The sequence below is a fragment of the Streptomyces sp. A 4/2 genome, from assembly GCF_940670765.1.
Lineage (GTDB): Bacteria > Actinomycetota > Actinomycetes > Streptomycetales > Streptomycetaceae > Streptomyces.
Genome location: NZ_CALNVW010000060.1, coordinates 1 through 115,343, shown reverse-complemented (window position 1 = coordinate 115,343; position 115,343 = coordinate 1). Strand labels below are relative to the sequence as shown.

Genomic DNA, 115,343 nt, shown 5'->3' with positions numbered 1-115,343 from the left:
CGGCGTGCTGCCGGAGTTCATGGGGCCCGAGCCGCGCGAGCTCTCCGTGGCGGTCTTCCTGGACCGGTCGGACGACCCGGACAGCAACGACGTGATGAAGATGGTCGAGTCGCTGTTCAGCTGCTGCGAGGTGACGTCCATGAGCCTCGCGGCGAAGCAGCCCTCCACCCCCTGGGTGGTGTTCCAGTGGGGTTCGTTCAAGACGGCCAGGTTCACCGCCTACGTCGAGTCGGTGGAGGCTTCGTACACGCTCTTCGGGACCTCGGGGATGCCGATCCGGGCCACCTGCCAGCTCCGGCTGCGCGAGATCCCGAGCAAGACCCTGGGGCAGAACCCCACCTCCGGTGCGCTGACCGCGCGCCGTGTGCACCGGCTGGTCGCGGGTGACTCGCTGCAGTCGCTCGCCTGGCGGGAGTACGGGGACGCCACCGTCTGGCGGGCGATCGCCGAGACCAACGGGATCGACAACCCGGAACGGCTCGCGCCCGGTACCGAACTCATCCTGCCCGCGGTCGAGGAGGTCACCGCCCCATGACCCAGTTCGCCTTCTCCAGTCTCATCGACGTCAAGGTGGGCGGCGCCGCCCTGCCGCCCACCAAGATGGCCGACGGGGTCGCCGACAAACTCGTCGCCGCCTGGGTCGACCTCGGGGCGGGGGTGCCCGGCGCCTTCCAGCTGACCTTCCGCGACAAGGCACGGCGGGAGGTGCTCGACCTGGCGAATATCAAGATCGGCACCAAGATCGTGCTGGCCCCGGTGGCCGACGGCAAGGGAGCACAGGACCCGCTGCTCACCGGTGAGGTCACCGGCCTTGAAGCGGACTACGACGGGGCCGGCACCTTCACCGTCGTACGCGGCTACGACTTCGGGCACCGCCTGCTGCGCCAGCGCCGGGTGGTCGGCTACACCAAGATGACGGCCGCCGCGATCGTGCGGAAGCTGGTGGAACAGAGTTCGATCAAGGTGGGCAGGATCGAACCCACCAGGCCCGCCTACGACTTCATCACCCAGGACAACATCACCGACTGGGACTTCATCGCCCGTCTCGCCGACGAGAACGAGAAGGTGATGTATCTCGACTCCGACGGGAAGTTCCAGTTCGTCAGCCGCGAGCGGGCGTCCGGCGCGCCCCCGGAGGGCACCGACGGCGAGAAGAGCCAGTTGGTGCTCCAGGGCGGCCGTGATGTGCTGCGCTGCCGTGCCGCTGTCACCTCCACCGACCAGGTGCCGCAGGTGGAGGTGCGCGGCTGGGACGTCGGAGCCAAGCGTGCTCTCACGTCCAAGGTGGACGCGCTCACCAACCCGGCCATCGACATCGGCGCCCGACCCGGCGAGATGGCGAAGAAGTTCAAGGCCACCCGTCTCGTCGAGACGAGTACCCCGTACGACCAGCAGCCACAGGTCAAGCGGGCGGCGGAATCCCTGGCCGACGACGTGACGTCGTCCTTCGCCGAACTGGAGGTCACCGTACGCGGCAACCCCAAGATCCGCCCCGACGTCCCGGTCCTGCTCGAAGACGTCGGTGAGCCCTTCGAGGGCAAGTACACGGTGACCGGGGTCCGCCACAGCTTCGAGAACGGCCGGCCCTACCGGACCCAGGTGACCGTCAGCGGAAGGCAGTGGCGTTCCCTGTACGGGCTGGCCTCCGGCGGTGCGAAGACGGCGACGCGCATGCCGAGCGTGGCCAACGGGGTGGTCACGGACGTGAAGGACCCGCAGCGGCTGGGCCGGGTGAAGCTGAAGTTCCCCTGGCTGAACCCCACTTATGTCAGCGACTGGACCCGTACCGTGCAGCTCGGCGGGGTGAGCGGCGGCAGTATCATCCCGTTGGACGTCAACGACGAGGTGCTGGTGGCGTTCGACCGGGGCGCTCTGGACCACCCGTTCGTCATCGGCGGGCTCTACAACGGCAAGGACCGGCCCCGGCCGGGCGATGTGCCGCTGCACGACAAGCTCAGCGGAAAGGCGAGCCGGCACACCCTGGCCGACCGGGAGTTCAACCGCATCGACCTGCTCAGCCAGCAGACCGGCCTGCGTAAACGCGGGGTGCGGCTGAGCACCGGGAACAACCGGCTCGTCATCAATCTGGACCGTACGAAGACCGAGATCACCGTGGACAGCAAGGGCAGCGTCAGCATCAAGGGAAGCCGCTCGGTGTCCGTCGAGGCCGGGGCGGACCTGAGCCTCAAGGCGGGCGGATCGCTGAGCCTGGACGCCGGCGGATCGCTGAGCGTGGGCGCCGGTGGAGCGATGAGCCTGAGGGCCGGCGCAGCGATGAGTATCGACGCGGGGATGGCCATGGCCATCAACTCGACAGCGATGGTGATCGACGCGAAGGCGGCGCTGAACATCACGGCCGCCCTCGCAGCCTCCATCGAGGGGGCCACTGTGACAGTGACCGGCGCCGCGGTCTCGTTGCTCGGCCCCGCCATCACCGCCAACAGAATGCCCGTGGTCTGATGCCTGAACAATTCGTCGGCTCCGGTTGGTCCTTCCCGCTGCGCATCGGCCCGACCGGCGGAATCGCTCTGGTCAGTGGGGAGCGGGAGGTCGAGGAGGCCATGCACCTGGTGCTGGCCACCGCCCCGGGCGAGCGCCCCATGCGCCCGGAATTCGGCTGCGCCGTCCACGACATGGTCTTCGCTCCCATCAACGAGTCCACCGTGGGCAGGATCCAGCACGAGGTGCACACCAGCCTGGACCGGTGGGAGCCGCGCATCGAGGTGCACGAGGTGTCGGTGACCGTGGGCGACGCGCCGGGTGTGCTCTTCATCGATGTGCGCTACGCGATCCGGGGTACCAACAACCCGCGCAGTCTGGTCTTCCCGTTCTACGTCATTCCCTCCCACGACGATCCCGAGCCGTCCTCCGGCGACGGCGCGCCGGCCACCGAAAGCGACCGCTGATGGCACTGCCCTCCCCGAACCTCGACGACCGGCGCTTTCAGCAGTTCGTCGACGACGCCAAGCGCTACATCCAGCAGCGCGCCCCGGAATGGACCGACCACAACGTGTCCGACCCCGGTGTCACCCTGGTCGAGACGGTTGCCCACATGGCCGATCAGATCGTCTACCGGCTCAACCGCGTCCCCGAGAAGAACCACCTGGCCTTCCTCGACCTCGTCGGAGTCACCCTCTTCCCGCCGTCCGCGGCGCGCACCGACGTCACGTTCTGGCTGTCGGCCCCGCAGGAGGACCCCGTACTGATCCCGCTCGGCACGGAGACCGCCACCGTGCGCGCGGACAGCGAGGAAGCCGTCGTCTTCAGCACCGAACGCGAACTGACCGTGATTCCCTCCGCGTTGGGGCACCTCGCGGTGCAGAACAGCGGGCAGGCCGTGACCGACCGGAGTACGGACCTCGGCGAGGCCAGGGACGTGCTGTGCTTCGCGGAGGCACCCGCGGTCGGCGACTGCATGCTGATCGGACTCACCGCCGCCGTCCCGCACTGCGCGGTGGCGCTGCGGCTCGACAGCAGCGTCGACGGCGTGGGCGTGGACCCCCGGCAGCCCCCGCTGGTCTGGGAGGCGTGGACCGCCGACGGCTGGGTGGAGTGCGAGGTCGAGGAGGACGGCACCGGTGGTCTGAACCGCCCCGGCGACGTCGTGCTCCACGTGACGGGCGGGCACATACTCTCCCGCACCGGGCGGCACGAGGCGGGCTGGCTGCGCTGCCGGGTCACCGCCGCCGAGCCGGGCCAGCCGTTCTACACCACCTCGCCCACCGTGCGGTCGGTCGAGGCGTTCACCATGGGCGGCACCGTCCCGGCCGTACACGCCGAGACGGTGCGCGACGAGGCGCTGGGGGAGTCCAACGGGCTGCCCGGCCAGCGGCTGCGGCTCGCCAACGCCCCCGTGGTGGGCGACGTGCCCCCGCTGCACCTCCAAGTGGCCGAGTACGACGGCTGGCAGGACTGGGAGGTCGTCCAGCACTTCGCCGCCTCCGGCCCGGAGGACCTGCACATCACCCTCGACGCGGCCACCGGTGAGATCGCCTTCGGCCCCTCCGTGCGGGAACGGGACGGCCAGCTGCGCCAGTTCGGCGCCGTACCGCCCAAGGGAGCCATCATCCGGGCCGGCCGCTACCGCACCGGCGGTGGCCGCACCGGGAACGTGGCCCGTGGCACCATCCGCACGCTGCGCGACTCCGTTCCCTACGTCGCCGAGGTGATCAACCGCGAGGCCGCCCACGGCGGAGTGGACGGCGAGACGGTGGCGGAGGCCAAGGCCCGCGCGCCGCTCACCCTGCGCGCCCAGGACCGCGCCGTCACCTTGCGCGACTACGAGGAACTCGCCCGGCACGCCGCCCCCGAGACCGCCCGCATCACCTGCCTGGAGGGCGAGGAGGGGGAGCACGGTGCCTACGCCGTACGCGTCCTCGTCGTCCCCCGCGCCGTCCCCGACCCGGGCGGGCGGCTGCGCTTCGAGCAACTCGTCCCCGCCGACGCCCTGTTGCGGCGGATCACCGGCTACCTCGACGAGCGGCGGCTGATCGGCACCCGGCTGGCCGTGGGCCCGCCCTACTACCAGGGCGTCACCGTCGTCGCGACGCTGCACGCGTTCCGCGACGCCGACGCGGAACGCGTCCGGCACGATGCGAACGAGGCGCTCTACCGCCACATCGACCCGCTCACCGGCGGCGCCGACGGAAAGGGCTGGCCCTTCGGCCGCCCCGTCCAGTCGGGCGAGATCTTCGCGGTGCTCCAGCGGGTGCCCGGGGTGGAGCTGGTGGACGAGGTGCTGCTGCACCCGGCCGACCCGCTGACCGGCAAACGCGGGGACCGGACCGAGCGCATCGACCTCGACGCCCCGTCCCTGGTCTTCTCCTTCGACCACCGTGTCCGGGTGATCGGCGGTACATCATGAGAGGTTCCATCGACGGTCTGGAATCCTCCGTCCCGATCGGGACGATGCTGCCCGCCGTCTTCGCCGACGACGACATGATCCAGCGTTTCGTCGGCGGGCTCGACGAGGTGCTCGCGCCCATCCTCAACGTTCTCGACTGCCTGGACGCGTACTTCACCCCGTCCCTGGCTCCGACGGACTTCACCCGCTGGCTGGGCTGGTGGGTCGGCGCCGAGACCGACGGCATCCAGGACGACGACCCGCAGGGGGAGGCCCGGCTGCGTGCCGCGGTCGCCGCCGCGGCCCGCCTGCACCGCATCCGCGGCACCCGCGCCGGCCTCGCCGAAGCGGTGTGGCTCGCCTTCGGTGTCGAACCCGAGATCACCGAGAGCGGCGGAGCCGCCTGGAGCGCGCGGCCCCGCGGCCCGTTCCCCGGGGAGAGCCGCCCCCGTCTGCACGTCGCTGTCCGCCTGTCCGCCCCGACGGACGCGGACGTGTACCGGCTGGACAACCTGGTGGCAGCCGCCCGCCCCGCGCACATGCCCTACACGGTCCAGGTGACCGCCACGGAAAGGACCTCTCACTCATGACCGCCAGCCAGCCACCCGGCGATCCCAGGGGAGAAGAGCGGACCCAGGTCTGCGACCAGTGCGGCACGCGGCAGGGCTCGGAACACACGTTCTGCGAGAGCTGCAACGCGGTGCTGGGGTGGAGCGCGGGCACGTCCGCGCCGGCACCCTCCGGACAGGGCGCGCCTACACCGTCCGCGCCCGCACCGTCCGCGCCCGCACCGGCCGCGCCGGCACCGTCCGGTCAGTCACCGTCCTGGCAGGCACCGCACGGCCAAGCGCCGTACGGCCAGGAGCCGTTCGGACAGTCGCCGTCCGGTCAGTCACCGTTCGGTCAGTCTGCGCAGGCCGCCGCCCCTGGTGCTCCCGCCGCCCCCGGTGCCTCCGGTACGTGGGACACCGGCCGGGAGGAGGACGACACGCTGGAGACCCCGCCGGTGCCCGCGTCGGGATCCGCGCCCGGCACCGTGCCCGCGCAGCCGGGGCCGGATCAGGCCGGCGACTGGTCCGGGGCCCGGCCGCCGGAGCCGGACGCGGCCAGCGACGCCGAACGGGCCCGAGCCCTGCTCGTACCGGTCGCCGACCCGCGGGCGCAGCCGGACCGGCCGCCGACCGTGGCCCCCGTCCTGCCGGGACGGCCCGCCCCCGCACGTCCCGAGGTCCGCAGTCTGGGCGAGCAGGACATCCAGGGCGGTGTCGCGTGCCCCTGGTGCTCCACCGCCAACTCGCCGGAGCGCCACTTCTGCAGCCGGTGCGCCATGTCCATGGCCACGCGGCCGGGGAACGAGGCGCGGCGCCCGTGGTGGCGGCGGATGCTCGACTACCGCAACCGCGAGGAGCCGTGGGCCGGTGACCGCCCGCGACTGGGCTGGCGGCTGGGCCGCATCCTGCGGTGGGTCGTGTGGGCCGCGGTAGCCGCCCTGGCGGTGACGGGCCTGTTCCACGTCGGCGACGGCATCAGCGCGGCACGTGACCACTTCGCCAAGCGGGCCTCGGTCGCACCGGACTCGTCCTCGGCGTCCCACTCGTACCCCCACCACGGCCCCGGCCTGGCCTTCGACAAGGTCAGCAACACCTGGTGGGGACCCGGCATCAACGAGTCCGGGGGCGGGGAGTGGCTGGAGGCCCACTTCCGCGACCCGGTCACGCTCCTCAACATCGGCATCACCGCGGGCGAGTCCACGCACGCCGACACCCTCTCCAAGTCGGCGCTCCCGCACCGCGTCCAGGCCCGCATCACCGAGGACAGCGGAAAGGTCACCACGAAGGAACTCATCCTCGACCAGAGCGCCGGTTTCCAGTCGCGGAGCTTCCGGTTCCACAACGTCACCTCGGTGCGGTTCATCCTGGAGACCGCTTACAACGCCGGGCCGAAGAAGCAGGTGGCGATCGCCGAGATCGAATTCTTCGGCCCTTCGCAGGGCGACGGTTCGTAGGCCGCGCCCGTCCCGTGCCGTCGGCCAGGCCGGTCACGGCCGACGGCACGGGACAGGCAGGGGGCAGGTCAGCCCGGCGGCCCCGGGCGGGTGTCCGGGGTGACGGAATCCCGCTCCCGGTAGATCGCCCAGGTCTTCGGTGTCTCCGAGATCCAGACCGCGACGAGCTCCGGGTACTTCTCCACCCACTGGCTGTACACCCAGAGCGCGAGGTGCTCCGCCGACGGGGAGATGTCCATGGCGTCGTTGAGATGACGGTGGTCCAGAGTGGCGTCGAGCCACGTCTTGAATGCGTCGAGGTCGCCGTAGTCGCGCACGAAGCCGACCTCGGTCAGGTCGGCGGAGCGGGCGGAGAGTTCCATGACGACCACGTAGTTGTGGCCGTGCAGACGCGCGCACTTGTGCCAAGAGGGCAGCTTGTCCAGGACATGGCTGGCTGAGAAGTGGAACTCCTTGGTAATGGTCAGGATCCCAGCCATACCCGGGTTCAGGTCTGCGAGCGGCGTTCCGTTCTCGTAGGGCATGACGGGTTAATCGTCCTCCAGGTCGCCGAGCATGATGGTCCGGTTGAGTGGGACGGCATCGAGGAAGCCACGGCGCAGTACCACGTCATCGATGCTGTCGGCCTTTCGCGTCACCTTGGCGCGGGCCTGCCGGAGCAGGTCCTGAGCTTCGGTCCCGGCTCCGGCGATGTGCAGCGCACGTGCCGCGTGGAAGAGAACCTCTTCGCTGCAGAGAGCCGGCATGTCGCCGGTCTGCCGCAGAAGGTGGACGGACTCGCGTGCGCGTTCCACGGCCGCGTTCAAGTCGTTCTGCCGAAGCCGGACTTGCCCGGAAAGACAGAGTGCGGCGATTTCGCTGCGGACCATGCCCGTACTCCGGGTCTCCACGATCGTGTCCGTCGCGAGCCGGTATGCGGCTTCCAGTGCCTGGGGGTTTCCGTCCGCCGTGTTCAGCATCACCTGGGCGTAGAGGTTGCGCACGATCGGAACGAGGTTGATCAGCCACGTTCGCTCGGTCTCCAGCCACGCTTCCTCGATCAGCGTCAGGACCTCGCCGCGGCGGTGCGGATCGCGTGCGAGGAGGTGCGCGAGGAGAGCGGTGTTGTAGGCGTGCCACCCGCTGTCGCCGCCGCGCTCCGACTCGATCCGGCGGGCCTCGGCCAGCACTGCCTCCGCCTCGTCGAACTGGCCCAGTCCCACGCGCATCTGCGCCAAATAGTTGAGCGCAATGGGCAATTCGGCGTTGAGCGGCTCTGTGCGGAGCCGGTCGGTACAGCGGATCAGGCGGGTCAGCGCCTGGCCGATCTGTCCGTCGTCGAACAGGGTGATGCCCAACTGCATCTCGTTGAGGTTGCGCGCATGCTGGAGCACTGGGTCGTTTCCCCCGCCGAGCCGGGGCTCGGACGCGTAGAGCTCCTCGGCCTCCTGCAACTGCGCCAAGCCGTCGGCGAGTGTGCGTTTGGACGCCTGACGGCCGTATTCGACTTTGGCCACGAAGAGGGCGACCGGGTCGCCCTGCTCCTCGGCGATCAGGACGGCGTCATGGAGCTTGTCGAGTCCGGGAACCAGCCCTTGGGTGGCCATGAGGGTCTTGCCGCGCAGCAGGGTAGTACGGGCTACCAGCTCGGGGGCGGCACACCGGGACGCTGCGTGCTCGGCCTCGGTGGCCAGTGCGTCGATGTACGAGCCGCCACCGGACTCGGACTGGCCGCGCCACCGGACCTCGGTGAGGGAGAGCAACAGCTCGATTGCTTCCACCAGTTGCCGGTCGCGCCCCGGTTCTTCCTCGGCCAGAGCGCGCGCGGCATGGATGGCCTTCTCACAATGCCGTTCCGCTTCGGTGAAGGACAGCCCGTCGATCGCGGCGGAGCGGGCCAGCGCGTAGTGTGCGGCGGCCGATTCGGCCAGGCACTCGTTGCCGCCTTCTTCGAGATGGCGCGCGATTTCCAGGCGCCGCCCCAGCGAAGCCTGTGCGGGCCCGTATTCCTGCGTGAGGGCCCGCGCGATGCGCGCGTGCCGGGAGCGGCGCTGCTGCTCACTCTGCTGTCGGTAGAGGACATCCGACAGGGCCCGGTGCTGGAACCGGTAGCAGTCCGACCGGTCGTGGTGAGCCCACTCGGGAGTATCGGCCGGGACGATCAGCTGCTCCGGACCGGAGAGGCGGTGCAGACGGTCCACGACCTCGTCATGGGGCACTTCGAGCGCTGTGGCGACCGTACGCGAGAGGAACACGGCCCCCTGTGTGGCGGCCGTGACCAAGAGCCTCTGGTCGTCCAGTGGAAGGCGGCGAGTCCGGTCTTCCACGACCCGCGACAGGCTCTCCGGCAGGAGAATCCGATCGCCGTGCTCAGGCTGCCACTCGTCCAGACACAGTTGTACGAAGACCGGGTGCCCGGCGGTGAGCCGGCTCAGGTTCGCGGACAGGTCCGGCGGTGCCGCCGGGTATCGGTGGCGGACGAGTTCGGCCACCGCGTCGCCCGGCAACCCGGTCAGTGAATGAGAGCGGACCAGCGTCTCGCTCTCCCAACGCCGGAGCAGCTCGGAAACGCTGTCCGAGGCGCCGTCCGGGACTTCGCCGACGGTGTGGCCGAGTACCAGGGCGAGTGGTGCCCCCGGAATCACGTGCACCAGCTGGTCCAGGACGAGCAGACTGCTGGGGTCGATGTTCTGGACGTCGTCGATCACCAAGATCGTGGGAGGCCCGGACCTCGCCAGGTTCAGCAGAGCCTCGACGATCTGTGCCGCTACTCCTTGCTGGAACGGCAGGAGCGAATCGAACGGCATGGAGCCTGAACTGAGAGCCGCCTTGGTGGCCTCGCTCCCGATCGTCAGTACCGCACCGAGTCCGGGCACGAGCGCGGAGAGCACGTCCGGCAGGGAACGCTTCGCGCCCCGTCCGGCTCCGCGCAGGAAACTCCTCAGTCGGCTCGGCTGTTCCGACCGGGCGTCCAGTTTCATGAGGATGTCGATGACGGGACCGTAGAGCAGGCCCGGACCGATCCCGGGAGAGCAGTGCGAGGTGACGACCCTGCACGCCCGCACTCCCGACTGCGCGGCCGAGGCGCGGCGGTCGAACTCGCCGAGCAGCGAGGTCTTCCCCATTCCGGAGACCCCTTCGAAAAGGAGTGCACTGCCACGGCCATCGGCGAGGGCCAGCCCCATGGAGCGGAGTTCTTCCATGGGCCCGACACGGTCGACGAACACGGTCTGCACTACAGCCCCCGTAGGCTCGCTCACTGCTGTGTACGCGTTGGCACTTCGACAGCGCTCGTCACTCATTGCACATGGGTCGTCAGCCTAGAGCACGACCGGCGGCGACGGCGAGCCGCGCGGCAAGGCCGTGGCTGTCGAACGCGGGGCCCTCCAGCCACTTCCGAGCCGAGGGGGAACGCCTGCTGGTTGCTCATCCGGGCATGACGCCGTGGATACGGGACAGCGTGAAGACGCGTTCGGCGCCCCGCAGATGGCACCAGGCTTCGAGGTAGGGCGGGTCGAGCACGAGGTGGCTGAGGGCGCGCACCGTCCGGTTGCCCGAGGTGGCGACGTACTCGACGGTGACGGCCTGACCGGCATCGACGGCATGTGCGAGCTGCCGGATGTCGCTGTACGGCAGGTTCTTCGCCCACCCGGCGACGGTCTCCTCGGTGTCCGTGGCGAAGGGAACATCTCCGTCGGACGGCGCGGGTACGGGAGCCGTCGGCGCGGCCAGCAGCCGCGTCGCCAAGGCCTTCGGATCGAAAGCGGGGGCCTTCGCGCGGGCGGCAGCGATTCGGCCGCCGTCTCTCGCGCTGGTGCCGCGCGGGGGCGGAACGGGAGTGGTGGCCCGCCGAGGCCGGGCTCTGTCGATGCGTACCGTGCCCTCGGCCGTCTCGGCGACAGGGGCGTATCCCTGGGCCCGGAGCGCGGTGAGGGTCGTGTCGATCGGGCTGCGGCTGACGAGCACCGTCGGCGCCAGCTGCCGCAGTCCGAGCTTGGCGAGCCCCCGGTGGGCGGCGAGTTCGGCCAGGAGCGCGGGCTCGTCACCGTGGATGACGCAGGCGGCGGGGGCGATGCGCACGCGGCCGTGGGCACGCGCCGTGTCGGTGATGAGGTAACCCAGGGTCTGGGGCAGCGGCCCGGCGGCAACAGCGGTCAGGTCGGCCGTGATGTCGCCGGGGACACGGCCGGCGTCCAGGGCCCGGCGGACGCTGCCGCCGCTGAAACGCCAGACGGACGCCGTGCCGCTGGTCTCCCGGTCGGCGACGGAGTCCAGGAGTGCGGCGAGCCGCGCGGACGGTGTGCCCGTCACGACGGCGGTGAGGTCGGCGCCGATCCGGGCCTCCGCCGTGGCCGTGGGCAACAGCCTCCGGCACAGGGCGCTGAGTTCCTGCGGGTCGTCGGTCCGTAGACGCACGCCGAGCGGTGACAGAGCGCCGCGAGCGAGCACGCCGAGGAGTTCGGCCTCACGGATCACAGAGGCGAAGGCCGTTCCGTCCTGGGGCAGTGAGTCGGCCAGCGGGCGGTGCCAGGCGATCCGTGGTCCCAGCTCCGAGGCGAGCGTCAGGCCTTGTCCCGCCGGGAGCTGTGCGGCTGCGCCCAGGAGCCCGTGACGGGCCTGCGTGCAGCCGTTGCAGGGCGGTGCTCCCGCGAGGACGGGGAGCGCCTTGTTGTCCTCGTCGCGCGCCTGGGTGGGGGTCAGCGGCAGATTCCGCCATGCCTGGAGCAGCACGGCGAACTGCTCCCCGGGTTCCTGTTCCGCCCAGGCGTCGTAGGCGTCGGCGGGCGCCACGCAATCGCCGTCCCGGGCCAGCAGCCCGGCGGCGTACGCGGTCTCCAAGGTGATGCGTACGACAGCGTCGTCGGCCTGCGCCGCCTTGCCGATCCTGGACAGTTCGCGGGTACCGATCCCGCCGGACTTCAGCCGGGTCGGCGGGGTCGCCGCACAGGCCGACAGGACCGAAACGGCACGAGCCAGGAACGCACCGGCCGCGGCCGACGCCTCGTGCTCCACCTCCGCCGGGGTGACAGGCCCCAGCCGTACGGAAGGCGGGACGGGTTCGAACGGGGCGTGCCAGTCGGGCCCGCGCAGCGCGAGCGCCACCTCGGCGGGCATACGGGCGGGGCCGTAGCGGTGACGGTCCTGGATCAGGAGCCCCCGGTCCAGTGCCCACTGCGTGCCCGGTTCCGGTGCCGAACCCCCGGACATGACGAACCGCGGCTGCTTCCGTGCGCCTTCCGCCCGGCGTTCGAGCAGCTTCCGGGCCGCCGCAGGGGCCTTCGCGACCACTGCGGCGATCTGCTCCGGGTCGCTGTGATGTTCCACCAGAGCGACCAGCCGCTGCTGCCTGGTGCCAGGTGGTTTGACGCCCAGTGCCACCAGCAGGCCGCGCAGTTCGTCGGAGGTCGCGCCTGCCAACAGCCTTTTCAGCGAAGCATCGAGCCCCAGGGGCGCGTCCCATGCCTGCGGCAACGGTGCGGCCATGTGGAGCGCCCCCGCGCCGTCCGGCCAGACCAGAGCGTGAACGGCCAGAACCTCCAGCGCTGCGTCCAGCTCGCGGGAGGCTTCGCCGTCCGTCGCTCCCAGCAGCGCCGCCAGGGCATCGCGGGAAGCGGGTGCCCCCAGCGCCGCCAGCGCCTCGGCCACCTGCAGAGGGGGCAACGCGAGCCGCGGCACGGCCAGCGCCACCGATCCCGGGCGCTGAAGACGGTCCGCCAACTCCCCCGTCGAGCGCGGCGCGGGCGGGGAAGCGGCGTCCTCGCGCGCTACGAGCACGCGCGCCAGGCGGGAACTGCCGAGGCTGTCGAGCCATGTCGCCAGCGTTGAACGGGACTTCATGGGGGTGCACCTCGTCGGACCAGGGGACGCCGTAGCAGGGCCGGAGCCGTTCCGGCACCCGGATCCAGGATGACGGATTCCCGCGATCCACGGCTGCCGTGCGAAAGACAAAGTCCCTCGGGCGGGCGTCGCGCCCGGGCAACGCTTCAGCACGAACGCGGGAGAGCAATGCGGCCGGCGACGATCACAGGTCAACGATGTCGTCAGAAACGTCAAGGGTGTACGCGTACCTCCGCTGACCGTTCGGCCTGCACTGCGGCGGCCGCGTTCGCCCAGGCACCTCTCGGTCCCGGTTGGCAGCTCCGTCCAGGAGGCGGCTCCGCAGGCGTCATTGACTCTTGCGGGTGCCGCCCGCACCCTCCCGGCATGACCACATCTCAGCAGGCCCCGTTCGCCCCGTGCGCCGGCGAGAGTTGGCGTTCGCCGTGGGAGATGTACGCGACGCTGCGCGACGCACACCCCCTCCACCACGTCACCGACGGCGACTACTGGGTCCTCTCCCGCTACGCGGACGTACTCGCCGCCGCCCGCGACACCGAGCGTTACTCCTCCGCCGACGGCCTGACCATCACCTACGGCGAGCGCGAACGCCTGGGCATCACCGACGCCGCCCCGATGGTGATGCTGGACCCGCCCGAGCACACCGCCTTCCGCCGGCTGATCACCCGCGGCTACACCCCGCGCCGGGTCGCCGCCATCGAGCCGCACGTCCGTGCTTTCGTCCGGGCCCGCCTGGACCGCATCGCCGATCTCGGCGGCAACTGCGACATCATCGCCGAACTCTTCAAACCGCTGCCCAGCTATGTCGTCGGGCGCTATCTCGGCGTCCCCGAACAGGACCGCGCCCACTTCGACGGCTGGACCCACGCCATCGTCGAGGCCAACGCGCTGGGCGATCCGCTCGCCGCCGCCGAAGCCGTCACCAGCCTCTTCGGCTACTTCACCGAGCTGATCGAACGCCGCCGCTCCGAACCCGCCGACGACACCGTCTCCGACCTGGTCGGCCTGATGCCACCCGAGGACGCCGGAACCCTGCTGCGCATCCTCGGCTTCGCCTTCACGATGGTCGCCGGGGGCAACGACACCACCACCGGCCTGCTCGGCGGCGCCGCCGAACTCCTCACCGCCCTCCCCGCCCCACGCCGGGCCCTCCTGGACGCCCCCGCCCTGCTCCCCTCCGCCATCGAGGAATTCCTCCGGCTGACCTCCCCCGTCCAGTGCCTGACCCGCACCGTCACCGAAGACACCACCCTCCACGGCCGAACCGTCCCGGCCGGCCGGAAGGTTCTCCTCCTCTACGGCGCCGCCAACCGCGACCCACGCGCCTTCGGCCCCACCGCCCACCACCCGGACCTCACCCGCGAGGGCGCCCAGCACCTCGCCTTCACCCACGGCCCGCACCACTGCCTGGGCGCCTCCGCGGCCCGTCTGGTGTCCCGAACGGCCCTGGAGGAACTCCTGGCCCGCTTCCCGGACTTCGAGGTCGACGCAGCGGCGGGCACCTTCGCCGACGGCAACTACGTCCGGCGGTACGCGTCCCTGCCGTTCGCCGCGGCCGGGACCTGAGCGGTTCGTACGGACCAACGGGTGGCGCTGCCCGGCGCCGGGCGGGCAGCCGGGTCACGTCGCCGTGACCTGGTCCGCGCCCGGCTGCTGTCGACATCCCTTGCCCGCCCGTGGAGTTCGTGCCGTCCGCGCCCCTGTCTCAGGTGCGCTGCGACGTGCCCGGCTCACCGCCCGGTTCACCGCCCCGCTCACCGCCCCGCCGCAGGGTGAGCAGCGTGATCTCGCTCGGTGCGAAGACCCGGAAGGGCGGCCCCCAGAATCCGGCGCCCCGGCTGGTGTAGAGCTGCGTGCGCTCACCGTGCCGGCTCAGGCCGTGCACCACCGGCTGATCGATCCGGACGAGGAAGTTGAACGGCCAGATCTGGCCGCCGTGGGTGTGGCCGGAGACCTGCAGGTCGATGCCGGCCGCAGCGGCCTGTCCGACGTACTTGGGCTGGTGGGCGACGAGCAGGACCGGCCGTTCCGGGTCTGCCCCCGCCAGCGCGCCGAGCAGGTTCGCACGGTGCCCGGCCAGGCCGGAGGACTCCGCGGTCACGTCGTCCACACCGGCCAGGACGAGATGGTCACCACCGCGCTCCACCACGACATGGCGGTTGTGCAGCGGTTCCCAGCCCAGTTCCGCCATGCGGTCCAGCCAGCCCTGCGCCTCCCCGAAGTACTCGTGGTTCCCCGTGACGTAGACCTTCGACAGCCGGGACCGGATCGTCCCGAGCGGCGCGGACTGGTCCCGGCGCTGGGCGGGGGTGCCGTCGGCGATGTCGCCCGCGTGGACCACGACGTCCGCGTCGAGCGCGTTGACAGCCTCGGCAACCCGCGTCGACCAGCGAGCCCGGTCGATCGGCCCGAAGTGGGTGTCGGCCAGCACCACGACACGGGTTCCGTCCAGACCGCCGCCGAGCCGGGGGACGTGGACGTCCAGCCGCTTCACCCGGGGCACGCGCATGGCCTCGTGGTGTCCCCACGCCAGCAGCCCGGCAGAGACCACGGTGACGGCCACGGCAATGCCCCTGGCCCGCCCGGCGCCGCCGACGCCGAGCCCGATCAGCACCAGGTGCACCAGGTCGCCCAGCACCGACCAGGTGAACAGCACCCAGACCACCCCGAGGGTGCTGTCCGCGATGCGGGCCGCCCGGTCGGCCCGCCGCCGCCCGTGGCCCGCGGCCATGAGGAAGGGGAACGAGACCAGCCCGGAGGCGAAGACGACCGTACCGGCGAGGAAGACCGGGAACGGCCAGTCGACGCCCGACGCGAACAGCGTCCACCAGGGCAGGAAGAACAGCAGCGTGAGAACGAGGAGGACCACGGTCCCGCCCAGCCGTCGACGCAGGGACCGCGGAGGACGCGGGCTGCCTTCCTCGGACCGGGGCCCGTCCCCGGGCGCCGTCCCGTCCCCGGGCCGCACCACGGCGTCCGCGCCGCTCTCCGGCCCCGCACCGGACGACCGGAGGTCCGCCTCCGCCCGGATGGATTCGCTGTCTGTCACTGCGCCGCCCCTCACGTCCGCCCGCACCCGTCAGTACCCATCGTCCGTCACACGGCGCTCCACGGAACCGCCCGCACCCTGGTGCGGCGCATTCCGCAGGGCTGCCGTGACTTCCATGACGCAGCGGAAAGGATCAACGTCGAGATGATCGTCCCAACTCCCTTATCCCAACGCGTACTTGTGGTGCTCACTGCTGGCGTGGTGCCCTGGTGGCTCGCAGGCAACCGACGTCAGGGAGGGGAACGAGTCTCATGATCAAGCGAGCAGCGGCCGTGGCGGCACTGATCCCGGCCGTGCTGGGCGTGACATCCGCCGGTGCCGCTTCGGCGCACCCGGCGCCGAAGGCGACCGCAGCGGTGGTCACTCTGACCTACGACGCCAGTCGGGCAGGACAGTGGGCGGGCGCGATCACGCAAGGCGCGCAGAACTGGAACGCGGCGGCACACAACGTGCACCTGCAGCCGGCGAGTTCGCCCAGCTCGGCCAACTTCGTCTACGTGGCGACCAGCGGCTGGCCCCAGACGACGCTCGGGCCGATCGTCCCGGGCGGCAGCAGAGGCCAGGTGCAACTGGGCCAGGAGGCGGTCGACGAGGGCTACGACATGACCCGGATCGCGGCGCACGAAACCGGGCACATCCTCGGGCTGCCGGACGACTACAGCGGGCCGTGCGCGGAGCTGATGTCCGGCCACGGCCCCGGCACGTCGTGCACCAACGCCGAGCCGAGCGCGGCCGAGGCGGCGCAGGTCGACCGGAACTACGCGGCGGGCGCGGCGGCGGTGAGCCCGAAGCGGCAGCAGATCGTGATCGACGCCTGGCCCGCACCGGTCCACGCCGGCGCGCACTGACAGGCGGCCGGAACCAGGCAGGACGGCTCTGCAGAGCCCGTCGGGACACACACGCAGAAGGCCCCCACCACGACGGGCGGGGGCCTTCTGCGTACTGCCCGATGAGGGCAACTGCGGAGGATACGAGATTCGAACTCGTGAGGGGTTGCCCCCAACACGCTTTCCAAATGTTCGTCCGGGGGTTCGGCAGCACCCGGGGGTGTTCTGGCCTGCGGCGGAGTCGGACATTGGGCTGGTGGTGGACAGTGCTGGACGGTGACGAATGAGACCAGAACTGAGACCAAGGCGGGGCGATGACCTCCCTGTGCGCTCACATATGGCCGAGGGCTGCCATGCGAGCTTTGAGTCGAGCTGCTGCAGTTTCGTAGCGTCGCTCAAGGTCGGCCAATGAGGTCGCATATCGGTCGCCCCATGAGAGGTACTTCTCGACCAGACTCTGCCGTTCCATGACGACGAGCTGCCTGATGCGTGAGCAGAGGTCATCCCCAAGGGCATCGAGTACGCAAGCGTTCCCGGACTCGAAGGTGACGTGAGAGGTCCCCAACCAGATCGGGCGGGTAGTTTCCCATCGGTCGATTACACCCGCAAAGCCGCGCTGGTTGAGGCTTCTGAGGTCGTCCTCATGGTCCGACCACCACGACGCGAGGACACCGGTCAATTGATGCTCGTCCAAGGTTCCCATTGGCATCAGGTCCGCACAGAATGATGAGCGAAGTTGAGATCGCAGAGCGGAGGTGAACAGCCGATTTGTGCCGGCCACCTCGGCGAATAGGTGCTCCTGCTGTCGCCACCAGTTTCTGGAGCAGAAGATGAAATCGTGTTCCAGATCAGCAGCCAATTCCGGGATGCGGGCCGCGGTTGCCTCGTAGCCCTCCTCGAGGAAGTCCGCATAGTGGGACCCGTTAGGTTGGAACAGGTCGTCGAGATCGATCCCGAAGGCGCCGAACTTATCTCCTGCCGGGACGATTTCTTCCTTCGGGACGCCGCCTGTCAGCGCAGCACGGACATCGAGTAGGGGTTCCTCAGATAGGTTGGTGTCGACGTAACGACGGATGTTGAGGTTGAAGTCATGGGTCGAGATGTCGTCCACTGAAACGACCCTCGCGAAGCCAGGGATGTCTTCCCAACCTTGGAACGACTCGACGATTCTCTCTACGTGCTGTGGCTCCAGCCGGTTCTTTGCGCGGCCTGAGGTTACTTCGTGCTCGGCGTTGATGAAGAGAGCGCTGCCTCGCCGGTTCCCGGGTAGACCCTGGGCCCCCCTCAACACCAGGATGCAGGCAGGAATGCCTGTGTTGTGGAAGACGTTTGGCCCGATTCCGATGACTGCTTCGAGGCGACCGTCCTCGATGATCCCTCGGCGGATCTCGGCCTCCGCGCCGCCCCGGAAGAGCACTCCGTGCGGAACGACCACAGCTCCGACGCCATCGGGACGGAGAGCGGCGAGTACGTGCTGGACAAACATCAGGTCGGCATTCGCGCTTGGTGTCCAGCCATACTTCATTCGCTCTGGGGAACCGACCTCTTGCCGGACGTACTTCATCGAGAACGGTGGCGCCGCTAGTGCGCGGTCGAATTGTCTAACATTTCCATTTTCGAGGAGAGGGTCGACCAGGCAGTCACCGACGGATACGGACGTGTCTTTGATTCCGTGCAGGAATAGGTTCAGTGTGCCGTTGAACCATGCTGCGTTGTTCTTTTCCTGTCCGTACAGGGCGAGATCCGCTTCGCTCCCGTCATGCTGTTCCACGTAGTGCGCCGCTTGGAGGAGCATGCCGGCCGAGCCCGCACACGGATCGTAGACAGACTGCCCCGCCTGTGGTTGCACAAGTTCCGCAAGCAGGCTGCATACGGCACGTGGGGTGTAGAACTCGCCGCTTCGTCTGTCGGACAAGGATACGGAGCTGAGAAAGCCGTCGTAGGCACGGCCGAGTACATCAGCGAACTCGAGGTGGTCGTCGCTGAGTAGCAGCGGATCGAAGTGGGAGATCAACCGTTGGAGCGTGGATGGACTGGGGATCCGCCTGTTGAAGTCGACGCGGTCGAAGAGCCCCTTCAGCTGTCCGGGATTGCTCTCCTCCAGTGCCCATAGTGCTCTGTTAAGTACCTCTCCCAGTTCACGGGGGTGGTGTGCAACGACGTGGGACCAACGGGCGAGATCTGGAACTGATAGCAGTCCGGGCTGGTCTGACGCTCTCTTGAGAACGAGTAGCGGCGCGATGACCTCGTCGTAATCCGGGGCTCGCAGATCACCACGCAACATTTCGGCGGCCTGTGTAAGGAGCCTCTCAAGCGCCTCGGTAGTCAGTGGCCCGACACGGGTCTCGTTCACTGGTGAGACCGCCTGTTCGTCATCTCATCGAAGACAGAAGGGCGAAGTGCCTCCAGACGTGCTGCCATCTCCCGCTGAATCCTGACCTGCTCATCGATGTCGGCGAGAGCTTCGACGACAGCTTGCTGGCGCTCCAGGGGGACCACGGCGACTGGGAGCTGTTTCAGCATCGTCGAATTGAGAGAGGGAACGGTGCCGGGAAGCGCCTGACTCAACAGGTCTCGACGCACAGGAGGGTGTGTCAGGTACGCGGCCAGATACGCAGGCAGCACCACATCATGATGTGGCCGTACGCGTAGGCAGGAAGAGCTGTAGAACCAGCCAGTGTGTTCGGACCTGATCAGGGCCAGCCGACCGAGTGTTCCCTGCCGCACGACGACAAGGTCGCCCGCGCGCAGTGTGAATCGGGCAAGTCGTTCAGCCTGGCTTGAGGGCACCCGGCGAACCCGCCGGGCGTCCACGGTGAAGTGTTCTGTGATATCCGGCGGCGCGATGACCGGTACTCCCTCCGGACCCTCGTGTAGGTGTTCCAACAGAGACCCGGACGGGCCGGCTGTCACGCTGCTCAGGTGCCCCAAAGGAATCCGCTCGTCTTGGGCGTCGCCCCAAGCGTTTTGCGGAGTCATGGATCTACGGCTTCTGTGCACAGCTCGACCCGTCCTTCGTATGTCGTCGTGGATCAAACGGCGCGCAGCCAGTACCGCAGAGCCGCGCGCAGAAGTTCCTCCGCAGCAACGGCGAGCATGGCCAGGGTGACAGCGGCCAGGGCGGCCGGTCCGTGTCCTGTCATGGCAGCCGCGGCCGAGCCTACGACAATGATCACGACAAGCGTCACCATTGTCTTCCTGGCTTGCGGAGGCCAGGTCCAGGCATGATGGACGTTGGCAGTTCTCATAAGGGATTGCCCTTCTGTCCCTGTGAAGGGACGGTTGGGCCGCACCGCCTTGCTTGGTTGGCGCCCGGTTGGGCGGTGCGGCTGTGCATGGGTCTCACACCTGCTGTGCACGATGCCGCACGGCAGAACGGGGCATGCCCGTTCACCCGGCACCACACGCGAAACCCGGATCTCCGGGCCTCGATGGCTCCAACTCTACACGCACGAACCTGCGAAGGGCGCTTCGCGGGAGCTCAACTCTCCGTCATACGACGGGAATTATGTGAATCACATTTCGTGGCGGGACTTTTCTCCAACTTTTTGTACCGCCCGCCGCCTGGCTGTCGGCGACCGCTGGTACCGCTCGCTCCTGTGCCGCCCCCCCGCAACGGACTGCTCGACAAACGCCCCCGTCTGACGCGGGTCCCGCGAAAGAGGGAGCGCCGGGGCCTGCCCACCAAGAACGCAATCCCGAACATGCGACCGGTTTACTCCCGTCCCTGGGAAGGCGGAGGACCGCGGGCTGGTCGGGTACTGGGAAGGTGATCCTCTTGTCGGTAAGAGGCAGGGATCCGCGATCGGGACGCCGGTCGACCGGGCCACCCGCTACACCCGGCTCATCAACCTGATCGGCGCCTCGCAGGTCCGCGACACCCTCGTCACCCACACTGCCGGCTGGCCCGTCTCCCTGCGGCGTAGGTTCATCTGGGAGCAGGGCCGCGAGCTCTATCACCAGGAGGAAATAGAAGAGCTGACCTACCTCAGGCCGACATGACGTTCAAGAGGCCATCTTGTGACAAGTAGCTGCGCGGCCGTGCTCGTGTTGCCATGGTGGGACTTGTGTCTCGTCGAAATGCAGCCCAAGACCACGCAGTCATCACCAACGCCATGACACTTGAGTTTGGCCATCAGTTGGCGGCCACCTGGTTGGAGATCCACCCCGGGGCGAGTGCTTCCCAGGTGGTGGCGTTTCTGGAGGAGCAATCGCTCAGGGCTCGGGTGGCTGCTGTCGAGGTGTACGTGGCGACGGGGAAGACGAGCGAGGAGGAGGCGTTGGCCCTCCTTGAGTATGAGAGCCGGAGCTACCGGGACCTGATGCGCAAGGAGCTGTCCACCGGTGGGCTCAACCTGCCTCCCTCCGGCGCACGATGAACGGCGGCGGAGCATGAACAGATCGATGGCGAAGTGGGCATGCTCGGTGGCCGAAGTGGAGCTACGTGAATCGCTTCCTCGTCGATGGGCGCACTCGCAAGGGGTCGGACGGCGCGCGGGCGAACTGGCGGAGGTCGTCGGAGATGAGGCGGACCTGTTGATCGCTGCTGCGGTGCTGCACGACGTGGGTTACGCGCCACGCTTGGCCATCACTGGATTTCATCCGCTGGATGGCGCCCGCTTCCTTCGCGGCATCCATGCTGCGGACGAACAGCTGGTTCGTCTCGTGGCCAACCACTCGTGTGCCTTGCTGGAAGCAGAAGAACGGGGATTGCGGGAGGCGCTGGAAGAGGAGTTTCCACTCGTCGACGACCAGCGCCTTGTGGATGCAGTCGTGTACTGCGACATGACGACCACGCCCGATGGCAAGGTCACCACGGTCGATGCTCGGTTGGCCGAAATCACCGGCCGGTACGGGTCCGACAGCCTGGTGGGACGGTTCATCCGTCGAGCGTCGCCGGACATCCTTGCGGCCGTGGGACGGGTAGAAGCAGCGCTGGGGGCTCAGCCCAGATAGGGGTACGTGCCTGCGAGAAAGTCGCCGATCTGTTGGCGCATGCTGGGGTGGATGTCGTACTGGTCCAGGTCGCTCGGCTGGACGTAGCGGACACCGTCGGCCTCGTCGTTGATTGTGGGCTCGCCGCCTACGGGGCGGCCGATGTAGGTGTTCTCGTACTGCTGGCGGATCTCGCCGTCGGTGTAGGCCACGATGTGGTTCGGGTTCGTGTAGACCCCCAGGAACCCCGTGACCTCGGCGATGATCCCGGTCTCTTCCAGGCATTCCCGCACGGCGCACTGGGCCGCCGTCTCGCCGATGTCCTGGGCTCCTCCGGGCAGGGCCCACTGGCCGGTGTCCCGGCGGCGTTGGAGCAGTATGGCGCCGTCGTCGTCGACGACGAGCAGGTTATTGGCGGGGATGAGCGTGTTCGCCTTGGGGGCCTTGGGGTCGTTGTAGTACTCAGTCCTGCCCATGTGGCGAGGGCTCCTCCTGGTCTGGTGTCCAGGGCCGTGCGGTGGCCCAGACAGCTTCGAAACTCTGAGCGTAGTTGTCGAACCAGCCCGCCGTGTCTGCTCTGCGGAGATGGAGGAGGGGGTTGGCGCTGGCCGGCTGGCCCCAGACGTGCGGGTTGATCAGAAGGTCATCGTCGTACCGGAACATGGAGGTGTAGAGCGTGGTGTCGTGCAGCCTCACCTCGCATCCGGCCTCGGACAACAAGGGCCGGTAGTAGGTCAGGGAGGCACGGATCTTGGCGGCGAGTGTGTCGCCGATTCCCTCTTCGTGGCCCCGTATTGCTGCGGCCCGGCCCTTCGAGTCGCCGAAGCAGAGCCGCACTCGTACCCCGGTTGATGCGCGTTCGGCGAGCATCTTGGCGACGTGCGGGTTTGACTGGGCGAAGAAGGTGCCGGAGAAGACGAGGACGCTGATCTGCTCCTGGGCGCCGTTGAGCAGCGACAGCCATGTGTCGCGCGGGACGCTCGCCCGGTTCTGGTAGGTCCCGACCAGCTCCTGCCCTGAACCGGTGAGCTGCTGCGGCGTGCTCGGCGCCGGGGTCGGCCAGAGGAACAGTTCCTCGACCCGTAGGTGCTTGGCGACGCGGAAGCGGTGACGAGGATGGGGAACGCGCCCGCCGAGCCACCGGCCAACGGTCTTGGGGTCCACCTCGCAGACTTCGGCGAGTGATTCAGGTGGGATGCCGCGCTGGGCGAGCACGGAGTGCAATCGCTCGTTCACAGGCGCCATACAAGCCGAGACGGTCAGGAGCGGCAAGGACGTTTCGGGACGTTCCCCAGAAGGAAGGGGGCCATGACCGATGTATTTACGCTGGATGCATGGAGCTCATCGTCCTGTGGGACATCGACCACACCCTCATCGAGAACGCCGGGGTCAGCAAGGAGATCTACGCCGCCGCCTTCACGGTCCTGGCTGGAAGGGCGCCCGCGGGACCGGCACGGACGGAAGGACGCACGGACCGGCTGATCATGCGCGACATGTTCGAGCGGAACGGCCTGGTCGAGCCGGACTGGACCGCTATCGAGGGGGCGCTGTCCGGCGCAGGTGAAGCGCGTCTCCAGGACCTCAGCCGCCGGGGGACGGCCCTGCCCGGCGTGCGGGAGGTCCTGAAGGAGGTGTCCGTGCGCAGCAGTTGGGTGTCGTCGGTACTCACAGGCAATATCGCGGACAACGCCCGCGTGAAGGTCGCGGCCTTCGGCCTTGACCCCCTCCTCGATCTGCCGGTGGGCGCCTACGGGGCCGATGCCCTCCAGCGCCCCGACCTGGTCGCTGTAGCCCAGGAGCGTGCCCAGCGGCTGCGGGGTGCCCCGGATGGCGTGCCCGTCGTGCTTGTCGGGGATACCCCGAGGGATGTGGAGGCCGCACTCTCCACGGGCTCCGAGATCATCGCGGTCGCCTCCGGCGTCCACAGCCCCCAGGAGCTGGCAGACGCCGGTGCCCGTACGGTCCTGCCTGATTTGACGGACACCGGCCGTGTGCTCGGAATCCTGGAGATGCTGGCCGCACGCTGAAAACGTCCCAGGACGTCCTCGGAGCGTCCCGATACGCGGTGACGAGGTCCGTACCTGTCCCGCCACTATCAGGTCTCCCACCAGGCAAGCGCCCCGAAGGAGACCCTCGTGATCAGCGAAGTCACCGGGATCCGCAGGATCCGGATGCTGTACCTGCAGCTGCTCTACCGCTGCAACTTCGAGTGCCTGCACTGCTTCCACGGCAAACGGCTCCAGCATGCCGACGCCTTCACCACGGACGAGGCGGTCAACCTCCTCACGCTGATGCGCGACGAGTACGGCACCGAGGCGGTCACCCTGCTGGGCGGCGAGCCGTTCGTCTACCGAGACCTCGCCCAGGTCGTCCGATACGCCAAGCGGGACCTGGGCATGCAGGTCGAGATCTGCACCAACGGCTACCGCATCGAGCGCCGGCTGACCGAGATCGCCCCCGACCTGGACCTGCTCCGGGTATCGCTGGAGGGCATCTGCACGACCAACGACAAGATCCGGAAGTTCGGAAGCTACCGCAGTGCCCTGAGCGCCCTCGAAATCGCCCAGCAGCTCGGCGTCCGCGCTGGCGCGACCATGACGGTCACCTCACGCAACATCGACGAGGTCCTGCCGCTCGCCCGCACACTGCAGCACTACGGGGTGGAGCAGCTGAAACTCCACTGCCTTCGGCCGGTCGGCAACGCAGCGGATCACCCCGAGCTCCTCGTGAACGACGCCACGGCCTACACCCGTCTGCGGGAGCGCCTGGCCTCGGCCGAGCTCGACATCCAGGTGATCCTCGACGAGGACCTGTCCGAGCTCGGTGCACCGGACGCCTGCCTCCCCGCCGGAGGCCCTGTCGAGATCGAACGGATCGAAGCCGACCCGCGCGGCGCGCTCACCATGTCCTGTAAGGCCGTCGGCAAGGACTCGCACGCCTTCTGGTACGACAAGCTCGCCGATCACATCGACCACCGGCCGTCCGCCACCGATGAGCTAACGCTCGCAGTGCCGGACGTGGTGTACGGACGTGTCTGACCCGGCGTCGTTCGAGAGCGTCGAAGGGCTCCGCGGCACCGGAAAATCGACGCTCGCTCCCATGCTTGCGGCCGCCCGTGGCGCGGCGCTGGTCCCGACCGTGCCGCCCACCTATCAGGCACTACGGCAGGAGGTCGACCGGCTGGGAAATGCAGAGGCACGCATGTGTTTCTACCTCTCGGCTCTGTTCACCGCAGCCGATCAGATCCAACGGTATCTGTCCGCCGGTATCCCGGTCGTCGTCGAAAGCTACTTCGCTCGGTGCCTGGCCAACCACCGTGCTTTCGGAGCCAACCTCTCCGTGTCCCTGCCGCCGGGCATCCCGCGTCCCATCACCTACTACCTCGGCTGCGCGGAGGACGAGCGTCAACGCCGACTCGCCAAGCGCGACAAGCCTGTGTCGCGTTGGGACGCCCTCGCTGAAATTACCGCCGACAAGATCACCGACGGCTACGCCGCGTTCCCGATGCACCGCGTGAACACCACCGGTCTCACCCCTGACGAGGTACTCCAAGCCGTCCTGAGCACCGACCCGCAAGGAGAGCAAGCCAGTGCAGACACCCAGCATGTGGCGGCACACCCTCACGTTCTTCCCTCAGTTCCTCGCCGCGCTGAAGGAGCGTACGGAGCCTGACTCCACCGTTACGGTCATCGGTGCGAGCGACGGCAGACTCGTCGTGCCGCTGGCCGTGGCCGGCTACCGCGTCATCGCCATCGAGCGCGACCCGCTCGCCCTCCACGGTGGCGAGGTCCAGCTTCCGGGTGACAGAACCGGTCACGCGATGGGCATGATCGAGCGGCTGAAGCAGGAAGGGCTTCACGACCGTGTCCAGGTCGTGGAGGAGGACTTCCTCGCCTCCGAACCCATCACCGCCCCCTGTGATGCCGTCTGGACGAGTTGCTCGTGGCACTACAGTGCCAACCACCACCGCCCGTTGGGCGAGTTCGTCGACCGCATGCAGCGCCTGGTCCGGCCCGGCGGTCTGTTCGGCGCGGAGTTCATGATGCCCCTCACGCAACGCCACCACGTGCTGGAGCACTACACATCCCCCGAGAAGCTGCGGCGTTACTTCATCGGGGACTGGGGCGTCCTGCTCACTCTGCGGACCAACGAGTTCACAGAGCAGGCGCACGTCGGACAGTTGCAGGATCACAACCACCGCATGGGCCTCCTCCTCGCCGCCCGTGCGGCCACCCCCTCCTAGAGCTACGGGAAGAAGGACCGATGAAGCACGAGTACGAGGCCAAGTTCCTCGCCGTCGACGTCGACGGCCTCCAGGCCAAACTGACGGCGCTCGGAGCCGTCCAGGCATTTCCGCGCACCCTCCTCACCCGGAAAATCTTCGAGAACGACGCCCTCGAAGGCGGCGCCTGGGTCCGCCTGAGGGACGAGGGCACCCGCTCCACGCTCACGCTGAAGCAGGTCACCGACTCCACAACGATCGACGGCACCACCGAGATCGAGACCGAGGTGTCCGACCTGCACGCCATGGCCGAGATCCTCCGCAACGTCGGCCTGCGTGAGGTGCGCTACCAGGAGAACTACCGGGAGGAGTGGTGCCTGGGCAAAGTCGCCTTCGACTTCGACACCTGGCCGGACCTCCCCACCTTCGTCGAAATCGAAGGACCCGACGAAGCATCCGTCCGACAGGCTGCAGACTTGCTCGACCTTGACTACGCACAGGCCCGGTTCGGCAGCGTCGACGAGATCTACAAGAGCGAGTCCAGCCGGGACATCCTCGCCGAACCGACGCTCCTCTTCGCCGACGCAGGCAAGCAGGAGCAGGCCGGGGCGGCTGCACCGAGCGAGTGATCTTGAGGACCGAGCGTGTTTATGGAACTGGCCGTGACGCCGCGGGTCGTACCCGGCGTCGCCGAGTTCGCCCGCGGCGGTCTGCCAGCAGCGGCGGACACCGACGACGGCAACACCTGGACCGATGGGCACTGCTGGCTCTACTGCGGTCAGGGTTGGACCCGCGTTCTGTGGATCGGCCCCGTTAGCGTGGCCGGCGCCCAGGCCGCCATGCACGCCTGTGGCCCGTGCATCCGGGCCCTGCAAGAGCAGGTCTGGCAGGCCATCCTCCTCCACGATGCACCGTCGTGTCCGGCCCCGTTGAGAACGTTCGCGACGGCCGAGCAACCTGGCGGACGCCGCGTTGGTAAGCATCGCGCGCGGGGCAGCGTGCTGCGTCGTGGGTGAGGACGACGGCAGAACTAAATAGCCCCGTGACGTCTCTTCACAGCGATGGATCCGCAATCAGAAGTACGCCGACTGCTGGGCCGGTCACCACGCATGGTGACCGGCCCAGCAGTCGTTGTTGCTGCGGCGTCTTGCCGCGGGCTTCTAATGACGATGCCGGCGTTGCCGATCTGCGGCTGTGGCAGGGGCCTCCGACGCGGGCTCTGGCCTGAAGGCTTGCACCATGACCGCTTTCCAATTCAATCAGCATCGGAGAGTCTGCGAGCACCGAGTAAAAGAGCGCCCATCGCCGGAGGAAGAAAATATCATGCTTCTCACCTCGCGTTGGAACGGCCACATAAATAATTCCACTTCCTCGGGGGGCATAAAAAGATAGCCAGTGTCTGTCGGCCTCTCACAAACGCTCTACTGGACATCTCCCGGAAAGTGAGGGCGTTTCTGAGCAACCAAGGAAGCCGCGTCTCGCCCCGGCGGGAGCTGCCACTCAATTACGTGCAGGCCCGCCAACTCGATGATTTCTTCGGGCACGCCCAATCGGTACAGAGGTGTAGCTCCATACCGGTTGAGCCAAGCAACGCGTCTCGTTTTCTCGCACGAATCAAGGTCCCGCCACGAATCGAGGACCACCCCTGGAGTAATGGATGCACCCAGCGATCGCTGAAGCACTACGTGCCGAACGAGCGGAATGTATTCCACTGGGTCTCGCGCGAGAGCGACAAGACACCAAGCCGTCGAGTCAGACATAGATAGGCCATGAGCGTCTACGAGGCGTCGAGCCCTCCATTGCCAGAGCGGAGCGAGGAGCCACCTGGTTTGCCGCGCCCTCATTTCCGGACTCCAGAAGGCCCCGTCAAGCGTCTCATCGCGACGGAGTACGCAGGGTTGCACAGGGCAAACATCAGCTCGCGCGCTCCTCATTCCCGGAGCTGGAGGTTTCGAGCTGAAGCTCGCGCTTGCGCTGCTCTTCCTTCAGCCGTTCCACATAACGCGCAAATATCCGAAGCCGTTCAGCTTCAGGAAGAGGCGGTTCGCCATCCCGCCCAGCGTATTCATCGAGCATGAATTGCGATGCGTTATAGTGCTTCTCGATATCATCGGCCGTGGATTGCAGATTGTATCCTCGTTCGCGAAACTTGAAGTATCCGGTGACGCCTGCCGAAATTCCGACGAGTGCACTGAGGGAAGCCGCAGAAAGGCGCAGCACTTGACTACTGCCCTCATTCATGGCCGCAAGCGTCGAAGTGACAATTGACCCAGTGATGATGATGCCCTGAAAGACGTTGTGAATCCGGCGATTTTTGTTCGCTGAAGTTCGGTACTGATCAATCAGGTCAAGCGACGCTTCGCGGTAGATGCGAAGTCCGGAAGGGGAGTCGAGAGGTAGCTTGGCAGCGGCAGTTTGTCGATCCTGAAGTGCGTTGCGCAGCGCGCCAGTTCGAGCAACAACCTTCTTTCGGTTCTTCCATATCGCCCACCCCATCGCCACCCAGAGGCAGTTGACGATGATGAGCCCTGCCCATCTAGTAAAGACAGGCTGCGACTTCCAGAGACCCACGATAACCGTGTAGCCGAGGAGGAACGTAAGGATTATGCCGCCCAGCAGGCAGAGAACGTATATCCTTTGAAAGGTTCGCGATGTCCGCAGGTCATCTTCGATCTCATCGAATCTCTTGACACTGCTCCGGTATTCCTCTTGGCGTCGAGCCTCATCAGCCTCAGAAATCTCATTTGACTCAGCACTTCCCCAACTCACCAGCGACCCCCACTTAGTTCAAGCCGCCCCAGCGGCAGGTGAAACGCCCGGTAGCTTTCGGTAACACGAGTGGGCGATCGTAGAACCGGCCTTTCGGACCAACAAGAGCGCCTTGCAAGCCATTACCCACGGGGGAAATTTCGCCAAGATCCGAATGGCGGGAACTAGTTCCTCGCTCAACAGGTGTGATCATCATCGATGTTGAATACAGGCCAAGATCAAATTTCGATGATCTCTCTCATTTTTTTCCAAGAAGGGAATCTTCTCCCTAAGGAATCGTTTTCCGGGCGGGGAGAAGAAGCTCCTGGTGAGACGCGCCACTGGAGCGTCGCAAGCGGGGCCAAGGCGGTACTTGAAGTCGATCCGGCGGATTGCGGTCCAGGGCTGCAGGACTCCTGATGGATCGGACAGGAGTGTGGTGGGGCGGGCTCTGGGAGCGAGCTCTCCTTGCTGGGGTCAGCGGCGTGGGCGGCTTAGCCTGTTCGTGGGGGCTGAGGGTGCCGTGGGCGGCTGGGTATCGGCGTACGGCACGCTGAAGGCTGCTGTGGTGGTGCTTCGCAGGCGGGCTGCTTCCGCGCGGCGGTTGGGTGCGGGGTTGCGGCTGGTGTGCTGGATGCGGGTGATCAGGGCGCGGGCGGGGCTGTGGGCGGTGCCGAGTTCTCGGCGGGCGGCGGCTTCCTTGAGTAACTGGTGGGGTTCGTGGCCGCCGGCTTCGGCGTCGGCGAGGACGGTGGCGAGGGCGGGCCAGCCGGGGTCGGCGAGGATCCGCTCGGCGTGTTCGGGAACGGCGGCGCGTACGTCGCTGGCCAGGGTGCGGCGGGTCTCCTCCGTGGTGCGGCGGGTTTCGAGTTGGGTGAGCGTCGGAGCGAGTGCGTCGTCGGCTGCTGACTGGAGGTGCCGGACGGCTCGGCGGGCGGCGTCGGCCTGGTGGGCATGCCCGTTCGCTTCATGCCAGCGTCCGGCGAGGACGGCGGCCCAGACGAGTCCCGCGACCAAGGCCGCGAGCGCGCTGCCGTCGGGGCCGGTGGCGGTGTTCGCGATGTCGCGGGCTGCGGTCCTCAGAGCGTGGGCGGCACGGTCTTCGGCCCGTACTTGAGAGCGCTGGGCACGGGCAAATGCCCGGCTGGCCGCTTGCAGGTGGGGGCGGAGGTCGATGGGGGCTATCTGGGCGGTGGCTTCGAGGAGTTCGCCCAAGGCGGTGATGTGCGCCTGTGCTCGTGCGTCCCCGCCGTCATCGGGGCTCTTGTCGTTGATCTCTGCGTGGAGGGTGTCGAGGGCGTCAGTGGCCTGATGCCAGGGAGTGGTGGACCGATTGCGACGGGCGGTGGGGTGTTCCTCGGGGGCGCTGGTCTCCAAGCGGGCTTTCAGCCTGGGCAAGGACAGGTCGGGGGCGATCTTCCCGCCGGGGTGGTAGATCTGCTCGCCGTCCTTGTTCAGGTCGCCGGGCCGGCCGACTGCGTAGCCGAGGAGGTCCCCGGACGGGCCACGCCGGGGCTTGACCAGGATGTCGTCGGCTTCGAGGTAGGCAAGGAGTTGTTCGGCGCTGGTGGTGTGCGGGATGGCGGCGCGGATCTGGTCCTGGAGCCATTCGCGGCTGGTCTGCTCCCAGCCGAGGCGCTCAGCTTTGTGCATCTCGGCCTGGGTGGGGCGCCGGCTGGCGGTGCGGTCGCCCTTCTTCAGGCGGCGCAGTCCGTAGTCCTTCTCGATCTCCCGGCACTCATTGCCGACGCGGATGCCGCTGCCGTGGAGCTTGGAGCGACGGCCGTCCTCGCGAACGGTGGTGGCCAGGATGTGGATGTGGTCGTCGGCGTGGCGTACGGCGATCCAGCGGCAGGCCAGATCGTCGCCTGCGGGGGCAATGCCGGCGGCTTGGACGATGCGCTGGGCGATCTCGGCCCACTCGGTGTCGGAGAGGTAGCGGTCTTCTGGTGCGGCGCGGACGGGGCAGTGCCAGACATGGTCGGTGACAGGCTTGCCGAACTCGCTGTTCCGAAGTTGAACGGGCTCGTCGAGGTGGCGGGCGAGCTGGGTGAGAGTGGCGTTTTCGTCGCGGCCGGGGTCGGGCATGCCGAGCATGGAGAATCCGCCGACGAGGTGCGGGTCGAGGTGTTCGTCGTGCCGGCCGGGGCCGTAGAGGTAGGCGAGCAGACCACGGGTGTTGGAGCCGGCGGGCTTGATAGCGGCGATCACGCGGATCAGACCTCCGTCGCTTCGGTGGGCTCGCGCAGAGCCCCGGCGATCAGGGTGAGCAGGCGGTGGAGTTCGTCGAGGCGCTGACGGATGTCGGGCGGGGTGTAGTCGCTGTTGAGGGCGCGGGCGATCTGGTTGACGTTGACGCCGGTGCGGTTGAGGGCGCGCAGGACCTGGGCACGGAACATGTGGGTACGGCGTCGATCCTCGGACAGGGGGAGGTTCGCGGTGAACTGGCCGTCGAGGAAGGCGAGGACGATGTCGGCGGCGAACCCGGATTCGCCTTTGTAGCCGTGCTCGGCTGCGGCCTCGCGCAGGCTGGTGTGCTCGTCGTCGGTGAAGCGCATGGGGCCGACGCGCTTGGTGCGCTTGTCGCCGGTGAACCGACGGATCGTTGGCTGGACGCTCTGCACGGCGGATTCGCTGACGGCGGGCGCGTCGGTGTGCGTCGGGCGGAGGATCGCTTGCTGGGCTGTGTGAAGCGTGTCCGGGTCAGAGCCGCCCTCGGTCTCGACCACCTGGTCCGGCGCCCCCCGGCGCTGGGCCGTCTCCGCCACCCCCGGGGCGGAGACCCCCGAAGACCGGCCACGAGTCGGACTCGGGGTACTACTGGCTCCGCCAGGAGCAGCCCGTCCGAACGCCCGCCACAAACGTTCCGACAGCGTAGGCGACTTCGTCAGTGTCAGCGGCGATCCGATTTCGGAGTCGGGGTGGTGCGGGTCGTGGGTCACGGATATTGCTCCGGAGTAGCGCGGGAGGGATGGCGGCATGCGGGGGCACGGCTACGGCCGTAGGCGGTAACGAGCGATCAGGCGGAGGGGTGGGGCACGCTCTGACCGGTGGCCGGAGGAGTTCCGGCCACCGGATGGCGGGCGATCAGCTGACGTTCCGATCGGCGCCGGGTTCCGACCGGAGGATTTCCATGACTTCGGTCAGCCTCTGGCCGCCGACCGTGTGTCCTTTGTCCCGTATGGCCTGTTGGACGATGCCCCGTGTGAGCTTGCGCTTCTCCGCCGCGGCGATCCGCCCGATCTCGACCAGTTCCTCGACCGTTGCGCTGACCGGTCGGCCGCCTCGCGGAAGGCTCTTCGAGATTCGGGGCAGCGCGTTCCGGGGGCCGGATGCGGTGGCTTGTGATTGTCCGATGTGCGCGGGCGGTACGGCAGGCGAATCCGGCGTCTCGACGGAACCGGTGGCGGGCCGGTCGGAAGCCCGGTCGACCAGTTGGTGGATCTGCCGCATCAGCACGCCGAACGCCAGCAGGGCTGCGGTCGGGGGAACCGCCGCGACCACGTAGTCGAGTAGGGGTGCGACGCGCTCGTTGCCCGTGCCGCTCACGCCGGCCACGTTGAGCGCAATGGATCCGGCCGACCCGATGGCGGTCAGACCGACCGCCCACCAGTCGGTCACCCGGCGAAGGCCGGCGCGGAGCATCAGCAGTTCGCCCGCGACGATGAAGGCGTCCAAGGTTGCGGGCCAGGCCCATTGCCGGACCGGGGAGCTTCCCAGTCCATGTTGTCCGGCGACCTGGGCGAGGTGGGCGTAGGAGAGCCAGAAGCCGCCGGCGGTGAGGGCGATGATGACGGTTCCGGCCGCGGCGAGGGCGTATCGCTCGGCAGCGTGCTGGGGCGTTGCTTGTCGCTTCGTGTCCTGGGCGCGGGGCGTCGCATGAGTGTGCCGGGGGGGTGTCGTGGGGTGTGGCGGGTGTGGTCATGCGGGGTTCTCCGGGATGGTTCTGCGGAGGCGATCACGGCGTTCACGCAGGGGGCGTACACGCGAGCCCCCTTCTGAAGGGGAGCTCACGCGTGAACGCTGGTGTGCGTGTACGGCGTGAACGATCGCGTGATCGTCTGACCTGGGGTTTCGTTCTTGGCGTGTACGCCTGCGGTGAGGCGTGGGCCGGTGCGCGGGGGAGGGGTGCGTGTACGCCCTCGTGTACGGTCCCGGCGTTCGGCGATCAGGTCAGGAGACGGCGCCGATATGGCGGACTGAGGCGCGGTAGCGGGCTTGCTGACCGCCTCCCGTTCCGCCTGCAGCTCCTTCGGCCTTGTCCGCGAGGCCAGCCCTGACGAGCCGGTCCAGGGTGCGCCTGGCTTTCTCGGTGGCCGAGCGCTCGGGGTTGTTCTGGCCGCTTTGGATCATGGCGAGCTCGCGCACGGTCAGTCCGTCGGGGCGCTGGCGCAGGATGGCGACCGGGTCGAGAGCGGGGTCGAGCGTCGAGGTGCCGCGTTCGTGGTCGTGGATGACCTGGAGGGGGCCGATCTCGCCGGTGGGGGTTTTGAGGTGGTGCAGGGTGACGGCGAGGTCGCCCGCTTCCCCGGCGATGAAGAGGACGCTGCCCGCGCCGGAGGTGATCCAGGTGGAGCCGTAGACCCGGTCCAGGGTGGGCTTCTGGGCGCGTGGGGCGCCCTCGGTGGCCTTGCGCTGGTGGTGGAGTTCCATGATCTCGACGCCGTTGCGCATGGCTCGCTGGCGGGCGTTGTTGTAGGCGACGCCAAGCGCGTCGTCGACCAGGGTGCTCACCGCGTCCTTGAGGCTGTCGATCACGATGGTGTCGGCCTGGTGAGCGGCGGCGAGGTCTGCCAGGAGGTCGGGCTCCTTGTCCAGGCTGGCGGGCAGAGGTCCCTGCCAGACAGCGAGCCCGTCGCGCAAGCGCTGCTCGTGTTCGGGCCCGATGCTGCGGGCCATGGCGCGGGCGATCTGCTTGTACCGGTCCAGCGCCAGGTACAGCACTCGTCGGCTCGGTGCGACCGGCATGTCCAGGACGCTGTCGGCCAGACCCAGGCGGGCGAGGATCACCTGGTGAGCCAGGGGTGGCTGCCGTACCCACACCTCGCGGCGGTCCCCGGTCACGGGCTCGTCCAACTGAGACCAAAACTGAGACCACCAACGTCGAAGGCCCCCGCTGCAAGCAGCGGGGGCCTTCGACGTATTGCCCGGTGAGAGCAATGGCGGAGGATACGAGATTCGAACTCGTGAGGGGTTGCCCCCAACACGCTTTCCAAGCGTGCGCCCTAGGCCACTAGGCGAATCCTCCGCGGCAAACAATACAAGACGTTGGGGAGTGCTAGCGAACTCGATTCCGACCCGGTGGATCAGCTAGGGTGGGCGTCAGCCCCTCACGTGGCGCTATCTGACTGAACTCCCCCAGGGCCGGAAGGCAGCAAGGGTAGGTCGGCTCTGGCGGGTGCGTGGGGGGCCCTTTGCGTTCCGGGGCGGTTTCGGGGGCGTGGGTTCGGGGCGGGGGTTGTCAGTGGGTCCCGATAACCTCGTACATGTGTCGTCCCTTGCGCTGTACCGCCGCTACCGTCCCGAGTCGTTCGCCGAGGTCATCGGGCAGGAGCACGTCACTGCCCCGTTGCAGCAGGCCCTGCGGAACAACCGGGTCAACCACGCGTACCTGTTCAGCGGGCCGCGGGGCTGCGGCAAGACGACCAGTGCGCGCATCCTGGCCCGCTGTCTGAACTGCGAGCAGGGGCCCACGCCCACGCCGTGCGGGGAGTGCCAGTCGTGCCAGGACCTGGCGCGGAACGGGCCGGGTTCGATCGACGTCATCGAGATCGACGCGGCTTCGCACGGTGGCGTGGACGACGCCCGTGACCTGCGCGAGAAGGCGTTCTTCGGGCCCGCGGGCAGCCGGTACAAGATCTACATCATCGACGAGGCGCACATGGTCACGTCGGCCGGTTTCAACGCGCTGCTGAAGGTGGTCGAGGAGCCGCCGGAGCACCTCAAGTTCATCTTCGCGACCACCGAGCCCGAGAAGGTCATCGGGACGATCCGGTCGCGTACGCACCACTACCCCTTCCGGCTGGTGCCGCCCGGCACGCTGCGCGACTACCTCGGCGAGGTGTGCGGGCAGGAGGGGGCCCAGGTCGCCGACGGTGTGCTGCCGCTGGTGGTGCGCGCCGGGGCGGGGTCCGTGCGTGACTCCATGTCCGTGATGGACCAGTTGCTGGCCGGTGCGGGCGAGGAAGGTGTGACGTACGCCATGGCGACGTCCCTCCTCGGCTACACGGACGGGACGCTGCTCGACGCCGTGATCGACGCTTTCGCGTCCTCGGACGGGGCGGCTGCCTTCGAGCTGGTCGACCAAGTCATCGAGCGGGGCAACGATCCCCGCAGGTTCGTGGCCGATCTGCTGGAGCGACTGCGCGATCTGGTGATCCTGGCCGCTGTGCCCGACGCGGGGGAGAAGGGGCTGATCGACGCCCCGGCCGATGTCGTGGCGCGGATGCAGGCGCAGGCCTCGGTGTTCGGCGCCGCGGAGCTGAGCCGGGCCGCCGACCTGGTCAACACCGGGCTGACCGAGATGCGCGGGGCGACTTCGCCGCGGCTCCAGCTGGAGTTGATCTGCGCGCGGGTGCTGCTGCCCGCCGCGTTCGACGACGAGCGGTCCATGCAGGCCCGGTTGGACCGGCTGGAGCGCGGTGGCACCTTCGTGTCCGGCGGGCAGGGGCCCGCGATGGGATACGTGCCGGGACCCGAGGCACATCCCGCGGCGCCGGTGGCGCCGGGCGGCGGGCCCGCGGCTGCGCGTGCCGCCGCGCGCGGGGATGCCGGTGGTGGTGCGGGTGTTGGCCCTGGGATGCCTGGTGCGTCCGGTGCGTCCGGGGCGCCTGGCACGTCCGGTGCGCCTGTGGCGCCTCCCGTGGCTGCCGCGCCCGCCCCTCAGACCGCGCCCGCTCCCCAGGACGCCCCCGCCCCTCAGACCGCGCCCGCTCCCCAGGACGCCCCCGCACCTCAGCAGGTCCCACCCGCGCAGCCCGCCGCCGCCCCCGCCGCCCGGCAGCCCGGAGCCTGGCCGGGAGCCGCTGCGCCCGCCGGTCGGCCCGACCGGCCCGCCGAGTCCCCGCGTCCCGCCGGAAGCTGGCCGTCGGCCGCCGCGCCCGGACAGGGACAGCCCGCACCCGCGGCGCCTCCGGCCGCTTCCGCTCCGGGAGCCCCGCCCGCCGCCGCCCCCGCGCCCGGTACGGCGCAGGGCGCCGCCCAGGTGCGGAACATGTGGCCCGACATCCTCGAAGCCGTCAAGAACCGCCGGCGCTTCACCTGGATCCTGCTCAGCCAGAACGCCCAGGTCGCCGGGTTCGACGGCACCACCCTCCAGCTCGGCTTCCCGAACCCGGGCGCCCGGGACAACTTCGCGTCCAGCGGCAGCGAGGACGTACTGAAGCAGGTGCTCGCCGACCAGTTCCATGTGCAGTGGCGGGTCGACGCGATCGTCGATCCCTCGGGCGGTACGCAGCCGCCCGGTGGCAGCAATCACCCCGGCCCCGGCGGTTCCAGCCCCGCCCCGCAGCGCCCGGCACCCCAGGACCGGGCCCCGGCCGCGCCCGCACCCGGTCCCGCACCGCAGCAGCCCGCTCCGGAGCCGCAGCAGCACCAGAGGCCCCAGGCGTTCAGAGAGCCCCCGCCCCCGCCCGCGGACCAGCCGCCGTCCGTCTCACTGGAGGACGACACCCCCGAGGACGACGATCCCGACCTCGTCGACTCGGCGCTCTCCGGCCACGACCTGATCGTGCGGGAGCTCGGAGCGACGGTGGTGGAGGAATATACGAACGAGTAGGGGCACGGTCTTCGGCGGCCCGTACAAGGCCCGCGCCGGGCCGGACCCGGTGCGCGGGCTAGGCTGCGTACCGTGAAGGTCCTTGTCATCGGCGGCGGCGCCCGCGAACACGCCCTGTGCCGCTCTCTTTCCCTCGACTCCGAAGTCACCTCCCTGCACTGTGCCCCCGGTAACGCGGGCATCGCGGAGGTGGCCGAGCTGCACCCGGTCGACCCGCTGGACGGCGCCGACGTCGCCCGGCTGGCGACCGAGCTGGAGGCCGGGCTCGTGGTCGTCGGACCCGAGGCTCCCCTGGTCGCCGGGGTCGCCGACGCGGTGCGCGGAGCGGGCATCCCCTGCTTCGGGCCGACCCGGGAAGCGGCGCAGCTGGAAGGGTCCAAGGCCTTCGCCAAGGATGTGATGGCGGCGGCGAACGTACCCACCGCGCGCGCCTACGTGTGCACCACCCCCGCCGAGATCGACGCGGCGCTGGACGCCTTCGGCGCTCCGTACGTGGTCAAGGACGACGGCCTCGCCGCGGGCAAGGGCGTCGTCGTGACCTCCGACGTCCAGGCCGCCCGCGCCCATGCGCTGGCCTGCGAGAGCGTCGTCATCGAGGAGTTCCTGGACGGCCCCGAGGTCTCCCTGTTCGCGATCACCGACGGGACGACCGTCCTTCCGCTCCAGCCCGCGCAGGACTTCAAGCGGGCGCTGGACGGCGACGAGGGTCCGAACACCGGTGGTATGGGCGCGTACTCCCCGCTCCCCTGGGCCGGCCCCAAGCTGGTCGAGGAGGTCATGGCGTCCGTCCTCCAGCCGACCGTCGACGAGCTGCGCCGCCGGGGCACCCCGTTCGCGGGCCTGCTGTACGCGGGCCTCGCGATCACCTCGCGCGGGGTACGGGTCATCGAGTTCAACGCCCGCTTCGGCGACCCCGAGACCCAGGTGGTGCTGGCCCGGCTGAAGACCCCGCTGGCCGGCGTCCTGCTGAACGCGGCCAACGGCACGCTCGACAGCGAGCCCCCGCTGAACTGGCGCGACGACGCGGCCGTCACGGTGGTCATCGCCTCGCACAACTACCCGGACACCCCGCGCACCGGCGACCGGATCGAGGGCCTCGACGAGGTGGCGGCGCAGGATGCGCCCGATGCGTACGTCCTGCACGCCGGGACCCGGCAGGACGGCGACGCCGTCGTGAGCGCCGGGGGCCGGGTGCTGTCGGTGACCGCGACCGGTGCGGACCTGGCCGTGGCCCGTGAGCGTGCCTATACGGCGCTGGGCCGGGTACGGCTCGACGGGGCGCAGCATCGTACGGACATCGCGGCGAAGGCCGCAGGCATCTGACGGATCTACGTCAGCACCTTTACCCAAAGCCATTCCATCGAGTGACGGCTGGCCCATCCGGATGACGCTCGCCGGAGCCCCAACTAGTCTGCGGCGCAAGCATTCCGGCACTTGGCCCACCGGCATTGCGATGTCAGTGACGGGTGCCACAGTGGGGGAGTGAGCAAAGCCGCCGCGGGGGCAGAGGGGGTGACGTCCGGCCGTGTCCGACACCGGTACGAGTGAGAAGCGGGGTGCGCAGGGCGCCCGTGCCCATGCACTGGCTGTTCTGGGTATTCGGGGCAGGGCGCTGGCCGTAGCGCTGCTGCCCGTCGCGGTCGCGGTCGTGCTGCTGGCCGGCGGGGCCACCGGCCACCTCAGCGGCGGCAGTTGGGACACGGCGCGCTGGGCGGTGTCGTGCTTCGCGGCCGTGGTGCTGCTGCTCGCCGCCGTGGTGGCCGCGGTGATCGTGCGGGCCGGGCCCGCTGTCAGCCCGACGGTGGCGCTCACCGAGGCGTCGGCGCCCGACCTGCACCGGATGGTGCGGGACCTGGCGGACCGGCTCGATGTGCCGGTGCCCTCGGCGATAGCGCTCACACCGGACTGCGACAGCTGGCTGGAGGACCGTTCGCACCCGGCCGCCCGGTCCATATCCGGCGGGCGGCTGCCCACCGTGCGCGGGCTGCGGGCCCGCCGGGTGGCGGCAGCGCCCGTGCTCGTCATCGGCTCGCCCTTCCTGTGGTGGATGCGGGTCGCCGAGCTGCGCGCCCTGCTCGCGCCGGTCGTCGCGGGTACGGGCCCCTCCGCGCACCCCGACATCGCGGCCTCCCGCCGGTTCGTCCGGGGGCTCGACGCGGCGGTCGCCGTCGCCTCGCGGCCCGGACTCGGCCCGGTGCGGCGTTTCGCGTACTCCTTCGTCGGCCGGACCGCCGGGCTGATGCTGCGCAGTTGTCGTGGCCATGCTGCCGAGATGGAGCGGGGTGTCGCCGCCGCCGCCTCCGACCGCGCACAGACTGTGGACTACGGGCTGCGCATCGTCGCCCAGGAGCAGGTGGGCCTGGCCTACGCGGGCTGGGACCGGCTGCTGACCCGGGTCGCGCTGCCCGCCTGGCGGATGGGCCGCTGGCCGTCCCGGCTCGACGCGGGAGTGGTCTCCGCGCTCACCGAGCTGTCCCGCCGGGACCGTCTCGCCGAAGGCTTCACCTCGCGCCTCGGCGAGCGGCCCGCCTGCGACCTCCTGGAGGAGCCGGGCGCGGTCGACGAGGCCACCTCGCTGCTCGCCGCCCGTCTCTTCCACGGCGGCCCCGCGGAGAACGGCCCGGACTGGTCGCCGGTGGACTGGCAGGAGTACCCGGAAGAGGTCGTCGACCGTAAGTGGCGCACGGAGGCGGCCAGGCTGCACCGGGTCCTCGACCGCCTCGGCGTCAACCGCGCCGCCGCCCCGGGCGCCGCCGACACCCCGGACGACCGGGGCGGGCCGACACTCGCACGGGTGATGAATCATCTGGCCGCCGACGGCACGGACGTACTGGCCACCGCCGTCACCGCCGAGGTGGCCCGCGAGGAGGCCGCCGCGCCGCCGTCGGTCCCCGGCGGCACGCTGGAGGGCGAGCATCTCTGGGACACCGGGGCGATCCCGCTCTTCCCGCTCCAGCCGCCCCGTACCGGACGTGACCTGCTCGCCGACCACGTCATCGCGATGATCTGCTGCGCGGCCGTCGACACGGCGGGCGCCGCCCCCGGCCTGGACTGGCTGGACGGGCCCGTGCTGCTGGTCGACGACGAACGCAGGTCGGACCTGGGCGGCCATGTGGTGAGCCTGGTGGAGGACGGGGACGCCGAGCCGTTGCGCGGGTGGCTGAGGACGGTGGGCGTCCGCCTGGAGAAGCCGGTACGGCTGGTGTGAGACCGCCGGGGAACCTTGGGCCGCACCCGCCGGGGAACCTTGGGCCGCGCCCCCGTCAGGACCCGGGCCCGCCTCTCCGGAGAACCTGGGCCCGCCCCCGTCGGAGAACCCGGCCCGTGCCCGTCGGAGACCCCGGGCCGCGCCCGACGGAGCAACCGCCGGGTCGCGCTCACCGCTGCCCCTGGGACCGGTTCCGCCCCGCCGCGTCAATGCGCGAATTCGTAAATTCGCGACGAACAGTAACGGAGTGACTCCCTTATGTGATGTGCTGGGCCGGTCGCTGACTGTCGGTGCATCTCTGTTGTGCCCGGGCGGCCGAGGGAAGGGGAGCCGCATGGGGGCGGAGCAGATCCGGCGCTGGGAATCGGGGGCCCTCGCCCACGCCGTCTCGGATCCGTTCGGCCAGGGCCCGCTGCCCTGGCTCCGCGGCAGTGAGAACTACTTCGACGACACCGGCCATGTCGTCCCCTGGTACGCCGACCCGGACGCCGCACACCAGCACTCCGGTGGCCCCCGCACCGCCGACGACGTGAAGCGGCAGATCAAGGGCTTCGCCTCCACGGGCGCCGCCGCGCCCGGCGAGGCCATCGACTTCCACGTCACCGTCGACCCGCCCCAGCAGTTCTCCGTCGACATCTACCGCATCGGCCACTACGGCGGCGACGGCGCCGCGAAGATCACCACCAGCCCCCGCCTCTCCGGCATCGTCCAGCCGGCCCCGCTCACCGCCGACCGCACGGTCTCCTGCCACCACTGGTGGCTCTCCTGGCGCCTCCAGATCCCGTCGTACTGGTCGATCGGGGCGTACGTCGCCGTGCTCACCACCGCCGACGGCTACCGCTCGCACATCCCGTTCACGGTCCGCGACAGCCACCCGGCCGATCTGCTCCTCCTGCTGCCGGACGTGACCTGGCAGGCGTACAACCTCTACCCGGAGGACGGCCACACCGGCGCCAGCCTGTACCACGCCTGGGACAGCGGGGGCCGGCTGCTCGGCGAGGAGGACGCCGCCACCACGGTCTCCTTCGACCGGCCGTACGCGGGCGCCGGCCTGCCCCTGCACGTGGGCCACGCCTACGACTTCATCCGCTGGGCCGAACGGTACGGCTACGACCTCGCCTACGCCGACGCCCGCGACCTGCACGCGGGCCGTATCGACCCGACCCGCTACCGCGGCCTGGTCTTCCCCGGCCACGACGAGTACTGGTCGGTGCCCATGCGGCGCACCACGGAACTCGCCCGTGAGCAGGGCACCTCCCTCGTCTTCCTCTCCGCCAACACCATGTACTGGCAGGTGGAGCTCGCCCCTTCGCCCTCCGGCGTCGCCGACCGCCTGCTCACCTGCCGGAAGCGCCGCGGCCCCGGCAAGTCCGCGCTCTGGCGGGAGATCGACCGGCCCGAACAGCAGCTCCTCGGCATCCAGTACGCGGGACGCGTCCCCGAGTCGAGCCCCCTGATCGTGCGCAACGCCGCACACTGGCTCTGGGACGCGACCGGCGCGGCCGAGGGGGACGAACTCCCCGGGCTGGTCGCGGGCGAGGCCGACCGCTACTTCCCGCGTACCGCGCTCCCGAAGCACGAAGGCCGGATGCTGCTCGCCCACTCGCCGTACCGGGACAGCGAAGGGGCCGTGCGCCACCAGGAGACGTCCCTCTACCGCGCCCCCTCGGGCTCGTTCGTCTTCGCCTCGGGCACCTTCGCCTGGTCCCCCGCGCTGGACCGCCCCGGCCATGTGGACCCCCGTGTCCAGCGCGCGACGGCCAACCTCCTGGACCGGATCTGCAAGCGCGAATGACCGGCGCCGCGCCCACCGTCCGCCATGCCGCGCCCACCGTCCGACCCGGGCCCGCAGGGGCTCCGACCTCGGGTGCGACCCTGGGGAGGTCCGTACGCAGGGCATACGGGAGAATCGACCCCGACCCCAGAGCATGGACATAACCACGGGGAGGAACCGTGTCCGGATTCGTAGAAAAGCCCGAGCCGCTTCAGGTACCGGGCCTGGTACACCTGCACACCGGCAAGGTGCGCGATCTGTACCAGAACGAGGCGGGCGACCTCGTGATGGTCGCCAGCGACCGCATGTCCGCGTTCGACTGGGTGCTGCCCACCGAGATCCCCGACAAGGGCCGGGTCCTCACCCAGCTGTCGCTCTGGTGGTTCGACCAGCTCGCGGACCTCGTACCGCACCACGTCATCTCCACCGACCTCCCGGCCGGCGCCCCCGCCGACTGGGCCGGCCGCACCCTGATCTGCAAGTCGCTGCGGATGGTCCCGGTCGAGTGCGTCGCACGCGGCTACCTCACCGGCTCCGGCCTGGTGGAGTACAACGAGCACCGCACCGTCTGCGGTCTCGCGCTCCCCGAGGGCCTGAGCGACGGCTCGGAACTGCCCGCGCCGATCTTCACGCCCGCGACCAAGGCGGCCGTCGGCGAACACGACGAGAACGTGAGTTACGAGGAGGTCGCCCGCCAGGTCGGTGCGGAGACCGCCTTCGAGCTGCGCCGGACGACCCTCGACGTGTACAGCCGGGCCCGGGACATCGCGCGCGAGCGGGGCATCATCCTCGCCGACACGAAGTTCGAGTTCGGCTACGACGGCGACCGGCTCGTCATCGCCGACGAGGTGTTGACCCCGGACTCGTCCCGCTTCTGGCCGATCGCGGGCTGGCAGCCGGGCCGTGCGCAGCCCTCGTACGACAAGCAGTACGTCCGCAACTGGCTGACCTCGGAGGCCTCCGGCTGGGACCGCAAGAGCGAGCAGCCACCGCCCGCGCTCCCGCAGGAGATCGTGGACGCGACCCGCGCCAAGTACCTGGAGGCGTACGAGCTGCTGACCGGGACGCCCTGGTCGTAGCGGTACGCGGTCCGCACGCAGCACGGAAAAAGGCCCCGGTCGCGAGGACCGGGGCCTTTCTTCACCGAGCGGACGACCAGGTTCGAACTGGCGACCTCAACCTTGGCAAGGTTGCGCTCTACCAACTGAGCTACGTCCGCATGCGCCGTAGCGCGGAGTCCACTATACCCAACCTCGCTGGCGCGCGAGACGCACTGCGGTGTGACGATTTTCGGCCCCCAGCTTGGTCGCGGCCGACGACAGGTAGTTCCGTACCGTCCCCGGCGACAGCGAGGCCCGCTCGGCGATCTCCGCGACCGGTGCGCCGTCCGCCGCCAGTTCCAGCACCTCCGCCTCCCGCACGGTCAGCGGCGAGTCCCCGGCGGAGATCGCGTCGGCGGCCAACTCCTGGTCCACATAACGCCCTCCGGCCCGCACCGTCCGGATGATCTCGGCCAGCTTCTGCGCGGACACCGTCTTCGGTACGAACGCCCGCACCCCCGCCGAGAGCGCCCGCTTCAGATGGCCGGGACGGCCGTGGCTGGTGACGATCATGCAGCGGCACTCCGGGAGTTCACCGCGCAGAGCTGTGGCCACACTCACACCGTCGGCCCCCGGCATCTGAAGATCCAGCACCGCGACATCGGGCCGGTGCGCCCGTGCCATCGCGAGCGCCTCGGGCCCGGACGCGGCCTCGGCGACCACCACGAGGTCGTCCTCCAGCCCGAGCAGCGCGGCGAGCGCGCCCCGGATGAGGTGCTCGTCGTCGGCGAGCAGCACCCGTACCGGACCCGCGCTCCCGGCCCCCGGCTGTACGGACCCGGTCACGCGGCAGCCTCCGCACCCCGGTCACGTACGACGCCCAGCGCCTCCGCACCCCGGCCGGGCACCGCGCCCAGCGGGACCTCGGCGGTCAGCCGGAACCGTCCGCCCCCGGCCGGGCCCGCCACCAGGGTGCCGTCCAGAGCGGTCAGCCGCTCCCGCAGCCCGGCGAGACCCGACCCGGACGTGCCGTCGGCGCCGGCTGCCGCGTCGGCGCCGTCGTTCTCGACGGTCAGCGTGGCGTCCGACCCCGAACGGGACACCTCGATCGCGCAGCGCCGGGCGTCCCCGTGCCGCAGCACATTGGTCGCCGCCTCCCGCACCACCCAGCCGAGCGCCGACTGGACGGCCCCCGAGAGGCCGTCCACCGGCCCCGAGACCGCGCACTCGATCCCCGCGGCCTCCAACACCCCGCGCGCACCGTCCAGTTCGACGGCCAGATCGGCCTCCCGGTACCCACGCACCACTGCACGTACCTCCCGCTGCGACTCCTGCGCGATGCGCTGCACCTCGGCCATCTGCTCCATCGCCGCCGACCGCTCGCCGTGCCCCGAGCCGCGCCCCGGGCCGTGCCCCGAGCCGCGCCCCGGGCCGTGCCCCGGGCCGTGTTCCGGGCCGTGTTCCGGGCCACGCTCAGAGCCGTGTTCCGCGCATCGCTGCTGTTCGCGCCGGGCCAGCTGGACCGCCAGCTCGCTCTTCAGCGCGATCACCGCCAGATTGCGCCCCATCACATCGTGCAGGTCCCGCCCGAACCGCAGGCGTTCCTCCGCGACCGCCAACTGCGCCTGTACGTTCTTCGCCTGCTGGAGCTGCCACATCATGCCCAGGTGCCAGGCGGAACAGCGCACCGCGAGGGTGAACCACCCGGGCCCGAAGACGATGGAGATCGCGCAGCCGAGCGCCAGGGCACCCTGCCCGAGCAGCGCCACCACCCCGCACACGCCGATCAGCAGGGCCAGTTGCACCAGGAGGGTGGTCCGCCGCCGCACGACCAGGCAGTGCGCCATCGAGAACGGCACCAGCGTGACGCACACCAGCAGCGTCACGCCCGGGACCCGGACCATTCCCACCGCCGAGGTGAGCGCCAGCACGGCCACCACGTCCGCCGCCAGCAGCCCGGCCGCCAGCGCGACCAGCCGCCGGGGGACGGCCCCGACGCCCAGGTACTCGCCCAGCGCCGCCGGGACCAGCACGTTCCCGCACACGCCCTGGGCCACCGCGACCAGACAGGACGCGACGATCAGCGGGACAGGAGCGTCGGAGTGCCGGACCGGCCCGGTCACCGACAGCATCACCTGGACGGCGACCGTCATCCAGAGCAGGACGAGCAACGTCCCGCGCGTGTAGAGGTCGATCTGGGCGAGCCCCTCACGCGCCCGCCATCCCCGTATCCACGTCAGCACATCGACCCCCGCGCTCCCCTGCGTCAGCGACGCGGTTCCCAGCGGAACCAGCGCCTTACAGCAAACACCGCCAGCACCGTCCAGGCCACCGCCGTCAGCATGTGCCCCAGGGCGTCGTACACGGACGCCGACCCCGTCCAAGCGCCCCGTACCAGCTCCACCACCGGTGTCAGCGGCAGCAGTTCGCAGACCGAGGCCAGCTTGTCGGGAAAGACCTCCAGCGGCACGATCACCCCCGAACCGGCCATCGACAGCAGCATCATCGGGATGATCGTCAGCTGAGCGGCCTCGGCGGACCTGGTGACCCCCGCGGTGGCCGCCCCCAGCGCGGTCAGCATCGCGACCCCCAGGACGACGCCGGCGGCCATGAGCAGCGGAGCGGGCGGCAGCCCCATGTCGAAGACCACCGCACAGCCGGCCGTCAGCAGCGCGCACTGCACCAGCGCGATGACCGCGGAGGGCAGCGCACCCCCGGCGAGGATCTCGATGTCCCGCGCCTCGCCGGTACGCAGCCGTTTGAGCACCAACTGCTCGCGGCGGACCACCAGCACGCTGACCACCCCGTTGTAGAGGGCGAAGAGCATCGAGAACCCGATGGCCCCGGGCAGCAGCACCGCGCCCGCCGTCAGCCCGGCCCTGTCCAGGCTCTTCTGGGTCGTCGTCGACGAGATGACGACGGTCATGAAGACGGGCAGCACCACCATGGTGAGGAGCGAGGCCTTGCTGCGCCCCAGCTGCGTCAGCTCGGCGCGGGCCAGCGCTGCCATCCGTCCGGTGTGCGGCACGTACCTCCGCAGTACGTTCCTGTCGCTGTCCGTCGTGACCGTGACCGGTGCGCTCATCGCGCGGCCTCCTGCTCCTGTGCGATGCCCAGAAATGCTTCCTCCAACGAGGCCGACCGCACATCGAGCCCCCGCAGCTCGATGGCGTTGTCCCTGGCCCACACCAGGAGTTCGGTGGCGGCGTGCTGCAGTACGGAGGTCCGCAGCTGCACCTCCCCGCCGGTACGGACATACGTCCCCAGCGGCGGCAGGTCGCCGACCGCGAGCCCGCCGGGCAGGGCGAACGAGATGTGCGAGGGCTGCGAGCCCACCACCTCGTCCACCCGCCCCTCGGCGGCGATCCGTCCCTTGTGCAGGATCGCCAGCCGGTCCGCCAGCTCCTCGGCCTCCTCCAGATAGTGCGTGGTCAGCAGGACGGTCGTACCGTCGTCGCGCAGCTCACGCACCAAGTCCCAGGTCTCCCGGCGCCCTTCGGGGTCGAGGCCGGTCGTCGGCTCGTCGAGGAAGAGCACCTCGGGGCGTCCCAGCAGCGCCATCGCCAGGTCCAGGCGTCGCTTCTCGCCGCCGGAGAGCTGCTTCACCCGGACCGCCGACCGCCCGCCGAGCCCCACCTTCTCCAGGGCCTCGCCGACGGGGCGCGCGCCGCTCGTGCAGCCCGCCCACATCCGTACGGTCTCGGCGACCGTCAGTTCCGGCGGGAACCCGCCCTCCTGGAGCATCACCCCGGTACGCGGCCGGACGGCGGCGCGCTCGCTGTACGGGTCGTGCCCGAGCACCCGCACCCGGCCGCCGCTCGGCTGGGCCAGGCCCTCCAGCAACTCCATCGTGGAGGTCTTGCCCGCGCCGTTGGTCCCGAGCAGCGCGAAGAGTTCCCCGGCCGCTACCGAGAAGGAGACACCGGCGACGGCTTCGAAACCGCCCGCGTAGGTGCGTCGTAGATCTGCGACCTCGATCACATCTGTCATGGATCCAGGCTGCCCGGGTGCCCGGCCCGCGGCCGATGACAAATGTCATCGGATCCGATGAGCCCGCGCATGCCGCAGCGCTCCGCGCTCATGGAACGGGCACATGAGAAAGGCCCCGGTCACGAGGACCGGGGCCTTTCTCCACTGAGCGGACGACCAGGTTCGAACTGGCGACCTCAACCTTGGCAAGGTTGCGCTCTACCAACTGAGCTACGTCCGCATTGCCGCCGACCGGCTTCCACCGGACGGTGCGAGCACTACTCTACCCGACCGGCTGAGTGGTCTGGAGAGCGATGCAGAGCGGGTGACAGGAATTGCACACTGCGCCTTCCCCCTGGAAGGGGGATGTTCTACTACTGAACTACACCCGCACGCTGCTTCGGTTGGGGCCTTTCGGCCTTGCCCTTCGGCGTGCTCCAGACTCTAGCTGATCAACAGGGGTGGAACGCAAGTCGAGTCGCCGCGACGGGAGTCGGTGGGGAGTCGACGGGGTCCGGCCGGGTCCCGCCCCGGCCCCGGACCGCTGGGGTGCGGGGCGTCAGCCCGCCGCGTTGAACGCCTCGTAGACCTTCTTCGGGATGCGCCCGCGGGCCGGCACGTCCATCTTGTTGGACCGCGCCCAGGCGCGGACGGCCGCCGGGTCGGGGGCCACCGAGGTGTGCCGGTACGCCTTGCCCGACTTCGACTGCTTTCGGGCTGCCTCCAGGAAGGGGGCCAGCGCCTTGCGCAGTTTCTTTGCATTGGCGGTATTGAGGTCGATCTCGTACGACTTCCCGTCGAGACCGAAGGTGACCGTTTCCGCCGCTTCTCCGCCGTCGATGTCGTCGGAGAGCGTGACCACTACTCGCTGAGCCACGGACTTCGGTCCTTTCCTGCGACACCGCCTGTCCGCGTGCTCCCACGCTGACGTGCTGCGATGTCGGCCTTACGGCTGATTTTTAGTTACGGCATTTCCTTTGTACAGCGGAAGGCGCCGCATTGTGAAGCCCACCCAATTACATGCGCGTGTCCGAGTGCAATCCGGTAGGACGATTTTTTCGAGGATTTTTCTCCGGTGTTGTCCGGGCCGATATCTGAACGTGATCGGCCATACTCATTATCTACCCGCGTAGATTTTTGGGCCAGGTAGTCTGAGGGGACCGCCTTCGCACCAAAACACCGGGAGTGCCAGTGGCACGCGTCGTAGTCGACGTCATGCTCAAGCCGGAGATCCTCGACCCGCAGGGACAGGCGGTGCAGCGTGCACTGCCCCGTCTCGGCTTCGATGGAATCGCCGACGTACGTCAGGGAAAGCGTTTCGAGCTGGAGGTCGAGGGGCCCGTCGATGACGCCGCCCTCGCCCGCATCAATGAGCTGGCTGAAACCTTCCTCGCCAACACCGTCATCGAGAACTTCACCGTGAAGGTGGAGGCAGAGAAGTGACCGCTCGTATCGGAGTCGTCACCTTCCCTGGCACCCTCGACGACCGGGACGCACTGCGCGCGGTACGTGTCGCCGGTGCCGAGCCCGTTTCGCTCTGGCACCGTGACAAGGGCCTCCAGCAGGTCGACGCGGTCGTGCTCGCCGGTGGTTTCTCCTACGGCGACTATTTGCGGGCCGGAGCCATCTCCCGCTTCTCGCCGGTGATGGAGACGATCATCGAGCAGGCGAAGGCCGGTCTGCCGGTCCTGGGTATCTGCAACGGTTTCCAGATCCTCACCGAGTCGCATTTGCTGCCCGGCGCGATGCTGCGGAACAACCATCTGCACTTCATCTGCCGCGACCAGAAGCTGCGCGTGGAGAACCCGGACACCGCCTGGACCGCCGACTACACGGCCGGTCAGGAGATCTCCGTACCCCTCAAGAACATCGACGGCCGGTACGTCGCGGACGAGCGTGTCCTCGACGAGCTGGAGGCCGAGGGCCGGGTGGCATTCCGGTACCTGGACGGCAATCCCAACGGCTCGCTGCGCGACATCGCCGGTGTCACCAACGCCGCGGGCAATGTCGTCGGCCTGATGCCGCACCCCGAGCACGCCGTGGAGCCGCTGATCGGTACGGGGCGTACCGACGGCCTCGGATTCTTCACCTCGATCCTGAAGAAGCTGGTCAACGCATGAGCCTCGACACCGTCCAGCACGCCGCGGAGACCCCCGGGGCCGAGCAGCCCTGGAAGGAACTCGGCCTCAAGGAGGACGAGTACGCGCGGATCCGCGAGATCCTCGGCCGCCGTCCCACCGGTGCCGAGCTCGCCATGTACTCCGTGATGTGGTCCGAGCACTGCTCGTACAAGAGCAGCAAGGTCCACCTCAAGCAGTTCGGCGAGAAGGTCCCGGAGAACGACGCGATGCTCGTCGGCATCGGCGAGAACGCCGGTGTCGTCGATGTCGGCCAGGGCTACGCGGTGACCTTCAAGGTCGAGTCGCACAACCACCCCTCGTACATCGAGCCCTACCAGGGCGCGGCCACCGGCGTCGGCGGCATCGTCCGCGACATCCTCGCCATGGGCGCCCGCCCGGTCGCGGTCGTCGACCCGCTGCGGTTCGGTGCGGCCGACCACCCCGACACCAAGCGGGTACTGCCCGGTGTCGTCGCCGGCATCGGCGGTTACGGCAACTGCCTCGGCCTGCCGAACATCGGCGGCGAGGTCGTCTTCGACGCCTGCTACCAGGGCAACCCGCTGGTCAACGCGGGCTGCATCGGCGTCATGAAGCACGAGGACATCCACCTCGCGAAGGCTTCGGGCACCGGCAACAAGGTCATCCTGTACGGCGCCCGCACCGGCGGCGACGGCATCGGCGGCGTCTCCGTGCTGGCCTCGGAGACCTTCGAGGCCACCGGTCCGGCGAAGCGTCCGGCGGTCCAGGTCGGTGACCCCTTCCAGGAGAAGCTCCTCATCGAGTGCACCCTGGAGATCTTCGGCGAGAAGCTCGTCGCGGGCATCCAGGACCTCGGCGGCGCCGGGCTCTCCTGCGCCACCTCCGAGCTGGCGAGCGCCGGTTCGGGCGGGATGCGCGTCGAGCTGGACACCGTTCCGCTGCGCGACTCCTCCCTCTCGCCCGAGGAAATCCTCATGAGCGAGTCGCAGGAGCGCATGTGCGCGATCGTCGAGCCGCAGCACGTCGCGCGGTTCATGGAGATCTGCGAGAAGTGGGACGTCATCGCCACCGTCATCGGTGAGGTGACCGAGGGCTCGCAGCTGGAGATCTTCTGGCACGGCGAGCAGATCGTGGACGTGCCGCCGCGGTCCGTCGCGCACGAGGGCCCGACCTACCACCGGCCGTACGCCCGCCCCGAGTGGCAGGACGCGCTCCAGGCGGACGACGCGAACAAGCTGGCCCGCCCGGCCACTTCGGCCGAGCTGCGCGAGCAGGTGCTGAAGCTCGTCGCGTCGCCGAACCAGGCGTCGAAGGCGTGGATCACCGACCAGTACGACCGTTTCGTACAGGGCAACACGGTGCTCGCGATGCCCGAGGACGCGGGCATGATCCGGATCGACGAGGAGTCGAACCTGGGCGTGACCATGGCGACCGACGGCAACGGCCGGTACGCCAAGCTCGACCCGTACACCGGCGCGCAGCTCGCGCTGGCCGAGGCGTACCGCAACGTCGCGACCACCGGCGCGAAGCCGCTCGCCATCTCGGACTGCCTGAACTTCGGTTCGCCCGAGGACCCGGACGTCATGTGGCAGTTCGCCGAGGCCACCCGCGGTCTCGCGGACGGCTGCCTGGAGCTGGGCACGCCGGTCACCGGCGGCAATGTGTCGCTGTACAACCAGACGGGCGACGCGGCCATCCACCCGACGCCGGTCGTCGCGGTGCTCGGTGTGATCGACGACGTCAACCGCCGTACGCCGATGGCCTTCGCCGAGGAGGGGCAGCTGCTCTACCTGCTCGGCGACACCCACCAGGAGTTCGGCGGTTCGGCCTGGTCCCAGGTGGTCCACGACCACCTGGGCGGGATGCCGCCCCGGGTGGACCTCGGCCGCGAGAAGCTCCTCGCGGAGATCCTCATCTCGGCCTCGCGCGACGGCATGATCGACGCCGCGCACGACCTGTCCGACGGCGGTCTGATCCAGGCGGTCACCGAATCCTGCCTGCGCGGCGGGAAGGGTGCGCGGCTGGTCGTCCCGGACGGCCTGGACGCGTTCACGTTCCTCTTCTCCGAGTCGGCGGGGCGCGCGGTCGTCTCGATCCCGCGCAGCGAGGAACTCCGCTTCAACGACATGTGCGGGGCGCGCGGCCTGCCCGTCACCCGCATCGGTGTGGTGGACGGCGCGGACATCGAGATCCAGGGCGAGTTCAGCCTGCCGCTGGCCGAGCTGCGCGAGGCGCACGAGGCGACGATTCCGGCGCTGCTGGCCTGACGGTTCTACTTGTACGACGAAGCGCCGGTGCACGGGAGTTGATCTCCCGGACGCCGGCGCTTCGTCGTGTGCCGGTCAGTGGGCGAAGGCGGGTGCCTTCGGGTCGGGCCCGTACGAGTTGTGCTGAGTGTGATGCGCGCCCCATCCCCATGGAGCGCGCCAAGGGCGCAGAACCTATGCGGCTCGAACTCGGCCGGTCAAGATCTTTTGCGGCCCCGCCCGCGACCGTGAACGGGCTCCCGGACCCGAGCGGCGGGGCGCCGCATACGCTCACCCCATGCCGCCGTCCCAGAAGCGTGCCCGCCGCTACGACCACGCCAGAACCCGCACCGCGGTCCTGGCCCAGTTCGGACACGTACGCAGCGCCGTGGCCGGACTCACCCCCGACCAGCTCGCCCGCCCCACCCGGCTCGGCGACTGGACCGTACGCGAACTGGCCGCGCATCTCGCCATGGCCGTCGAGAGCGTCAGCCGGTGTCTCGACCGGCCGGCCCCGGAGCGGCAGGAAGTCACCCTGCTGGACTGGCCGTTCGCCACCGCGCAGGTGGCCGGGCAGATCTCCGAGGACGTCAGGGCGCTCGCCGCGACTACCACCCCGGACGAGCTGTTCCGGCGGACCGCGGACCGGATCACCGAGCGGCTGCCGGCCGCAGCCGAGGACCGGCTGATCGCGAGCCGGGTCGGGGCCATGCGGCTCGGCGACTACCTGGTCACGCGCTGCGTCGAACTCGTCGTGCACACCGACGACCTGAACGCCGCCACCGGCCTGGAGATCCCGTACGACCGACAGGCCCTGGCCGCCTGCACCCGCCTCCTCGCGGACGCGCTCGCGGTCAAGGCCCCCGGCGCGTCCACCGAGGTCAGGATCCCGCCGTACGCCGTCGTCCAGTGCATCGAGGGCCCCCGGCACACCCGCGGCACCCCGCCCAACGTCGTCGAGACCGACCCGCTCAGCTGGATCCGGCTCGCCACCGGGCGTACGCGGTGGCGAGCGGCCGTCGACGAGGCGCTGGTCGCGGCGAGCGGGGAACGGGCGGATCTCTCGGACCTGCTGCCGGTGATGGGCTGAGGGGAAGCGGGAGCCGAACCGCCCTGTCCGAGGGGCGCGGGCATCGCATCAGGAAAGGCGCGGGCGTCGCATCAGGAAGGGCGCGGGCATCGCATTCGGAAAGGACCGGGCGAGCGGTCCGGACGGTCGCATGCGCTTCAGCGTGCGTCCCGGCGACCGTGCAAGGCGGCATCCTTACCGTCGGTGACGGCGCGGGAACGGAACCTCGGCCGTATGAAATCCGCCACGGCCCCCTGACCCCCACAGCCCCGGACAGGACCGGAATCCCTGCTACCGCATAGCGTCGCGTATCGGTCAGAGCGGGCACCGGGACCGATCCCCAATTCGGACCAGTGGTCGATCTCGCCTACACTCGGTGGCGTGCCTCGTGGTGATGGACGACTCAACCACGACCTGCTCCCCGGAGAGAAAGGCCCCCAGGACGCTTGTGGCGTCTTCGGTGTCTGGGCTCCGGGCGAAGAGGTCGCCAAGCTCACCTATTTCGGACTGTATGCCCTGCAGCACCGTGGACAGGAGTCCGCGGGCATCGCAGTGAGCAATGGGTCCAAGATCCTGGTCTTCAAGGACATGGGTCTGGTCTCACAAGTCTTCGACGAAACCTCTCTCAGCTCTCTTCAGGGCCATATCGCAGTGGGTCACGCCCGCTACTCCACCACCGGAGCCTCGGTGTGGGAGAACGCGCAGCCGACCTTCCGTGCCACCGCGCACGGCTCGATCGCGCTCGGTCACAACGGCAACCTGGTCAATACGGCCCAGCTCGCCGCGCTCGTCGCCGAGCTGCCCAAGGAGAACGGCCGGTCCACCCAGGTGGCCGCCACCAACGACACCGACCTGGTGACCGCGCTCCTCGCGGGCCAGACCGATGACGAGGGCAAGCCGCTGACCGTCGAGGAAGCCGCCGCCAAGGTGCTGCCCGACGTGAAGGGCGCGTTCTCGCTGGTCTTCATGGACGAGAACACCCTCTACGCGGCCCGTGACCCGCAGGGCATCCGCCCGCTGGTCCTCGGCCGTCTGGAGCGCGGCTGGGTGGTGGCCTCCGAGTCCGCCGCCCTGGACATCTGCGGCGCCTCCTACGTCCGCGAGGTCGAACCCGGTGAGCTCGTCACCATCGACGAGAACGGTCTGCGCACCGTCCGATTCGCAGAAGCGAAGCCCAAGGGCTGCGTCTTCGAGTACGTCTACCTGGCCCGCCCCGACACCGACATCGCGGGCCGGAACGTCTATCTCTCGCGTGTGGAGATGGGCCGGAAGCTGGCGGCGGAAGCCCCGGCCGAAGCCGACCTGGTGATAGCGACGCCCGAGTCGGGAACGCCCGCCGCGATCGGTTACGCCGAGGCCAGCGGGATTCCGTACGGCTCGGGCCTGGTCAAGAACGCCTATGTCGGCCGGACCTTCATCCAGCCCTCGCAGACGATCCGCCAGCTCGGCATCCGCCTCAAGCTCAACCCGCTCAAGGAAGTCATCCGCGGCAAGCGCCTGGTGGTCGTCGACGACTCGATCGTCCGCGGCAACACCCAGCGCGCCCTGGTCAAGATGCTTCGTGAGGCCGGCGCCGCCGAGATCCACATCCGGATCTCCTCCCCGCCCGTGAAGTGGCCCTGCTTCTTCGGCATCGACTTCGCGACCCGCGCCGAGCTGATCGCCAACGGGATGTCCGTCGACGAGATCGCCACCTCGATGGGTGCCGACTCGCTGTCGTACATCTCCATCGACGGCATGATCGAGGCGACGACGATCGCCAAGCCGAATCTCTGCCGCGCGTGTTTCGACGGCGAGTACCCGATGGACCTGCCCGACCCCGAGCTGCTCGGCAAGCAGCTGCTGGAGACCGAGCTGGCCGCGGGACCGGCGAACACCGCCGCTGCCGACGCGCTCCGTCGTCCGTAAGCCCCGCGCCGTACGAAACGAAAGTCCTCATCGTCATGTCTGCTGAATCTTCCGAGCGTGCGCCGCACGCGGGCACCGGTGCCAGCTACGCGAGCGCGGGCGTCGACATCGAAGCCGGTGACCGCGCCGTCGAGCTCATGAAGGAGTGGGTGAAGAAGACCCGCCGCCCCGAGGTCATGGGCGGCCTCGGCGGTTTCGCCGGTCTCTTCGACGCCTCCGCCCTGAAGCGGTACGAGCGTCCGCTGCTGGCCTCGGCCACCGACGGCGTCGGGACGAAGGTCGACCTCGCCCGCAAGATGGGCGTGTACGACACCATCGGCCACGACCTCGTCGGCATGGTCGTCGACGACCTGGTCGTGTGCGGTGCGGAACCGCTCTTCATGACCGACTACATCTGCGTCGGCAAGGTCTTCCCCGAGCGCGTCGCCGCGATCGTGAAGGGCATCGCCGAGGGCTGTGTGCTGGCCGGCTGCGCGCTGGTCGGCGGCGAGACCGCCGAGCACCCCGGCCTGCTCGGCGAGGACGACTTCGACGTCGCGGGCGCCGGTACGGGCGTGGTCGAGGCCGACCGGCTGCTCGGCCCGGACCGGATCCGCCAGGGCGATGTGGTCATCGCGATGGCGTCGTCCGGACTTCACTCCAACGGGTACTCGCTGGTGCGTCACGTCGTCTTCGACCGGGCCGGCTGGACGCTGGACCGGGAGATCGCGGAGTTCGGCAGGACCCTCGGCGAGGAACTGCTGGAGCCCACCAGGATCTACTCGCTGGACTGCCTGGCGCTGACCCGGACGACCGAGGTGCACGGCTTCAGCCACATCACCGGCGGCGGGCTCGCCAACAACCTGGCCCGGGTCATCCCGGACGGCCTGCACGCCACCGTCGACCGTTCGACCTGGACGCCGGGCGCCGTCTTCGACGTGGTCGGCAAGGCCGGACAGGTGGAGCGGCTGGAGCTGGAGAAGACGCTCAACATGGGCGTCGGCATGATGGCCGTCGTTCCCGGGGAGTCCGTGGACGCGGCGCTGGCGACCTTCGCCGACCGGGGCCTGGACGCCTGGGTGGCCGGAGAGATCACCGAGCGCGGCGACCGCACCTCGGGCGCCGAGCTCACCGGGGACTACGCCAAGTAGGCAGCCCCGACGGACGGAGCGCCCGGCACCACGGCCGGGCGTGACGACCGACGGGACCGGGCCGGCGGTACGGACCGGGACAGCACAGAACCCGGCCCGGGGCGGAAGCCCTGGACCGGGTCGGGTGACAGTGCCGACCGGAGTCCGCACCGCGACTGTGCTCGGTGACTGCTGTGTGAGGTCTGTACGTCAAGCGCCGCGGCGCTGAGACGAAGGACCGGACTCGTCGTCCTCGTCCTGATCCTCGTTGTAACGATCCGCGTACTGTGCGTACGGGTCATCTTCCTCTTCGTCGTCCTCGAACGGCTCCGCGTTCGGTGGCTGACTCGTAGGAGATGCGCCCAGCTCATTGGCCAGACGCGACAGGTCCGTTCCGCCGCTGCTGTACTTCAGCTGGCGGGCGACCTTCGTCTGCTTGGCCTTTGCCCGGCCGCGCCCCATGGCTCGACCCCCTCGGTGACGGGGCTCGACGGCCCCAGAGTCTTGACACCCGTTCATGATTCGGAACGGACTCTCCGTGAAGAGTCCGGTCCGTAGGGCTTCAACGGTACCTGCTTCCGCGGCCATACGGTACGCCGCCCACAGGTAGCGCCGCTTCACAGAACCGGCGAGGAGCCCCATCCTCGCTGGTCAGCTGCGATTTTAGCCTCTTCCGGGCGGCCGACCCGCCGACGGGGGTGAGTCACGTCTCCCCGACAGCGGGTCAGCGCCCGTGCACCGTCAGTGGCTGCGCGCCTCGGCCATCCGCTGCTCGGCAATCCGGTCCGCCGCGGCGGCCGGCGGGATACCGTCTTCCTTCGCACGTGCGAATATTGCCAGCGTGGTGTCGAAGATCTTCGCGGCCTTCGCCTTGCAGCGGTCGAAGTCGAAACCGTGCAGTTCGTCGGCGACCTGGATGACGCCGCCCGCGTTCACCACGTAGTCCGGGGCGTAGAGGATCCCGCGGTCCGCGAGGTCCTTCTCGACACCCGGGTGCGCGAGCTGGTTGTTGGCGGCGCCGCACACCACCTTCGCGGTGAGCACCGGCACGGAGTGGTCGTCGAGCGCGCCGCCCAGGGCGCACGGGGCGTAGATGTCGAGCCCCTCGGTACGGATCAGCGCCTCGGTGTCGGCGACCGGGGTGACCAGGCCGGGGTGCTTGTCCGTGACACGGCGTACGGAGTCCTCCCGCACGTCGGTGACCAGGACCTCCGCGCCCTCCGCCAGCAGGTGCCCGACCAGGTGGTGGCCGACCTTGCCGACGCCCGCGACGCCGATCCGGCGACCGCGCAGCGCCGGATCGCCCCAGAGGTGCTGGGCGCTGGCCCGCATGCCCTGGTAGACGCCGAACGCGGTGAGCACCGAGGAGTCGCCCGCACCGCCGTTCTCGGGGGAGCGGCCGGTGGTCCACCGGCAGGTCTGCGCGACCACGTCCATGTCCGCGACGTAGGTGCCGACGTCGCAGGCCGTCACGTACCGCCCGCCGAGCGAGGCGACGAACCTGCCGTACGCCAGGAGCAGTTCGTCGGTCTTGATCAGCTCCGGGTCGCCGATGATCACGGCCTTGCCACCGCCGTGGTCCAGTCCGGCCATGGCGTTCTTGTACGACATCCCGCGAGCCAGGTTCAGCGCGTCGGCGACGGCCGCTTCCTCGCTCGCGTACGGATAGAAGCGCGTACCGCCGAGGGCGGGGCCCAGGGCGGTGGAGTGGATGGCGATCACGGCCTTGAGGCCGGTGGCGCGGTCCTGGCAGAGCACGACTTGCTCGTGTCCCCCCTGATCCGAGTGGAACAGGGTGTGCAGCACATCGACATTGTCAGGGACGCCGGTCACAACGGTCACGGTGGTGACTCCCAAGTACGAAGCGGCGAAGGATGGAGAGCCCTCTTACGGGTGGAGAAGGCCCTGCTTGGCAGCAGATTAGGGCCTACGCGTCCGTAGATCAGGCGCAGTGCGCAGGATCACCCCCTCGTGGTGCGGTGCCGTGGGACGATCACCTCATGGCGGTGGTGTCCTCAGTGATCGTCCCCTATACGTCCTACCTGCGGGTGTACGAGCCCCTGGCGGCCTTCCCGGAGTCCGAGCGCGGCCACTGGGCCCGCTACGCGCGCCGGACCGACCTGCCGACGGCGCAGGACGAACTCCGGCGCTCGCTGGCGGATCTGGTGCCGACGCCACCGGTCGCGGTCCCGGTGCACGAGAGCGCCGAGGCGTTCGTGGCCGAGCTGGACGGGGTGGTCTGCGTCTGCCCGTGGCGGACCCGGCTGCGCGGCTGGCAGGCCCTGGAGGCGCTGGAGGAGCAGTACCCGGCGCCCGTCCTGGACGTGGTGCTGCCCCCGGTGGTGCGCCGGCAGGCCGCGGCCGACTACGAGCGCTGGCAGGAGCGGAACCCGGACGCGCGGCCCTGGATCAGAACGACGGTGTGGCATGTCCCGGTCCGCTGGTTCACGCTCTTCGACGACGAGGAGCGGGAGTACGCGAAGGGCGGTTCCACCGGGGAGGCCGAGGGCGCGGTGCGGGTGCCGCCCGTGCTCCGGTACCGGACGCCGATGGTGCAGGCGAGGCGCCGGCTGGCCCGGTCGCTGAAGACGCTCCGCGAGCACTTCGAGGAAGGCCCGCTCACCGAGGGCCTGGTGGAGGTCGGACGGTGGCTGGAGGAGTTCCATCCCCGGTCGCTGGTCGAACTCGACTACGGCGGCCTGGTGCACGCCCTGCCCGAGGCGCAGTTGGCGGAGGACCGGTCGGCCGCGGACGTGACGGCCGCGGTCGCCGCGCTGCGCGCGGGCGACGAGGCGGCGGCCGATGCGGCGTACGAGCGGCTGGCTGTCCGCTGGCGGGCCGTACGGGAGCGGCAGACCGCGAACTGACGGGTCGTCCGTCCGGGGCGCGCACAGGGCCACGGACGGCGGTGGGGACCTAGGTCCCGATCCGGGCCTTTGCGTCAAGCGTGATGGACCGCACTTACCGGGGCCTTGCGCCCATCCCCTACCCTCGTGTCAAAATAGGACAAGGAGCCCGGGGAGGGCTCCTTCCGTCCAAGTAAGGGCGGATTGCTCGGCATTGCACTCTATAGGGGGGGTCTGTTGACTCCTGATCGCCATGTTACTGATCGTTACTGTGGTGTGACTGTCCGCTATGGCATGGTCCATCGGGCTTCCGCCGCTGATGAACACCTGAGAGGGCAATTCCATCGGTTTGGCCGACGTGGCTGGACGGATGGTGTAGTTGTAGTGCCGAGGACAAGCCGTTCGTCCTATAACCGACTCGGCTCGCGTCCGCCATTTCGGGCAACGCGGGTCAAGGTGCAGAATTTAGAGGAAAGAACCGAGATGGTTCGGTTCTCCCGAGGAGGCCGCTCATGACCGCTCGCACCCCTGATGCCGAGCCGCTGCTGACCCCGGCTGAGGTTGCCACGATGTTCCGCGTGGACCCGAAGACGGTCACCCGCTGGGCGAAGGCGGGCAAGCTCACGTCCATCCGAACGCTGGGTGGGCATCGCCGGTACCGCGAGGCAGAGGTCCGTGCGTTGCTGGCGGGTATTCCGCAGCAGCGCAGCGAGGCCTGAACACCCCGATAAATCGGGCGTTTCCAGGTCCCCCAACCTGGTTCGCTCCGCTTTGGCTCCACTTGACGGCCGTCCGCCCCAACGGATTTCTGTCTTCGATCGCGCTGGACTCCGCCGGGTCCAGCGCGATTTTTTTTGTGTCATGGCCCGCCCGGAGGGGCTGCCGCAGGGCCGTCTGCCTGCTCCGATGCGCCTCCGGGCGGCTGCGGGGCGGGGTTCCACGGCCCGCCGGGGGGCGTCCGATTCCGCCCCGTCGTCCCGTTGTAGGGGCCCGTTTGGGGGCGGGGCGTGTGCCGCCGGTTACGCCTCGCACAGTAGTGCAATTGCACATATTAAATTGGGGTGTTGTAAGAGAGGGGTAAGTTCACTCGTTCTCAAAACTCTTTACGTGACACCCGTCACACGGCTCGCCCCTTGCCAAACCCGAGTCTGCCACCGGGCGGGCGCCGGGCAACGGGTTGTCGGGTCATCCGCGTGGCGCCGCCCCGCCGTCCGCCGGCGGCTCCATGGCGAGCCGCAGCAGCCGGTGACAGACCGGACAGTGCCGGGTGAGGTGCCGGTAGCCCGTACGCCCTTGGGCGGCGGCCAGATGGGCGCGCAGCAGTGCCCGGGTCTCATGTCTCGTAGCCGCCGCCATACGCCGCCTCCCGCCGGGTCCCCAGCTGTCTGAGTACCCGTGAGGGGAAGCCGTCGTCAAGACGCGTGCACGGCCCCGTGGGGGCGGCGCACGGGGCCGGACAGCAGAACGGCCCGCATCCGGTGGGGATGCGGGCCGTTCTGTACTGCTTCTCTACTGCGGTCCTGACGGGATTTGAACCCGCGGCCTCCACCTTGACAGGGTGGCGAGCACTCCAAACTGCTCCACAGGACCAGGTTTCGCAGCCGATGTTCGTTTGGCTGCGAGACAGAACTGTACAGGAGCCCGAGGCCCTGGTCGAACCGGCTGCGGAACAGGTCAGCGGACCGCCGCGACCACCGCGTCGATGGCCTTCACGATGCGCTTGTCCGAGACGGTCTGCGCCGTGCCGAGGGCGTGCGCGAAGTAGCTCACCCGCAACTCCTCGATCATCCAGCGGATGTCGGTCACCTCCTGCGGGACGGGCCGCCCCTGCGGCAGCTGCTCCAGCAGCCAGGCGTACTCGTCCTGCATCTCGTGGACCTTCTCCATCCGGGTGGTGTCCCGCTGGACGGCCGTCGGCATCTGCTGGAGGCGCCGGTCCACGGCGACCATGTAACGCATCAGGTCGGGCAGCCTGCGCAGCCCGGTCGCGGTGACGAAACCCGGCTTGATGAGCGTCGCCAACTGGGTGCGCACGTCGGTGAGGTTGGCGACCAGCACCAGGCTGGTGGTGGCCTTCAGCCGGCGTTCGGCGGCCTGCCAGGCGGCCAGGATCTGCTGGACCTGGTCGACGGTCCTGATGGTCAGCTCGACCAGGTCGGTGCGTACCTTCTCGTACAGCTTGCGGTACGACTCCTCGTCCCACGCCGGCCCGCCGTGGTCGGCGATCAGCTTGTCCGCCGCCGCCGTCGCGCAGTCCTCGAAGAGGGCCTGCACCGAGCCGTGCGGATTGCGGGACAGCGCGAGCTTCGCCTGGTTGCTGAGCCGGTCCGAGGCGAACTTGGCGGGGTTCACCGGGATGTTGAGCAGGACGAGCCTGCGGGTGCCCTGCCACATCGCCTGCTGCTGCTCGGCCTCGGTGTCGAAGAGCCGTACGGAGACGGACGTGCCCGCGTCGACCAGGGCCGGGAACGCGCGGACCGGCTGGCCCGCCCGCCTCGTCTCGAAGACGCGCGAGAGCGTGCCGATCGTCCAGTCGGTGAGGCCGGTGCGCTCGACGGACTCACCCGCCGGTCCCGCCGTCGCCGCCGCGGCCTTGGAGAGGGCCTGACGGGCCTTGGGGCGCAGCTTCAGCTTCAGCGCCTCCAGGTCCTTGTCCTCGGCCAGCTTGCGGCGCCGCTCGTCGACGATCCGGAACGTGATCTTCAGGTGGTCCGGCACCCGGGAGAGATCGAAGTCCCCGGCCGCGACCGGGACGCCGACCATCCGCTGGAGCTCGCGGGCGAGTGTCAGCGGCAGCGGCTCCTGGAGGGGGACCGCCCGGTCCAGGAAGGCTCCGGCGTAGTTCGGCGCGGGCACGTAGTGGCGGCGGATCGGCTTGGGCAGCGAGCGGATCAGCTCGGTGACCACCTCCTCGCGCAGCCCGGGGATCTGCCAGTCGAAGCCCTCGGGCGTGACCTGGTTGAGCACCTGGAGCGGGATGTGGACGGTGACGCCGTCCGCGTCCGCGCCCGGCTCGAACTGGTACGTCACCCGGAACTTGAGATTCCGCTGCCGCCAGGAGTCCGGGTAGTCGTCCTTGGTGACCGAGCCGGCCTTCTCGGTGAGGAGCATCGAGCGCTCGAAGTCGAGCACCTCGGGCTCCCCGCCCGCCTCGTGCCGCTTCTGCTTCCACCAGGAGTCGAAGTGCGCGCCGGAGACGATGTGTTCCGGGATGCGTTCGTCGTAGAAGTCGAAGAGCGTCTCGTCGTCCACGACGATGTCGCGGCGCCGGGCGCGGTGCTCCAACTCCTCGACCTCGGCGAGGAGTTTGCGGTTGTCCGCGAAGAACTTGTGGTGCGTGCGCCAGTCGCCCTCGACCAGTGCGTTGCGAATGAAAAGCTCCCGGCTGGTCTCCGGGTCGATCCGGCCGTAATTGACCTTGCGCTGGGCGACGATCGGGACGCCGTACAGCGTGACGCGCTCGTACGCCATCACGGCCGCCTGGTCCTTCTCCCAGTGCGGCTCGCTGTAGGTGCGCTTCAGCAGGTGCCCGGCGAGCGGTTCGATCCACTCGGGCTCGACCTTCGCGTTGACCCTGGCCCACAGCCGTGAGGTCTCGACCAGCTCGGCGGACATGATGAAGCGCGGCTGCTTCTTGAAGAGCGCCGAGCCGGGGAAGATCGCGAACTTCGCGTTGCGGGCGCCGAGGTACTCGTTCTTCTCGGTGTCCTTGAGCCCGATGTGCGAGAGCAGCCCGGCCAGCAGCGAGACGTGCACCGACTGCTCGGGGGCGTCCTCCTCGTTGAGGCGGATGCCCATGGTCCTGGCCACCGAACGCAGCTGCGCGTAGATGTCCTGCCACTCACGGATGCGCAGGAAGTTCAGGTACTCCTGCTTGCACATCCGGCGGAAGCTGGAGGAGCCGCGCTCCTTCTGCTGGTCGCGGAGGTAGCGCCAGAGGTTCAGGAAGGCCAGGAAGTCGGACGTCTCGTCCTTGAAGCGGGCGTGCTGCTGGTCGGCCTGTGTCTGCTTCTCCGCGGGGCGCTCGCGCGGGTCCTGGATGGAGAGCGCGGCGGCGATCACCATGACCTCGGTGACACAGCCGTTCCGGTCGGCCTCCAGGACCATCCGTGCCAGCCTCGGGTCGACGGGGAGCTGGCTGAGCTTGCGGCCCTCCGGGGTGAGCCGCCGCTTGGGGTCCTTCTCCTTGGGATCCAGCGCGCCCAGCTCCTGGAGGAGCTGCACACCGTCGCGGATGTTGCGGTGGTCCGGCGGGTCGATGAAGGGGAACTTCTCGATGTCGCCGAGCCCGGCCGCGGTCATCTGGAGGATGACGGACGCCAGGTTGGTCCGGAGGATCTCCGGGTCGGTGAACTCCGGGCGGGTGAGGAAGTCGTCCTCCGCGTACAGCCGGATGCAGATGCCGTCGGAGGTACGGCCGCAGCGGCCCTTGCGCTGGTTGGCGCTGGCCTGCGAGATCCGCTCGATGGGCAGCCGCTGGACCTTGGTGCGGTGGCTGTAGCGGGAGATACGGGCGGTGCCCGGGTCGATCACGTACTTGATGCCGGGGACGGTCAGGGAGGTCTCGGCGACGTTGGTGGCCAGCACCACCCGTCTCGTCACACCGCCGGAGGGCCGCTGGAACACCCGGTGCTGCTCGGCGTGCGACAGCCGGGCGTACAGCGGGAGCACCTCGGTGAACCGCAGGTTCCGTTTGTTCAGCGCGTCGGCGGTGTCCCGGATCTCGCGCTCGCCGGAGAGGAAGACCAGGATGTCGCCGGGGCCTTCGCCCTGGAGCTCGTCCACGGCCTCGCAGACCGCGGTGATCTGGTCGCGGTCGCCGTCTTCGCCGTCCTCTTCGAGGAGCGGGCGGTAGCGGACCTCGACCGGGTACGTACGGCCGCTGACCTCCACGATCGGCGCCCCGGACCCGGCCCTGCCGTCCGTCATGTCCACCGAGGCGAAGCCGCCGAAGTGCTGCGCGAACCGCTCGGGGTCGATGGTGGCCGAGGTGATGACGACCTTCAGATCCGGCCGCTTCGGCAGCAGCTGCGCCAGATAGCCCAGCAGGAAGTCGATGTTGAGGGACCGCTCGTGGGCCTCGTCGATGATGATCGTGTCGTACGCGCGCAGCTCGCGGTCCGTCTGGATCTCCGCGAGCAGGATGCCGTCGGTCATCAGCTTGATGAAGGTGGCGTCCTGGTCGACCTGGTCGGTGAAGCGGACCTTCCAGCCGACCGCCTCGCCCAGCGGGGTCTTCATCTCGTCCGCGATGCGCTCGGCGACCGTACGGGCGGCGATCCGGCGCGGCTGGGTGTGGCCGATCATGCCCCGGACGCCGCGGCCCAGCTCCAGGCAGATCTTGGGGATCTGGGTCGTCTTGCCGGACCCGGTCTCGCCCGCGACGATCACCACCTGGTGATTCCGTATCGCCTCGGCGATCTCGTCCTTCTTCTGGCTGACCGGCAGCTGCTCGGGATAGCTGACGGCGGGCACCCGGGCGGCCCGGCGGGCCAGCCGCCCCGCGGACTTCTCCGCCTCGGCGGCGATCTGGTCCAGCGCGGCCTGCCGGGCCTCTGGTTTACGGATACGGCGGGCGCCCTCCAGGCGTCGGCCGAGCCGGTGCGCGTCGCGCAGCGACAGCTCGTTGAGCGTGGCCTGGATATCAGCGAAGGAAGTAGACATACCTGTCCCAGGATCTCACCCGGTGCAACCCACTGGCGAACGGATTTGAGTGTCAGGTTCTGGACGCGTATGTCTGTTGCGTGTGGTTTAGCGTGAATTCATGCCGCCTCAGACGGAACACCACGGTGCCCATCCCGCGCGTCGCCCGACCGGCCGCGAGCGGTGGGAGGCGTTCCGCGCGTCGCCCTTCCTGCCGGCGACGGTGCTGCTGTTCATCCTGTCGGCGGCGGCCGGGACCTTCGCCGGTTCGTACACCTACTTCATGGCGAACCCGACCCCGCACCGGGTGCCCACCGCGGTCGTGGGCGCGTACCGGTCACCGGCGGGGCAGCGGTTCATCGGCGGGATGGAGAAGGCGCTCAACACCTCGCTCCGGCTGCACACCTACTCCACGGTCGCCGACGCGCGGCAGGCCGTGGACCAGCAGAAGGTCTTCGCGATCGTCGACGTGCGGGCCGGACACGTCCGGCTCGACCTCTCCTCGGCCTCCGGGGCCTCGGTCGCGCAGGTCCTCGCCGAGTCCGCGCCGGCGGTGGCGAAGGCGACCGGTGTCCCCGTACTGGTGACGGACATCAAGCCGCTCCAGAAGGGCGACCCGCGCGGGCTCGCGATCTTCTACGTCTCGCTCGCCGCGGTGATCATCGGCTTCGTCGGCGCGATCCAGCTCTCGGTGCACGCCCGCGGCCTCGACCCGGCCGAACGCATCGCCTGCATCATGGCCAACGCCCTGCTCGGCGGGTTCGCCATCGCGGCTGTCGTCGACTGGCTGCTGGGTGCGCTGGACCTGCCGTTCGTGGAGTCCTGGCTGATCCTGGCGTTCACGATGTTCACGACCGGCATGGTCTTCACGATGTTCAACAGCCTCATCGGCCGCTGGGCGCTGATCCCCACCTGGGGTCTGATGGTGCTGCTCGGCAACCCGTCGTCGGGCGGCGCGGTCTCCTGGCCGCTGCTCCCCTCGACCCTGGGGCACATCGGTCAGTGGCTGCCGCCGGGCGCCTCGGTCAACGCCCAGCACGCGGCGGTGTACTTCCGGCACTACCAGCACCCGTTCCCGTTCCTGGTCCTGGCCGCGTGGTCGCTGGTGTCCTGTGCCGTCTTCTGGCTCCGGCGTCATCAGCACCCGGGCGGACGGGAATCGGGTACGCGAAAGGCTCCGGCCAGTTAACTGACCGGAGCCTTTCAAAGGTGGCTGGGGCCGGGATCGAACCGGCGACCTATCGCTTTTCAGGCGATCGCTCGTACCAACTGAGCTACCCAGCCACGCAGCACATGCGAGCTGCAGCGGTCCTGACGGGATTTGAACCCGCGGCCTCCACCTTGACAGGGTGGCGAGCACTCCAAACTGCTCCACAGGACCAAGCTGTTGTGCGACTAAGTGTCGCACAGTGTGGTGCGTGCCCCCAACGGGATTCGAACCCGTGCTACCGCCTTGAAAGGGCGGCGTCCTGGGCCACTAGACGATGAGGGCAGAACTACTGGTGTCGCTGCTTCCGTGTCCCTGGAAGCTTGTGACTCCGCTTCCCCCTCAAGAGGTTCCGCTTCTTCTTCGACCTCTTCGATCTCCGAACGGTCAAGCCCCTGACCGGCGCCCTCGGGCACGTCGGAGACTGTACTACGGCGTTTCGGTGTCAGCCAAACCCAATCGGCGAGGGGGGTGCCCGCTGCCCGCCGGGCACCGAGGGCCGTGGCCACGGGTGCCGTACACCCGGGACGCGGAGCGGCCGATCGGGCTCGGCGTGCACGGGGGAACCACGGGACAATGGGCGGGTGCTGGAGATGACGCGTGAGCAGTTCGAGGAATTGGTCGCCGAGGCGCTGGACCGCATCCCGCCGGAGCTGACGCGGCTGATGGACAACGTCGCGGTGTTCGTCGAGGACGAGCCCGCCGCCGACGACCCGGAACTGCTGGGGCTCTACGAGGGGACGCCGCTGACCGAACGCGGCGAGTGGTACGCGGGCGTCCTGCCGGACCGGATCACCGTCTACCGGGGGCCGACGCTGCGGATGTGTGCCTCGCGGGAGGAGGCGGTGGCGGAGACCGAGATCACGGTGGTGCACGAGATCGCCCACCACTTCGGGATCGACGACCAGCGGCTGCACGCGCTCGGGTACGGCTGAGGGGGGCGCGGTGCCGGACCGGCACGGGGTTGCCGGAGCGACGCGGGCGTACGGGAAGTGGCGTCGGCGTACGGGAAGCGCTGCGGGCGTGTCCCTTTCGGGGCCACGGGAGTTGGGCACTGAGAGCCCTCACCCCCTTCCCCGGAGGTGCGCCCCGTGCGCCAGTTGCCCGTCCCTGCCCGGTTGGCCGCCGCCGTGATGGCGGTGGCGGCCTCGGCGGGCTGTGTGAGCGTGACCGACCATCCCGGAAAGCCGACGCCCTCGGTTTCGAAGGGGGCGTCGCACCGGGCGGACGCCGGACCGGACGGTGCGGCGGCCCCGGACGGGGGCGGGGTGCACCGGGTCCGGGGAACGGACGGGAAGGGTCGCGACGCCGGAGCCGGAGCCGGGAAGGAGCACGGCGCCTCGCCGTCGCCCAGCGGCCGGGCCGACGGAGCCTCGGGGGCGCCCCGGCCCCACCCGGGGGAGCCCTCGGCCCCCGGCGGCAGGCCGTCGGCGCCGCCCGTGATCGATCCGCCTCCGCCCCCGCCGCCCTCGGAACCACCGGAGACGAGCCCGGACCCCGAACCGAGCACCTCCGCGCCGGGAGCCACGTCACCACCGCCGCCGGTCGAGAGCAGGCGGCGCCGGACCGGCGCGATGGCCGTCCCGGTTGCATCTCCGCAGGTGGAACCGGTTTAGGCAGGGCTCGAACAGGGCCTCGGCGGCGAGCCTCGGAGGGGGTCTCCGAAGCTCGGTTTGCCAGGAAGGGGGGAGGGTGAGTATGGTAGTAGATCGTTTGATCCCATTGCCCGACGCCATTGTGTTTCTTGATCGTCAAGAGACGAAGAGCGTCCCGAGGCGCGTACTCTCCCTTACCGTGACTGGACCGCATTGAGGCGGTCGAAATAGCGATTCACGGAGTTATGGGCGCGTGCCGAGACTCCGGAAGGTTTCGCATTTCGCATGTCCAATTCCAGTTCTGACCACGCCGTCATGCCCGAGAACGACGAGATCGTCGCCGACGCCGAGGCTGTCGTGGTCGAGGTCGAAGAGGCCCTCGTCGAGGCCGTAGTGGCCGAAGACACCGCCACCGACACCGTCGTCGAGACCACCGACGCCGACACCACCGACGCCGACACCGAGGCTGCCGCCACGGACGAGCCCGCCGAGGCCGTCACCGAGGACGAGGCCGAGCCCGCCGAGCCGACCGTGACCTTCGGGTCCCTCGGTCTCCCCGACGGCATCGTCCGCAAGCTCGCCCAGAACGGCGTCACCGCGCCCTTCCCGATCCAGGCCGCGACCATCCCGGACGCCCTGGCCGGCAAGGACATCCTGGGCCGCGGCCGTACCGGCTCCGGCAAGACCCTCTCCTTCGGACTCCCGCTGCTGTCCGCCCTCTCCGGCGGCCACACCGAGAAGAAGAAGCCGCGCGGCATCATCCTCACCCCGACCCGTGAGCTCGCGATGCAGGTCGCGGACGCGCTCCAGCCGTACGGCGACGTGCTCGGCCTGAAGATGAAGGTCGTCTGCGGCGGTACGTCCATGTCCAACCAGATCTACGCCCTGGAGCGTGGCGTCGACGTACTCGTCGCCACCCCGGGCCGACTGCGCGACATCATCAACCGTGGCGCCTGCTCGCTCGCGGCCGTCCAGGTCGCCGTCCTCGACGAGGCCGACCAGATGTCCGACCTGGGCTTCCTGCCCGAGGTCACCGAGCTGCTCGACCAGATCCCCGGCGGCGGCCAGCGCATGCTCTTCTCCGCCACCATGGAGAACGAGATCGGCACGCTGGTCAAGCGTTACCTGACCGACCCGGTCAGCCACGAGGTCGACAGCGCCCAGGGCAACGTCTCGACCATGTCGCACCACGTCCTCGTCGTGAAGCCGAAGGACAAGGCGCCGGTCACGGCCGCGATCGCCGCCCGCAAGGGCCGCACGATCATCTTCGTCCGTACGCAGCTGGGCGCCGACCGTATCGCCGAGCAGCTCGTCGAGTCGGGCGTCAAGGCCGACGCCCTGCACGGCGGCATGACGCAGGGTGCCCGTACGCGCGTCCTGGAAGACTTCAAGAAGGGCTACGTCAACGCCCTCGTCGCCACCGACGTGGCCGCCCGCGGTATCCACGTCGACGGCATCGACCTGGTCCTGAACGTGGACCCGGCCGGTGACCACAAGGACTACCTGCACCGTTCGGGCCGTACCGCCCGTGCCGGCAAGTCCGGCGTCGTCGTGTCGCTGTCGCTGCCGCACCAGCGCCGTCAGATCTTCCGGCTGATGGAGGACGCGGGCGTCGACGCCGCGCGCCACATCGTCCAGGGGGCCGGGGTCTTCGAGCCCGAGGTCGCCGAGATCACCGGCGCCCGTTCGCTGACCGAGGTCCAGGCCGACTCCGCGAACAACGCCGCCAAGCAGGCGGAGCGCGAGGCCAAGGAGCTCACCCGCGAGCTGGAGCGCATCCAGCGCCGTGCCACGGAGCTGCGCGAGGAGGCCGACCGCCTGGTGGCGCGCGCGGCCCGTGAGCGTGGCGAGGACCCCGAGGCCGCTGTCGCCGAGCTGGCGGCTGCCACCGAGGCCGAGCTGGCCGCGGCGGCCGTACCGGCGCAGCCGAGGGCGGAGCAGCGCGAGGAGCGTCGCGACGACCGCGGCAGCTTCGGACGCCGTGACGACCGGGGCGGCGACCGTGGTGGATACCGCGGCGGCGACCGTGGTGGTGACCGCGGTGGCTTCCAGCGCCGTGACGACCGTGGTGGTGACCGTGGTGGTTTCCAGCGTCGTGACGACCGTCCGTCCGGTGACCGCGGTGGCTTCCAGCGCCGCGACGACCGCCCCACCGGCGGACACCGTGGCAGCGACCGTCCGTTCAACCGTGACCGCCGTGACGACCGGCCGACCGGCGGCTTCCGCTCCGGTGGCGCCGACCGTCCGACCGGCCGCCGTGACGACCACCGCACGACGGGTACGGGTACCGGCACCGGTTCCTTCGGCCGCCGTGACGACAAGCCCCGCTGGAAGCGCAACAGCTGACACCGGGCCAGGTGTGAACCTGTGACCTGCTGAAGCGGGCCCGTCCTCCCCGGACGGGCCCGTTTCCGTTTCCGTCCCCGTACGACGCCCCGGTGTCCGCCCGCTGATCCGGCCGTACGATGACCGGGGCCACCGCCGACGGGCCCGGGAACGGATACCCGATCGGCTGCCCGCCTCGCTCCCGCTATGCTCGTGGGGTGCGCAAGCACGGACCGTTAGCTCAATTGGCAGAGCAGTGGACTTTTAATCCATTGGTTGTGGGTTCGAGTCCCACACGGTCTACCAAGAGCAGGAGGGTTAAACCCCCTCTGACCTGCTAGGAAGCGTCTCGGCCGGACTTATCCGGTCGGGGCGTTTCTGTATTTCCGGGCTCATGCGTGAGCGATGCGTGAGCGGATGTGCCGGTATCCCCATGGACAACAGCGGACGGACGAGCACGAGGGACGAGGCTCGCGGCCTTCTCGGCGATCTCCCGGTCGAGCTCGGGGAGCAGGCTCGTGTACGTGTCCGAGGTGAGCACGATCGTCGAGTGCCGAAGCGTTTCCTTCACGGCATGGAGGTCGCCGCCGCCTCCGTGCGTGAGCGTCGCCGCGACGTGGCGGAGATCGCGAAGGGTGATGGGCGGCAGATCCGTGGTCGCCAGGATGCGGCGGAAGGTCTCGGAGACGGTCTCGGGGTGGAGCCATGAGCCGTCCTCCTGGGTGAAGACCTTGCCGGTGTCCTTCCATGCCGTGCCCCAGGCGAGACGTTCCTTGTTCTGGCGGGCTTTGTGGGCGCGCAGGACGGCGACGTTTAGGCTGTCCAGCGCGATGGTGTTCGCGCTGCCGTCGGTCTTCGGCTCGGACTCGTAGACGTCCCAGCCGTCGACGGTGATCTCCTTTGCCGGCGTGATCTGTCCGGCGTCGAGGTCGACGTCGGTCCACTCCTGGCCGACGCCTTCACCGCGACGGAGGCCGCGGGTGCCGACGAGGTGGAAGAAGGCGTACAGCCGGTCGCCCTCGGCCGCGTCGAGGAAGGCGCCGAACTGGGCTGGGGTCCACACCATGACCCCGCCCGGCACCTGACCGGTTTCACGCCACCGGCGGACCCGCTCGTCCGTCCACAGCTGAGGCTTCGGCCGCTTGCCCGAGGCGAGCTCGACATGGGCCGCCGGATTGAACGTGATGAGCTGCTGGGCGATCGCGGAGTTCAGCGCGGTGCGCAGCGTACGGCGGATGGCCTGCCAGGTGGCTGGGCCGTTCTGCTTCCGGAAGGGCTTCATCTCGGCGAGCGCCGCCCGCTCGGCGGCCAGTCGAGCGCGCTCCGCGGCGACGGGCCGACCCGGCTTGCTGGGCTTGCAGCGTGCGATCTGCTCGTGGCGAGCCGCGTTCTCGGCTGCGATCACCTCGTTCTGGTCGGCGATCGCGTCGAACATTTCCACCAGGTGGCCGACGCTGAGCCGGTCGAGACGTATGTGACCGATACGCGGCTTCAGGTGGACGCGAAGGTGCGATGCGTACCCGTTGAGTGTGGTCTTCCGTCGCTTCTTCGCGGCGAACCACATGTCGAGCCACTCGCCGACGGTGATACTGCCGTGAAGGTCGAGGCCCGCCTTGAAGCGGCGGCGGGTCTCTTCGATGCCCGGCAACGGGGCTTTGTCTGCTGTGATTTGGTCCAGCAGGTCGGCTATTCGCGCGATGCCATCGGCGTCGTCGGAGTCGGCGAGACCGATCAGGGCGCGGACATGGTCGAGGTCGTTCTGGGCGTCCTTGAGGCTCTCGTAGCCGGCGCGGTTGAATGCGCGGCGACTGCCGTCCTCGCGGGGCGGGAGTTCCTGGCGTATGGAGTATGAGCCGTGCTTGCGGCTGGAGAGCCTGGGGCACGTTTTGCCGAGCGGCTTGCCCGTATCCGCGTCGCGGCAATAGCAGCGGCGGTGAGTGGAACCCTTCAAAGATCAATCTCCTCGGTGTCGTGGTCGGTTTCGGGTGGGTCGATGTCACAGAGGCTTGCGGGGAGGTGGGGTGGGGTCCCGCCTTCGTTCCGGATCGCGTTGCGGTGTTCGCGCAGTGCGTGCCTGGCCTTGGCGGCTTGGTCGGTGTAGCGGGCCAACGCGCGTTCGGCTGCTTCTCGGTGGACGCGGTTGGCGGCGGTCCTGACCTTCCAGCGTTCGTAGTCCTCGCTCTGGGCGGCGACCTCGGCCGCGCGCAGTTCAAGGGCGTGGGCGTGGAAGTGATCGATCATGGAGTCCTCGACGCCGAAGTCCGGGCTGTCGCCGGTGAACCACTGCAGTACGTCCCAGGTCGGCATGGGGTCTTCGTAGGGGAATGGGCGGACCTCGGGGACATAGCCGACGGGGTAGATCAGCGCGATAGGGGTCATGCGCAGGGCCTTGGCGAGCACCATGATTTCGACCAGGGGCAGGGTGGCGCGGCGGCCGGATTCCATGTTGGCGAGCACGTTGCGGGGGATCGGGTAGCCGATCTCCTCGCACCGGTCGGCCAGGTCCTGGGCGCTCCACCGCAGTTCCTTCCGTCGTCTGCGGACCTCGCCGGCCACGGTGGCCATGACGTGGTCCTCCCATTCGAGGAAGTCGTCGTCGTCTTCCGTCTCGTATCCATGGTCGGAACGGCGTTGTGTCATGGAGACACATTAGCGTTCCTAACGTTGATTCCACGGCTTGGAGACGGACGCGATCACCGTGTTCGCCGAGAGCTGTGCGATGGACGGAGCGCGCGTGCACGAGAACGAACTCGGCGAGCAGGCAAAGGGCATGACGCGGGAGGAGCTGCTGGCGCTGCCGGTGGCCGTTGACCTGGAGACCGGCAATCGGGCGCTGGGTCTGGGGCGGAGCAAGGGCTACGAGCTCGCCAAGCGCGGCCTGTACCCGTGCAAGGTGCTGCGGCTGGGCAACGCCTACCGGGTGGTGACCGCAGATCTGTTGGCCTTGTTGGGCCTTGCCGCATGAGCGGGCGTTCGCATAGCAGCTGCTTCTGCGCTGAGCTGACACAGAAACGCTGGACTGCGGGCGGGTGTGACCGTACTGTCCGTGGTCCCTCGCGGTGCCCGAGTGCCCGCGAGAAAAGAGTGAGCCCCCGACGCGCCAACGTCGGAGGCTCCGAACGCCTCATCGCCCGTAATCCCACGAACGCCCTGCGCGGCTCGGGCCTGCATGCCCCAAGCCGCCGGAAGAGGAGCTGCTCCATGCAACCTGCCACACCCGAGCCTCATTCCGCACCTGCCCAGGCTCTCTGGCCGACCACGGCCATCCCCGGCCAGCCCGGCGCGCACCTGCGCGACGCTGGGGGACAGGCGGCGAACGACGACCGTACCGAGCCTGCCGCCGGCGCCGGGGAGGAAGCCGCGCCGGGCGGGCTGGAGGCGATGCCCGATGCGGTGGCGACACCTGGCTCCGCGCTGCTGGATGAACTGCGGGCGGAGATAGCGAAGTTCGTGATTCTGCCGTCACCGGAGGCGCTGGATGCGGTGACGCTGTGGGCGGCGGCGACGCATCTGCAGCGTGCGTGGCAGCACGCACCGCGCCTGGCGGTGGTCGGTCCGGCCAAGCGGTGCGGCAAGTCGCGGCTGCTGGACGTGCTGGTCGAGATCGTGCACGAGCCGATGCTGACCATCAACACCACACCGGCGGCGATCTTCCGCTCGATCACCGAGGACGACCCGCCGACGCTGCTGGTCGACGAGGCGGACACGATCTTCGGTCCGAAGGTCGCGGAGAAGAACGAGGAGACGCGCGGCCTGCTCAACGCCGGTCACCAGCGGGGCCGTTACGTGACCCGAGTCGTGGGCAACGACCACACCCCGCACAAGTTCGCCACCTTCGCGATGGCGGCGATCGCGGGGATCGGCGACCTGCCCGACACGATCATGGACCGGGCGGTGGTGATCCGTATGCGGCGCCGGGCCGAGGGCGAGAAGGTCAAGCCGTTCCGCTCCCGCCGGGACATCCCGGGCCTGCACGAGCTGCGCGACCGGATTCACGCGTGGGCCGGGCCGCTGCTGGAGGCGGCGGCGAGCCTGGAGCCGGACCTGCCGGTGGAGGACCGGGCCGCCGACACCTGGGAGCCTCTGGTGATCGTCGCCGACCTCGCGGGCGGTGCGTGGCCCCGCAGGGCGCGGATCGCGTGTGCGCGGATGGTCGCTGCCGAGGTGGCGGCCGAGGAGGACCACCCCAGCGGGGCGCGGATCCTCGCGGACATCCGCCGGATCTACGCGGGCCGAGGCGAGCCGGAGAGCCTGACCACCGAGGAGCTCCTCTTCCTCCTGCGCCAGGACGCCGAGAGCCCGTGGGCGGAGTGGGGCCGCAGGGGACTGGACGCGCGTGATCTCAGCGGGTTGCTGCGCGAGTACGGCATCAAGTCCGGCAACGTCCGCATCGCCGACGGAACGCAGCGCAAGGGCTACATGCGCAACAAGTTCCTCGACCCCTGGCGCCGCTACTGCCCCACCGTTCACCCAGTGAACACCCCGCCTGTCCCGACCAGGGACAACCGGCCCGTCCCGACTGGGGACAAACCGCGTGTCCCGAGTCGGGACAGCAGACCTGCTGGCCTCAGCGAGGGCTGAGCCCGCACTCCTCCCGGTTGCCGTCCTTGCCGTCCTTGCCGTCCCTGCCGTGATCTCGCAGGTCAGACAGGGTGCGCGCAAGACGGCAGCCGGGCCCAAGACGGCAACACGATCATCAGCCGCGTCCTGCCGCCAAGACGACGCCCGTACCCGTCTTGCGACGTCCCACGCGTCCTTGCCGTATCGCCGCAGCTCACAGCCCCGCTGGTCGGGACGGAAGACGCATCGCTTGTGTTCCGACTCGGAACACGGCCTGCCCCGGGCCGGACCGACCCAGGACGCGCCGCTTCTAGTTCCTACCCGGGACAAGACGGTGGCGGCGTTCGCCGGGACGGAGCGCCATGCCGGTTGCCGTACCCGCGCTGACCTGCGCTTGCAACGGCCAAGACGGCCAAGACGCCCCCACAGCACCCCCAGGAGTAGCCCGCTTGAAACTCACTTCTCGTCTCCACCGGATACGTCGCAAGTTTTCACGCAAGCGGCCCGGCACACGAAGGCCGCAGGTGACCAGGCATGCTGCCGAACAGTTCGTGCTCATCACGGCGGGAATCGTGATCGTTGCCCTGACGGCCGGAGCGTTCTGGCTGTCCTACGCGCACCTTGCCGACGTGGCCGGCCAGCACGGACTGGGCGGATCCCCGATACGCCAGTGGGCCTGGCCCGCAACGCTGGACGCGTTCATCGTCGCGGGCGAACTCCTCATGCTCCACGCGGGCCTGCGCGGGGAGGGCGACATGTCGGCGGTCGCGCTGACCGCGACCGGATCGCTCGGCTCCATCGCGTTGAACGTAGCTGGAGTCAACGGCACCGGTCACGGTCGCGACGTACCGCTGCTCGATTACGTGGTGGCTGCGGTGCCGCCGACCGCTGCGTTGCTTGCCTTCAGCGTGCTCATGGGCCAGATCCACCGGTTGGTCGACCGCTCCGTCAGCAGCGCGGAGCCTGCTTCGGTCCAGGTACCGAAACCGCCGGTCACCGTGCTCACCCAGCAGGTTGAGCGCGTCCAGCCCAGCGGGCTGCCAGCCGAGGTATCCGCCCAGCGCCCGGAATCATCAACGGACGTTGCGCAGGGCAGGCCGCGGGGAGGTCGTCCGCCCGGTGCCCCGCTGGAGGTACTCGTCGAGACTGGCCGAGTCGCGGTAGCCGAGCAGGGCAAGCTCACTCGCGCCGTCGTCCGCAAGGCAGTTGAGGTCAAAGGGCTCACGATCGGCAGCAAGCGGCTGACCGAGGTGATGAACATCCTCCGGCCGGAATTCGAAAACGCCGCCGAGACCCATCCGGCCAACGCCTGACCGGAACCCGACCGGGTGGGCGGAACCTCTTCCGGCCACCCGGCTCCGGTCACCGACCCACACCCCGCCCGACTGTCCACACCTGTGGATGGGGTGGCGGTCAGCCGAACGATTCCCAGACGTTCCCCGTCGAGCCGCCCGCTCGCCCTGCCTCTTCCGGAGAGCCGCTCATGCCGCACGACCTGCACCACCCTCGAGACGCCTCCGAAGAGTCGTTGCAGCTCACGAAGTCCCCAACGCTGAAGGAGCGTTTGCGGCGGGCGTTGGGACGGGCGGCTCCTGGCGGAGCCAGTAGTACCCCGAGTCCGACTCATGGCCGGTCTTCGGGGGTCTCCGCCCCGGGGGTGGCGGAGACGGCCCAGCGCCAGGGGGCGCCGGACCCAGAGGTCGGGGCTGGGGGCGGCCCCGACCCGGACACGCTCCACACCGTCCAGCACGAGATCCTCCGCCCCACACGTGAAGACGTTGCCGTGGCCGGCGAGCCGACCGTGAAGAGCGCCCAGCCGACGATCCGCCGCTTCACCGGCACCAAGCGCACCGCTCGCGTCGGCCCCCTGCGCTTCACCGCAGACGAGCACACCCGCCTGCAGGAGGCCGCCGCCGAGCATGGCTACAAGGGCGACTCCGGCCTCGCCGCCGACATCGTCCTCGCCTTCATCGACGGCCGGTTCACCGCCAACCTGCCCCTGTCCGAGGAGCGTCGCCGCACCCACCATTTCCGCGCGCAGGTGCTGCGCCAGCTCAACCGGATCGGCGTGAACGTCAACCAGATCGCCCGCGCCCTCAACAGCGACCTCACCCCACCTGACATCCGCCAGCACCTGACCGAACTCCAGCAACTGCTGGAACTGATCGCCGAGGCCCTGCGCGAGCCCGCCGTACCAGACGAAGGAGAGGCCGCCGCATGATCGCCGCCATCAAACGGGCCGGGTCCAACACCCGTGGTCTGCTCGCCTACCTCTACGGCCCCGGCCGCCAGGACGAACACCTCGACCCGCACCTCGTCGCCGCCTTCGCGATGCTCGGCATGCCCGACCCCGGCCGCGACGAGAACGCCACCCTCACCCAGCTCGGCCGCCACCTCGACGCACCCGTACGCCTACGGAACAGCGAGTTCGGCCAGAAGGTCACCGACCATGTCTGGCACTGTCCCGTGCGCGCCGCACCCGAGGACCGCCACCTCTCCGACACGGAGTGGGGCGAGATCGCCCAGCGCATCGTCGAAGCCGCCGGTATTGCCCCGCCCGGGGACGACCTGGCCTGCCGATGGATCGCCGTACGCCACGCGGACGACCACATCCACATCCTGGCCACAACCGTCCGCGAGGACGGCCGCCGCCCCAAACTTCACGACAGCGGCATCCGCGTCGGCGACGCCTGCCGCCAGATCGAAAAGGACTACGGGCTAAGGCAGTTGAAGCAGGGCGACCGCACCGCCGCCCGCCGCCCCACCCAAGCGGAAATGCACAAGGCCGAGCGCCTGGGCTGGGAACAGCCCAGCAGGCAGTGGCTGGAGGCCGGCATCCGAGCCGCCATCCCGCACGCCCGCAGCGCCGAGGAACTCCTCGCCTACCTCGAAGCCGAGGGCATCGCCGTCAAGTCCAGGCGCGGCCCGTCCGGAGACCTCCTCGGATACGCCGTCGGCCGACCCGGCGACGTCAACAAGGCCGGCGAGCAGATCTACCACCCCGGCGGGAAGATCGCCCCCGACCTCTCCCTGCCCAAACTCAAGACCCGACTGGAAAGCGTCGTACCCGAAGAGCACCCCACCGCCCGCCGCAACCAGCCGACCACTCCCTGGCGGCAGGCCACCGACGCCCTCGACGCCTTCCACACCGGCCTCACCGAAACCGGCACAGGCGACGGAGGGGACGCGTCGGCCCAGGCCCAGATCGCCGCTCTCGGTGAACTCATCGAAGCCACTGCCCAACGGGCACCAACTCATCAGCGTGCAGAACTCCATGCCGCTGCACGGGTGTTCGCCCGCGCTGAGCGATCTCGGATACGGGCGGAAGACCGCGCCGCCGGCACTCTGCGCCGTGCGGCCCGCGACATCGTGCACACGGCCACCGGCCCCGACGGCAGCGCCCTGGCCGCTTTGGTCGCAGCCCTCGTCTGGGCCGCGATCCTCGCCGGACGCTGGCACGAGGCCAAGGGACACGCCCAGCAGGCAGACGCCGCCCGCCAAGCCGTCCACCACCTCCAGGCTGCTGCCGACAGCGCTCTCCTGCCGGTGCTCGCCGAACTCGAAGTCCGCTCGCCCAGGGAGCAGGCCCGCCTCACCCTGGCCAGTGACGTACGCAATGCCATCCCCGACCAGGCTGAGCGAATCCTCGCTGATTCCGCTTGGCCCGCGCTCGCCACGGTCCTCGCCGATGCCGAGGGCCGCGGCCATGAACCCCACCGACTCCTCAAGGAGGCGGCAGCGCAGCGCGAGTTGGTCACAGCCCGCCAACCCGCCCGTGTCTTGATCACCCGCATCCAGCACACCGGCCACAACGCTGCAACCAACCGGCGAGCCGAAGCCGCCCGCCAACGCTCGACCATGGCGGCCGGGTTCTCCCGACAGCCGCAGCGGGACGAGCAATCACCCTTGGCCACTGTGGGAGAGGTCGCTCAGCAGCATCGGAAGCGCTGAGGAGCGGGCGGGGGCTGGCGGGTCGGCTGAGGGCTCGGGCCCCATTTCAGTTCTTGAGGGTGGCGACCTCGTGTGCCCGGCCTGCCAGTTCCCGTACTGAGCGCACGGTGGAGTGTGTGCGCAGCCTCTTGCGCATGGTGTCGAAGTGCTCGTCTCCGCGTGCCGATGAGATGTGTTCGTACTCGTCGAGGAAGCGGCCCCACGAGGAGCATGCCGCGTCCAGGTGTCCGTGTTCGTACTGGCGTTGAGCGAGTACGGCGTAGGCGTGGACGCGGCCTTGCCGCTCGTTGGGGGCCTGGATGCGCAGCGAGTTCTGCAGTGCCTTGATCGAGCCGGGCAGATCCCCGGTCTCGTTCAGTACGTGCGAGACGTGGAACAGGTAGGCGGTCTTGTCGTATCCGCCGATCGCATCGCGCCGGTTGTCCGCCTTGGACAGGGCTTCCTCGGTCTCCCGCAGCCTGGAGAACGCCGCGGTTTTGTTGCCCACCATGGCCTCGGCGTGGGCCTGCTGGCCGCGGAGGAAGGCCACCAGGCGCGGACCGGCCGAGGGGGCGGCCTCCGCGGCGGAGTCGGCGAGATTCAGGGCCAGTTGGCCGTGTCGGAGGTTGGATGCCTGAAGGCTCATCCCGCGCAGGGTGCGGCAGTAGGTGACGTGGTCCTCCGCGTCGGCGGCCAGGCGCAGGGCCTTGACGTAGTAGGTCTGACCGAGACCGTGGGCCCGCTCGTACATGGCCATCCAGCCGGTGAGGTACACGAGGTCGGATGCCGCGGCGAGCATGTCTTTGCGGACCTGCTGCGAGGCTTCGGCCTTGAGCCATGGGCCGACGGTGTTGGTCAGGAACGCGGCCGCCATGGGACGTGCGTGGCCTGCGCCGAGCTCGTCGAGGATGTCGGCGATCCGGTCGGTCATTGTGCGTACGGCGCGGACCTGGGCCTCACCGATGCGTACGGTCTTCTTGCCTGGGTAGACCGGTTCGTCGGCGTGCGCGGCCAGGCTCTCGAAGAGAGGCACCACTAACGCCGCACTGAAGATGCCGGCCGTCACCACCTTGCGACGGGTTGGGTCCATGTCCGCCCTTGTGAGGTCGATCAGTTCCTCGACAGTGTCATCCGATTCCGCAGTGGCGGGTGACGTGAGCCCGGCCTCGGCATGGGTGACGGGGCGGCCGAGTTTCCGTTCGAACGCGGCCAGAATCAGCGGCCTGACCTGCTCTCGCGGCTGCGCACCATTGAGCCAGTGGGCCACCGCAGGCTGTTGGTAGGTGAGCTTCAGTCCGATCTCGGTGCCGAGCCGGTTCACCTGTTGTGCGAGTTGCCGCTCGGACCAATTCGCCTGGTCAAGCAGGCTCCTGAGTCCTGTATTGGGGGTGCGCGCACGATCCGCCATTACCAACTCCCGCCAGCGTTAATGGCATTAATGCCCCGGCCTCCTTTCCAAGCTACCCGCCCTGGGGGCGGTGGGGGTTAGCTCTTCGTATGCGATCCAGCCAAGCGAGGGGACCAGAGGCGATGACGGAGGAGCGGGACGAGCCAAGAGCGGCGACGCGGCGAATTGTGGTCATCGGCGGGCCGGGGAGGCGGATCGCGTGAGCGCACTCCCTGTCGGAGAGGTCGTCCGCGACGGTGCCACGGGACGCGTCGGTGAAGTGAGAGGGCACGGAGGACCGTACGTTCAGCTCCGACCCGTCAACGGCGGCAAGGAGTGGGACGCGAAGCCCGAACAGGTCGAGCCGGTTGGCATGTCCGAGCTGTTGAGCGCCCGTGTCGCAGAGGCGAATGCCCGCAGCCGCAACGGGGGCCGGGCATGAGTACCCGCGCGTTCCAGGCCCACGCGGAATGGACCCTCAGCGGCGACAACCGTGAAGGCGTTCCCGTAGCGATCTTCCAAATGACATGCATGACGTGTCAGGCCGAGTCCCCGGCCGCCGACAACGACGGCAACCCATCGCAGACATGGGCCCTGGACCACACCGGACGCAACCCTGGCCACCGCGGTTTCAAGCTCCTCACAGAGACGTTCTGGCGCGTGGAGCCCCGGCGGGGCAACCCGTATGCGGAGGTCCGGCCATGAGGCGATTGGCAGCCTACGTGGGCCGCTACGCAGGGCTGCTGCTCATCATCGCGATCTCGGCTACCTGCGGGTTCGTCATCGGCGCAGGGCTCGCCTCCACACCCCCATGATCCCCGTCTCCTGCCGGGAGGTCTCCGCCATGGCTCCCCCACCGCGATGAGCGGCCCCGACAGGAGACGGGTCCAGGCGCCCGGCCCCGGCGGCAATGTCCCGGCAGGACCACGCCGAGGCCGGGTTCACAGCACTCTCCATCCCAACCGAAGAGGCACTTTGCACCAGCAGCCCGCCCACCAGACGACCACCCCTTGGGGCATGCAGCGCATGGCCCCGCTCAGCAACGGCGAGGCAACACCCTGGCATTACTCGGGACTTGACCCACGGACGCAGACCGGCCGGTGGATCGGAGGGGACGGGCAGATGCTCCCGGTGGAGTTCGGCAAGCACGGCACCTCGGTCAACACCTACCCGCCGACGCAGGTGAGCAAGGACGGGAAACTCGACCCCGACACCGGCCACGACGCAGAACAGGACGAGACGGACGACGGCCAGTGACCATGGACAGGCGCCCGGTGCTGATCTCCACCCAGAACGAAGACGCGACCGCTGATCTGGTCATCCATGAGCTCAACCGTCGCCAGGTGCCCGTCCTGCGGATCGACCCTGGACGGGACTTCCCTGGCCCGGCTGTACTCCGCGCCCGCCTGGGGCCGAGCGGCTGGACCGGAACCCTGAGCGCGGAGGGACGCACCGCAGACCTCGGCGGAGTGCGCGCGCTCTACCATCGCCGGCCGAACCTCTACGCCCCGGCCGACGACACTCAGGACGCCATGTTCGCCGCACGGGAGAACCGGCGGGGCCTGGGCGGGATCCTCGGCGCGCTGTCCGGCTGCCTGTACCTGAGCCACCCCATGGCGATCGCACGGGCCGAATACAAGCCCGCCCAGTTGGCGACTGCCTGCCGGGCCGGACTCACCGTACCCGCGACGCTGATCACCAGTGACCCGGCAGAAGCCAAGTCGTTCACCGCCGCACAGCCGACGATCTACAAGCCGCTGCACGCCGCCGCGTACGAGGTGGACGGAGAGCCCGCCGGTATCTGGGCGGCACCGGTGGAACCCGGCGAGATTGATGAGACCGTGGGCCACTGCGCCCACCTGTTCCAGGCGCAGGTACCCAAGGTGGCGGACGTACGTGCAGTCGTCGTGGGCACCGAAGTGTTCTGCGCCCAGATCACGTCCCCGCCCGGCGTCGTGGACTGGCGCGCGGAGTACCGGAACCTCCGCTACAAAGCTGTGCCTTGCTCGCCGGAGGTCAGGAGCGCACTCCTTCAGTTCCTGGCGCACTTCGGTCTCAGCTTCGGGGCCTTCGACTTCGCCGTGACCGTGGACGGCACCTGGTGGTTCCTGGAGTGCAACCCCAACGGCCAATGGGCATGGCTCGAAGCGGCAGCAGCCCTCCCCATCACCACAGCCATTGCCGACCTCCTGGAGAACGGAGAGCCCCCACGTGACTGACCACCCCACCTCCGAGCGCCTGCGCGCCGAACTGGTCCAGAGGATCACCAAATCCGGAGCCCTGCGCACCCCCGCATGGCAGAACGCCGTCGCCTCGGTCCCCCGCGAGGCATTCCTTTCCCGCGGCTGGTTCGAGCACGAGGGAGGCGGCTGGTACCGGCCCGTAACCCCGGCCGCCGACGGTGGACTTGCCGCGATCTACGAGGACACCACCCTGGTCACCCAGGTAGCTGGAGCAGTCTTCCCCGAACAGTTGGACGGCCGTATCGCCGCTGCCCCCACCTCCTCCTCTACCCTGCCGAGCCTCGTGGTGCGCATGCTGGAAGAACTGCACGTGACGCAAGGCATGCGGATCCTGGAGATCGGCACCGGAACCGGATACTCAACAGCCCTTCTGGCACGGGTTGTTGGCGAGGAGAACGTGACCACGGTAGAGGTCGATCCGGAGATCTCCGCACGCGCCGCTACGGCACTGGCAGGCATCGGATACCGGCCGCTGCAGGTAGCCGGGGACGGCCTCGCCGGACACGCAGACGGGGGCCCGTACGACCGGATCATCGCCACCTGCGGTGTGCACACCGTCCCCACTGCCTGGATCGAACAGACCAAGCCAGGCGGGGAAATCCTGGTGACGGTCGGCGGGTGGATGCACGCATCCGAACTGGTCCGCCTCACCGTGTCCGAGGACGGCACAGCGAGCGGCCCCGTCCTCGGCGGGCAGGTGTCCTTCATGCTCGCGCGTGCCCACCTCCCGCCACCGCTCGGCCTCCTGCCCAACCTGCGAGCGACCGAGATGGAGCCGACCGCGATGGGCGCGAGCGTGCTGGACGACTGGACGCCCCGTTTCATCGCCCAGTTCGCGGCCCCGAACGCCCAATACCTCGTTCTCGAGCGCGATGGCCGCGCGGAACACCTGCTCCTGGACGTGGCGTCCGGTGCCTGGGCGACGGTCTTCCAGGCCGGCGGCCGATGGATGGCCCGACAGAGCGGCCCTGAGCGACTGTGGGACAAGATCACCGAGAGCATTGAGGACTGGAAGGCGGCGGGGGAGCCTCCGTCCGAGAAGCTGCATCTTCACATCGGCCCCTCAGGGCGCAGCCTCACCTGGGACTGAACCGACCGCACGACAGCACCTCGGCGCCAGGGCAGCTTCGCGGTCGACTCGTGCCGTAAATGGGCCTCGGCGCGGTCCTGCCGCGCGTGACGTCAATATGGCGGCGGCTGCCGCGCAGTGCTGGGCTTCGGACGGGCCCGCGCCACGGCGGACGGTGTCGGCAGGCGTGGGAGGGGGAGGCCGCGTCGCTGGGGGTGCGGGGCGGCCACACCGCCAGAGCATGAGCCATCGGTTCGAAGGGGCGCACGCGACCGAGGGTTCAGTTCAGTACGCAACGTGGCACGAAGGAAGGGACCAGAAGGGCTATGGGCGAAGCTGGGAATCGATCCCGGGTCTCACGCTTGCGTGCCGTATGACCAGGGGAGTCATTGCTCCGGCAGCCGCGAATACGACGCCGAGTGCAATCCATCCTTCCTGTGGGTGAGTTCCCAGGCAGAGAACCGCGATCAGGGACGGGGCGACGGCGTTGGCGGCACCGCGCCCTAGAGAGAAGAAGCCCAGGTACTGCCCGTGCATGCCGTCCGGCGCAAGTGCAAAGCTTAGCCCGAACGTGCCTGCTGACAGCCACAGTTCACCCAGCGTGAGAGCAGCGGCGAACAGCAGCAGCACTACCGTCGCAGACCAGCCGCCCGTCCCAGCGGTACACGCCATCAGCGCGCACGCGGCGAACAAGGAGATCCCGGCATTGCGGCACATCCGGGCGGCTCGGCCGTTGTCTTCGGCACCGCGGCTGAACCGCATCTGCATGCAGATCACCATCACCGTATTGACGGCGACAATGCCCGACACCAGTATCGGCGGTGCCTCAGTGTGCTGGAGTACCCACAGCGGTACGGCGAATGACAGCACCTGCGCTTGGAGAGACAACACACCGCAGATCAGGGTGACGGCTGCGTACCGCCGATCACGCAGAACCTGCCAGCCGGAACCGGAGCGCGCGGCACTGCCGGCCGGCCGGGTCTTACGCGCTGGCAGCCACCACAGCGGCACTGCCGCACCCGGGTATGTCAGTGCAGTGCACCACAGCAGGGTCGTGTAGCCGACCTCTGTGTCGGCCTGAATGACCAGCGCCGAGGCTGCCGCTCCGATGGTGATGCCGACGTTGGTCACCACTCGCAGATAGGCCCGCAAACGCACCCGTTCGGCGCCCTCCCCGACCGTGGCTATCAGCGCGCCGCGAGCCGCGGTGCTGCCTTGCTCTGCGACAAGGAAGATCATGGTCAGTGCCACGAATGCCGCGAAGGTGCGGGCGAGGGCAAGCGCGGCCATCGTCGCGAACTGGATGCCGAGCAGCGCGGCGTAGGTCCGCCGAGGACCGAACTGGTCCGCCAGTCTGCCCAGTGGTACGGAACCGACAAGCGCCACGATGCCGGCAGCAGTGAGGCCGGTAGCGACCTGGTGCACGGGCAGTCCGACAACCCGGGTGAAGAAAAGGGTGCTGGTGGTCAAGTAGAGGCCACTGCCGACGGTTTTGACCAGCCAGGAAACGGCGAGCAGCCGGTTTTGGCCAGGTGCGGGCAGACAGGTACTGAACAGGGCATGCACCCGGCCCGGAGCAGACGTCGTCACGCCGCGGGTACCTCCGACTCGTGCAGCCGTGCGATGAACGCTTCTGCGGCTGCCTCGTTCGCGGCCCTGAAGTACGCCTGTATGTGTCCAGCACTTACGCCTTCCTCGGACGTCAGCACTTCCAGCACACCGGGGAGGGCCAACACCCGGTCCCGCAGGCCGGGCAGCGCGGGCAGGCGGATGCGGCCGATCGTCCCAGGGGACGGATCGTTGGTGGGCACAGAGGGCAATTCACCAGTCGAGACTCGAGCGAACTCTTCCCACAGGTCCACCCCGAAGGCGTGCCACCACATCCTGGAGAGACCCAAGCCGCCCGGCCGTACGGCCACCTCGCCGATGACCGGGCCTGCGTTGGTGCGGAACACCTCCATGTGCGTGACCCCCGCAGGCAACCCGAGTGCTGCGACCACCTGGTGGTGCAGGTACAGGACTTCACGCGAGAATGGGGCCGTCTGATCGGCTATGTAGCCGCTGCGCAGGCTCGCCGAGGTACGCAGCGGCGGGAGGAAATAGCGGGAGACGGCAGCGCGGACCACCTTGCCGTCGTGGACGACTCCGTCGCAGTGGTACTCGTGCGTGAACCGCACCAGCCGCTCCACCTGAACCGGGAGCTGCGTGTCTGCGAGGTCGGCGAAGTCGCCGGCCCGGTGCCGTTCGGCGAACTCCTCGGGAGAGTCGACGTGATAGGTGGCCTTCGAGGCGGCGCCGAACACCGGCTTGATCACGACGGGCCAGCCGATCTGTCCGGCCGCTTGAAGTACCCCGTCGACCGTGGTGGCCTGGACATGATCGGTCACCGGGAGACCGGAGGCACGCAGCTTGTCCTTCATCGCCCGCTTGTGGGAGCCCCACAGAGACTGGTCGAAGCCTGACCCAGGCACGCCGAGCAGAACACGGACCAGCCCGGCTGCCACCACGCTCTTCTCTGTGGCGGCGACGACATGATCGATAGGTCCGTGCGCGGCAAGTTCGTACGCTGCCCGTGCGACCTGAGTCAGGTCGGCGAAGCTGTCGACGTACGCCACCTCGTGGCCGCGGTATAGGCCGGCGTACACCTTCCGGGTGATGACGCGGACGGTTACGTCGGGGCGGCGGGCCAGGGCGTCGAGGACCTCGGGCTTGTCCGAGTTGAGCAAGATTATTTGCCGGGTCACTGATTCTCCGGGGGGTGCGATGCGTGGTGGTAAGTGACAGTGCCAGCGGCCTCATTGATGTCGGCCCAGACTGGGAAGGGGCCGCGTTCCAGGTCGCAGCGAGTGACGGATCCCACGTTGACGACATAGCGGCCGTCCGACGCGAGCGAGACTGGATCCCCGAACCGCATGGGTATGTGTTCTATCTGCACTGGCCCGGTGTTGACGGGCCACAGCCGGTACAGGGCGCTCCTGTGATGGTGGCCATGCACCAGTGCCCGCCTGGGGAAGTCCGCGTCGGCTGGGCACCACCGTCCTGGCTCCAGTTCCCGCCACGGCAGCGGATGGCCGTGGCAGTACAGAGCGAAATCGGTGAGGTGCTCCAAAGGCGCGTCGAGCAGAGGGCGGGTCCAGTCGGGCAGGTCAGGGTCGGGCACGACGGCGCGGATCCGCTCCTCCTGGTTACCTCGTACGAGCCGTACCCCGTCGAGGAGCACAGCGAGTTCGGGGTCCGCGCTGAAGACATCGGCGATTTTGCCGTTGTACGTGTACCCGGCCACCTCCCGTTTGCCGATCCGGCACTCGAAGACGTCGCCGAGGCAGATCACTTGGTCCACTCCCTGCTTGCGGATCTCCGCAAGGACGGTCCGCAAGTGTGAGGTGTCCCCGTGTATGTCGGTCACGACGGCATACCGCATTGCTGTCACTCACCCGTTTCGATCAGCACCCGGTCCGCGAGCTCCTCGCTGACGCGGGCGGCGTCGGCAGCGTCAGTGCCGTCGGCGATGACGTAACCGGCGCGGTCGCGCGAGCTGCGCACCGGGTGGACCTGGTCACCGACTGAGACATCCAGCCGGATCTTTGCCGTGGTGCCGTCGACGTCGGGCAGGGCGATGTGTCGGACTGTGCCGGGCGACGGGGTGAGGAAGCGGATTGCAGCTCCCCGGCGGGCGGTCGGCGACTCGGTGGGCGGATCCAGCAGGCCGAGTGGGCAGCCTGCAGTGAGAGCCACTACGTCCAATCCGCATGTCCGGAACAGCAGTTCACGGATCTTGTCGCCTCCGATGCGGTTGTGCGACTCCAGGATCCGTGGGCCCTTCTTGGTGACCTTGACTTCGGTGTGGGCGGGGCCCTCGGTCAGGCCCACGGTGTCGAGGAAGGCCCGCACGAGCACGGCGACCTCGTTCACTACGTGCGCGGGCAGGGTGCTCGGCTGGGTGTGCCCGGTCTCCACGAACGCGGTGCCCACCAGTTTGTCGGTCACCATCAGCACGGTGTGCTTCCCCCCGTAGGAGAAACTCTCCACGCTGATCTCAGGCCCGTCGAGATACTCCTCGGCGATCGGCCGGTTGCCGCCCGCTGACTCGAAAGCTCGCCAGACTTCCTCGGCCGCCTCGGGTCCGGACACCCGGAAGACGGCCTGGCTGGCGGAGCCGGCAGCGGGTTTGAGGATGACCGGTCCGCCGGTCGCACGGCAGAATGCGGCGAGCTCGGCTGCGGCACGCGGGGCGTCGGTGTGTACGGGGCTGATGCCGCGGGCATTGAGGAGCTCCCGCATGCGTTGCTTGTCTCGCAGGAGGCTTACGGCGTGAAGCGAGTTTCCGGGCAGGCCGAGTCTCTCGGCAACTGCGGCGGTGGGCAGCAGACCGCGCTCGGTGAGCGACAGAACCCGCGTGAAGGGGCGTTCGGCATGCAGTGGGGCTAGGGCCGCGTGCAGTGCGTCGGTGTCCGTCAGGTCCACGGCGAGGGACACTCCGGCCTCCGCGGCCGTCGGCGGCGCGGGGTGCGTCTCGTCGTATGCGAAGACGGTGTCGATACCCAACGCGCTTGCCGTGCGCACCAGTTGGGGGGTGCCCGCGAGCACCGCGATACGCGGTGTCGCGGGCGCCTGCTGCCCGAAGGTCATGCCACGTGCTCCGGTTGCGCATCTACGGCGTTCTCCGGAGCCACCGCGTCAGGGTCGCCGAAGCGCTTCATGAGGTAGTCGATGATGTCGGCGTTCTCCCGAAGCTTGCCCGGGATGACGGTGGCACCGTCCACCAGGGCCGGGATGAACTTGCTGCCCGTGGTGCGGATCAGTTCGTGCCGTTCCTCACGAGGTTTGGGCACATTGATGTTGATGTAGGAAACCTGGAGTTTGGTGAGCAGTTCGCGTACCGGCTTACAGTCCGGGCAGGTCTCTCGCTGGAACAGGACGAGCATCAGCGGCCTTCCTCGTGGAACGTACGGATGATCTCTCCTACGCCGGAGCCCGGCGTGAATGTGTGGCCCAGGTCCAGCAGGGCCATTTCCAGGGCACCGAAGATTCCGCTCAGGTCGAGGGCGTCGGCCGCGCCCACGTGCCCGACCCGGATGAGCTTCCCCTTGAGGTGTGCCTGGCCGCCGGTCATCGTGAGACCGTACGAAGAGGAAAGCGTCTTCAGCAGTTGACCGGTATCGATGCCCTCGGGTGCGAGGGCCGAGGTGATGACGTGGCTGCGCCGGTGCGGGGCCTGCACAAACGTGCTGAACCCGAGTTGCAGCAGTCCGCGCTCGGCTGCCAAGCCCAAGACGGCATGGCGCCTACGGAAAGCGTCCATGCCCTCCTCGTCCAGCATCTTCAGGGACTCATGCAGGGCGAGCAGCAGGGACACCGCCGGGGACGAGGACGACATCGGGTAGAAGTGGCGCAGACGCTTGAACGACCAGTAGTAGTTCGGACCGCTGGACCGCTCGACCGCCGTCCACGCCTTGTCGGACAGGGCGACGAAGGCAAGCCCCGGCGGCAGCATGAAGCCCTTGTGCGAGGCGGCGAGGACCACGTCCAGGCCCCACGCGTCCATCTCCAGCGGGTGAACCAGCAGGCCGCTGATGGCGTCGACGACCACGACCACGTCGGTGTCGCGAAAGATCCGTCCGATCGATTCGACGTCGTTGAGCGCACCGGTGGAGGTCTCGCTGTAGACGACGAACGCGCCTCGGATATCGGGGTGTTCGCGGTAGGCGGCCACCACCCGCTCAGGGTCGGCGCTGGTGCCCCAGTCGCTCTCGACGACGCGCACGACGAGACCGTAGGACGTGCAGATCGCCTGGAAACGCTCGCCGAAGTAGCCGTTGGAGACGACCAGTACCTCGTCGCCGGGCGAGAAGCAGTTGGCGACCGCGGCCTCCATCGCGCCGGTTCCGGAGGAGGCGATGGTGTAGACGGGGGCACTGGTGCCGAACAGCGGGGGCAGGCCGCCGCTGATCTCGTGGATCAGCTGCTCCATCTCGGTGGAGCGGTGGTGGATGATCTCGCGGGCCCCCGCCAGCAGCAGTCGCTGCGGTACTTCGGTGGGTCCGGGTGTGGCAAGCCGCAGCTTCACCGGCTGTTCTCCTTAGCTCGGTTGTCCGGGAGGGGGGTTGCCGTTGCCCGCGGGGCGTCGATGAAGACACGGCGGGTAGCGGGCTTGAGGTCGAAATCGAAGAGCACCACGCGGTGGCTCGGCGACATGGCGAGGAGGTCGTCCCGGAAGGGGACGAGCAGACTGGTGCCAAGCAGGGACGACTTCAAGTGGGAAAAGCCGTTGGGGTCGGCGGTGGTCAGCTCGTGCAAATAGCGACCGCCGTCGGCTGGAGACTCCGGCGCGATCCGCTCCAGAGTGCGCAGCAGGTCCTGCACTGCGCCCGGCTCATAGCGCATCACGGTGAGCCCGATGGAGCTGCCGTGTGCGAACACCCCGGCGAGGCCCTCGCCCGCGCCGTGCTCCTGAAGAGCGGCGGCGATCTGGTCGGTGAGGTCGTAGTGGGAGTTGAGGCCGGTGCTCTCCACCGTCAGTTCGATCACCGGGATATCCCTGCGGACCCGCCGATCGCCGCCGGAACGTTCTCGGCGGTCAGATCGCCCGGCCCGGTCAGTGTCCAGGCGGGCACACCGGCCAAGACGTCGGTGATGCGCATGCGTTGCTCGGCGAAAGCGGCGCGGTTGTCATCAAGGTAGTGGTGCCAGCCGGCGTTGGCACCGTCGAACGCCGACTCCACGTTGGCGCGCAGCATTTCGGCGTGTTCCTGGCGGTCGCCGCTCAGCGGCTCCACCGTGGTGTGATCGCCGGGGCCGATTGCCGGGTGCAGGATCGCAGCGACCGGCACCCGCACGCCGGACGGGGCGCTGGGGAAGCGGTCTCGGAACGGCAGCGGGTCCACCGCGAACTTCCCCACCGGCGAGAACGCGTGACCTTCGGCGGGCACGTAGTCGTCCCCGAGGCCGGCGATCTCCTTCAGGCCCGGGTACTTGACGACGGTGCCGTAGCCCAGGTGCGGGTAGTCGGGCCAGCCGGCCGCGACGACCGAGCCGTCGGCCAGCTCGTGCAGCACTGTCTTGTCACCGCTGAGCACCTGGTAACCGAAGTGCTCGACCAGCTCCAGCAGTACTGTGCTCTTGCCAGCTCCCTTTGCGCCGGTTACCAGCACGACCGCACCGTCCCGATAGGCGGCGGTGGCGTGCAGCACTGCGGCACCTGCGTTCTCCTGGTGCTTCAACACCAGGTCGCGCACCAGCTCGACGAGGTCCATGTGCCCGTCGGCCCCGAGCGTTACGTCGATCACGCGGGACGCGCGGTCGAAGACGAATCGACTGCCGGTCTTGGTGCACTCCAGGTACTCGCGGCTGTCCACGGCCGCCCGCCGGGCAGGCACGGTGAAGAACTCGCTGGCGCTCTTGCGGAGATAGATGTCCTCTTGTGCGGTCCCGGCCGGGGGCGCGAGCCGCTCCGAGTCCGGTGCGTGCACGCGCAAGGTCGCGACCGGCTTGCGGCCGGATTCGTCGGGCTTTGCTTCCTCTGCGGTCAGATGCCCGGCAAGGAAGGCCAGCGCGTCCTCGACACCCGGGGCTGCTCCGGGCTCCACCTCCAGGTTGAGCAAGGTGCCGTGGAAGTCCAGCCGCAGGTCGGTGGAGTGGGTGATCACTTTGCGGCCTCCGCGAGTTCGCGCCCCACGGACTCGTAGCGCTCCTGCTGCTCCAGCATCTGAGGCATGCGCTGCAAGTCGAAGATTTCCTTGAGCGGGGCGATGTCGGGCTCCACGTTGCGGGTGGTGCCGTCCCGCATGATCTGCGTGAGGGTTTCCCGCATAGCCCGGATCGAGCTGCGCAGCGCCTGGTTGGCGTAGATCGCCATCGCGAAGCCGCGCTGCTCCAGCTCCTCGACAGTGACCTGGTTGTAGGTCGTCGGTACGACGATCACGGGGAGGTGGCCGCGGTATGCCTCGCGGAAGGCGAAGACCTCCTCCGGGTCCTTGCGCTTGGAGTGGATGAGAAGCGCGTCCGCCCCAGCCCGCTCATAGACGTCGGCACGGCGCAGGGCCTCGGCCATTCCCTGCCCGGAGATCAGCGCTTCCAGCCGGGCGACAACGACCATGTCGGTGCGAGTTTCCGTGGCAGCCCGGATCTTGCCCGCGAAGTCGTCCAGCGGGGCGAGGTCCTGGTTACCTTCGATGAAGCTGTTGAGTTTCGGGAACTGCTTGTCCTCAATGCACACGCCGGCCATGCCGCGCGACTCGTAGGCGCGCACCATGTGGATGACGTTGTTGACATTTCCGAACCCGGAGTCGCAGTCCGCGAGGACGGGGATGTCCACAGCAGACGCGAGACCAGCTGCCGAGTCGAGGCACTCGCCCATGGCGAGGATGTTGGCGTCAGGCACGCCGGCCGTGGCGGAAATCTCCAGTCCACTCGACCAGACGACGTCGAATCCGGCCTCCTCTGCGAGCCGTGCGCTGAGCGGGCTGTGCGAACCCATGGCACGGGTCAGCCGTGGGGTGGCGAGTGCAGCGCGCAGCCGCTGTGCCGCACTCGGCGTCCGCTCGTTCTGTTGGGGTGATCGGCTCTCGGTCATGCGTCTCCTCCGTTGTTCTGTCGGACCAGTTCCCGGCACACGTCTTCGACCGTCTCGTCGCGGACATTTCGCGGCTGTGCTGTGCCGATCCGCCGTCCGACCTCCCACGGGTCGAGCCCGTGGCGGGCGCTGATCTTCTCGATGCGGTCTTGGAAGTAGAAGTGGTGGTCGTTGATCCCAGCTGCGATCTCGGCCCGGCGCACCGTCATGGGACGCGGCAGCACCTGCTCAGCCACGTACTCGGCGGCCTCGCATACCAGGGGCAGATCGGCGTGGGTGTCGTATTTGGGCCAGGCGTTGAGGAAGGCTGCAGCCTGTTCAGTGGCAAGGTTTCCGGCGCCCCTGGCCATGGCGCACAGCGACGCGTCCAGCCAGCTCACGCCCGAGTCGAGGCCAGCGACCGCGTTCGCCGCAGCCAGCCCCAGGTTGTTGTGGGCGTGTATGCCCAGTGGTGTCGCCAGCCGCTCGGTCAGCAAACCGATGCGCCAGCGGACGTCGTCGGGGGTGAGCGCGCCAAAGGAATCGGCGATGTAGAAGACGTCCGGCTCCTCCGACGCCACGACCTCCGCGACCTCGGCCAGTTGCTCTTTGGTGGTGTAGCTGACGGCCATCAGGTTGACGCCGACCTTGAGGCCGAGCGCCCGCACGGCGCGGACGTACTCCGGAACTCCGCCAATGTTCCACGGGTAGGCGGCGATACGCACCATGGACACCGGGCTGTCGGGCAGGTCGTCCATGGCCCGAACTGGGCACACGGTGGGGACGACCATGACAGCCAACTCGGCGTGCGAGACGGCGGGTAGCGCCGCAAGGTACTCGGGCGTGCAATGCGCTGACGGCCCCGCGGTCGCGCTGGCCTTACTTCCGGAGCCGCCGCGGTAGCCGACCTCGATGATGTCGATGCGTGCGGCGTCCAGGGTACTGACGATCATGTGGGCGTCCCTGGCGGTGAACTGCCAGTCGTTCTGGTTCCCGCCGTCGCGCAGGGTGCAGTCGAGCAGGGTCGGCTTGACGCCGTTCGTGCCAGTTACGTTCACCGGGCTTGGTTGATGCGCGCTCACGCGGCCCCTTCCAGATGTGTAGCCGGCGCAGCCAGCTGGGCGCGGAAACGTTTCACCAATTCCTGTGGTGTCTGCTCCACACGCTTGCCGGCGGGGTGACTGCGCGGGTTGCAGCGGATTCGCAGCAGCGTGGGTGCGCCCGTCAGGTCGAGGGCAGCCAACTGGTCGAGGCTGTCCACGGTATGGGCGGCGCCGTAACCAGCCGCGAGGGCCATGGCCGCCGGATCGCCGAGGGCGACAGTGCGCTGGCCGCCGGTGCTCTCGTGCGCACCGTTGTCGAGGACTACATGAAGCAGGTTCGGCCGGTGCTCGGCGATCATCGGCAGGCAGCCGGGGTTCATGGCGAATGAACCGTCGCCGTCCAGCACCAGCACGCGGCGCTCTGGGTGGGCAAGCGCGATGCCGAGACCAATCGGCGCGGCCATGCCCATGGAGCCGACGAGATAGAAGTGGTTGGGGCGATCGCTGATGTTGTACACGTCGCGCGTGATGAAGCCGCAAGTGCTCACCGTCAGTGCGGTGGACTCGCGCTCCAGCAGCGCGCTTAGGGCGTCACGGATATCCAGCAACGCTCAGATCCCTTCCCGGACGATCAGTACGGCGGTACTCCGACCGGAGTCGTACTGCTTAAGGAATGCCTCTACCGAGTCCTCAGGGTTCTCGTTGTCCAGCACGGTCCAGGGAAGCCCGAACACGTCGAGTAGCCGGGTGAGTTCGCGTCCGATGACATCGTGCTCCACAGCGTCCTTGCCCTCGTAGCCGCGCCAGCTGACCACGATCGGCAGGTGGACGTCGTAGATGAGGTTGAAGGAAGTGAGGACGTTGAGTGAGTAGCCGAGGCCGGAGTTCTGCATGAGGACTACGGGGTGGGCACCCGACAGCGCGAGTCCAGAGGCCACCCCTAGGGCGCTGTCCTCACGGGGCGCTGGAATGTAAGTGATGGGAGCGTCGGGGCGTTCCAGGATCCGGAAGAACCCCTTTAGGAGGGAGCACGGCACCCCTGTGAAGTGTCCGTGGCCCGCTCTCACGAGGGCGTTGAAGACCGACTCCGCCGTTGTCTCTCCCGGCCTCTTGAGGATCGAGGTCTCACTGTCGTGCATATGGTTCCAGAAGGTCTCTGCCGCAGAAGTGCATGAATAGGGCATGGCCCTGTATCAAGCACGGGCGGGGTCGGCGTCGGATGCTGGTGGCCCGCAGGCACTGATCCATCGCCCCACCAGGCTTTGGTGGCTGCCAAGTTGACGGTGGGGAAACAGGCGACGATCTTGCTGGGGTAGTGCTGACACGTGCAATGGCTAGTTCGGATAGTGAGACCGCAGTCTGGTAGCCGAGACGGCGGGAGCTGCTTGTGCCTGCGAGGCGCATGGCAACGGGGAGTTGGCCACCAGGGGGTCGGGACGCCTCGGGAGGGCGTAACCGTTCTTGAACAGTTCTTGAAGGTCGATTGACCGTCTGTTGGAGATGTCGCTCCAGCGTGGATACCCGCACCGACTGTCCTGGAGCTGGTCGTGTTCCTGTCGTGGTGTAGTCGATCAAGGTCCGCTGCCTTCGCTTCGGGGCCGCCCGGTACGTGTGGCTGCGGGCAACCGAGCGATCGCCGCTGACCTTGGCTCAGCGAGCCTCAACCGGGCCTTCATTGAGGGCGATTGGGGGCCCTACCTGGGGATTCCGCCAGCTTGACCGGCTGCACCACTCGGCGGGACGCCATCTTGGAGCTCGCAGGCATTTCCCTTGCTCACTGAGCTCTTTCAGGGCGGCCACCGATCAGGTGACACGGCCTGATCGCCGCCGACGGCGAGGACGACGATCCCGCTGGTCGGGTGACCGTCAACGGCAGGTGCACCTTCACCCTCCCGGGCCCCAGCTGAAAGAGCTCACTGCCTCATATGCGTGAGCGATGCGTGAGCGGACGTGCCAACACGAGTCGTGCTGAGCCGGATTGGCCAACTGGCCGCTCCTCGCTGATCAGGCAATACGGGACAGGCGAGGAGCGGCCGGGGGTGTCTGGCATGATCTTGGCGGGACTTTTAATCCATTGGTTGTGGGTTCGAGTCCCACACGGTCTACCGGCTGCATCACCTTCGGAACCCTCGTTGACCAGCGTCAACGGGGGTTCCGTCGTTTCCGGGACCTGCTCGGCGGTGCAATCCGTGTACGTACACAGCCGTGCCGACCGAACCTGAAGGCGGCTTCAGGCTGCTTCAGGCCGGCTTCAGGATGGCTCCGGCACGGTGGAACCCATCGGCACCCGCCGGGCCGGAAGGTTCACGGGACTTGGGCCGTTCAAGTGGCCCTCTTGACCTCCCGTTTACGCTGAGCCCAATCGTGGTCACAGCCTGGAGCCGGTCGGTTGCCGTCGATGACGGGCGGCCGGGTGCAGGACGAAGGCCTCATGAGTCCGGGGCTTTCGGGACGGGCTCGGAGCCCCGGTGCCGCCGGAATCCAACTGATCGCCAGGAGAAGTCATGAGCATCGCAACGTGTACCCAGACGGAGAACAGCGAACTGTCGGAGAGCGCAGGGCAGTTCGAGCTGCACGCCGTGTCGATCGCCCCCGAGGTGATAGCGAATCTCGCCGAGGTGAGGGTGCCGACCCCGCGGTCCGTCCTCCTCGGCTGGGTGGAGGTGCCTCCCGGCGACCCCCGTGGGGCGACCGGTCACGCCCTCTATCTCACTCCGGCCGGCTATGCCTACCGGGTCACGACCTACCTCGGTGGCCGTCGCGCCAACGGTGCGAACGCCGGCTGAGACCGGCCACACGGGGGACGGGTCTCGGATGCCGATCATCCGGTGCGGTACGCGCGCCGGGGCCAACTCCCGGGCCGGCCGCAGCCGGACGGTCTCCAGGTCCTCGCAGTCGCCGTCGGGGCGCTCGGCGATGTGCACCCGGTACAGCTACAGCTCGGCGCGCTGCTCGTCGTCGACCGCGACACCGATCCGGTCGAGGAGGTGGCGCAGCACGGCACGGCCGGAAGGGCGGCCGATCAGGGTGGACCGCTCGCGGCGGAAGCGCGCGGGCAGCGCCGTCGCCCTCCTCGCCCCGGACGACGCGGCCCGGATCCCTGGCGATGTCCCGTCCCGGTGGGGAAGCGGCGCCGGTAAATGGTTCGAGGCGCCCCGCGCATGCCGTAGAGTTGTATCTACCGACGCGGGGTGGAGCAGCTCGGTAGCTCGCTGGGCTCATAACCCAGAGGTCGCAGGTTCAAATCCTGTCCCCGCTACTTGTGAACGAAGGCCCGGCACATCATGTGCCGGGCCTTCGGGCGTTTCCGCCCCCGTGCTGCGCTCCCCCACTTGGCCGTGGCCGAATCGCCGACCGGCACGGCTGCGGCCAGCCTGGGAGGAGCGCGGTACCGTCCGCCGCGGTACGGACCGGGCAGGAGACCACTGGTGGGGCAGCGAGAAAGCAGGGGCAGAGCGCGCCGGTTCCTCCGGGTGCTGCCCGCCGTGCTGATCGTCGGCGGGGTGCTCTTCGATGTGCTGACCCCGCCGACCTTCACCGCCGCCCCGTTCTTCGCCGCCGCTCCGGTGATGGCCGCCCCGTTCTTCTCGTTCCGGGGCACGCTGGTGACCGGGGTGATCGCGGTCGCGGGCATCGCGGGGCTGCGCGCGACCAACGGCACCGAGACCACCGGAACATCCATCACCGAGCAGGTCACCGTCGTCACGGTGGCTGCCATCGCCCTCCTCATCAACCGGGTCATCCAGCGCAGCGGCGAGCAGCTGGCGTCGGCGCGGGTCGTCGCCGAGACCGCCCAGCGGGCTGTGCTGCCGGTGCCCTCCGAGCGGATCGGCGGGCTGCACATCGCGGCCCGGTACGAGGCGGCGCAGGCCGGGACCTTCATCGGCGGGGACCTCTTCGCCGTACAGGACACGCCGTACGGGGTCCGGCTGGTGGTGGGTGACGTCCGGGGCAAGGGACTGGGTGCGGTCGAGGCCGTGGCCGTGGTGATCGGCGCGTTCCGGGAGGCCGCCGAGCAGGAGGCCACGATCGAGGGGGTCGCCCAGCGCCTGGAGCGCGCGCTGACCCGCGAAGGGGTGCGCCGGGAGGGGCTCGACGCCTTCGAAGGGTTCACCACGGCGGCGCTCGCCGAGATCCCGCGTGGCCGGCAGGACCTGATCCGGCTGCTGAACCGGGGCCACCCCGAGCCGCTGCTGCTGTACGTGGACGGCAGCCTCGACGTACTCGCGCCGGGCGACCCCGCGCTGCCGCTGGGACTGTCGGATCTGGCGGCCTGGCCGGACCGGGCGGACGAGTCGCCGTTCCCGCCGGGGGCCACGCTGCTGATGTACACCGACGGGCTCTCCGAGGCGCGGAACACCGAGGGGGTCTTCTACAACCCGCAGGAGCGGCTGCGCGGCCGGGTCTTCCCCGGGCCCGAGGAGCTGCTGACGGCGCTGTCCGACGACGTACGGCTGCACACGGGCGGGCACTCCACGGACGACATGGCGCTGCTCGCGGTGGAGCGTCCGATGGAGGGGCAGCCGGACCGGCGGCGGATGATGGGGATCGTGCGAGCTGCCGGACACAATCCGTAGTCGGCGTACTCCACTCCGCATAACATTTGACGCACGGTCAGAATTTCGATGTTTCCTGAGGGGGGATCAAGTCACCCCGATCTGCCCGGCTCTGTCCCGGTTAACGGAGGCCAAAGCCGTTAACGATCAGTGGGAACAGCTTGGAATCCGGTACCCGCGTCTATTAACGTTCGATAACGCAGCGCGGTCGTCCCAGTCGTCGCAAGAGGCGGCACCGTGCGCACGCGCCGAATCCCGCAAGGGAACCGGGGAACCACCAATTGGGGTGAATCGGGCCGCTTCGTGAGGGGCTGCCCGTAGGAGACCTTCCTGCTCCGAACCCGTCAGCTAACCCGGTAGGCGGTAAGGAAGGAAAGGAGTGCGCCTCCGTGGCGTCCAACAACCCTGCCCCCGAAACGCTGTACTTCCCGAATGACGATGCTCTCGGGTTCGGTGGTGACGACGGCGGGACCTTCGACGAATGGAACCCCACCGAGGATTCCGTCCGGCCGGTCCGCGGCAAGCACCGGGTGGCGAAGCAGCGCAACGGTCTCGCCCGCAGCTCGACGGTTCTCGGTGTCGGCGTGATCGCGGCGGTCGGCGCGGGCGGCATGGCCAGCGCGCAGAGCAAGCCGCCGGTCTCGATATCCCTCCCCGACCTCCCGCAGTCCGTCAAGGACAAGCTCCCGGAGGCCGAGTCGCTGCCCGGCGTGGGTGCGCTGATCTCCGACCTCGGCGGCCACTCGTCGGACAACGGCGGCGACTCGTCGGACAACGGCGGTACGGCCACCGTCACCCACGCGTCGCTCGTCACCGGCAAGGGCGGCGCCGACGCCGGTGAAGCGCTCCGCGCCCGCATCCTCCAGCAGGCCGAACAGCAGCAGGGCGCGGCCGAGGACGAGGCCAAGGCGGCAGCCGAGAAGGCAGCCGCGGAGAAGGCTGCGGCCGAGGCCGCGAAGAAGCAGGAAGAGGCGGACGCCAAGGAGAAGGCCGCCAAGAAGAAGGCCGAGGCGGAGGCCAAGGCCAAGGCCGAGAAGGAACGGCTCGCGAAGCTGGCCGCCAGTTACTCGCTCCCCGTCTCCTCGTACACCCTCACCTCGCGCTTCGGTGACGGCGGCTCGATGTGGTCCTCCGGTCACCACACCGGCCTCGACTTCGCGGCCCCCACCGGCACCCCGATCAAGGCTGTCCACAGCGGCACGGTCAAGTCGGCGGGCTGGGCCGGGTCGTACGGCTACCGCACGGTCATCACGCTCGACGACGGTACCGAGCTGTGGTTCTGCCACCAGTCCTCGATGTCCGTCAGTGCCGGCCAGAAGGTCAGCACCGGCGAGGTCATCGGCCGCGTCGGCGCCACCGGCAATGTCACCGGCCCGCATGTGCACCTCGAGGTCCGCCCCGGCGGCGGCGACCCGATCGACCCGATGACCTGGCTCGCGAGCAAGGGCCTGCACGCCTGACGGCACCCGCGACCCCGGCAGCCCTGGCGATACACCCCCCCGACGCCAGGGCTGCCGGCTTCGGTGTGCGGGACCCGGGTGCTGTGCACGGGCAGCGCCGTCCCGGCGGAATAGTGCGGCCCCGGCGGGCGGTTGATCAACGTATGACTTCTCTACGTGAACTCGGCTCGTCCGGCATCCAGGTGTTCCCGCTCGCCCTCGGCGGCAATGTCTTCGGCTGGAGCGCCGACGAGGCGCAGTCCTTCGACGTGCTCGACGCCTATGCGGCGGCGGGCGGCAACTTCGTCGACACCGCGGACGCCTACTCCGCGTGGGTGCCGGGCAACGAGGGCGGCGAGTCCGAGACCATCATCGGCAACTGGCTGGCCGCGCGCGGGAACCGCTCCGAGGTCGTCGTCGCCACCAAGGTCGGTGCGCACCCGCAGTACAAGGGGCTCGCCCCCGCGAACATCAAGGCTGCGGCCGAGGAGTCGCTGCGCCGTCTGCGCACCGACCACATCGACCTCTACTACACCCACTTCGACGACCCGGCTGTCCCGGTCGAGGAGATCATCACCGCCCTCGACCAGCTGGTGAAGGACGGCAAGGTGCGCGCCATCGCCGCCTCCAACATCACGCCCGAGCGTCTCGAAGCCTCGCTGGCCTTCTCGGAGGCGGAGGGCCTGGCCCGGTACGTCGCCCTCCAGCCGCACTACAACCTGGTCTCCCGCGACACCTACGAGGGCGGGCTCCAGGACACCGCCGCCCGCCACGGCCTGGCCGCCGTGCCGTACTTCGCGCTGGCGTCCGGCTTCCTCACCGGCAAGTACCGGCCCGGTACGGAGGTCGACAGCGTGCGGGTGGAGAAGGCGGGCCAGCACCTCGGGACCGAGCGGGGGATCAAGGTCCTGGCCGCGCTGGACAAGGTCGCGGCGGCGCACGAGGCCGAGCTCGCGACCGTCGCGCTGGCCTGGCTGGCCGCGCGGCCGACCGTCGCCGCGCCGATCGCGTCGGCCCGTACGGTCGAGCAGCTGCCCGCGCTGACCGCGGTGGCCGAACTGGAGCTCACCGAGGCCGAGTTGGCGGAGCTGACGGCGGCCTCCGCCTGACTCCGGTAGTCGGCTGAGCCCGTCGGCTGCAGCCGGTCAGCGCTGGTACGGGTGGTGGCTGCCGTAGTACGGATACGGCGGCGCCACCCGTACCCGGCCCGTCGCCCGCGCCGCGTACAGCAGCGCGGGCCCGGCTATCTCCTTGCGCTGCCAGAGGTGGTGCAGCAGCTCCTGCTCGCGTGCCTCGAAGTCCGGGCCCACCGCCCCGCGCCGGGCCCGGTGCCGCAGAAAGGCCAGGGTGGTCGCGAACGCCTCGTACTCGGACACGGCCCGGGACGCGGCCTTGGCCCGCGCCTTCGCAACGGCGGACGGCTGCGGTCGTACGTACGGGTAGTAGGGGCTCGGGGGCGATGGAGGGTTCGCGGGGTCCGCGTACGGCACCAGGCTCGGGTGGGGCGCCGGGTTCGCGTACGGCACGGGGTCCGCGTAGGGCGCCGGGCTCGGAGTGGCGTACGGGGTCGGCTGCGCGTACGGGGCCGGTTGAACGTACGAAGACGGCTGGGCGTACGGGTTCGGCTGGCCGTAGGGACTTGCTTGGCCGTACGGATTCGGCTGGGCGTTGAGGTGCTGGCCCCGGGGGTCGGTACCCGCCGCGCCCGTTCGTGCCGCGAAGCCGCGCGCCATCGCGCGCGCCCGCATCGACGAGAGCGCGAGGGGTTCCTCCGGCGCCAGCCAGCCCGCCGCGGCGTACGCGGGCAGCTCCGTCGATATCGTGCGCAGCTCCCGCTGCCGGGTCCAGATCGCCAGCCAGGTGACCACCCCGAAGACCGGCACCATGAACACGCCGTAGACCAGGTAGAAGCCGTAGGTGCCGAAGACCGACGAGCTGTTCCACAGGGCGTGCATTCCCATGGCGCAGACCAGGCCGAGCAGCGGCGGTGCGTATCTGCGCAGCCGTCTGCGCCCGGTGGCGAGCGCCGAGAGCCCGAAGCCGATGCCGGTCAGTACCGTGAACAGCGGGTGTGCGAAGGGCGCCACGACGACCCGGACGAAGAACGTCGCCGCGGTCACCGAGGGCACACCGGAGAAGCCCATGGACTTGTCCTCGCCGAAGGCGCTGCCCAGATAGAGGATGTTCTCGGTGAAGGCGAAGCCGGTCGCGGTGAAGCCCGCGAAGACCACACCGTCGACGAGTCCGGTGAAGTGCCGTCTTCGGAAGAGGAAGATCAGCAGAACCGCCGCTGCCTTCGCGCTCTCCTCGACGACCGGCGCCACCACGGTCGCTCCGAGGGTGTCCGCGCTGCTGGGGTCGGCGGTGGCGGTCGCGATCCAGTGGGTCGCGAAGGAGTTCGCGATGATCGCGACGAGCGCGGCGGCGCACGCCCCCCAGGCGAACGCGAAGAGCAGATTGCTCCAGGGGCCCGGATCGACCCGGTCCAGCCAGCGGAAGGCGGCCATCAGCAGCGGCACCGGCAGCACGGCCAGGCCGAGGCCGACCAGAAAGCCTTCGGTGCCGGTCTGTTCGCGTACCAGCGAGAGGATCAACAGGCCGCAGAGGGCGAGGAGCACGATCACCGCGGAGGCACGCAGCGCCTTGCTGCGCCAGAAGTCCTTGCGCGGCTTGTAACGCCAGTGCGCACGCGGCGGCACGGCATCGAAGCGCGGCTGCTCCTCGTAGGCCGGAACCACCGGATGGATCGCCCCGGGCGGCGAGCTCGACTCGTACACCCCATTGACCCTAACGAGCGGCACTGACAACTGCGATGCCGCAGGGGATATCCGTTCTGCCTCACCCGCACCGGTGTTCATCCGCACCGGTTCATCCGCGACGGTTCACCGCACCTGCTCGTCCGCGACGGTGTTCGTCCGCGACGGCTCAACTCTTCCGGGCGCCGCGGCGGAACAGCAGGTCGTGCACGACATGGCCCTTTTCGAGCCCCTGCCCCTCGAACCGGGTCAGCGGCCGGAAAGCGGGCCGCGGCGCATAGCCGCCGTCCGCCTCGGTGTTCTCGAACGCGGGGTGCGCGGTGAGCACGTCCAGCATCTGCTCGGCATACGGCTCCCAGTCGGTCGCACAGTGCAGTACGGCGCCGGGAGCGAGCCGGGTAGCGGCCAGGTCGAGGAACTCGGGCTGGATCAGCCGCCGTTTGTGGTGGCGGCTCTTGGGCCAGGGGTCGGGGAAGTACACCCGCAGTCCGGCGAGCGCGTCGGGCTCCAGCATCTCGCGGAGCAGGATGATCGCGTCGCCGTTGGCCACCCGGATGTTGGACAGGCCGTCCCGTTCCGCGAGACGGAGCAGATTGCCCTGACCAGGGGTGTGCACATCGGTGGCGAGGATTCCGGTGGCCGGGTCGGCGGCGGCCATCTGCACGGTCGCCTCACCCATCCCGAAGCCGATCTCCAGTACGACGGGAAGTCCGTCGAACATCGCACCGAGGTCGAGGATCTCCCGGCCGTCGATGTCCAGGCCCCACTTCGGCCACAACCGTTGCAGGGCATCGCCCTGTCCGGTCGTGACCCGGCTGCGGCGGGGCTGGAAGCTACGGATCCGGCGCTCGTGGTGCGAGCCCGCCGGGTCGGCGGCGGGTCCGCCCGGGAAGCGCGGCTCACCCTTGGCGCGGCGGGGCGCTGAGGGCTCTGCGGCGGGTGCCGGGGAGGACTCGGGGCTGGGGTTCAGGAGATCGGACACAGTGCTTTCAAGTCTACGATCCCCGGCGACCGGTCGGTCCGGTCCCGCTACGGTCCTGGTCCGGCCCGTCCCGGCAGCGCCGCGTCGGGCCCGGACCGGCCCCGCTCAGGTCCCGTTGCGGCAGCGCCGCGTCAGGCCCCCGACCGGGGCGCACCGCCCCCGTCAGGCCTGCCCGCCCCCTCCGTCAGGCCCGGCCTCCGTCAGGCCCGGCCTCCGTCAGGCCTGCCCGCCCCCTCCGTCAGGCCCGGCCCGTCGTCAGGCCCGGACCCCCACCGAGGCCAGCGCCCGCCGGGCGACCTCGCGGCCGATCGGCAGTGCGGCCGTCGCGGCCGGTGACGGCGCGTTCAGCACATGGACCGTGCGCGGCGACTCCCGGATCAGGAAGTCGTCGACCAGCGTGCCGTCCCTGAGCACCGCCTGTGCCCGCACCCCGGCGGGCGCCCGGCGCAGATCCCGCTCCTCGACGGACGGCAGCAGCCGCCGCACCGCCTCGGTGAACGCCCGCTTCGACAGCGAGCGGTGCAGCTCGCCCGCCCCGTACCGCCAGTGCCGCCGGGCTATCCGCCAGGAGCCGGGCCAGGCGAGCGTGGTGCCCAGCTCGCCGGGGCGCACGGTCCCCCAGCCGTACCCCTCGCGGGCCAGCGCCGGTACCGCGTTCGGACCGACGTGCACACCGCCGTCGACTCCCCGCGTCAGATGGACGCCGAGGAAGGGGAAGGCGGGGTCGGGCACCGGGTAGACCAGACCGCGCACCAGACCGGGGCGGGCCAGCGTGTAGTACTCCCCGCGGAAGGGCACGATCCGCATGCCCGGGTCGTCGCCCGCGAGCCGGGCGATCCGGTCGCAGTGCAGCCCCGCGCAGTTCACCAGGGCGCGGGCCCGGACGACCGAACCGTCCGCCGTGGCGACCGCGACGCCTTCCGGGCGCCGGGAGATCCGCACCACCTCGGCGCCGCAGCGGATGTCCGCGCCGGACAGCTCCGCGAGCCGGGCGGCCACCGCCCCGTAGTCCGCGATCCCCGTGGTGGCGACCCGGATCGCGGCCAGGCCCCGGACCTCGGGTTCGTACTCGGCGATCTGTGCGGGACCCAGCTCCCGCACCGGAATGCCGTTCTCCCTGCCGCGCTGGGCCAGGGCGTGCAACCGGGGTAGCTCTTCCCGCCCGGTGGCGACGATCAGTTTGCCGGTCACCTCGTGGGGCAGGGACTGCTCCGCGCAGAACTCCGTCATCTCGGCCGCACCGCGCACCGCGAACCGGGCCTTCAGTGAGCCCGGCCGGTAGTAGATCCCGCTGTGGATCACGCCGCTGTTCCGGCCCGTCTGGTGGCGGGCGGTGCGCTGCTCCTTCTCCAGGACCACCACCCGGGTGCCCGGCGCGGACCGGGTCAGCGCATAGGCCGTCGACAGGCCCACGATCCCGCCCCCGACGACGAGCACATCGCAGTCGAAGCCGCCGCTGTACGCACCGCTGCCGCCGCGGCCGGACCCCGTCCCGCGGTCGTATCCGCCGCTGCCGCCGCGGCCGTGGCTGTTCGCGAAAGACATCGCACCTCCTCCCACCCCGATAGTGCACTGGCCCACTGACAATGCCCGCAAACCAAGGGGGAGGCCCCTTCTGCTTCTCCAGCTACGCGGGCGCCACCAGAAGCGGCCGGGCCCGCTCCCGTAACTCCACGACTCTCGGCTCGTCGCCGTACGGCTCCAGCCGGTGCAGCAGATCCCGTACGTACTCCGTGGTGCGCGCCGAGGAGATCCGCCCGGCCACCTCCACCGCCCGGGTGCCCGCGGCGCACGCCGCGTCGAGGTTGCCCGACTCCAGCTCCGCCACCGCGCTGACCACCAGGCGCAGCCCGTGCGAGCGCACGAACTCCTCCGTCGGCTTCGACAGGGCCTGTTCGGTGAAGCGCCGCACCTGACGCGGGGCCTTCAGGTCGTGGTAGCACTCGGCGGCATCCGCCGCGAACCGGTCGTACGAGTAGAAACCCAGCCAGGACGGATCCGCGTCGCCGTCACGTGAGCGTTCGAGCCAGCCCTCCGCCGCCCGCAGGGCCGCGCCGGCCGCCGAGGAGTCACCGGCGCGCGCGTGCGCCCGTGCTTCCACAAGTCTGAAGAAGCTCATCGTGCGGGCCGTCGCGAGGCCGCGGTTGCGCTCCACGGCCGCCTGCGCGAGATCCACCCCCTCGTCGCCGAAGCCGCGGTAGACCGCCTGCAAGGACATCGAGGCGAGGACATATCCCCCCAGGGGGACGTCCGCGGCGGCGCGGGCGAGCCGCAGCGCCTGGATGTAGTAGCGCTGCGCCGCCTCCTGCTGGCCCGTGTCGAACGCCATCCACCCGGCGAGACGGGTCAGTTCGGCGGTCGCCCCGAAGAGCCCGCGGCCGACCTCGTCGCTGTACGAACCGAGCAGCAGCGGGGCGGCGTCCACCCGCAGACACTCCGGCACCATCGATGAACGCCAGTCCCCGCCGCCGTACTTGGAGTCCCAGCGCCGGGCGTCCTCGGCCGCTTCCCGTAACTTCGTCACATCGCTGTGGCCCACGCGCAGGGCCGTCGGGTCCGCCAGTTCCTCCGTGCCGCGCTCCACCGAGGAATCGGCGGGTGTTATCAGCCACCGTGACGCAGGTGTCGCATATGCCGTGACCGCGAACGATCCGGCGAGCGACTGCCAGATCCCGCCACTTCCGGCGCGCCGGCCGGCCAGGTCGAGACGGTAGAGATCGGTCGCCGACACCACCGCCGCGTTCACGTCCCGGTGGAAGGCGAGTCCGACCTCGGGGGCCGGATCCGCGTCCGCGAGACCGATTTCGTGCAGCGGGACGGGCCGGCCCAGCTTGGCGCCGATCGCCGCCGCGATCAGATGGGGCGCGGCGCCCTGGGGCACCATGCCCTTGGAGACCCACCTGGCCACGGAGGTTTTGTCGTAGCGAAGTGTCAGGCCGCGCTGGGCGCCGAGGTCGTTGACCCGTCGCGCCAGTCCGGCATTGCTGATTCCCGCTAAGGCGAGAACGGTGCCGAGTTTGTCGTTCGGCCCGCGTAGCTCCCTGGACATGCGCCACCCCTCGACACACAGACGGCCGCCACGTCGCGGCAACCTCTCCTGTCCGGGATGCCGTGCGGGGCGTTCGTAAACCCAGCGTAGTTCGCCGCATCCCTACCGTTAAGGGGTGATGTTCCGGATGGCGGGATTGTTTGCCCGTGCCGAGCGCCCGGAGCCGCCACTCGTGCTCCTGGCGTGTGGCCGTGCGCCCGGCCGTGCGCTCTGGCCCGGCCCTCCCCCGAGGTCTTCCATGTGGAGTGCGTGGGTCGGCCTGCTGCCAGAATCCAGCGGGCTGGGGGACACCGCCGCCTCAATCCCCGCGGGCGGCGGGCCGGTCCGGGAGGCGTACCGCGTCTCCCGGACCGCAGTGCCGGGTCGGTTCGCCCGTCTTCCCGGGCCACCGTTGCCCGTTCGCCAGAATGGCCGAATGTCGCCCCTCGTGGCGCATGGTCACATGGCTTTTGCCGGGGGCGCATTCGCTTTTGGGTGCGCGCTTCCGTACTCCCTCCTGTACGCCGTTGTCATGGCAGCATGGACCTGAACGTCCCGGACGTTCAGTTGTCCACAGCCTGTGGAGGCGGCGATGCGGTGGTTGGTGGGGTGGAGCAGTATTGCCGCGAGCTTCGGCACGGCCGGTTCGGTGGGCGGCACCGGTGAGGACCGCACCGTTCATCCCGTCGGATCCCAGCTCCTCTGGGGTGACCCCGACCCCCTCTGGGCGGTCGGCGACTGGCGGCCCGACGAGGTGCGGGTCATCACCGTCGACCCCTTCACCCGCCTTGCGGTACTGGGCTGTTGTGCCGCCACCGACGAGGAACTGCGGGTCGGACTCTTCGCCGCACGCGGCGGCGCCCTACGTCATCTCACCGCCTGGCCGGGCAGTTACACGGTCGTCGTGCAGTCCGGCCGCCGGATCACCGTGGTCGGCGACCTGGCAGGCGCCCGGCCGGTCTTCCACACCCCCTGGGCCAACGGCACGGCCTACGCCACCGCCGCCCTCCCGCTCGCCGACCTCATCGAAGCCCAGCTGGACATCGGGCACCTGGCCGCGCTGCTCGCCTGCCCCGACGTCCCCGAGGCGCTGCGCGACTCCACGCCGTACGCGGGCGTCCGGCGCATCCCGCCCGGCCACGCGCTGATCCTGCGCGAGGGTTCCCGGGAGATCACCGGATACGAACAGGTCGCCTCGCTCGCGGTGGCCGCCGCCCAGGTCGACCCGGACCGTGCGGTGGACGGGGTACGGAACGCGCTGGTCGAAGCCGTACGCGCCCGGCTCACCGCACCACGCCATGCCCCCGGGACCCTGCCGCCCGACCCCGGCCCGGTCCCCGGCATGGGCCCGGCCGACCGGCGCGCGGCCCGGGGAGCGCCCGCCCCCGCCCCCGGTATCGGCGCCGACCTCTCCGGGGGCAGCGCGTCCGCCACCCTCACCCTGCTCGCCGCCGGACTGCCAGGGGTTCCCGGCACCGTCCTCGGCCACGGCACGGGCGCCGGGGAGCGTCTCCTCGCCGTCACCTTCAACGACCTCTCCGCCCGCGGTCTCGAACCCGAACTGGAACGGGCCGGAGCCATCGCGGCCAACCCCCGGCTGCACCACGTGGTCGTCACCGCCGGTGAAGAGGCCCTGCCGTACGCAGATCTGGAGTCGGGCCCGCTGACCGACGAGCCCGGCCCCTCGCTGATCACCGCGGAGCGCCACCGCCGTCGGCTCGCCGCGGGCAGCGCCGACCACTTCGTGGGCGACGGCGCACGCCAGGTGCTCGACGCGCATCCGGCGCGCCTGGCGGACCTGTTGATGGACCGCCGCAGACGCCATCTCGTCCGGCCGGTCGCAGCCCTGGCGAAGGCGGACGGCTCGGCCCTCATCCCGCTCACCGTCTACCGCGCGGCGCGCAAACTGGCCCGTACCCCCTACCGGATGGGCATCGAGACCGCAGCGGCCCGGCTCCGCGACCGCGACTTCCTCCTCACCACGGAGGGCTCCACCCTGGACGCGTCGCTGGCCGCGCTCACCTGGTCCCGGCCCGGCCCCGCGGCCCGCTGGCTGACCGGCGAGGCACTCGCCGAAGTGTCCGTACGCCTCCAGGAGTCGGCGCTGCGCCCCACCTCGGTGCAGCGCCCGGGGGAGGCCCGCGCCCGAGCAGCACTGGCCCGGTACGCGGCGGACCACCGGGTCTTCGAACAGGCGGCGGAGGTACGCAGCCAGCGACTGCACGCCCCGTTCCTCGACAACCAGGTCGTCCGGGCGGCCCGCTCCCTGCCCGAATCACTGCGGGTCCAGCCGGGGGCACGGGCCGCGATCCTCCGTACGGTACTGGCGGGCGCGGGCATCCACGATCTGCCGCACGGCTGGGGCGCACCCTCCCACTCCACGGCGAAAGCCACTTTCCACCAGGGGCTGCGCTCCTCCCTGGACACGCTGCTCGCCCTCTTCGACGCGCCGCTGCTGGCGGACGCGGGCCTGATCGAGGCGCGGGTGGTGCGCAAGGCGCTGCGGGCGGCGGCGCAGGGCGAGCGGCTGCCGCTCGACGGGCTCGCCGACCTGGTCTCCACGGAGCTGTGGCTCCGCAGGCTGCTGTCCCGGCGCGGCACGTGCTGGACGGGAACGGCGGCACCGAAACAGCGGGCGGTGGCGGGCGGAGTGGTACCGAGGCGCAGCCTGTGACGGGGTGCGGTCCCTGACGGGGGGCGGTCTGTGACGGGCACAGTGGGCAACCGGGTCCGAACCGTCACCGGAGACCGGCCGTCACCAGAACCCGAACCGTCACCAGAACCCGAACCGTCTCCGGAGACCGGCCGCCACCAGAACCCGAACCGTCACCGGAGACCGGCCGGCCCTCACCGGCAACTGATCTGTGACTGCGCCCAGTCGGCGGGCACCACCGAGCCGAACGCACCCGCCCGCTCGACCACCAGCCGTACCGTCCGACGGCCCGAGATCCCGACCCGCACCGGCACCGCGGGATCCCCGCCGTGCACCACGGGCGAACTCCACAGCAGCGCGTCGTCCCCGTACACCGAGAACCGGACCGCGCCGAGCCCCATCGCCATGGTGTCCACCCCGGCCAGTGCCTCATAGCTGGTGCACTGGCGGTTGAGCTCGATGGTCACGCTGGAGGGAGCGCGCACCGTGATGCCGTGGTCGTAGGAGGCGTCACCGATCGACAGACTCTGCCGCTGCCACACCGGAGTGCTGTCCCGGAGGCTCAACTCGGGCGCGGTGTGGTCGCCGACGAGTGAGTACGCAAGGGTGTTGACCTGGTAGACGGCGGGCGCGGGCGGCGGAGTCGGCGTGGGCGTCGGTGTCGGGGTGGGCGTCGGTGTCGGGGTGGGCCTGGGCGTCGGCTTCGGCGGCGGAGTCGGCCGGGGCGGCGCAGGAGGCTTCGGCTCGGCCTTCGGCGGCGCCGGACGGGGCGTCGGCTTCGGGGTGGGCCGGGGCTCGGGCGCCGGGGGAGGCGGCGGCTTCGGCCTGGGGGACGGGGGCGTGGGTGCGGGCGGTACCACGGGCTGCGCCACCGGAGGCGCCGCGTGCGGCTTCGGCGGGGGAGCGTCGCTGCCCGACAGGGCGAACGCGAGCCCGGCCGCCGCCGCGACCACGACACCCGCGGCGATCCCTGCCTTGGCCGGGACACCCAGCCCCTCGGCCGCGGCGGCCCCACCGCCCGCGGAACTCCCGCCCGCTGCCGCGGCGGCGCCTGCTCCGGTGGCTCCCGCCAGACCGCCCGCGGCGATCCCGGCGGCCTTGAGCGCGTACCCACCGGCGAACCAGCCGATGACGGCGATCGGCACCAGTCCGGGAATCCCCGAGTTGACGTCCTTGAGTTCGCCTGCAGCTAGGCGGCACTTGGCGCACTCCTCCAGATGCTTCCGCAACCCCCGCTCGGCCCGCATCCGCAGCCCGCCCCGTGCGTAGGCGCCCAACCGGTCGGCGTACTGGGCGCAGTCCCCGCCCGCGGTGAGCGCCTGGCTCACATGGGCCTGGAGATACGCCTGCTTGAGCCCTTCGCGGGCCCTGCTGGCCAGTACGGCGGTGGCGTTGGCGGTCAGCCCGAACAGCGGCGCGACGTCGCTCGGTGACTCCTTCTCGACGGTGGTGTGCCAGAGCACCGCCTGCCAGCGCTCCGGCAGCGAACGGAACGCCTCCATGGCCAGCGACTGCTCGGCGATCTGCATGGCCCGCACGTCGGCGCCCAGGTCCAGCGTGTCCTGGTCGGACACCTCCGAGGACGCGGACCTGGCGGCCTGGTCGGCGAAGAGCGCGAAGTCCTCGACCAGTTGCTCCCGCTTGGCGGTCTTCGTCCACGCCGCCGCCACCCGCCGCACGGAGGTCAGGAGGTACGCCCTGACCGCCTGCTCCGGCCCGGCCCCGCCCCGTACCGCCTGGAGCGTGCGCGCGAACACCTCGGCGGTCAGATCGTCGGCGGTGTGCGCGTCACGGCAGCAGGTACGGGCGTAGCGGCGGACCGCTTCGGAGTGCCTGCGGAACAGCTCGGCGTAAGCACTGTCCTCGCCGTCCCGCATCTGCTGGATCAGATCGGCGTCGGACGGTGGCAGATCGAGCGAGCGGGGTGGCGGGAGAACGCTGCTCCCGCTGCCCTCGCGCTGCTGCGGCACGCTGGTGGACCACTCGTCAGTGGACCACTCGTCATCGGACGGACCACCCTGCTCGGGCACCTGGCCGGGCACCTGCTGCGCAGACCCGCCTGTCTCGCCGAGCGGCTCGTCCCGCCGTTCAACGCTCATCGCGGAAAGCTCCCGTACGCCTCGGACCAGAACACCGGCCAAGACTGACACAGAGCAGTGCACAATCAGCTGCCCGGATCCGGCAACCACTCATCCGGGGAGTCTTCCCGAATCCGAGCACTAACCTTCATCCGTTAGGGGAAGGCTCAACAAGTTGTCCAGGCCCGGCCGTTGACCTCCGACCGAGCACCCGGACCGCACGTCACGCAGGCCGCGACCGCAACCCCTCCAGCAGAATGTCCAGCAACCGCGAGGACGCCGCCGCCTGCTGCGCCGCATCAGGCAGTGTCGGCGCCGCCGTGGCTATCACCAGCAGCACATCCGCCACCGTGACATCGCCCCGCAACTCACCCGCGTGACGGGCCCGGTCCACCAGCTGCCCCACGACCTCCAGCAACTCGGCGGCCCCGGCGTCGAGATCAGCAGCGAGCCCGTACCCCGGCTGCGCATCGGGTCCCCCGGGCGCCGACCGCTGCTGCGGCACACGCGTCCCGTCCGGGACGAAGCCGTCCAGTAAACCGGCTTCGGCGTCCACCACCCCGACCCGCAGTACCTGCGGCGGCAGCAGCCGGCCGGCACCCGAGGCCACCGAGGTCCGCAGGAAACGCGAGAGCGCCGACCACGGCTCCTCCTCCTGCCCGAGTGCCGTACGCGCCTGGTCCGTCAGCCGCGCCGTCTCCTGCGCGGCTATCCGCTGCACCAGCACGTCCTTGCTCGGGAAGCGCCGGTAGACCGTACCGACCCCGACCCTCGCCCGGCGCGCGACATCCTCCATCGGCGCCCCGTACCCCAGCTCGCCGAACACCTCGCGGGCGGCCCGCAGTACGTGCTCCAGATTCCGCTGCGCGTCCACCCGAAGAGGCACGGGACGCGTGACCGTGTCCGTCCCCGCCGCCGATCGGCCGTTGCTCCCGGACGGCGCAGAAGGCTGCCAATGAGCGTCCTGAATATGCATAAGCGTTCCCCCGGTAATGATGTCTCCCCCCGGAGACTCCCCGCCTGGCCGTCGGGGACAGGACCTGACCTGACGCCCCGACAAGCTACGAACATAGTTGAGCAAGGGGCGATTCAGAAGGGGGTAGTTCCGCACGGAGCGCCCCCCGATCGGAGTATGGAGCGGAAGTCTCCCTATTCCGCCCCCGCGCCCCCTTCCCGCCCCACCCGCTGACCTGCGGCCCTTCCGTTCGCGAGGAGGAACCGTCCGCTCCGCCGCGCCGGTGTTCTCCAGTCACACAATTTGCCGGGCCTGTGGACAAAGTCGATCGACCGTAGCCTCATGGGACAGTGACTGCTCCCATTTCCCGGGGGACGACCCCCGGCCCCCGGACCGGCCCGCGCATTCTCGTCGTCGGCGGCGGCTATGTCGGTCTGTACACCGCGCTGCACCTCCAGCGGAAGCTGAAGGCCGGCGAGGCGGAGATCACCGTGGTCACGCCCGACCCCTATATGACGTATCAGCCGTTCCTCCCCGAAGCAGCCGCCGGATCCCTCTCGCCCCGGCATGTCGTCGTCCCCCTCCGACGGGTGCTCGACCGGTGCCGCATCGTCATCGGCGAGGCCACCGCCATCAGTCACGCCAAGCGCACCGCGACCGTCACCACCCTCGCGGGCCCCGAGGACGGCACCGGCGCGGTCGAGATCGAGTACGACGAACTCGTGCTGGCCCCGGGCTCCGTGTCGCGCACCCTCCCGATCCCGGGCCTCGACCGCTACGGCATCGGCTTCAAGAGCATCGAAGAGGCCATCGGCCTGCGCAACCACGTCATCGAGCAGCTGGACATCGCCTCCTCGACCCGCGACCCGGCCGTCCGCGACGCCGCCCTCACCTTCGTCTTCGTCGGCGGCGGGTACGCGGGCGTCGAAGCCCTCGCGGAGCTGGAGGACATGGCCCGGTACGCCGCCCGCTCCTACCACAACGTCGACCGCGACGACATGAACTGGATCCTCGTGGAGGCCTCGGGCCGCATCCTCCCTGAAGTCGGCGACGAGATGGGTACGTACGCGATCCGGGAACTGCGCAAGCGCAACATCGACGTACGCCTCGAAACCCGCCTGGACAGCTGCGACCACCGGATCGCCGTACTGAGCGACGGAGCCCGCTTCCCGAACCGGACCCTCGTCTGGACCGCGGGCGTCAAACCCCACCCGGTCCTCGCCGCCAGCGACCTCCCGCTGAACGCACGCGGCCGGCTCGTCTGTACGGCCCAACTCGCCGTCGAGGGAAGCGAGCACGCCTGGGCCGCGGGCGACGCCGCAGCCGTCCCCGACCTCACGTCCGACGAGCCCGGCAAGGAGACCGCGCCCAACGCACAGCACGCCGTACGCCAGGCCAAGGTCCTCGCCGAGAACATCCTCGCCTCGATGCACGGCAGGCCGCTCAGGAACTACGCGCACAAATACGCCGGTTCGGTCGCCTCACTCGGCCTGCACAAAGGCGTCGCGCATGTCTACGGACGGAAGCTGAAGGGCTACCCTGCCTGGTTCATGCACCGCGCGTACCACCTCAGCCGCATACCCACCTTCAACCGGAAGGCCAAGGTTCTCGCCGAGTGGACGCTTGCCGGGCTCTTCAAGCGCGAGATCGTTTCGCTCGGTTCGCTGGAGCATCCGCGGGCCGAATTCGAATGGGCCGCGAGCGGCGAGCGCCCGGAGCGGGACTGAGGCCGACCGTCCCCCATGTGCCGGTCGGCCCAAGGCCCGACAGTGCTGTCGGTCACACCGGACGTGTGACCATAGGGGGGCTCAGACCCGTACAGAACGACCCGGATCCCCAGCCGGACGACCCGGATCCCCAGCCGGACGACCCGGCTCCCCGGCCGGGAGAGCAGCCGGCCCCAGCCGCCCAGTATCGACAAACGAGGCTTGAAAAGCAGTGAACTTCACGCGCTGGAGCGCCCGGCTCCCCGGTACACAGCGCCGCGCCGCCGCGCGGACCGACCGCAGTTCCGTGCCAGCAGCCCGCGGTGAGTCCGAAACCCCCCAGGAACCCGGCCAGGAGGGCGAGCCGCCCGCCGACCGGGCCCCCGTCCCGGCGCTCGACGAACTCTCCGCCCGGGAGGTCCTCGGCCAACTGCCCGCCCTCGTCGCCCTCGTGTACGGACCCGAGCACCGGATCGCGTACGTCAACGACGCCTACACCGAGGCGTTCGGCCCCCGCGCCACCGGCAGCGCGGCCACCGAAGTGATGCCGGAACTGGACGAGCTGGGTCTGTTCCCCCTGATGGACCAGGTCCTGCGCAGCGGCACCGCCCGCACGGTCAAGTCCCGCCGGGTACGGACCGGTCCGGGCGCGGGCTCGTACACCGTGACCTGCACCCCGGTGAAGCACCTTCAGGAGGACGGCGGGGTCCTGGTCTTCGCCGCCGACGTCTCCGACCACGCGGACGCGGCCGAGCGGCTGCGCACCAGTGAGCGCCGCCAGCGCGAGACCGCCGTCACCCTCCAACGTTCGCTGCTGCCCCAGGAGTTGGAACAGCCGGACGACCTGCGGATCGCCGCCACCTACCAGCCGGGCGGCACCGACGCCGCGGTCGGCGGCGACTGGTACGACGTGATCACCCTCGGGGCGGGACGCACGGCCCTGGTCATCGGGGACGTGATGGGCCGCGGGGTGCGCGCCGCCGCCGTCATGGGCCAGCTCCGCACCGCTGTCCGCGCCTACGCCCGCCTCGACCTCCCGCCGCACGAGATCCTGCAGCTCCTGGACGGCCTCGCCTCCGAGATCGATCCCAACCAGATCGCCACCTGCCTCTACGCGGTCCACGACCCCAACGAGGGTCGTCTGGTCTACGCGTCGGCCGGGCACCTCCCCGTCCTGGTCCGGGACGAGGACGGTACGGTCCGGCGGGCCGCCGATCCGACGGGCCCGCCGCTCGGCACCGGCGGCTACCAGCACACGTCGGACTCGATCGCGCTGCCCCCGGGATCGGCGGCGGTCCTCTACACCGACGGTCTGGTCGAGCGCCGGGGCGAGGACATCGACGAAGGCGTAGCCGCTCTGGAGCGCGCCCTGTCCGGCGCGTCCGGCGCTCCGCAGGTCGTCTGCGACCGGCTGATCCGCTCGCTGGGCGTCACCGCGGAACACGACGACGACGTCGCGATCCTCGTCGTCCAGCACCCCTCCCGTACGGGCCCGGCCGCCGAGCTCTTCCACAACGCGGCGCTCGACCTGCTGGGCGGGGTGGAAGCGGCCTCACGCGCGCGGGCCTTCGCCTCCGGAGTCCTGACGTCCTGGCGGTTCCCCGTGGAGCTGCACGACCTGGGGGTCCTGGCGGCCAGCGAACTCGTCGCCAACTCGCTCCAGCACGGCACCCCGCCGATGCGCCTCCGGCTGCGGCGCACCGACCGCCGGCTGATCATCGAGGTCACCGACGGCGACGATCACCTGCCGCGCCGCCGCCGCGCCGAGCCCGCGGACGAGGCGGGCCGCGGGATCTCCATCATCGCGACGATCGCCGCGTCCTGGGGCTCCCGTCGCACACCGGGCGGCGGCAAGGCGGTCTGGTGCGAGTTCGCGGTCCCGCGGGGGACCGAGGACCGGAACCGCTGAGCGGGAAACCGTCCGTGAACACGGAAGCGGCCCCCGCGGGGGCCGCGACCGCGTCAGTGAACCGCCGCCGGTTCCGGCACATGCGTGGCCACGACCCGCGACGCATGGGCGAGCGAGGGCTGGTCCTGTACGGGGCTGAGCCGCCGCCCCAGCCGGAGCGCCAGCACGGTGATCCCCAGGGAGAACACCACGAACGTCGCGATGTACGTCAGGTGCAGCGAGGCCCCCATCGGCCCGCCCACGGCCGGTCCGATAGCCAGCGCGAGCTGCTTGACCAGGGCGAACGCCGAGTTGTACTGACCGACCATCGAGCTGGGCGCCAGATCGGCGACCAGCGGGGCCACGGTCGGCGACAGCATCGACTCACCGAGCCCGAACAGCGCGTACGTCGAGATGAACGCCGCGGTCGCCATGGTCTGGCTGCCGTGCCCGAGTCCGGCGTACCCGGCGATCACCCAGGCGAAGGCCCAGACGAGCCCGACGGCGGCGATCACCCGGGAGCGCCGCCGCTGCTCCACGACCTTCAGCACGACGAACTGCGCGATGACGATCACGGCGGTGTTGGCGGCCAGGGCGATACCGAGCGTCGAGGGCTGGATTCCGGCGGCCTCGGTGCCGTACGCGGCCAGCCCGGACTCGAACTGTCCGTAGCAGGCGAAGAAGACGACGAACCCGAGCACGCAGAGCTGCACCATGGCCCGGTGCCGCAGCAGCGTGCGCAGCCCGCCGCCCTTGGCCTGCGGCGCGAGTTCCACACCGGGCGCGCGCGGCAGCCGCACGGTGGCGGCGATCCCGGCGAGCACCAGGAACATCGCGGCCTCGATGGCGAACAGCAGGGTGAAACTGCCGGGCCGGGTCTGGTCGACGATCTGACCGCCGACGAGTCCACCGATGCCGAGCGTGAGGTTCTGCAGGAAGAACTGCATGGTGAACGCCCGGGTCCGGGTGGACGGGGTGGAGCACCAGACGATCATCGTGGCCAGAGCGGGCTGCATGACGGCGGTACCGGCCCCGAGCACCGCGGCCGACAGCACGACGGTCACCACCCCGCCGGACAGCCCCATGCTCATCGCGCCGACGGCGGCGAGCGCGGCGGCCCCCACCAGTACGGGCAGCGGCCCGCGCCGGTCGATGAGCCGACCGGTGAAGGGGAGGACGACCAGAGCGGCCACCGCGAAGACGGCGAGCACGGCCCCTGCCGTACTCGATCCGAGTTCCCGCACCTGTGACACATAGATGTACAGATACGGAACGGTGAAGCCGATACCGAACGCGCTCAGCGCCGTACCTGCCTGGATCCGACGCATCGCGGCACCCATCGCCCTGGTCACCACTCACCTGCCTCTCAAGGTGTGAAGACTTCAACAGTAAAGTTCGGATGTCAACAATACACATCGAAGGACTTCGACGCGAACGACTTCCGTGGAATACTCCCGGGCATGCCAGAGACCCCCGTCCCGGACGAGCCGACCCTCGACGAGCAGATCGCCGCCTACCAGCGCGAATTCCGCGACCTCGACCCCCAGGTCGAGAAGGTCGTGTCGGCCCTGGACCGCCTCAATCGCCGGATGAACGTCGGCTACGGCCGCCAGCTCGCGGAGCTGGGCATCAGCAAGACGGAATGGGAGGTGCTGAAGACCCTTGTACTCGGCGGCGCCCCCTACCGAATGGGCCCCGGAGAGCTGGCCAAGCGCCTCGGCCTCACCCCGGCCGCGATGACGCACCGCATCGACCGCATGGCGGCCGACGGTTTCGTCACCAGGGACCGGGACGAGAGCAACCGGGTACGCGTCATCGTCGAGCTCACGGACGAGGGCCGTACGAAGTGGCTGGAGGCGATGCGCATGGCGTCGACCTTCGAGGGGGGCCTGCTCCAGGATCTGTCGGACCAGGACCGCGGAGCCCTCGGCGAGATGCTGACGGTGCTGCTGCGCCGGGTGGAGGACGCCCAGCCCGACGCCGGCGGCCGACTCACCGACCTGGACTGACCCGGCCCGGTCGGGACGCCGAACAACTGGGTTGACACGGACCGCTGGAGGAGGTTGACGCGCCTCCCGCAGGTCTGTAAGGTTCTTCGAGTTGTCACGGGGCCGGAACGGTTCTGCGACAACCACTCCCGCCGCGAATGCGGCAAACAAACTCAGCACGATCTCCCGTCGGGGAGAATTTCGGCATGCCGGAATTCGCTCTGTTCGACTCGATTATGAGTCACCCGGGAAATCCGCTAGAGTTTGAGA

At 69.6% G+C, this 115,343-nt stretch carries 93 protein-coding genes, 10 tRNA genes, 1 other RNA gene, 2 pseudogenes and 1 riboswitch (1 of these 107 running past the window's edge); of the genes and pseudogenes, 52 read left to right on the top strand and 54 right to left on the bottom strand.

All coding sequences use genetic code 11. The features are described 5' to 3' along the window. The 6 genes in view from NBY69_RS35510 to NBY69_RS35485 are tightly spaced (each overlapping or abutting the next) and all read left to right on the top strand, a layout consistent with a single transcriptional unit that may run on beyond the window. Positions 1-535, top strand: partial view of a LysM peptidoglycan-binding domain-containing protein gene (locus tag NBY69_RS35510; protein WP_250306378.1) — the 3' portion only. It extends 200 nt beyond the left edge of the window; the window shows 535 of its 735 coding nt (coding positions 201-735); its start codon lies off the left edge, out of view; the stop codon is at positions 533-535. Continuing rightward, complete coding sequence (locus NBY69_RS35505) at positions 532-2,460, top strand: VgrG-related protein (RefSeq protein ID WP_250306350.1); 1,929 nt, start codon at positions 532-534, stop codon at positions 2,458-2,460. The genes NBY69_RS35510 and NBY69_RS35505 overlap by 4 nt, the downstream gene beginning before the upstream one ends. Continuing rightward, complete coding sequence (locus NBY69_RS35500; RefSeq protein WP_250306349.1) at positions 2,460-2,906, top strand: GPW/gp25 family protein; 447 nt, start codon at positions 2,460-2,462, stop codon at positions 2,904-2,906. Before NBY69_RS35505 ends, NBY69_RS35500 begins: the two co-directional genes overlap by 1 nt. Then, positions 2,906-4,864 (top strand): putative baseplate assembly protein, encoded by a 1,959-nt coding sequence (locus tag NBY69_RS35495; protein ID WP_250306347.1) that lies wholly within the window; start codon positions 2,906-2,908, stop codon positions 4,862-4,864. Before NBY69_RS35500 ends, NBY69_RS35495 begins: the two co-directional genes overlap by 1 nt. Then, positions 4,861-5,433, top strand: a complete 573-nt coding sequence (locus NBY69_RS35490) for a phage tail protein (protein ID WP_250306345.1) — start codon at positions 4,861-4,863, stop codon at positions 5,431-5,433. The genes NBY69_RS35495 and NBY69_RS35490 overlap by 4 nt, the downstream gene beginning before the upstream one ends. Further along, positions 5,430-6,848: an NADase-type glycan-binding domain-containing protein gene (locus NBY69_RS35485; protein ID WP_250306344.1), complete on the top strand. Its 1,419-nt coding sequence runs from the start codon at positions 5,430-5,432 to the stop codon at positions 6,846-6,848. The genes NBY69_RS35490 and NBY69_RS35485 overlap by 4 nt, the downstream gene beginning before the upstream one ends. A 68-nt stretch (positions 6,849-6,916) precedes the next feature. Here NBY69_RS35485 and NBY69_RS35480 read toward each other — a convergent pair whose 3' ends face one another. The 3 genes from NBY69_RS35480 to NBY69_RS35470 form a co-directional block, all read right to left on the bottom strand. Beyond that, entirely contained in the window at positions 6,917-7,318 is a 402-nt protein-coding gene (locus tag NBY69_RS35480) for a 6-carboxytetrahydropterin synthase (RefSeq protein WP_250306376.1), read from the bottom strand. Positions 7,319-7,378: 60 nt separating this feature from the next. Further along, positions 7,379-10,054: an AAA family ATPase gene (locus tag NBY69_RS35475; RefSeq protein WP_250306343.1), complete on the bottom strand. Its 2,676-nt coding sequence runs from the start codon at positions 10,052-10,054 to the stop codon at positions 7,379-7,381. A 199-nt stretch (positions 10,055-10,253) separates the two neighbouring features. Next, a complete protein-coding gene (locus tag NBY69_RS35470; protein ID WP_250306342.1) occupies positions 10,254-12,665 on the bottom strand; it encodes a helicase-associated domain-containing protein in 2,412 nt (803 codons plus the stop codon). Between the two features lie 366 nt (positions 12,666-13,031). Between NBY69_RS35470 and NBY69_RS35465 the strand changes: the two genes are divergently transcribed. Next, positions 13,032-14,231: a cytochrome P450 gene (locus NBY69_RS35465; RefSeq protein ID WP_250306341.1), complete on the top strand. Its 1,200-nt coding sequence runs from the start codon at positions 13,032-13,034 to the stop codon at positions 14,229-14,231. Between the two features lie 139 nt (positions 14,232-14,370). On the opposite strand, the gene NBY69_RS35460 is transcribed toward NBY69_RS35465, so the two are convergent. Beyond that, positions 14,371-15,633: a metallophosphoesterase gene (locus tag NBY69_RS35460; protein ID WP_374211377.1), complete on the bottom strand. Its 1,263-nt coding sequence runs from the start codon at positions 15,631-15,633 to the stop codon at positions 14,371-14,373. Between the two features lie 332 nt (positions 15,634-15,965). On the opposite strand from NBY69_RS35460, the gene NBY69_RS35455 reads away from it, so the two are divergent. Beyond that, entirely contained in the window at positions 15,966-16,562 is a 597-nt protein-coding gene (locus NBY69_RS35455; RefSeq protein WP_250306340.1) for a snapalysin family zinc-dependent metalloprotease, read from the top strand. Between the two features lie 310 nt (positions 16,563-16,872). Here the strand turns inward: NBY69_RS35455 and NBY69_RS35450 are convergent, their stop codons facing one another. The 3 genes from NBY69_RS35450 to NBY69_RS35440 are packed head-to-tail and all read right to left on the bottom strand — an operon-like array spanning position 16,873 to position 19,717. Next, complete coding sequence (locus NBY69_RS35450) at positions 16,873-18,894, bottom strand: type I restriction-modification system subunit M (RefSeq protein ID WP_250306339.1); 2,022 nt, start codon at positions 18,892-18,894, stop codon at positions 16,873-16,875. Continuing rightward, positions 18,891-19,520, bottom strand: a complete 630-nt coding sequence (locus NBY69_RS35445; protein WP_250306337.1) for a restriction endonuclease subunit S — start codon at positions 19,518-19,520, stop codon at positions 18,891-18,893. Before NBY69_RS35445 ends, NBY69_RS35450 begins: the two co-directional genes overlap by 4 nt. A 53-nt stretch (positions 19,521-19,573) precedes the next feature. Then, positions 19,574-19,717, bottom strand: a complete 144-nt coding sequence (locus tag NBY69_RS35440) for a hypothetical protein (protein WP_250306335.1) — start codon at positions 19,715-19,717, stop codon at positions 19,574-19,576. Between the two features lie 939 nt (positions 19,718-20,656). Between NBY69_RS35440 and NBY69_RS35435 the strand changes: the two genes are divergently transcribed. Both NBY69_RS35435 and NBY69_RS35430 read left to right on the top strand, forming a co-directional pair. After that, entirely contained in the window at positions 20,657-20,920 is a 264-nt protein-coding gene (locus tag NBY69_RS35435) for a hypothetical protein (RefSeq protein ID WP_250306334.1), read from the top strand. 13 nt (positions 20,921-20,933) lie between these two features. Next, on the top strand, positions 20,934-21,497 hold the full coding sequence (locus tag NBY69_RS35430; RefSeq protein ID WP_250306332.1) for an HD domain-containing protein: 564 nt from the start codon (positions 20,934-20,936) through the stop codon (positions 21,495-21,497). Here NBY69_RS35430 and NBY69_RS35425 read toward each other — a convergent pair. Further along, positions 21,485-21,952, bottom strand: coding sequence for an NUDIX hydrolase (locus NBY69_RS35425; RefSeq protein ID WP_250306331.1), 468 nt, complete (start codon positions 21,950-21,952; stop codon positions 21,485-21,487). The two genes, NBY69_RS35430 and NBY69_RS35425, sit on opposite strands and share 13 nt — an antisense overlap. Then, positions 21,939-22,712, bottom strand: coding sequence for an XRE family transcriptional regulator (locus NBY69_RS35420; protein WP_250306329.1), 774 nt, complete (start codon positions 22,710-22,712; stop codon positions 21,939-21,941). The genes NBY69_RS35425 and NBY69_RS35420 overlap by 14 nt, the downstream gene beginning before the upstream one ends. Positions 22,713-22,810: 98 nt before the next feature. Between NBY69_RS35420 and NBY69_RS35415 the strand changes: the two genes are divergently transcribed. Further along, entirely contained in the window at positions 22,811-23,503 is a 693-nt protein-coding gene (locus tag NBY69_RS35415; protein ID WP_250306328.1) for a haloacid dehalogenase-like hydrolase, read from the top strand. A gap of 108 nt (positions 23,504-23,611) precedes the next feature. Next, positions 23,612-24,514: a radical SAM protein gene (locus NBY69_RS35410; protein WP_250306327.1), complete on the top strand. Its 903-nt coding sequence runs from the start codon at positions 23,612-23,614 to the stop codon at positions 24,512-24,514. On the opposite strand, the pseudogene NBY69_RS37775 reads toward NBY69_RS35410, so the two are convergent. Further along, positions 24,450-24,629 (bottom strand): annotated as a pseudogene (locus NBY69_RS37775) (hypothetical protein); the annotation flags it as partial. The gene NBY69_RS35410 and the pseudogene NBY69_RS37775 overlap by 65 nt on opposite strands. Between NBY69_RS37775 and NBY69_RS35405 the strand changes: the two are divergent. The 4 genes from NBY69_RS35405 to NBY69_RS35390 are packed head-to-tail and all read left to right on the top strand — an operon-like array spanning position 24,576 to position 26,714. Next, on the top strand, positions 24,576-25,148 hold the full coding sequence (locus tag NBY69_RS35405; RefSeq protein WP_374211376.1) for a hypothetical protein: 573 nt from the start codon (positions 24,576-24,578) through the stop codon (positions 25,146-25,148). The pseudogene NBY69_RS37775 and the gene NBY69_RS35405 sit on opposite strands and share 54 nt — an antisense overlap. Further along, on the top strand, positions 25,066-25,719 hold the full coding sequence (locus tag NBY69_RS35400; RefSeq protein ID WP_250306325.1) for a bifunctional 2-polyprenyl-6-hydroxyphenol methylase/3-demethylubiquinol 3-O-methyltransferase UbiG: 654 nt from the start codon (positions 25,066-25,068) through the stop codon (positions 25,717-25,719). The genes NBY69_RS35405 and NBY69_RS35400 overlap by 83 nt, the downstream gene beginning before the upstream one ends. A 20-nt stretch (positions 25,720-25,739) precedes the next feature. Continuing rightward, positions 25,740-26,327, top strand: coding sequence for a class IV adenylate cyclase (locus NBY69_RS35395; RefSeq protein WP_250306324.1), 588 nt, complete (start codon positions 25,740-25,742; stop codon positions 26,325-26,327). Between the two features lie 21 nt (positions 26,328-26,348). Further along, positions 26,349-26,714: a hypothetical protein gene (locus tag NBY69_RS35390; RefSeq protein ID WP_250306373.1), complete on the top strand. Its 366-nt coding sequence runs from the start codon at positions 26,349-26,351 to the stop codon at positions 26,712-26,714. Between the two features lie 898 nt (positions 26,715-27,612). Here the strand turns inward: NBY69_RS35390 and NBY69_RS35385 are convergent. The 6 genes and pseudogenes from NBY69_RS35385 to NBY69_RS35360 form a co-directional block, all read right to left on the bottom strand. After that, positions 27,613-28,269, bottom strand: coding sequence for a DUF4231 domain-containing protein (locus tag NBY69_RS35385; protein WP_250306322.1), 657 nt, complete (start codon positions 28,267-28,269; stop codon positions 27,613-27,615). Positions 28,270-28,923: 654 nt separating this feature from the next. Then, positions 28,924-30,657 carry a relaxase/mobilization nuclease domain-containing protein gene (locus NBY69_RS35380; protein WP_250306320.1) on the bottom strand — a complete coding sequence of 578 codons (1,734 nt, stop codon included), beginning with the start codon at positions 30,655-30,657 and terminating at the stop codon, positions 28,924-28,926. A 5-nt stretch (positions 30,658-30,662) separates the two neighbouring features. Beyond that, positions 30,663-31,214, bottom strand: coding sequence for a plasmid mobilization relaxosome protein MobC (gene mobC, locus NBY69_RS35375; protein WP_250306318.1), 552 nt, complete (start codon positions 31,212-31,214; stop codon positions 30,663-30,665). Positions 31,215-31,533: 319 nt separating this feature from the next. Then, positions 31,534-32,349 (bottom strand): annotated as a pseudogene (locus NBY69_RS35370) (DUF2637 domain-containing protein); the annotation flags it as partial. 270 nt (positions 32,350-32,619) lie between these two features. Beyond that, positions 32,620-33,510: a hypothetical protein gene (locus tag NBY69_RS35365; RefSeq protein WP_374211375.1), complete on the bottom strand. Its 891-nt coding sequence runs from the start codon at positions 33,508-33,510 to the stop codon at positions 32,620-32,622. 96 nt (positions 33,511-33,606) lie between these two features. Continuing rightward, a tRNA-Ser gene (locus tag NBY69_RS35360) sits at positions 33,607-33,694 on the bottom strand. Positions 33,695-33,768: 74 nt separating this feature from the next. Between NBY69_RS35360 and ffs the strand changes: the two genes are divergently transcribed. The 6 genes from ffs to NBY69_RS35330 all read left to right on the top strand — a co-directional run bounded on the left by ffs (position 33,769) and on the right by NBY69_RS35330 (position 42,284). Then, positions 33,769-33,863: signal recognition particle sRNA small type (gene ffs, locus NBY69_RS35355), an RNA gene on the top strand. 71 nt (positions 33,864-33,934) lie between these two features. After that, complete coding sequence (locus NBY69_RS35350; protein WP_250306316.1) at positions 33,935-36,223, top strand: DNA polymerase III subunit gamma and tau; 2,289 nt, start codon at positions 33,935-33,937, stop codon at positions 36,221-36,223. Between the two features lie 72 nt (positions 36,224-36,295). Then, positions 36,296-37,546 (top strand): phosphoribosylamine--glycine ligase, encoded by a 1,251-nt coding sequence (gene purD / locus NBY69_RS35345; RefSeq protein WP_250306314.1) that lies wholly within the window; start codon positions 36,296-36,298, stop codon positions 37,544-37,546. A 202-nt stretch (positions 37,547-37,748) separates the two neighbouring features. Next, positions 37,749-39,431 carry a hypothetical protein gene (locus NBY69_RS35340; protein ID WP_250306313.1) on the top strand — a complete coding sequence of 561 codons (1,683 nt, stop codon included), beginning with the start codon at positions 37,749-37,751 and terminating at the stop codon, positions 39,429-39,431. Positions 39,432-39,765: 334 nt separating this feature from the next. Then, positions 39,766-41,226, top strand: coding sequence for a N,N-dimethylformamidase beta subunit family domain-containing protein (locus tag NBY69_RS35335; RefSeq protein WP_250306312.1), 1,461 nt, complete (start codon positions 39,766-39,768; stop codon positions 41,224-41,226). 158 nt (positions 41,227-41,384) lie between these two features. Further along, entirely contained in the window at positions 41,385-42,284 is a 900-nt protein-coding gene (locus NBY69_RS35330) for a phosphoribosylaminoimidazolesuccinocarboxamide synthase (RefSeq protein ID WP_250306311.1), read from the top strand. Positions 42,285-42,351: 67 nt separating this feature from the next. On the opposite strand, the gene NBY69_RS35325 is transcribed toward NBY69_RS35330, so the two are convergent. The 8 genes from NBY69_RS35325 to NBY69_RS35290 form a co-directional block, all read right to left on the bottom strand. Next, positions 42,352-42,424 (bottom strand) — tRNA-Gly (locus tag NBY69_RS35325). A 22-nt stretch (positions 42,425-42,446) separates the two neighbouring features. Next, complete coding sequence (locus tag NBY69_RS35320; protein ID WP_250306310.1) at positions 42,447-43,091, bottom strand: response regulator transcription factor; 645 nt, start codon at positions 43,089-43,091, stop codon at positions 42,447-42,449. After that, positions 43,088-44,488 (bottom strand): sensor histidine kinase, encoded by a 1,401-nt coding sequence (locus NBY69_RS35315; protein ID WP_250306308.1) that lies wholly within the window; start codon positions 44,486-44,488, stop codon positions 43,088-43,090. The genes NBY69_RS35320 and NBY69_RS35315 overlap by 4 nt, the downstream gene beginning before the upstream one ends. Before the next feature lie 23 nt (positions 44,489-44,511). Continuing rightward, a complete protein-coding gene (locus tag NBY69_RS35310) occupies positions 44,512-45,330 on the bottom strand; it encodes an ABC transporter permease (protein ID WP_250306307.1) in 819 nt (272 codons plus the stop codon). Further along, positions 45,327-46,235: an ABC transporter ATP-binding protein gene (locus tag NBY69_RS35305; RefSeq protein WP_250306306.1), complete on the bottom strand. Its 909-nt coding sequence runs from the start codon at positions 46,233-46,235 to the stop codon at positions 45,327-45,329. The genes NBY69_RS35310 and NBY69_RS35305 overlap by 4 nt, the downstream gene beginning before the upstream one ends. Positions 46,236-46,382: 147 nt before the next feature. Continuing rightward, positions 46,383-46,455 (bottom strand) — tRNA-Gly (locus NBY69_RS35300). Positions 46,456-46,534: 79 nt separating this feature from the next. Beyond that, a tRNA-Gly gene (locus NBY69_RS35295) sits at positions 46,535-46,606 on the bottom strand. Positions 46,607-46,773: 167 nt separating this feature from the next. Further along, the gene (locus tag NBY69_RS35290) at positions 46,774-47,091 is read right to left on the bottom strand and encodes an Lsr2 family protein (RefSeq protein WP_250306305.1); all 318 of its coding nucleotides are present in this window, start codon (positions 47,089-47,091) and stop codon (positions 46,774-46,776) included. A 314-nt stretch (positions 47,092-47,405) separates the two neighbouring features. On the opposite strand from NBY69_RS35290, the gene purS reads away from it, so the two are divergent. The 6 genes from purS (at position 47,406) to purM (ending at position 54,666) form a co-directional block, all read left to right on the top strand. Further along, complete coding sequence (gene purS, locus NBY69_RS35285) at positions 47,406-47,657, top strand: phosphoribosylformylglycinamidine synthase subunit PurS (RefSeq protein WP_250306304.1); 252 nt, start codon at positions 47,406-47,408, stop codon at positions 47,655-47,657. Then, on the top strand, positions 47,654-48,334 hold the full coding sequence (gene purQ / locus NBY69_RS35280; RefSeq protein ID WP_250306302.1) for a phosphoribosylformylglycinamidine synthase subunit PurQ: 681 nt from the start codon (positions 47,654-47,656) through the stop codon (positions 48,332-48,334). The genes purS and purQ overlap by 4 nt, the downstream gene beginning before the upstream one ends. Then, a complete protein-coding gene (purL, locus tag NBY69_RS35275) occupies positions 48,331-50,580 on the top strand; it encodes a phosphoribosylformylglycinamidine synthase subunit PurL (RefSeq protein WP_250306300.1) in 2,250 nt (749 codons plus the stop codon). Before purQ ends, purL begins: the two co-directional genes overlap by 4 nt. Before the next feature lie 277 nt (positions 50,581-50,857). Further along, positions 50,858-51,649 (top strand): maleylpyruvate isomerase family mycothiol-dependent enzyme, encoded by a 792-nt coding sequence (locus NBY69_RS35270; protein ID WP_250306298.1) that lies wholly within the window; start codon positions 50,858-50,860, stop codon positions 51,647-51,649. 360 nt (positions 51,650-52,009) lie between these two features. Then, on the top strand, positions 52,010-53,536 hold the full coding sequence (gene purF / locus NBY69_RS35265; protein WP_250306296.1) for an amidophosphoribosyltransferase: 1,527 nt from the start codon (positions 52,010-52,012) through the stop codon (positions 53,534-53,536). A 35-nt stretch (positions 53,537-53,571) separates the two neighbouring features. After that, positions 53,572-54,666, top strand: coding sequence for a phosphoribosylformylglycinamidine cyclo-ligase (gene purM, locus NBY69_RS35260; RefSeq protein ID WP_250306294.1), 1,095 nt, complete (start codon positions 53,572-53,574; stop codon positions 54,664-54,666). A gap of 189 nt (positions 54,667-54,855) precedes the next feature. On the opposite strand, the gene NBY69_RS35255 is transcribed toward purM, so the two are convergent. Beyond that, positions 54,856-55,107 (bottom strand): DUF3073 domain-containing protein, encoded by a 252-nt coding sequence (locus tag NBY69_RS35255; RefSeq protein WP_164263978.1) that lies wholly within the window; start codon positions 55,105-55,107, stop codon positions 54,856-54,858. Positions 55,108-55,386: 279 nt separating this feature from the next. After that, positions 55,387-56,487 (bottom strand): Glu/Leu/Phe/Val dehydrogenase dimerization domain-containing protein, encoded by a 1,101-nt coding sequence (locus tag NBY69_RS35250; RefSeq protein ID WP_250306292.1) that lies wholly within the window; start codon positions 56,485-56,487, stop codon positions 55,387-55,389. A gap of 158 nt (positions 56,488-56,645) precedes the next feature. Between NBY69_RS35250 and NBY69_RS35245 the strand changes: the two genes are divergently transcribed. Both NBY69_RS35245 and bldC read left to right on the top strand, forming a co-directional pair. After that, positions 56,646-57,512, top strand: a complete 867-nt coding sequence (locus NBY69_RS35245; protein ID WP_250306291.1) for a hypothetical protein — start codon at positions 56,646-56,648, stop codon at positions 57,510-57,512. Between the two features lie 491 nt (positions 57,513-58,003). Continuing rightward, positions 58,004-58,210, top strand: coding sequence for a developmental transcriptional regulator BldC (bldC, locus tag NBY69_RS35240; RefSeq protein ID WP_003949541.1), 207 nt, complete (start codon positions 58,004-58,006; stop codon positions 58,208-58,210). 466 nt (positions 58,211-58,676) lie between these two features. On the opposite strand, the gene NBY69_RS35235 is transcribed toward bldC, so the two are convergent. From NBY69_RS35235 to hrpA, 3 genes are all read right to left on the bottom strand, one after another. Then, positions 58,677-58,847 (bottom strand): DUF6274 family protein, encoded by a 171-nt coding sequence (locus NBY69_RS35235; protein ID WP_250306289.1) that lies wholly within the window; start codon positions 58,845-58,847, stop codon positions 58,677-58,679. A gap of 159 nt (positions 58,848-59,006) precedes the next feature. After that, positions 59,007-59,081, bottom strand: a tRNA-Asp gene (locus NBY69_RS35230). 84 nt (positions 59,082-59,165) lie between these two features. Beyond that, positions 59,166-63,155, bottom strand: a complete 3,990-nt coding sequence (gene hrpA, locus NBY69_RS35225; RefSeq protein WP_250306288.1) for an ATP-dependent RNA helicase HrpA — start codon at positions 63,153-63,155, stop codon at positions 59,166-59,168. Between the two features lie 100 nt (positions 63,156-63,255). On the opposite strand from hrpA, the gene NBY69_RS35220 reads away from it, so the two are divergent. Continuing rightward, on the top strand, positions 63,256-64,323 hold the full coding sequence (locus NBY69_RS35220) for an ABC transporter permease (RefSeq protein ID WP_250306287.1): 1,068 nt from the start codon (positions 63,256-63,258) through the stop codon (positions 64,321-64,323). A 21-nt stretch (positions 64,324-64,344) separates the two neighbouring features. Here the strand turns inward: NBY69_RS35220 and NBY69_RS35215 are convergent. The 3 genes from NBY69_RS35215 to NBY69_RS35205 form a co-directional block, all read right to left on the bottom strand. Continuing rightward, positions 64,345-64,418 (bottom strand) — tRNA-Phe (locus NBY69_RS35215). A 22-nt stretch (positions 64,419-64,440) separates the two neighbouring features. Continuing rightward, positions 64,441-64,515: transfer RNA gene (locus tag NBY69_RS35210), tRNA-Asp, on the bottom strand. Positions 64,516-64,553: 38 nt separating this feature from the next. Next, positions 64,554-64,626: transfer RNA gene (locus tag NBY69_RS35205), tRNA-Glu, on the bottom strand. A gap of 299 nt (positions 64,627-64,925) precedes the next feature. Between NBY69_RS35205 and NBY69_RS35200 the strand changes: the two genes are divergently transcribed. From NBY69_RS35200 to NBY69_RS35190, 3 genes are all read left to right on the top strand, one after another. Then, a complete protein-coding gene (locus tag NBY69_RS35200) occupies positions 64,926-65,276 on the top strand; it encodes a metallopeptidase family protein (protein ID WP_250306286.1) in 351 nt (116 codons plus the stop codon). 945 nt (positions 65,277-66,221) lie between these two features. Continuing rightward, complete coding sequence (locus NBY69_RS35195) at positions 66,222-68,282, top strand: DEAD/DEAH box helicase (protein WP_250306285.1); 2,061 nt, start codon at positions 66,222-66,224, stop codon at positions 68,280-68,282. A 209-nt stretch (positions 68,283-68,491) separates the two neighbouring features. Beyond that, a tRNA-Lys gene (locus tag NBY69_RS35190) sits at positions 68,492-68,567 on the top strand. Positions 68,568-68,598: 31 nt separating this feature from the next. On the opposite strand, the gene xerC is transcribed toward NBY69_RS35190, so the two are convergent. Together xerC and NBY69_RS35180 are read right to left on the bottom strand one after the other, a co-directional pair. After that, positions 68,599-70,212 (bottom strand): tyrosine recombinase XerC, encoded by a 1,614-nt coding sequence (xerC, locus tag NBY69_RS35185; RefSeq protein WP_250306284.1) that lies wholly within the window; start codon positions 70,210-70,212, stop codon positions 68,599-68,601. Continuing rightward, positions 70,209-70,901, bottom strand: coding sequence for a helix-turn-helix domain-containing protein (locus tag NBY69_RS35180; RefSeq protein ID WP_250306283.1), 693 nt, complete (start codon positions 70,899-70,901; stop codon positions 70,209-70,211). Before NBY69_RS35180 ends, xerC begins: the two co-directional genes overlap by 4 nt. Before the next feature lie 79 nt (positions 70,902-70,980). Between NBY69_RS35180 and NBY69_RS35175 the strand changes: the two genes are divergently transcribed. The 5 genes from NBY69_RS35175 to NBY69_RS35155 all read left to right on the top strand — a co-directional run bounded on the left by NBY69_RS35175 (position 70,981) and on the right by NBY69_RS35155 (position 76,772). Beyond that, positions 70,981-71,226, top strand: coding sequence for a hypothetical protein (locus tag NBY69_RS35175; protein WP_250306371.1), 246 nt, complete (start codon positions 70,981-70,983; stop codon positions 71,224-71,226). Between the two features lie 236 nt (positions 71,227-71,462). Continuing rightward, complete coding sequence (locus NBY69_RS35170; protein WP_250306282.1) at positions 71,463-72,842, top strand: DUF3631 domain-containing protein; 1,380 nt, start codon at positions 71,463-71,465, stop codon at positions 72,840-72,842. A gap of 428 nt (positions 72,843-73,270) precedes the next feature. Further along, entirely contained in the window at positions 73,271-74,134 is an 864-nt protein-coding gene (locus NBY69_RS35165; protein WP_374211374.1) for a DUF2637 domain-containing protein, read from the top strand. Between the two features lie 470 nt (positions 74,135-74,604). After that, positions 74,605-75,042 (top strand): MobC family plasmid mobilization relaxosome protein, encoded by a 438-nt coding sequence (locus NBY69_RS35160; RefSeq protein WP_250306280.1) that lies wholly within the window; start codon positions 74,605-74,607, stop codon positions 75,040-75,042. After that, on the top strand, positions 75,039-76,772 hold the full coding sequence (locus tag NBY69_RS35155) for a relaxase/mobilization nuclease domain-containing protein (RefSeq protein WP_250306278.1): 1,734 nt from the start codon (positions 75,039-75,041) through the stop codon (positions 76,770-76,772). The genes NBY69_RS35160 and NBY69_RS35155 overlap by 4 nt, the downstream gene beginning before the upstream one ends. Positions 76,773-76,818: 46 nt before the next feature. Here the strand turns inward: NBY69_RS35155 and NBY69_RS35150 are convergent, their stop codons facing one another. Beyond that, positions 76,819-78,159 carry a hypothetical protein gene (locus NBY69_RS35150; RefSeq protein ID WP_250306276.1) on the bottom strand — a complete coding sequence of 447 codons (1,341 nt, stop codon included), beginning with the start codon at positions 78,157-78,159 and terminating at the stop codon, positions 76,819-76,821. Positions 78,160-79,113: 954 nt separating this feature from the next. Here NBY69_RS35150 and tgmA point away from each other — a divergent pair. From tgmA to tgmC, 3 genes are read left to right on the top strand one after another with little or no spacing between them, the layout of a single operon-like run. Then, positions 79,114-79,395 carry a putative ATP-grasp-modified RiPP gene (gene tgmA / locus NBY69_RS35140; protein WP_250306274.1) on the top strand — a complete coding sequence of 94 codons (282 nt, stop codon included), beginning with the start codon at positions 79,114-79,116 and terminating at the stop codon, positions 79,393-79,395. A gap of 2 nt (positions 79,396-79,397) precedes the next feature. Next, positions 79,398-80,357 (top strand): ATP-grasp ribosomal peptide maturase, encoded by a 960-nt coding sequence (gene tgmB, locus NBY69_RS35135; RefSeq protein ID WP_250306369.1) that lies wholly within the window; start codon positions 79,398-79,400, stop codon positions 80,355-80,357. After that, positions 80,350-81,471: an ATP-grasp peptide maturase system methyltransferase gene (gene tgmC, locus NBY69_RS35130; protein WP_250306273.1), complete on the top strand. Its 1,122-nt coding sequence runs from the start codon at positions 80,350-80,352 to the stop codon at positions 81,469-81,471. Before tgmB ends, tgmC begins: the two co-directional genes overlap by 8 nt. A gap of 303 nt (positions 81,472-81,774) precedes the next feature. On the opposite strand, the gene NBY69_RS35125 is transcribed toward tgmC, so the two are convergent. The 12 genes from NBY69_RS35125 to NBY69_RS35070 are packed head-to-tail and all read right to left on the bottom strand — an operon-like array spanning position 81,775 to position 92,183. After that, positions 81,775-83,040 (bottom strand): MFS transporter, encoded by a 1,266-nt coding sequence (locus tag NBY69_RS35125; RefSeq protein ID WP_250306272.1) that lies wholly within the window; start codon positions 83,038-83,040, stop codon positions 81,775-81,777. Next, a complete protein-coding gene (locus tag NBY69_RS35120) occupies positions 83,037-84,194 on the bottom strand; it encodes an acetyl-CoA carboxylase biotin carboxylase subunit family protein (protein WP_250306271.1) in 1,158 nt (385 codons plus the stop codon). The genes NBY69_RS35125 and NBY69_RS35120 overlap by 4 nt, the downstream gene beginning before the upstream one ends. Then, positions 84,191-84,871 carry a metallophosphoesterase gene (locus NBY69_RS35115; protein WP_284350193.1) on the bottom strand — a complete coding sequence of 227 codons (681 nt, stop codon included), beginning with the start codon at positions 84,869-84,871 and terminating at the stop codon, positions 84,191-84,193. The genes NBY69_RS35120 and NBY69_RS35115 overlap by 4 nt, the downstream gene beginning before the upstream one ends. A 5-nt stretch (positions 84,872-84,876) precedes the next feature. Next, complete coding sequence (locus tag NBY69_RS35110; protein ID WP_250306267.1) at positions 84,877-86,079, bottom strand: ATP-grasp domain-containing protein; 1,203 nt, start codon at positions 86,077-86,079, stop codon at positions 84,877-84,879. Continuing rightward, a complete protein-coding gene (locus tag NBY69_RS35105) occupies positions 86,076-86,375 on the bottom strand; it encodes a glutaredoxin domain-containing protein (protein WP_250306265.1) in 300 nt (99 codons plus the stop codon). The genes NBY69_RS35110 and NBY69_RS35105 overlap by 4 nt, the downstream gene beginning before the upstream one ends. After that, positions 86,375-87,517 carry an alanine--glyoxylate aminotransferase family protein gene (locus tag NBY69_RS35100; protein WP_250306263.1) on the bottom strand — a complete coding sequence of 381 codons (1,143 nt, stop codon included), beginning with the start codon at positions 87,515-87,517 and terminating at the stop codon, positions 86,375-86,377. Before NBY69_RS35100 ends, NBY69_RS35105 begins: the two co-directional genes overlap by 1 nt. Continuing rightward, positions 87,514-87,978, bottom strand: coding sequence for a YjbQ family protein (locus NBY69_RS35095; protein WP_250306261.1), 465 nt, complete (start codon positions 87,976-87,978; stop codon positions 87,514-87,516). Before NBY69_RS35095 ends, NBY69_RS35100 begins: the two co-directional genes overlap by 4 nt. Continuing rightward, complete coding sequence (locus NBY69_RS35090) at positions 87,975-89,096, bottom strand: hypothetical protein (RefSeq protein WP_250306260.1); 1,122 nt, start codon at positions 89,094-89,096, stop codon at positions 87,975-87,977. The genes NBY69_RS35095 and NBY69_RS35090 overlap by 4 nt, the downstream gene beginning before the upstream one ends. Beyond that, on the bottom strand, positions 89,093-90,022 hold the full coding sequence (locus NBY69_RS35085) for an isocitrate lyase/phosphoenolpyruvate mutase family protein (protein ID WP_250306259.1): 930 nt from the start codon (positions 90,020-90,022) through the stop codon (positions 89,093-89,095). The genes NBY69_RS35090 and NBY69_RS35085 overlap by 4 nt, the downstream gene beginning before the upstream one ends. Next, complete coding sequence (locus tag NBY69_RS35080; RefSeq protein WP_250306258.1) at positions 90,019-91,083, bottom strand: hypothetical protein; 1,065 nt, start codon at positions 91,081-91,083, stop codon at positions 90,019-90,021. The genes NBY69_RS35085 and NBY69_RS35080 overlap by 4 nt, the downstream gene beginning before the upstream one ends. Continuing rightward, complete coding sequence (locus NBY69_RS35075) at positions 91,080-91,652, bottom strand: thiamine pyrophosphate-dependent enzyme (protein ID WP_250306257.1); 573 nt, start codon at positions 91,650-91,652, stop codon at positions 91,080-91,082. The genes NBY69_RS35080 and NBY69_RS35075 overlap by 4 nt, the downstream gene beginning before the upstream one ends. 3 nt (positions 91,653-91,655) lie before the next feature. Further along, entirely contained in the window at positions 91,656-92,183 is a 528-nt protein-coding gene (locus tag NBY69_RS35070) for a thiamine pyrophosphate-binding protein (RefSeq protein ID WP_250306256.1), read from the bottom strand. A gap of 1,365 nt (positions 92,184-93,548) precedes the next feature. Between NBY69_RS35070 and NBY69_RS35065 the strand changes: the two genes are divergently transcribed. The 6 genes from NBY69_RS35065 to NBY69_RS35040 all read left to right on the top strand — a co-directional run bounded on the left by NBY69_RS35065 (position 93,549) and on the right by NBY69_RS35040 (position 98,148). Further along, positions 93,549-93,830, top strand: a complete 282-nt coding sequence (locus NBY69_RS35065) for a hypothetical protein (RefSeq protein WP_250306254.1) — start codon at positions 93,549-93,551, stop codon at positions 93,828-93,830. A gap of 42 nt (positions 93,831-93,872) precedes the next feature. Beyond that, positions 93,873-94,184 carry a hypothetical protein gene (locus NBY69_RS35060; RefSeq protein ID WP_250306253.1) on the top strand — a complete coding sequence of 104 codons (312 nt, stop codon included), beginning with the start codon at positions 93,873-93,875 and terminating at the stop codon, positions 94,182-94,184. A 45-nt stretch (positions 94,185-94,229) separates the two neighbouring features. Beyond that, a tRNA-Met gene (locus NBY69_RS35055) sits at positions 94,230-94,303 on the top strand. A gap of 169 nt (positions 94,304-94,472) precedes the next feature. Next, positions 94,473-95,621, top strand: coding sequence for a PP2C family protein-serine/threonine phosphatase (locus tag NBY69_RS35050; protein WP_308409519.1), 1,149 nt, complete (start codon positions 94,473-94,475; stop codon positions 95,619-95,621). Between the two features lie 215 nt (positions 95,622-95,836). Further along, positions 95,837-95,978: riboswitch (cyclic di-AMP (ydaO/yuaA leader) on the top strand. Between the two features lie 11 nt (positions 95,979-95,989). Further along, entirely contained in the window at positions 95,990-97,060 is a 1,071-nt protein-coding gene (locus tag NBY69_RS35045; RefSeq protein WP_250306252.1) for a M23 family metallopeptidase, read from the top strand. A 143-nt stretch (positions 97,061-97,203) separates the two neighbouring features. Then, on the top strand, positions 97,204-98,148 hold the full coding sequence (locus tag NBY69_RS35040; protein ID WP_250306251.1) for an aldo/keto reductase: 945 nt from the start codon (positions 97,204-97,206) through the stop codon (positions 98,146-98,148). A 36-nt stretch (positions 98,149-98,184) separates the two neighbouring features. On the opposite strand, the gene NBY69_RS35035 is transcribed toward NBY69_RS35040, so the two are convergent. The 4 genes from NBY69_RS35035 to NBY69_RS35020 form a co-directional block, all read right to left on the bottom strand. After that, positions 98,185-99,816 (bottom strand): PrsW family glutamic-type intramembrane protease, encoded by a 1,632-nt coding sequence (locus NBY69_RS35035; RefSeq protein ID WP_374211373.1) that lies wholly within the window; start codon positions 99,814-99,816, stop codon positions 98,185-98,187. Positions 99,817-99,964: 148 nt separating this feature from the next. After that, on the bottom strand, positions 99,965-100,765 hold the full coding sequence (trmB, locus tag NBY69_RS35030) for a tRNA (guanosine(46)-N7)-methyltransferase TrmB (RefSeq protein ID WP_250306365.1): 801 nt from the start codon (positions 100,763-100,765) through the stop codon (positions 99,965-99,967). 267 nt (positions 100,766-101,032) lie between these two features. Continuing rightward, complete coding sequence (gene lhgO / locus NBY69_RS35025; RefSeq protein ID WP_250306250.1) at positions 101,033-102,322, bottom strand: L-2-hydroxyglutarate oxidase; 1,290 nt, start codon at positions 102,320-102,322, stop codon at positions 101,033-101,035. An 82-nt stretch (positions 102,323-102,404) separates the two neighbouring features. Beyond that, entirely contained in the window at positions 102,405-103,826 is a 1,422-nt protein-coding gene (locus NBY69_RS35020; RefSeq protein ID WP_250306249.1) for an MFS transporter, read from the bottom strand. 571 nt (positions 103,827-104,397) lie between these two features. On the opposite strand from NBY69_RS35020, the gene NBY69_RS35015 reads away from it, so the two are divergent. After that, positions 104,398-106,479, top strand: a complete 2,082-nt coding sequence (locus tag NBY69_RS35015) for an asparagine synthase-related protein (protein ID WP_250306248.1) — start codon at positions 104,398-104,400, stop codon at positions 106,477-106,479. A gap of 173 nt (positions 106,480-106,652) precedes the next feature. On the opposite strand, the gene NBY69_RS35010 is transcribed toward NBY69_RS35015, so the two are convergent. Next, complete coding sequence (locus NBY69_RS35010) at positions 106,653-108,557, bottom strand: sigma-70 family RNA polymerase sigma factor (protein ID WP_250306247.1); 1,905 nt, start codon at positions 108,555-108,557, stop codon at positions 106,653-106,655. Between the two features lie 202 nt (positions 108,558-108,759). Continuing rightward, positions 108,760-109,512, bottom strand: coding sequence for a TetR/AcrR family transcriptional regulator (locus tag NBY69_RS35005; RefSeq protein ID WP_250306246.1), 753 nt, complete (start codon positions 109,510-109,512; stop codon positions 108,760-108,762). A 329-nt stretch (positions 109,513-109,841) separates the two neighbouring features. Between NBY69_RS35005 and NBY69_RS35000 the strand changes: the two genes are divergently transcribed. Both NBY69_RS35000 and NBY69_RS34995 read left to right on the top strand, forming a co-directional pair. Further along, positions 109,842-111,218, top strand: a complete 1,377-nt coding sequence (locus NBY69_RS35000; RefSeq protein ID WP_250306245.1) for an NAD(P)/FAD-dependent oxidoreductase — start codon at positions 109,842-109,844, stop codon at positions 111,216-111,218. Positions 111,219-111,429: 211 nt separating this feature from the next. Beyond that, positions 111,430-113,106 carry an ATP-binding SpoIIE family protein phosphatase gene (locus NBY69_RS34995; RefSeq protein ID WP_250306243.1) on the top strand — a complete coding sequence of 559 codons (1,677 nt, stop codon included), beginning with the start codon at positions 111,430-111,432 and terminating at the stop codon, positions 113,104-113,106. Between the two features lie 53 nt (positions 113,107-113,159). Here the strand turns inward: NBY69_RS34995 and NBY69_RS34990 are convergent, their stop codons facing one another. Then, positions 113,160-114,425 (bottom strand): MFS transporter, encoded by a 1,266-nt coding sequence (locus tag NBY69_RS34990; RefSeq protein ID WP_250306364.1) that lies wholly within the window; start codon positions 114,423-114,425, stop codon positions 113,160-113,162. A gap of 120 nt (positions 114,426-114,545) precedes the next feature. Here NBY69_RS34990 and NBY69_RS34985 point away from each other — a divergent pair, with 120 nt between their 5' ends. Continuing rightward, positions 114,546-115,094, top strand: coding sequence for a MarR family winged helix-turn-helix transcriptional regulator (locus NBY69_RS34985; RefSeq protein ID WP_250306241.1), 549 nt, complete (start codon positions 114,546-114,548; stop codon positions 115,092-115,094). Positions 115,095-115,343: the final 249 nt, after the last annotated feature.

Excerpts from the sequence above, each read along its gene's own strand:
- NBY69_RS35505 (WP_250306350.1), top strand. The coding sequence starts at position 532 with ATGACCCAGTTCGCCTTCTCCAGTCTCATCGACGTCAAGGTGGGCGGC.
- NBY69_RS35500 (WP_250306349.1), top strand. The coding sequence starts at position 2,460 with ATGCCTGAACAATTCGTCGGCTCCGGTTGGTCCTTCCCGCTGCGCATC.
- NBY69_RS35495 (WP_250306347.1), top strand. The coding sequence starts at position 2,906 with ATGGCACTGCCCTCCCCGAACCTCGACGACCGGCGCTTTCAGCAGTTC.
- NBY69_RS35490 (WP_250306345.1), top strand. The coding sequence starts at position 4,861 with ATGAGAGGTTCCATCGACGGTCTGGAATCCTCCGTCCCGATCGGGACG.
- NBY69_RS35485 (WP_250306344.1), top strand. The coding sequence starts at position 5,430 with ATGACCGCCAGCCAGCCACCCGGCGATCCCAGGGGAGAAGAGCGGACC.
- NBY69_RS35470 (WP_250306342.1), bottom strand. The coding sequence starts at position 12,665 with ATGAAGTCCCGTTCAACGCTGGCGACATGGCTCGACAGCCTCGGCAGT.
- NBY69_RS35465 (WP_250306341.1), top strand. The coding sequence starts at position 13,032 with ATGACCACATCTCAGCAGGCCCCGTTCGCCCCGTGCGCCGGCGAGAGT.
- NBY69_RS35455 (WP_250306340.1), top strand. The coding sequence starts at position 15,966 with ATGATCAAGCGAGCAGCGGCCGTGGCGGCACTGATCCCGGCCGTGCTG.
- NBY69_RS35445 (WP_250306337.1), bottom strand. The coding sequence starts at position 19,520 with ATGACTCCGCAAAACGCTTGGGGCGACGCCCAAGACGAGCGGATTCCT.
- NBY69_RS35435 (WP_250306334.1), top strand. The coding sequence starts at position 20,657 with ATGACACTTGAGTTTGGCCATCAGTTGGCGGCCACCTGGTTGGAGATC.
- NBY69_RS35430 (WP_250306332.1), top strand. The coding sequence starts at position 20,934 with ATGAACAGATCGATGGCGAAGTGGGCATGCTCGGTGGCCGAAGTGGAG.
- NBY69_RS35425 (WP_250306331.1), bottom strand. The coding sequence starts at position 21,952 with ATGGGCAGGACTGAGTACTACAACGACCCCAAGGCCCCCAAGGCGAAC.
- NBY69_RS35415 (WP_250306328.1), top strand. The coding sequence starts at position 22,811 with ATGGAGCTCATCGTCCTGTGGGACATCGACCACACCCTCATCGAGAAC.
- NBY69_RS35405 (WP_374211376.1), top strand. The coding sequence starts at position 24,576 with ATGCTTGCGGCCGCCCGTGGCGCGGCGCTGGTCCCGACCGTGCCGCCC.
- NBY69_RS35395 (WP_250306324.1), top strand. The coding sequence starts at position 25,740 with ATGAAGCACGAGTACGAGGCCAAGTTCCTCGCCGTCGACGTCGACGGC.
- NBY69_RS35390 (WP_250306373.1), top strand. The coding sequence starts at position 26,349 with ATGGAACTGGCCGTGACGCCGCGGGTCGTACCCGGCGTCGCCGAGTTC.
- NBY69_RS35335 (WP_250306312.1), top strand. The coding sequence starts at position 39,766 with ATGGGGGCGGAGCAGATCCGGCGCTGGGAATCGGGGGCCCTCGCCCAC.
- NBY69_RS35310 (WP_250306307.1), bottom strand. The coding sequence starts at position 45,330 with ATGAGCGCACCGGTCACGGTCACGACGGACAGCGACAGGAACGTACTG.
- NBY69_RS35305 (WP_250306306.1), bottom strand. The coding sequence starts at position 46,235 with ATGACAGATGTGATCGAGGTCGCAGATCTACGACGCACCTACGCGGGC.
- purL (WP_250306300.1), top strand. The coding sequence starts at position 48,331 with ATGAGCCTCGACACCGTCCAGCACGCCGCGGAGACCCCCGGGGCCGAG.
- NBY69_RS35270 (WP_250306298.1), top strand. The coding sequence starts at position 50,858 with ATGCCGCCGTCCCAGAAGCGTGCCCGCCGCTACGACCACGCCAGAACC.
- purM (WP_250306294.1), top strand. The coding sequence starts at position 53,572 with ATGTCTGCTGAATCTTCCGAGCGTGCGCCGCACGCGGGCACCGGTGCC.
- NBY69_RS35255 (WP_164263978.1), bottom strand. The coding sequence starts at position 55,107 with ATGGGGCGCGGCCGGGCAAAGGCCAAGCAGACGAAGGTCGCCCGCCAG.
- NBY69_RS35245 (WP_250306291.1), top strand. The coding sequence starts at position 56,646 with ATGGCGGTGGTGTCCTCAGTGATCGTCCCCTATACGTCCTACCTGCGG.
- bldC (WP_003949541.1), top strand. The coding sequence starts at position 58,004 with ATGACCGCTCGCACCCCTGATGCCGAGCCGCTGCTGACCCCGGCTGAG.
- NBY69_RS35235 (WP_250306289.1), bottom strand. The coding sequence starts at position 58,847 with ATGGCGGCGGCTACGAGACATGAGACCCGGGCACTGCTGCGCGCCCAT.
- hrpA (WP_250306288.1), bottom strand. The coding sequence starts at position 63,155 with ATGTCTACTTCCTTCGCTGATATCCAGGCCACGCTCAACGAGCTGTCG.
- NBY69_RS35220 (WP_250306287.1), top strand. The coding sequence starts at position 63,256 with ATGCCGCCTCAGACGGAACACCACGGTGCCCATCCCGCGCGTCGCCCG.
- NBY69_RS35195 (WP_250306285.1), top strand. The coding sequence starts at position 66,222 with ATGTCCAATTCCAGTTCTGACCACGCCGTCATGCCCGAGAACGACGAG.
- NBY69_RS35180 (WP_250306283.1), bottom strand. The coding sequence starts at position 70,901 with ATGACACAACGCCGTTCCGACCATGGATACGAGACGGAAGACGACGAC.
- NBY69_RS35175 (WP_250306371.1), top strand. The coding sequence starts at position 70,981 with ATGGACGGAGCGCGCGTGCACGAGAACGAACTCGGCGAGCAGGCAAAG.
- NBY69_RS35170 (WP_250306282.1), top strand. The coding sequence starts at position 71,463 with ATGCAACCTGCCACACCCGAGCCTCATTCCGCACCTGCCCAGGCTCTC.
- NBY69_RS35155 (WP_250306278.1), top strand. The coding sequence starts at position 75,039 with ATGATCGCCGCCATCAAACGGGCCGGGTCCAACACCCGTGGTCTGCTC.
- NBY69_RS35150 (WP_250306276.1), bottom strand. The coding sequence starts at position 78,159 with ATGGCGGATCGTGCGCGCACCCCCAATACAGGACTCAGGAGCCTGCTT.
- tgmB (WP_250306369.1), top strand. The coding sequence starts at position 79,398 with ATGGACAGGCGCCCGGTGCTGATCTCCACCCAGAACGAAGACGCGACC.
- NBY69_RS35115 (WP_284350193.1), bottom strand. The coding sequence starts at position 84,871 with ATGCGGTATGCCGTCGTGACCGACATACACGGGGACACCTCACACTTG.
- NBY69_RS35110 (WP_250306267.1), bottom strand. The coding sequence starts at position 86,079 with ATGACCTTCGGGCAGCAGGCGCCCGCGACACCGCGTATCGCGGTGCTC.
- NBY69_RS35105 (WP_250306265.1), bottom strand. The coding sequence starts at position 86,375 with ATGCTCGTCCTGTTCCAGCGAGAGACCTGCCCGGACTGTAAGCCGGTA.
- NBY69_RS35085 (WP_250306259.1), bottom strand. The coding sequence starts at position 90,022 with ATGACCGAGAGCCGATCACCCCAACAGAACGAGCGGACGCCGAGTGCG.
- NBY69_RS35070 (WP_250306256.1), bottom strand. The coding sequence starts at position 92,183 with ATGCACGACAGTGAGACCTCGATCCTCAAGAGGCCGGGAGAGACAACG.
- NBY69_RS35065 (WP_250306254.1), top strand. The coding sequence starts at position 93,549 with ATGAGCATCGCAACGTGTACCCAGACGGAGAACAGCGAACTGTCGGAG.
- NBY69_RS35040 (WP_250306251.1), top strand. The coding sequence starts at position 97,204 with ATGACTTCTCTACGTGAACTCGGCTCGTCCGGCATCCAGGTGTTCCCG.
- lhgO (WP_250306250.1), bottom strand. The coding sequence starts at position 102,322 with ATGTCTTTCGCGAACAGCCACGGCCGCGGCGGCAGCGGCGGATACGAC.
- NBY69_RS35020 (WP_250306249.1), bottom strand. The coding sequence starts at position 103,826 with ATGTCCAGGGAGCTACGCGGGCCGAACGACAAACTCGGCACCGTTCTC.
- NBY69_RS35015 (WP_250306248.1), top strand. The coding sequence starts at position 104,398 with ATGCGGTGGTTGGTGGGGTGGAGCAGTATTGCCGCGAGCTTCGGCACG.
- NBY69_RS35010 (WP_250306247.1), bottom strand. The coding sequence starts at position 108,557 with ATGAGCGTTGAACGGCGGGACGAGCCGCTCGGCGAGACAGGCGGGTCT.
- NBY69_RS35005 (WP_250306246.1), bottom strand. The coding sequence starts at position 109,512 with ATGCATATTCAGGACGCTCATTGGCAGCCTTCTGCGCCGTCCGGGAGC.
- NBY69_RS34990 (WP_250306364.1), bottom strand. The coding sequence starts at position 114,425 with ATGGGTGCCGCGATGCGTCGGATCCAGGCAGGTACGGCGCTGAGCGCG.
- NBY69_RS34985 (WP_250306241.1), top strand. The coding sequence starts at position 114,546 with ATGCCAGAGACCCCCGTCCCGGACGAGCCGACCCTCGACGAGCAGATC.